This is a genomic window from Teichococcus coralli (assembly GCF_009829925.1).
In the GTDB taxonomy this organism is placed as follows: Bacteria; Pseudomonadota; Alphaproteobacteria; order Acetobacterales; family Acetobacteraceae; genus Pseudoroseomonas; species Pseudoroseomonas coralli.
Genome location: NZ_SNVJ01000010.1, coordinates 54,102 through 166,151 on the forward strand (window position 1 = coordinate 54,102; position 112,050 = coordinate 166,151).

The window sequence follows — 112,050 nt, forward strand, 5'->3', positions numbered from 1 at the left end:
CATCGCGCCGTCATAGTTCAGGTTGGTGCTGTCGACGTAGCGCAGCGAGAAGTCGGTGGGTGTGTAGGTGATCTGCACCACGGCCTGGTGGGTGCGCAGGTTGAGCGTGCCGCGGATGACGCCGGGCGCCTCGTCCTCCATGATCCAGCCCAGCCCCGCGCCGGCGCGGCGGATCTGCTCGGAGCGCACCGCGAGGGGGGCCGAGCCGACGAAATCGGCATGGCTGACATTGTAGATCGGAGCCGTGCGGGCACAGCCGGCGAGCCCCAGCCCGGCCACTCCCAGCAGGCCAAGGAAACCAGCCAGTCCACGACGAGTCATTCCCCGCATCAAACCATCTCCTCTTCCGGCGAGAATGCGCCATGATGTCGCAATTGGAGGGCCCCGTCACCGCTGTGCCGGGCAGGCTGGGCCGTTGTAACCATCACCTGGGCCGCAACTGAGGAACTTTCTGCCGATGCCGTCCGACGCCTTCCCTTCTCCCTCCACTCCGGCGAGTGCCCCGGCAGGCGGCGGCTGCGACGTCCTGATCATCGGCGGCGGCCCGGCCGGTTCCACGGCGGCGGCGCTGCTGGCGGCAGGCGGGCGGCATGTGGTGATGCTGGAGAAGGCGCGGCATCCCCGTTTCCACATTGGCGAATCGCTGCTGCCGCAGAACCTGCGCATCTTCGAGAAGCTTGGGGTGGCGGAGGCGGTGCGCGCCATCGGCGTGTTCAAGCCTGGTGCCTCTTTCGTCTCCGACGAGCACGGCAACAAAATCTCCTTCTCCTTCGCCGACGGCCTCAACAAGACCTATACGCACAGCTACCAGGTGCACCGCGCCGAGCTCGACGAACTCCTGTTCCGCAACGCCGCCGCGAAAGGCGCGGAGGCGCATGAGGACATGCTGGTGACGGAGGTGGCGCTCGGCGGTGCGCGGGGCTCGCGCGTCGTCGCGCGTGACGCGGCGGGACGGGAGCACGCGTGGCAGGCGCGCTTCGTTATCGACGCCTCGGGCCGCGACACCGTGCTGGCGAAGCAGCAGGGCGGCAAGCAGCGCGACGCGCATACCAACACCGCGGCCATCTACGGCCATTTCCGCGGCGTGGCGCCCTGCGAGGAATGCCCGGAGGGGAACATCACCATCCATCTGCTCGATGATGGCTGGTGCTGGACGATCCCGCTGCCGGAGGGCATCACCAGCGTCGGCGTCGTCGGCACGCCGGAATTTTTCAAGCGCCGCAGCGGCAGCTTCGAGGAGTTCCTGCGCGAATCGCTGGAGGCCAGCCCCTCGGTCCGCGCACGGATGCGGGAGGCGGAGCTCGCCTCGGCCGTCACGACGACCGGCAACTACTCCTACCGCGCGCAGCGGATGCGCGGGGAGGGATGGCTGATGGTCGGCGATGCCTTCGCCTTTCTGGACCCGGTCTTTTCCTCGGGCGTGATGCTGGCCATGGCCAGCGCCGAGCTGGGTGCCGAGGCCGTGGATGCCTGGCTGGACGACCCCGCCCGCGCCGCGCCGCTGCTGGAGGCTTTCGAGCGCAAGGTGCACCGCGCCATCGGCTCGATGTCCTGGCTGATCTATCGCATCAACCGGCCGGTGCTGCGCGACATGTTCATGCAACCCTCCAATCGCTTCCGCATGCGCGACGGGCTGGTCAGCCTGCTGGCCGGCGACGTGCATGCCAATACCAGCCGGCAGCTTCCCGTGCTGGCTTTCAAGGCGGTCTACGGCATGCTCAGCCTGGCGCACCGCCTGGGCTACCGCCTGCGTGGCGGCAAGCTGCAACGTGTGGTGCCGGGCCTGCCCGCCATGGCCGCCGAGTGACCGTGCCCCCATCCGTGTCGAAAGGCTCGCCGATGCGCCGCCGCGCTACCCTCCTCCTGTGCTTCGCCCTGGCCGCCTGCGGCACCACCCAGGCCAGCCTGCCCTACACGCCGGCATCAGCCCCTGCGGCGCCAGCCATGGCACGGCCGGTCGTCCTGGTGACGCAGGTCACGGACCGGCGCGCGGACGGACGCGAGGATCCCAACTGGATCGGCACGATCCGTGGCGGCTTCGGCAACCCGATCAAGCGGCTGGAGGCACCCGTGCCATTGGCGGAGGTGGTGCGCAAGGCCTTCGCCGATGCGCTCCTGGCACGTGGCCTGCTCGCGCCTGACGCCAGCACGGCGCGCTACCACCTGGCGGTCGAGATCCTCGCGCTGAACGCCGACCAGCTCGCCCGGCGCGAGGCGACCGCCGAGTTCCGCGTTACCCTTCGCCCGGCGAGTGGCGGCGCGCCGGTGCTGATGGACCAGGAGCGTGCCAACCGCGTCGGCGGCAGCGTCATCACACTGTCAGCAGGGGTGTTCGGCTCGATTGACGAGTTGCGGCAAATCGCCCAGCAGGCGATGAGTGAGGCGATCGACCGGCTGCTCGACAAGCCAAGTTTCGCGGCCGCGCTGCGATGAAAGCCATCGGGGGAGAAGGAATGACCCGTTCACCTGGAAGCGCCTCGCGGGGCAAAACCATGCGTCGCCGTGCCGTCCTCCTTCTCTGCCTCGGCCTTGCCGCCTGTGGCGCCAGCCGGGCCGACCTGACCTACGCCCCGCCCACGCCTCCTGCCACGCAGCCGGAGGCGCGACCGGTGGTGGCGATCACCCAGGTCACTGACCGGCGCGAGGACGCGCAAACGGACCCGCGCTGGATCGGCGCCGTGCGCACCAGCTACGGCGCTTCGGTGAAGGACCTGCGGACGTCCGTGCCGGCCGCGGAGGAAGTCCGCCAGGCCTTCGCCAACGCGCTGCTGGCGCGCGGCCTGCTCGCACCGGACGGCGCGGCGGCGCGCTACGGGCTGGAAGTGGATATCCTGGCGCTGGAGGCGCGCCAGATCAGTCGGCGGGCGGCCACCGCACAGTTCCGCATCACGCTGCGGCCGATGAACGGCGGCATGCCCGTGCTGGTGGACCAGGAGGAGGCGGCCTTCATCAGCGGGGACCTCATCCTGCCGACGACCGGCGTGTTCAGCGCGTCGGAGCCGCTGCGGGAGATCACCCAGCGGGCGATGAGCGCGGCGATCGACCAGTTGCTCGACAAGCCGAGCTTCACCGCCCTCGTGCAGTGAGGTTGGGGAAAGGAATTCCCCCAAACCCCCTTCTTCTTTCTTCGAGTTTTCCCCGCTGGCGACAAGCGCGACGGCAAGCTGACAAAAAGAAGATGGGGGTCCGGGGGAATTCCTTCCCCCGGACTTTTTTTACAGCGGCAGGCCCTTCACCTGCGCCAGGGCGGTCATCACCCCGCGGAGTTCCGCCAGCCCGCGCAGGCGGCCGATCAGCGGATAGCCGGGGAAGGTGCCCTTGCCCTCGTCATAGGCGATCTCATGCCCATGGTCCGGGCGGAAGGGAATGCGCCACTCGTCGCTCCCCGCCTGCCTGCGGCGCTGCTGCTCCTCCAGAAGCACCTGCACGACGGCGACCATGTCGGTGTCGCCGCCGAGATGCTCGGCCTCCATGAAGGAGCCGTCCGGCTCCTTCGCCACGTTGCGCAGGTGCGCGAACCAGATGCGGTCGGCGAAGCGGCGGGCGATGCGCGGCAGGTCGTTGGCGGGCCCGGCGCCGAGCGAGCCGGTGCAGAGCGTCAGGCCGTTGGAGGGCGATTCCACCATGGCGAAGAGGGCGGCGATGTCCTCCTCGGTGGACACCACGCGCGGCAGGCCGAAGAGCGGGCGCGGCGGGTCGTCGGGGTGGATGCACATCCGCACACCCACTTCCTCGGCCGCCGGGATCACCGCACGGAGGAAGCGGGCGAGGTTCTCGCGCAGCGCCTCGGGCGGGGTCTCGCCGTAGCTCTCCAGCACGGCGCGCAGGCCGGGAATGTCGTAGCGGTCATAGGCGCCGGGAAGCCCGGCCATGACGTTGGCCAGCAGCTTCGCCTTGTCGCCCTCCGAGGCGGCGTCGTGCCAGGCCTTGGCGCGGGCCAGCACCGCCTCCGGCACGCCCGCCTCGGCGCCCTTGCGCTGCAGCATGAAGACGTCGAGCGCGACGTACTCATGGTAGTTGAAGCGCAGCGAGGTGGCGCCGCCGGGCAGCGGATGCGCGAGCTCCGTGCGCGTCCAATCCAGCACCGGCATGAAATTGTAGCACACCGTGCGGATGCCGCAGGCCGCGAGGTTGCGCAGCGAGATGCGGTAGTTCTCGAACAGCGGCTCGAGGTCGCCCTTGCCGCGCCGGATGGCCTCGTGCACCGGCAGGCTTTCCACCACGCGCCAGTACAGGCCGAGCGAGGGGTCGGCGGTGATGATGGCCTGCCGGGCGCGGATCTCCTCCTCGCTCCAGACAACGCCGTAGGGGATCTGATGCAGGGCGTTGACGATGCCGCGCGCACCCGTCTGCCGGATATGCGGCAGGGTGACGCGGTCGTCCGGGCCGAACCAACGCCAGGTTTCTTCCATGGTGCTCTCCGCAGGGTCGAAGGTCGGGACGGTCAGGCGGCGAGGCTGGCGCGGGCGCCATCCCGCAGCAGACGGGCATAGGCGGTGGTGACGGCCTGCACGAAGGGGCCGTTGCGCGGCAGGTCGTCACCGAAGATGGCGCCGAAGCCGAGGGCGGCCCGCACGCGGGCGGCGGGGTCGGTGCCGGCGGCGTCCAGCGCCGCGCGCAGTTCCCTGGCGAGCGGGTCGCGCACGTCGATCTCCTGGCCTTGCTCGTCCAGGCCGCCGACATAGCGGATCCAGCCGGCCACGATCAGCGCCAGCAGCGGGATGGGGCGGCCCTGCGCGAGCCGCTCGCGCAGCGTGCCGAGCAGGCGCTGCGGCAGCTTCTGCGAACCGTCCATGGCGATCTGCCAGGTGCGGTGGCGAATCGCCGGGTTGCCGAAGCGGTCGAGCAGCGCGGCGGCATAGGCGGCGAGGTCCACGCCGGGTGGCGGCGGCACCTCGGGGATGATCTCCTCCGCCCAGAGCCGCTGCACGAAGGCGCGGAAGGCGGGGTCCGAGACGGTGTCCACGATGGTCTCATGACCTGCGAGGTAGCCGAGATAGGCCAGCGCGGAATGCGCGCCGTTCAGCAGGCGCAGCTTCATGTGCTCGAAGGGCTCCACCTCGGCGACGAGCTGCGCGCCCGCTTCTTCCCAGCGCGGGCGCAGACCGTCCACGAAGCGGTCCTCGATCACCCATTGGCGGAAGGGCTCGTGCACCACCGGGGCGGCGTCCTGGCAGCCGGTGGCGCGGGCGGCGGCCTCCAGGTCCTCCGGCACCATGGCGGGGACGATGCGGTCCACCATGCTGCAGGGGAGCTGCACCTCGGCGGCGATCCATGCGGCGAGGCCTGGGTCGCGGACGGCGGCGAAGTCATGCACCAGGCCGGCCAGGAGGCGGCCGTTCTGCGGCAGGTTGTCGCAGCAGAGCACGGTGAAGGGACGGAGCCCCCGCTCGCGCCGCAGCCGCAGCGCCTCGACCAGGAAGCCCACCGCCGAGCGTGGCGCCTCGGGCGCCGCCAGATCGTGGCGGATGTCCGGGTGATCGCGGTTCAAACGGCCGCTGGCGGGGTCGTGGCAATAGCCCTTCTCGGTGATGGTGAGGCTGACGATGGCGGCCTCGGGCGCCGCCATGCGGGCCAGCACGGCCGCCGTGTCCTCCGGCGCCACCAGCACCTCCAGCAGGCAGCCGACGACGCGTGCGGCGTCGCCCGAGGCATCGCGGCGGAGGGTGGTGTAGAGCCCGCCCTGCGGCGCCAGACGGTCGCGCTGGTCAGGCCGCTGCAGGCTGACGCCCACCACGCCCCAATCCCCGCCCGAAGCGTGCAGCACGTCCTCGGTGTAGTGCGCGCCATGCGCCCGGAAGAAGGCGCCGAGGCCGAGATGGACGATGCGCGGGCGCAGCGCCGCGCGGTCGTAGCGGGGGCGCGCGACGCCCGCCGGCAGCGCGGCAAGGCGCTCCGGAGACAGGCGCGGCAGGGTCTCGCTCATCTCGGTCCTCCGCTCAGTTGAAGTACAGGCTGGGCAGCCACAGGGAGATCCAGGGCAGGTAGGAGACCAGCAGCAGCACGATCAGGTTGCAGATCAGGAAGGGCACGATGGCGCGGCTGATGGCGCTCAGCGGCACGTTGGCGATGTTGGCGGCGACGAAGAGGCAGACGCCTACGGGCGGCGTGGTCAGCCCGATCATCAGGTTCAGCACCACGACGATGGCGAAGTGGATGGGGTCGATGCCCACCGCCTGCGCCACCGCCAGCAGCGGCGGGAACAGGATGATCAGCGCCGCGATGGTTTCCATGAAGGTGCCGACGATCAGCAGCAGCACGTTGACCATCAGCAGGATCAGGTACTTGTTCTCGGTGACCGAGAGCATGGCCTGGGCGATGGCCTGCGGGATCTGCTCGCTGGTCAGGATCCAGCCGAAGACGTTGGCGAAGCCGACCAGCAGGATCAGCGCGCCGGAGCCGATGGCGCTTTCCAGCACGATGCCCGGCAGGTCGCGCAGGCCGAAGCCCTTGTAGACGAAGAGGCCGACCACGAAGGCGTAGAGCGCCGCGACGACCGAGGCCTCGGTAGGGGTGAAGACGCCGCCGACGATGCCGTAGAGGATCAGCGCCGTCATCAGCAGCGCCCAGACGGCGGCGCGCGAGGAGCGCAGCACCTCGCCGAAGCCCTGCCAGGTGCCCTTCGGGTAGCCGCGCCGGCGCGAGAGCATATAGACCGTGAGCATCATGCCGGCGCCGAGCAGCAGCCCGGGCACGGCGCCGGCCAGGAACATCTTGCCGACCGAGAGGCCGGTCAGGGTGCCGACGATGATCATCGGCACCGAGGGCGGGATGATCGGGCCGACGGTGGAGGCCGCCGCCGTCACCGCCGCGGCGAAGGGCGCGTCGTAGCCGGACTTGCGCATCGCCGGGATCATCACCGCGCCGATCGAGGCGGTCTCGGCGACGGCGGTGCCGGAGATGCCGGCGAAGATCATCGAGCCGGTGACGTTGGCGAGGCCGAGCCCGCCGCGCACATGGCCGACCAGCGAGTTGCCGAAGCGCACGATCTGGTCGGTGATGCCGCCGCCGTTCATCAGGTTGCCGGCCAGCACAAAGCCAGGGATGCAGAGCAGCACGAAGCTGTCCATGCCGGCATAGGTGAACTGCGCCACCACCGAGAGGTCGATATCGGCGGCGTAGAGATAGGCCGTCGAGGCGAGGGCCAGCGCGATGCCGACCGGCACGCCGAGAATGAGGCAGACCGCGAAGGTGCCGAAGAGCAGGCCGACGAGCATCAGACGGTCTCACCATGGGCGGGCGAGCCCTGCTGGCCGAAGCCGAGCAGGCGCATCACGGAGAAGAAGGCGAGCGCGCCCGGGATCAGCAGCATCACCGCGTAGACCGGCAGCATCGGGACATCCAGCGAGCGCGCCCGCTCGCCGGCGCTGAAGGCCACGTAGTCCCAGGCGCCGGGCAGGATGGCGAGCGCGAAGCCGAGCACCACGAGGTCCGACAGGCGCTCCGCCACGCGGCGGCCGCGCGGCGGCAGCGGCGCGACGAAGAGATCCACGTTGACCATCTCGCCGCGCAGCACGGCGAGGCCGCAGGAAAAGCCGACGAGGTAGACCAGCGCGAAGCGCGCCACCTCCTCCGTCCAGGGCACGGTCGGCACGCCGGGCACGCGACCCAGCACCTGGATGACGACGACGCCGACCAGCACGGCGAAGGCGGCCAGCGTGCCGATGCGGCAGACCGTCCGCACCGCCAGCAGCACCGCCCCGATGAGTGCGCGCATTGTGTTGTCCTCGATCTGCCACCCGGCGGGCGGAAGGGCGGGGGCGCGGGAAGCGCGCCCCCGGAGCCGGTCAGGCCGTGGCCAGGATCTGCTCGTAGAGCGGGCGGATCTCGTCGGAGAGCGCGGCGGCGACGGCCGGGCGGCCCTTCGCGGCATAGGCCTCCTTGTCCACCTCGGCGAACTTCATGCCCTTCGCCTTCAGCTCCTCGGCCAGCTTCTTCTCGTCGGCCAGGAACAGGCCGCGCTCATACTCCTGCGCGACCTTGGCAGCCTCCATGATGGCCTTCTGCTGCGCTTCCGGCAGGCGGCCGAGCTTGCGGCTGCCGCCCACCAGGTAGATCCAGCTGATGACGTGCTCGGTGAGGTTCACCACGCTCTGCACCTCGGCGAAGCTCGCCGACTTGATCAGCGCCAGCGGGTTCTCCTGCGCGTCGATGGTGTGGTTCTGCAGCGAGGTGAAGACCTCGGAGAAGGCCATCGGCGTCGGCTTGGCGCCAAGCGCGTCCCAGAACTTCACGAAGAGCGGCACGTTGGGCACGCGCAGCTTGAGGCCGTTCAGCTCGTCGGGCTTGGCGATCACGCGGTTGGCCGTCAGGTTGCGCGGGCCGCGCGCGAAGTAGCAGAGCGTGCGGAGCTTGGTCTTGTCCTCGATGTTGTCGGCGATCGCCTCGCCGACCTTGCCCTGCACCACCTTGTCGAGCTGCGCGATGTCCTTCACCGCGTAGGGCACGGCGAGCAGCGCCGCGGAGGGCGCCCAGTTCTGCAGCGATTCGCCGGTGATGGTGAAGTCCACCGTGCCGAGCTGGATGCCCTTGATCAGGTCGGTTTCCTTGCCGAGCTGCTCGTTCGGGAAGACGCGGACCTCAAGGGCGCCGTTGGTGCGCTGCGCGACCTCCTCGGCGAACTTCAGGCAGGCCTTGTGCCAGGTGTTGTCCTCGTTGGCGAGGTGGCCGAGCTTCAGCACGGTCTTGGACTGCGCCAGCACCGGCGGCGCGGCGCCGAGCGCCAGGATGGCGGCGAGGCCCTGGGTGGCGCCGCGGCGGGTGATGATGGTCATTGTGCTCGTTCCTCCTTGAAGTCCGGTTCAGCCGCCGAAGGCCAGCTGCACCTTCACGGTGCGGCCGGGGTCCTTCTCGATCAGCGCGAAGGCTTCCCGTGCGTCGGCGGCGGCGAAGGTCTGGGTGATCATGGCCTCGGGGCGCAGTTGGCCGCTCTCCAGCCACTGCACGACCTGCGGCAGCAGCTTGCGGTTCAGGCGCGAGCCGACCAGGGTCAGCTCCTTCTTCACGATCTCCTGCTGGCTGATGTTGCAGGGCTCGGGCGAGAAGCCGAGCAGGCCGATGCGGCCCGCCGGGCTGGCCAGGCGGCAGGCCTCCTCCAGCAGCGCCGGCACGCCGGCGGCGTCGATCACCAGCGTGGGGCCGAGCCCGTCGGTCTCGCCGGCCACCGCCTGCGGCACCGGCGTGCTGCGCGAGTTCACCACCACATCGGCGCCGAAGCCACGGGCGCGCTCCAGCCGGGCGTCGTCGATGTCGGCGACGATGCAGCGGGCGCCATGCAGCTTGGCCACCTGCAGCACGGTCAGGCCGATCGGCCCGGCGCCATAGACCAGCACCGAATCGTCCGCGCCGATGCCGGTGCGGCTGAGCACGTTGGCCGCGATCGAAAAGGGCTCGGCCAGGGCGGCGATGGCGAAGGGCAGGTCAGGGCTCACCTTCACCGCGTTGGCGCGCGGCACGGCCAGGCGGTCGCGGAAGCCGCCGTCGCGGTGCACGCCGAACACCTCGAGGTTGCTGCACACGTTCGGCCGGCCGGCGCGGCAGGGATAGCAGTGGCCGCAGCTCACCACCGGGTCCACCACCACATGGTCGCCGGCGGCGAGGTCGTGCACGCCCTCGCCCACCGCCTCCACCGTGCCGGCGAATTCGTGGCCGATGATGCGCGGGTATTTCGCGAAGGGATTGGTGCCGTGGTAGATGTGCAGGTCGGAGCCGCAGATCCCGGCGCGCTCGACGCGCACCACCACCTCGCCCGCCTTGGGCGCTGCCGGCGTGGCCTCGAACAGCTCCAGGACGTGTGGCGTTTTCACCGCAATGGCGACCATGCTCTCGCTCCAGCTCCTGGTGTGGTGTCAGCCGCGCGCGGCGGCCGGTCCGCGCGTCATGGCGCGGGCGTCTCGAAGAAATCGGCGTTGGTGCGGCTGAGCCGCTCGATGGTGGCGAAGACGGTGCGCAGATGCGCCCGCATCGCCGCCTCCGCCCGCTCGGCATCGCCGGCCAGCACATGGCCGACCAGGGTGGCGTGCTCCTCCACCAGAACCGGTGGCCAGTCGCCGCTCTGCAGGGACAGGTAGCGCACGCGGTCGAGCTGCGACTTCACGCCCTGGATCACCTGCCAGATGGCCGGGCGGCCGGCGATGCGCACGAAGCAGGCGTGCAGCGCGTCGTCCTGGTCGAAGAAGGCGTCCGACTCGCCGGCCTCCAGGCTGGCCTGCTGCGCCGCGAGGTTGGCGCGCAGCACCGCCGCGTCCGGCTCCGTCAGGTTCTCCGCGGCGAGGCGGATGGTGCGGCACTCCAGCGTCTCGCGGATGAACTGGCTGTCGTAGACGGCGGCGAGGCGGATCGGCGCCACATAGGTGCCGACCTGCGGGATGATGGTGACGAAGCCTTCGTCGGCGAGGCGGCGCAGCACCTCGCGCACCGGCGTGCGGCTGACGCCGGCGCGCTCGGCCAGGGTGGTCTCGGGAATGGATTCGCCGGGGCGGAGCACGCCTCGCAGGATCTGCCGGCGCAGCATGCCGTGCAGCTCGCGCCCGATCGGCGCGCGGCGGTGCAGGCGCAGCTCGGCTGTTGCAAGAGGCACGGTTCCTCCGGGAAAGGCATACTTGGATACTTGTATACTAGTATGCCTCTTGATCGGCAACCGGACCTCGCCACCTCGTGTCCATCCCCTTTCGCCGGCAGGGCGCCTGCAACTGGCCAATGAGAGGGGACGTTTCCCCTTCCCGGCCCGTTTTCCGCCACCCCTCCCGGGCGGCGCAGCGGGCACAGAAACGGAGGGGTGGATCCGGCATGAACCAGAAGCGCTGTATCCTCGCAGGCTTCATGCTGACCCTGCTCGCCAGCGGCGCCATGGCGCAGTCGCCTGTTCCGCCCAACAGGCCCGGCCCGACCATTCCGGAGCGCATCCAGCCACCGGGGAGCGGACAGCCGACGGCGCCGGGGCCCGGCGGTGACAGCGTCATCCCCCCGCCAGCCGGGGTCGATCCCAAGATCCATGTGCCCGCGCCGACACCGCAGCCAAACACCACGCCGGTGCTTCCGCCGCCAGGCTCGCCAGGAGGCGACCCCACGGTGCAGCCCCGCTAGCGCGGCGCTCCCTCCTTCGCCCCTCGGGCCAGGGCGGCGCCCGTTCTACCAAGAGGAAACCATGCCCATGATCCGACAAGCCCAGGATTTGGCCGCGCAGGACCCGACGGCACCGCCCGGGCCGCCGCGACCGCAGCCGCCGACGCCGCGGCCACCGGAGCCGGGGCCGGATATTCCGCAGCCCCGCCCGCCAGGTCCGGATGTCACGCCGCCGAACCCGGGCGGGCCGATGCCAGGACCCGGGCCGGACATCCCGCAGCCCCGCCCGCCAGGTCCTGACATTCCGCCGCCGCAGCCAGGCATTCCTTCTCCCGGCCCTGGGCCGGACGTGCCGCCAATGGCGCCGCCCAGCCCGCAGGAGCTTCCGCCACCCGTGGCCTGATCGCGGGAAGCCGCGAGAAAGCGAATTCTTCTCCGGGCCCCCCTCCTCTTTCTCCTGCCAGCTTGGCGGTGCCGGTGGGGGGCGCAGGCACGATGTGCGAAGGGCGCGACCGCCCGCTGGCAGAAAGCAGAAGGGGTTCGGGGGGAATTCCTTCCCCGAGCCTTCCCACTCCGCCCGGATGCCGGCGCTGCGGATGAGTTCGCCCCGAAGGTCCCATTCCTTCCGGACGGCCACCTGAAGGGGCCCAGCCGTGCCGATCCGCTTCTCGACACCGTTCTCAATGAAGCGCCGATCAGAGCAGGGTTGTGCGGCGGCCAAAGGCGGGGCGGGCGCGAGGCGCCGCCAAGCCGATGTCCGTTAGGTCCAGGCGCGTTCTTTCTTCTTAGTCCAGCCGCAGGTCGGCGCGACGCACCACCTCCGCCCAACGCTTGCGCTCCGCGACAATGAAGTCCCGGAAGGCCTCGGGCGTGCCGGGCGCCGCCTCGGCGCCTTCGGTTTCCAAGCGGCGGCGCAGCGCATCGCCCTGCAGCGACTTGGTGGCGGCAGCGTTCAGGCGGTCCACGATCGGCCGCGGCGTGCCGGCGGGCGCGAGCAGCCCGTACCACTGGTTGGCCTCGAAGCCGGGCACGCCCTGCTCCGCCACGGTGGGAATTTCCGGCGCGGCGGAAAGGCGGCGCCGCGAGGAGACGCCGAGCGCGCGCAGCATGCCCGCGCGCACCGGCGGCAGGGCGGGCGGGCCGCCGGTGAAGGTCAGGTCGATGGTGCCGGCGAGCAGGTCGCTCATCATCGGCCCGGTGCCGCGATAGGGGACGTGCTCCATCTCGGTGCCGGTGGCCAGGTTGAAGGCCGCCATGGCGATATGCGCGGCCGAGCCGTTGCCGCCCGAGCCGAAGGTGAGCGCGCGCGGCTTCTGCTTCGCCAGCGCGATCAGCTCGCCGATGCTGCCGGCCGGCACCTTCCTCGGGTTCACCACCATCACGTTCGGCACCATGGCAGCGAGCGTGATGGGCGCGAAGGATTCCACCGTGTCGAAGCTGAGGTTCGGATAGAGCGAGGGGTTGACGGCCAGCGTGCCGATATGCCCGAGCAGCAGCGTGTAGCCGTCGGGCGCCGCATGGGCGGCGGCCTCGGTGCCGATGGTGCCGCCGGCGCCGCCGCGGTTCTCCACCACGAAGGGCTGGCCGAAGGCGCTCTGCAGCTCCATCGCCAGGGCGCGGGCGATGATGTCGGTGGAACCGCCGGGGGTGAAGGGGACGATGACGCGCACCGGCCGGTCCGGCCAGGCGGCCTGCGCCCGCGCCAGGCGCGGCGCCGCGAGGGCCGCGGGCATGGCGAGCAGCGCGGACAGCGCCGCGCGGCGCGACAGGAATGCGGCCACCGCCGCAGGACCAGGGGCTTTCATCTTCGCTTCCTCCCGCCCGGTCTCGCCCGGGCCGCCCGCAGCCTAGGCGCGCCAGGGGCCCTCCATCGCATTCCTTCTTCCGCCTGAGCTATAATCCCGTGGAATAGCGACGCCCGGAGGGCGCCCATGGCGGTCCGCCGCTACCTCGACCAGCGCCTGAAGCTGCACCACCTGCGCGCGGTGGAGGCGATCGTGGCGCAGCGCAGCATCCTGAAGGCGGCGGCGGTGATCGGCGTCAGCCAGCCGGCGCTGACCAAGACGCTGCGCGAGCTCGAGGACATCCTGCAGCAGCGGCTGTTCGACCGCCTGCCGCGCGGCGTGCGGCCGACCGAGGCGGGCACGCTGCTGGCGCAGTCCGCCCGTCGCATCCTGGCCGAGCTGCGCCGGCTGGACGAGGCGCTGGACCACATCGCCGACCCCGAGGGAGGGACAGTGGCGATCGGCACCCTGCCGGTCGCGGCGACCGCGGTGCTGCCCGGCGCGCTGACCCGGCTGAAGGCGGAACACCCCGGCATCGGCGTCCGGCTGGAGCAGGGCCGGACGGAGGAGCTGCTGCCCAAGCTGGCCGCCGGCGAGATCGACCTGATCGTCGGCCGCCTCTACGAGCCCGCGGCGCCGGACGGCTTCTCGCGCGAGCCGCTCTGGGAGGAGCCGATCTCGATCCTCGCCCGCGCCGACCACCCGGTCTTCGCGGGTGGGCCGCCGAAGCCGGAGGAGCTGCGCCGCTACGACCTGGTGCTGCCGACCGTGAGCCAGCGCGTCGGGCAGGAGATCGACACGGTGCTGGACATGCTGGCGCTGGAGCCGACGCCGTCGCTGCGCTCCAGCTCCTACGGCTTCATCCGCGAGATGCTGCACGCCACCGACCTGATCTCGGTGATGCCGCGGCTGATGATGGCGGGCGACCTGCTGCGCGGCACGCTGCGGGTGGTGCCGCTGCCGATCCCGGCGCCGCCCCGCCCCGCCGGGCTGATCCTGCCGCGCGACCGCCCGCTCGCCCCGGCGGGCGCGGCCTTTGTCGCCTGCCTGCGCGCCCATGTCGCCGAGATCGGGCAGCGCGGCCTCGCCGATATAACCAGCGCTGATAAGAGGCGCGGGAAAAGCGATAGGACGAGACGCCGCAATCAGGGCTAGTCAGGTGCCAGACCTCCGCTCCAAGGGCGCGCCACGCCCTGGGGCAGAGCGGAAGGAAACGCCCCATGACCCCTTCGCGAGACCGGCCGGCAAACGCCCCGGCCCAGGGCTGGCATCCATGAGCCCCCAGGCCACTGCAGGGCCCGCCGTGCTGCGCGCGGCGATCGGCACCTACCCCCGCACCCGGGCGCTGAAGGAGGGTGGCGTCACCTCCCCCCTGCTGCGCCTGGACTTCGCCGACATCCCGGTGATCAGCCGCGCCTTCGCGCCGATGGTGCGGGAGCTGCGCTTCGACGTCTCGGAAATGGCGATCGCCACCTTCCTGCAGGCGCGCGCGGCCGGGCGGCCGCTGGTGCTGCTGCCGGTGGTGCTGGCGGCCCGGTTCCAGCAATCGGCGCTGCTCTGCCGCAGGGAGAGCGACATCCGCTCGCCCGCCGACCTCGCCGGCCGGCGCATCGGCGTGCGCGCCTATAGCCAGACCACGGGCATGTGGCTGCGCGGCATCATCGCCGAGGAAGGCGGCCCGCGCCCTGAGGAGAGCCAGTGGATCACCTTCGAGGACGCGCATGTCGCCGGCATCGCCGACCCGCCCTTCGCCGAGCGGGCGAAACCTGGGCGGGAGATGCTGGCCATGCTGCGCGAAGGCGCGCTGGACGCGGTGATCGTCGGCAACGACATGCCGGCGGACCCGGCCCTGCGAACCGTCTTCCCGGACCCGCAGGCGGCGGCGGAAGCCTTCTGGCAGCGTCACCGCCTCGTCCCCGTCAACCACATGCTGACGGTGACGCGGGAGCTGGCGGAGCAGCGCCCCGAGCTGGTGGTCGAGCTGGTGCGGATGGCCCGCGCCGCCGCCGCGCCCGTGCCGGCAGACGGGCACGGCGCGCCGCCGGCCAGCCGCGCGGCGCTGCGCCCGGTGGTTGAGCTGGCGCTCCGCTACATGGCCGCGCAGGCGATGCTGCCGCGGCCGCTGACGGTGGACGAGGTCTGGGACGGCCTGCCGCCGGAAATCGAATGAACAGCGAGGGAGGAACAGCCATGACGCGCTTCGCCATCATCGGCTTCGGCGAGGTGGGCGGCATCTTCGCCCGCGACCTGCGCGCCGGCGGCGCGACCGGGATCCACGCCTATGACACCGCCCCGGCGGCGCGCGAGCGCGCGGCGGCAGCCGGCGCCACCGTGCATGACGGCGCGGCCGCGGCGGCGGCGCAGGCCGAGGTGGTCTTCGTTCCCGTCACCGCCGGCGCGGCGCTGGCGGCGGCGCGGTCGCTAACCGGCGGGCTCGGCCATGCGCCCTTCGTGGTGGACGTGAACTCGGTCTCCCCCGGCACCAAGCAGGCGGCGGCGGAGGCGGTGGAGAAGGCCGGCGGCCGCTATGTGGAGGCGGCGGTGATGGCCAGCGTGCCCCCCAAGGGCCTGCGCTCGCCGATCCTGCTGGGCGGCCCCCATGCCGCGGCCTTCCAGGCGCTGATGGCGCCCTTCGGCATGAACCTGACCCCCTTCCCTGGGCCCATCGGCAAGGCGTCCTCGGTGAAGATGTGCCGCAGCGTGATGGTGAAGGGGCTGGAGGCGCTGACCACCGAATGCATGCTCGCGGCGCGGCACTACGGCGTGGAGCAGGAGGTGCTGCGCTCGCTGGCCGACACGCTGCCGCACGAGGACTGGCGCGGCCTGGCCGGCTACGTCATCAGCCGGGCGCTGATCCATGGCAGGCGGCGGGCGGAGGAGATGCGCGAGGTCGCCCGCACGGTGCAGGAGGCGGGGGTGGACCCGCTGCTGAGCGCGCCGATCGCCGAGCGGCAGGACTGGGCCGCCGCGCGCGGCCGCGAGATGGGCGCCGAGGCGCTGCGCACCACCGACCTCGACGCGCTGCTCGCCGCCCTGGCCGCCACGACGCCGCACAAGGCCGCCGCCGAATAAGGCGGCACCCGGCCGCTCCCGCGCGGGGGCGGCCCAACAAGGAGGATCATCCATGGCTCTCGGACGCCGCGACGCCCTGCGGCTGGCCGCCCTGGGCGGGGCCGCCGGGCTCACCACCCCCTGGGCAAGGCCCGCGCTGGCGCAGGGCAGCTATCCCTCGCAGCCGATCCGCCTGCTGGTGCCGAACGGCGCCGGCGGCGTGGCCGACCTGACCGCCCGCACCGTGGGGCAGGCGATGTCGGAGCGGCTCGGCCAGCCCGTGGTGGTGGAGAACCGTCCCGGCGCCGGCGGCATCGTCGCCGGGCAGGCGCTGATGACCGCCCCGGCCGACGGCTACACGCTGATGGTGGCGACCAACGCCCATGCCATCAGCCCCTCGCTGTTCCGCAGCCTGCCCTTCGACCCGGTGCGCGACTTCGCCCCCGTGGGACTGATGGGCAGCTTCGCCATCGCCCTGCTGGTCTCGCCCAAGTCGCCGATCCAGAACGTGCAGGACCTGCTGGCGAAGCTGAAGAAGGATTCCAGCGCCAATATCGGCACCATCAGCGTCGGCAGCACGCAGAACCTGGCGGCCGAGCTGTTCAAGACGGCGACCGGCATCGACACGGTGACGGTGCCCTTCAGCAGCACGCCCGACCTGCTGACCGCCCTGCTGCGCGGCGACGTGACGGTGGCCTTCGAGATCGTGGCGCCGCTGATGGGGCAGATCCGCGGCGGCTCCTTGCGTGCCATCGCCGTCACCTCGGCCGAGCGCGCCGCCAACCTGCCAGACGTGCCGACGCTGCAGCAGCACGGCTTGAAGGACTTCGACGTGACCTCCTGGAACGCCCTGGTGGCGCCGGGAAAGACGCCGCAGCCCGTGATCGACACGCTCAACACCGCGATGAACGCGGCGCTGGCGGAACCCGAGGTGCGCAAGAAGCTGCTCGACGCCGGCGTCGAGGCCCGCGGCGGCACGCCGGCCGCGATGAGCCAGCTGCTGCGCACCGAGACCGAGAAATGGCGCGGCGTCATCGAGAAGGCGGGAATCGAGAAGCAATGAGCACCAAGACCTGCAAGGCCCCGGACCCCAACCCGAGGACGCCCGCCTACAAGCTGCCCGCCGGCGCCTGCGACGCGCACTGCCACGTCTTCGGCCCGGCGGACAAATTCCCCTACGCGCCGGACCGCGCCTACACCCCGCCCGACGCGCCGGTGGAGGATCTCCGCCGCGTGCATGCGGCGATCGGCGTGGACCGCGCGGTGATCGTGCAGGCAAGCTGCCACGGCACCGACAACACGGCGATGATCGACGCCATCGAGAAGAGCAACGGCGCCTATCGCGGCGTCGCCATCGTGGACGGCAGCATCACCGACAAGGGGCTGGAGGAACTCGACCGCGGCGGCGTGCGCGGCGTGCGCTTCAACTTCGTGGCGCATCTCGGCGGCACGCCGGACCTCGAGGTGTTCGACCGCGTGCTGGAGAAGATCCAGCCGCTCGGCTGGCATGTGGTGCTGCACCTCGACGCCAAGGACATCGTCGAGCACGCCGAGCGCATCGCCCGCATCAAGGTTCCCTTCGTGATCGACCATATGGGCCGGGTGCAGGCGAAGAACGGGCTGGAGCAGGAGCCCTTCCGCCGGCTGCTGGAGCTGATGCGCAACGAGCTGGCCTGGGTGAAGATCTGCGGGCCCGAGCGCGTCTCCTCCGCAGGCAGCCCCTTCCACGACGCGGTGCCCTTCGCGCGCAGGCTCGCCGAGGTGGCGCCGGACCGCACGCTCTGGGGCACTGACTTCCCGCACCCCAACATCAGCGGCGACATGCCGAACGACGGCGACCTCGTGGACCTCCTGGCCATGGCCGTGGAGGACGAGGCGGCGCGCCGCAAAATCCTGATCGACAATCCCGACCGCCTCTACTGGGCGCGCTGAGAGGGGAAAGCACCATGTCCGGCACGCAGAAATCCGGCCTCGTCGTCACCGCCCATCCCGGCGACTTCGTCTGGCGCGCGGGCGGCGCCATCGCGCTGCACGCCAAGCTGGGCTACCGCATGAAGATCGTCTGCCTCTCCTATGGCGAGCGCGGCGAGAGCCAGGGCGCCTGGAAGCAGGCGGGCATGACCCTGGAGGCCTGCAAGGCCGGCCGCCGCGCCGAGGCCGAGGCCGCCGCCGCCGTGCTGGGCGCCGAGATCGAGTTCTTCGACGCCAGCGACTACCCGCTGCGCCTCAGCGAGGCCATGCTGGACCGGCTGATCGACGTCTACCGCGAGGTGAAGCCCGCCTTCGTGCTGACCCATGCGGTGGCCGATCCCTACAACGTGGACCATCCCGAGGCCGCACGCTTCGCGCAGGAGGCGCGCATCATCGCCCAGGCCGCCGGCCACAAGCCGGAGCAGGGCGTCACCTATGCCGCGCCGCAGGTCTTCCAGTTCGAGCCGCACCAGCCCGAGCAGTGCGGCTTCAAGCCCAACCGCATCCTCAACATCACCGAGGTGTGGGAGACCAAGTGGAAGGCCTTCGAGCAGCTCCCGGCGCAGAAGCACCTCTGGCACTACTACGAGCGCGTGGCGCTGAACCGCGGCATGCAAGGCGGCCGCAACTCGGGCAAGGCCATGACCTATGGCGAGGCCTACCAGACCATCTTCCCCGACGCGGTCGAGGTGCTGGCATGACGCCCGTCGTCGTCACCCGGGTGGAGCGCCTGCCGGTCGCGACCACCGACCGCTTCCTGCCGCTCGGCGTCTCCACCACGCACGAGGCCTCGGGCCGCGCGCCCAACCTGATGAAGACCTATATGCGCCCGGCCTGGGCCGGCGCGGCGGCGGTGGGCAGCGCGGTGACGGTGCTGGCGCAACCCGGCGACAACTGGATGATCCATGTCGCCGTGGAGCAGTGCCGGCCCGGCGACATCCTCGTCGTCGCCTGCACCACCGACAACACCGACGGCATGTTCGGCGACCTGCTCGCCACCTCGTTGCAGGCGCGCGGCGTGCGCGGCCTCGTCATCGATGCGGGCGTGCGGGACGTGGCGGTGCTGCGCGAGATGGGCTTTCCCGTCTGGTCGCGCGCCATCTCGGCCCGCGGCACGGTGAAATCCACCCTTGGCTCGGTCAACGTGCCGGTGGTCTGCGCCGGCGTCGCGGTCAGGCCGGGCGACCTGGTGGTGGCCGACGACGACGGCGTGGTGGTCATCCCCCGCGCCGAGGCGGAGGAGGTACTCGCCGCCGCCGAGAAGCGCCAGACCAACGAGGGCGAGAAGCGCGCCAAGCTGGCCAGCGGCGTGCTCGGGCTCGACCTCTACAACATGCGCCCGGCGCTGGAGAAGGCCGGGCTGCTCTACGTCACCTCGCTCGACGAGGTCTGAAGGGCCGGCGCCATTCCGGAAGATGACGGCCTTCGCGGCAGAAACGATAGGACAGGCCGGCTCCGCCTCGCTATCGTTCCGCTGCCGCCCGGGGTAAGGACCAGGCGGGGAGGAGCGCCATGCAACCACCCGAGGAACCCGTGATGGACGTGGCCCATCTGGGCCATGTCGAGCTGCTGACGCCCCGGCCAGAGGAGTCGCTGCGCTTCTTCGTCGAGGTCATGGGCATGACCGAGAGCGGCCGGAAGGGCGACAGCGTCTATCTCCGCGGCTGGGACGACTACGAGCGCCATTCGCTGCAACTCACTGCCTCGCGCAGCTCCGGCCTCGGCCATGCCGCGTTCCGCACGCGCAGCCCGCAGGCGCTGGAGCGACGCCTCGCCGCGCTTCGCGCCGCCGGGAATGACGTCGAGCCGCACGAGGGCGAACTGGGCCACGGCACCGGCTGGCGCTTCCGCGACCCGGACGGGCACCTCTTCGAGCTCTACTACGAAACAGAATGGTATGAGGCGCCGCCGGCGCTGCGGCCGGCGCTGAAGAACCAGGCGCAGCGCTTCCCGGGGCGCGGCATCAACGTCCGCCGGCTCGACCACTTCAACTGCCTGGCGGTGGATGTCCGCGCCTGCCGCAGGTTCTTCGAGAGCACGCTGGGCTTCCGCTGCACCGAGCGCATCGAGCTGGACAGCGGCGAGGAGGCGGGCATGTGGCTCACCGCGACCAACAAGAGCTACGACTTCGCCTTCACCAAGGAGGCGCATGGCGTGCCCGGCCGCTTCCACCACGTCACCTTCGCACTCGACAGCCGAGAAGCGATCCTGCAGGCGGCCGACATCTTTCTGGAGCACGGTGTGCACATCGAGACCGGCCCGCACAAGCACGCCGTGCAGCAGACCTTTTTCCTCTATGTCTACGAACCCGGCGGCAACCGCGTCGAGCTTGCCAATGCGGGCGCCCGCCTGGTGCTGGCGCCGGACTGGCGGACCATCACCTGGACCGAGGAGGAACGGAGGAAGGGACAGGCCTGGGGGCTGAAGACCATCGAAAGCTTCCACACCCACGGCACCCCGCCGCTCCCCCCGAATCACGACTGACCGCTGATCAGCGGCCAAAGCGATCCGTTCAACGCGCGTTGCGCCGCCCGGCAGAAGGGGAGTGGCGCATCAGGGAAGGAAACAAGCTATGCTCCGCAGAAGGCACCTGGTCATGGCGTCCATGGCGCTCGGCGCACCGGCCATGGCGCAGACGCCGGACTGGCCCGGCCGGGCCGTCACCGTGATGGTCCCCTGGCCGCCCGGCGGGCCGACGGACGCCTTCGCGCGCGTCCTCTCGCAGCGCCTGACGGCTGATCTCGGCCAGGCCTTCGTGGTTGACAACCGGGGAGGCGCCAGCGGCACGATCGGCATGGCCACGGCCGCGCGCGCCAAGCCGGACGGCTACACCGTCATCATCGCCCCCAACAGCACCTATGCGATCGCCCCGCACCTGTACCAACTGCCCTACGATCCCATGCAGGCCTTCACCGGGGCCGGCCTGCTGATCTCCAGTCCGCTTTTCATGATGGTGCCGCGCAGTTCGCCCGCGCATTCGGTCGCGGACTACGTTGCCCTGGCGAAGAAGCCCGGCAGCCGCCTCGACTACGCGAATGCCGGCGTCGGCGCCACCTCGCACCTGGCGACCGAGATGTTCCTGCAGATGGCGGGCATCGAGGTCAACGAGATTGGATACCGTGGCGGCGGCCCTGCCATCCAGGCGGTGCTGGCCGGCGAGGCCGGCATGCTCTTCATGCCTGCGGCGGCGGTAATGCCCTACATCCAGTCCGGCGACCTGCGCGCCCTGGCCGCGACAACAGCCACGCGCAGCCCCCTGGCGCCTGAGGTGCCGACCTTTCAGGAGCTTGGCTACTCCGGCTTCGAAGTGGTCGAGCATGTCGCGGTGATGGCGCCCGCCGGAACGCCGGAACCGATCCTGCGCCGCCTCAACCAGGCCTGTGAAGCGGCGCTGCGCGCGGCGGACATGCAGCCGCGCCTGCAATCCATGGCAGTCAGGGTCGAGGCGCAGCCGATCGAGGCCTGGGAGGCCTATTTCCGCCGCGAAAGCGCCAAGTGGGGCGACCTGGTGAAGGCGAGGGGCATCCGGGTGCAGTGAGCGCGGCTGTCGCGCCGCCCTGTTCGCCGGCCGCAGCGGGCGCGCAGGAGCCGCGATCCAGAAAGGCCGTGTGCACCGGCCGCGAGGGGGCGGCGCGGAGATGATCCTGCTCGTTGTTGCAGGTCTCCTCCGCGTTCTTCGCCAGGCAGGCTCCGGCAAACCCACGGAGCCAACCGGCTATGCCGGCTGCAGGGCCTCTACGTATCCTTGGGAGGAGAGTCTGCCGGTTGGGAAACCGACATCCGGATGTCGCGCATCGGAATGCCGATCAGGCCTTTGACCGAGATCTTGGTCACCTTGAATAGCAAGGCATCGTCGATCCAGTGATGCTGGACATGGTCGTCCTGCGTGCCTGAAGCGACCGCCACGGAAAGCGAGTAATCGCCGGCTGCCAGATAGGGCATGCGGAAGTCGAAATGGGCCGTCGCGACATCGCCGGGTGCCAGGGAGACAGGGGTGCTCCGGTAGGTGAGATAGGTGTTGTCGGCGAACAGGTGCTGGCCCAGGCGGTCCTTGACGCTGAAGCCGATGATCGGCTGCTCCACGGCGCGCTCGGCACGGCAGCGGATCTCAAGGCGGACATCCTCGCCCCCCTCGAAGGAGGACAAGGGCGCGCCATTCGCGTCGAGCACCCGCACCTCCTCGATCGTGGCGCCGCGTTGCCCATACCAGGGAGCGTCCGGATCAAAGGCGAAGACCTTGCCTTCGCCTTTCAGCCCGAACTCCGCGAGGGTCTCCTCGCGGTGGTCACGCGGGAAGGCTTCCTGGCCGGTCTGAGCCTTGCGCGAGCCGCCGATGCGGAAGTCGTTCTCGTGCCCCTTGGAGCCTTCCACATCGGCCTGGTAGGCTTCGCAGATCTCGCGCGCCGCACCGCGTGCGCGGACCATGCCCGCATCCATCCAGATCGCGCTATCGCAGAGATTCAGGACGGCGGCGACATCGTGCGAGACGAAGAGGAGGGTGCCCGTCTCCTTGAACTTGCGGATGAAGCGCATGCACTTCTGGGTGAAGGCCGCGTCGCCGACCGCCAGGATCTCGTCCACGATGAGGATGTCGGTATCGACATGCGCCATGACCGAGAAGGCAAGCCGCGCATACATGCCGCTCGAGTAGAGCTTCACCGGCTGGTCGATGAAGTCGCCGATATCGGCGAAGGCGGCGATCGTGTCGAAGCGCGCATTCACCTCGTCGCGCGAGAGGCCGAGGATCTGCGCCGACATATGGACATTTTCGCGGCCGGTGAATTCCGGGTTGAAGCCTGCCCCAAGTTCAAGCAGCGCCCCCACGCGGCCTTCAACCTCCATGACGCCGCTGGTGGGCTGCAGGGTTCCGGTGATGATCTGCAACAGCGTGGACTTGCCGGAGCCGTTGCGGCCGATCAACGCCACGGTCTCCCCTCGCCTGATCTCCAGGTCGACGTCCTTCAGCGCCCAGTACTCGTCGAAGAACTTCTTCCGCCGGAACACCATCTGCTTGAGCCGGTCCTCCGGCTTGCGGAAGATGTTGTAGACCTTGTTGATCCCCTTGCCCCGGATGACGACGTCAGACGACATCAGCGAACCCCTTCCGGGTCTTCTGGAACCACCATAAGCCGAGCAGCGCGACCACGGCCCCGACGGACAGCGCGAAGAGCGTCGAGGCCAGCCCCGGAACGTCCCCCTGGAACAAGAGGCCCCGCGCCTGCTCGAGCGGGATCGTCAGCGGGTTGATGTTGAAGATCCAGCGCACGTTCTCCGGCACCGCCGCGAGCGGGTAGAAGACGGGGGAAAGGAACTGCAGCGCGGTGACCACGGGCGCGACGAACTGCCGCAGATCGCGCAGGTAGACGCCGACGGCGCTCACGAACCAGCTCAGCCCGAGAATGACAAGGCACATCGGCGCCAGCGCGACCGGCAGCAGCAGAGCCTCCGGATGCGGCGCCCCGAAGGTGATGATGTAGAAGACGAGCCAGATCACCATCGACCCCGCCGCGTTGACCAGCGCCGTGAGCAGGGCGACGATGGGCAGGATCTCGAGGGGAAATACAACGCGCTTGATGTAGGAAGAGTTTTCGAGCACGAGCCCGGGCGAGCGCGTCATCACCTCGGAGAAAATGGTGAAGATCGTCAGGCCAGCGAACATGTAGACCGAAAAGGCGCCAACGCCCTCCTCCATCCCCACGCCCGACCAGCGCGCCTTCAGCACCGTGCGGAACACGAAGGTGAAGGCCATCAGGTTGAGCAGGGGCAGCAGCACGAGCCAGACGAGGCCGAGCGCCGACCCCCGGTACCGCGCCGCGACCTCTCGCTTGGCCAGGGTCCAGATCAGCCGGCGCGAGGCGATGATGGTGCGGAGCCCGGATGCCACGCCATGCGCAGTTGCCTGTTGGAGCAAGAGAAGACGACCTCTCCAGATGCGGCCGGACGGAGCTCCGGCGCCGCGACCGAGGGGTCATTAATGACCCAACCCAGGCATGGTCAAGCCTGCCCCCGCCCTGCGGTTGATCCGGACGCGGGGACGCGATAAGCTTAAGCGGGAAATCCAACCGCGCGAGCGCCGCCCGATTCAGGCCCTGTGACCGACGCCTTTCCACCCCCTGCCGCCCCGCAGGCTGGCCTGCTCAGGAAGCTCGTTCGCCGCCCCGCCGTCATGGCGCAGCGCGCCGCGGAGATGGCCCTGGGCGCTGCCTTCCTTTCGTCGCCCGTCCAGCGGTTGCGCGCCTGGCGGCTGCTGCGCCGCGAGGCACCCGCCACATGCCGCGCCGCCGTCATCGCGCACCTCTATTATCCCGAGCTGCTGGGCGAGGCGCTGGCGGTACAGGCCACGCTGCCTCCCCGCTCTCCCCTCCTGATCACCGCGCCGCCCCACCAGGCCGCGCGGCTCCGGCGCGAGACGCAGGGGCTGCCGGATGTGGAGGTGCATGAGGTGGAGAACCGGGGGCGGGACATCGCGCCCTTCGTGAAGCTCCTTGCCGAAGGGCGGCTGGACCGCTTTGACGCAGTGTTGAAGATCCACGGCAAGCGAAGCCCGCACCTCCGCCATGGCGATCTGCGGCGTCGCATCTTCTTTGTGGGTCTCGCGGGCTCGCGGGGCAATGTCGCCCGCGTGCTGGCGCAGTTTCAGAACCCCGCCATCGGCTTTGTCGGCCTGGCTCCCTATTTCCGGACCCGTCCTCTCTACTGGATGAAGAACCGCGAGCGCGTCGAGGCGCTGTGCGCGCGCATGGGGGCGCCCGCGCGGGTCGGCTTCTTCGAAGGGTCGATGTTCTGGTTCCGTCCGGCAGCCCTGGCGCCCCTGAAGCGGCTCGGGCTGCGGACGGAAGACTTCGAGGCCGAAGCCGGCCAGCTCGACGGCACGCTGCACCACGCCGTCGAGCGCTGCTTCATGCTGTCCGGGCTGGCGGCGGGATATGAAGCGCGGTCGCTCTCGGGCCGCCCCCTCCTCCCCCGCTGAGCCGGCTGGCACACCCCGCCGAAATCCCCTAAAAAGCCGCCTTCCTTGGCCGATCCGACAGTTGCAGCGGAGGCGGCCGCCCGCACAGGTACCCGATAGCGATGGCCGGCCGCGTTCTGATCGAACTCCCCTCCTTTGACAAAGGGGGCCTCCAGAAGGTTGTTCTGGATGTTGCCGTCGGCCTGAAGCGGCACGGCTACGAGCCGCTGATCGTGACCTGCGGCCCGCTGGGCAGCCTGGCCCGCGAGGCGCAGGCCTCCGGCGTCGCGGTGCGCCGCCTGCCCGCCGACCGTGTGCAGGAGACCTATCCGGCGCTGATCGAGGAGTTCCGCCCGACCGTCGCCCAGGCCCATTTCTCGGAAGTCGGCTACCCCTACCTGGCCGCCCGCGGCGTCCCGATCATCTGCTTCATCCACAATGTCTACGCCTTCCTGCCGGAGGAGGCGCGCGCGGCCTTCCGGGCCGGCGACCGCTACGTGGCCCGGTACATCGCCGTCTCCCGCAAGGCGGCCGAATACGCGCAGGCCAGCCTCGGCATCGCCCCGGAGAAGATCGTGACCGTCGCCAACGGGCTCGACTTCTCCAAGTATCCGCTGGGCAGGCAGGGCACGCTCACCCGTGCGCAGCTCGGGATCGGGGAAGAGGACTACGTCTTTCTCAACCCGGCCTCCTACAACCTGCACAAGGGCCACTACCTCATGGCCGCGGCGATGAAGCGCGTGCTGGCCGTGCGGCAGGACGTGCGCGTGCTTTGCGTCGGCAACGAGATCTTCGCCCCGCATGTCGAGGAGCTGAAGGCCTATCTCAAGCGCGAGGGCCTCGACCGGCATATCCTGATGCCCGGCTATTTCGAGGACATCGCCGATCCGATGGGGGTGAGCGACGCGTTCCTCCTCCCCTCCTTCATCGAAGGGTGGAGCATCGCCATGAACGAGGCGATGCACTACGCGAAGCCCATGATCCTCACCGACACGGGCGGCGCGGGCGAGGTCATCGAGCAGGACGACATCGGCATCCTCCTGCCGACGGAATATCCGGACTTCCTCAAGCTGGATTCCGCCAAGCTCGACCGGCTGGCCTATGCCCCGCAGGAATACCGCCTGGCGCAGCCCCTGGCCGACGCCATGCTGCGCTTCGCCGCCGAGCGCGACCACTGGGAGCAGGCCGGCCTGCGCGGCCGCGCCAAGCTGCATGAGCGGCACAGCTTCGAAAGCGTCCTGACGCGCTACCGCGAGATCATGGACGAGCTCGCCGCCGCCCCGGACGCTCCTGCTGCCGCCACGCCACCCCCGGCGCCACCCTCCCTGCCCACCCGCGCCAAGGGCCGCCTGCGGCGCCTCTTCCACGACGCCCGCTACCGCTACAAGCCGGCCCTCGCCTTCTGGCTGGGCAACCACTTCTTCATGAACTGGATGCCCTACCGCCTGCGCCACGCCTTCCTGCGGCGCTTCTGCAACGTGCGGATCGGCGCCGACTCCACCATCTGCTCGGGCAGCTTCGTGACCGGTTACGGCATCCAGATCGGCTCGAACACGGTCATCAACCGCTTCTGCTACCTGGACGGCCGCGTGCCGCTGAAGATCGGCAACAACGTCAACGTCTCGCACTACACGCTGATCCAGACCCTCACGCATGACCCGCAGAACCCGGACTTCGTCTGCCTCGAAGGTCCCGTGGAGATCGGCGACCATGCCTGGATCGGCGCGCGGGCGCTCATCTGCCCGGGCGTGAAGATCGGCGAAGGCGCGGTGGTCGGGGCCGGCGCGGTCGTCACCCGCGACGTGCCGCCCTATGTCATCGTCGCCGGCAACCCCGCCCGCCCGATCAAGGAGCGGACGCGGGATCTGCGCTACAAGACCCGCTATTTCCCCCTCTTCGACACGGACATCCAGTAAATGACGCAGATCTCCGTCGTCATCCCGCTCTACAACCATGCCGCCTATATCGAGGCGGCGCTCGACAGCGTGCTGCGGCAGACCGCGCCGGCCGACGAGATCATCGTGCTCGACGACGGCTCCTCGGATGACGGGCTCGCGCGCGCGCAGAAGCTGCTGGCAGGGCGGCCGAACGCCCACGCGCTCGGCCATGAGAACATCGGCGCGCACGCCACCATCAACAAGCTGGTCGGGATGGCGGGCGGCGACTATGTCGCCATCCTCAACTCGGACGACCTGTTCGCCCCCGGCAAGCTGGCCCGCTGCCGCGCGCTCGCGGCGGCCGATCCCGCGGTGGACCTCATCGTCGGCGAGGCCCAGATCATCGACGACAAGGGCAGGCCGCAGGAGAGCGGCGTGGCCGCCGACTGGATGCGGCGGGCGCTGGCCTTCCGCGACGCCCATGGCCTGCCGCAGCTGTCCCTGCTGCACGAGAACTGGGTCGCCACCACTTCAAACATGGTGTTCTCCCGGGCCTTCTGGCGGAGCGTCGGCGGGTTCCGCGACCTGCGCTACTGCCACGACCTCGACTTCCTGATGACCTGCTTCACCCGCGGGCGGGTGGCGATCGACCGTGGCGTCACGCACATCCAGTACCGCGTGCACCCGCGCAACACGATCGGCGAGAGCCTGGACAAGATCCGCCTGGAGATCGCCGCGGTCTGGGCCAATGCGCTGTTCGAGGCGGGGCCGCGGATCACCGGCGGGGTGCAGCCCGACGGCGTCGGGCCCTTCGTGACGGCGCTCGAAAGCAAGGGCCTCGGCCTTCTGGTGAGCCTCCTGCAATGTGTCCGCGCCGGCCAGCCTTCCGCCCCGGCCTTCTATGACGCAACGCTGCGCAGTGCCGCCACGCGCGCGTTCCTGAGCCACCTGAGGTAAGGCCATGGAGGACGTGACCCGCCCGCCGCAGGACGTGAACGACCTAGCTTTCCCCGCGCCGTCCGAGCAGCTCCCCTTCACCGGGGAGCGCTACACCTCGGACATTTCCGGCCCGATCCGCCACCAGCACCATCACCGCTACCTCTTCGCGGCCCGCTACTGCGCCGGCCGCGACGTGCTGGATGTCGCCTGCGGCGAGGGCTACGGCTCGGCGCTGCTCGGGACGGTCGCCCGCAGCGTGCGGGGCGTCGATCTCGATCCCGAGACCGTCGCCTTCGCCGAGCGCAACTATGGCGGCAGCCACGTCTCGTTCCGGCAGGGCGATGCCGCCCAACTCGTCGAGCAGAACGCTTTCGACGTGGTCGTCAGCTTCGAGACGATCGAGCATCTTGTTGACCATGACGCCTTCCTCGACGGTATCCGCCGGGCTTTGCGCCCGGGCGGCCTGCTGATCATCTCCTCGCCGGACCGGCAGATCTATACCGAGGCCGACGGCCACGAGAACGAGTTCCACCTCCGCGAGCTCGACCGCGCCGAGTTCAAAAAGCTGATCGGCGACCGCTTCTCCAACCTCGCCATCCTGGAGCAGGATTCCGTCGTGGGCTCGCTAATCGGGCCCGAGGGGGGGGCGCCGGCCCCGGTCGAGCTGTTCTCCTCCGCCGACGGCCGGGCCTATCAGCATTCCGCGGGCAACCCGCGGGCCCATTACCTCATCGCGCTGGCGTCCGATGAACCGCTGCCCGCCATCACCTCCAGCGCGCTCGATGACGCCTCCTGGCTCAAGCAGGCGGAAGGCCATGCGGCACATGCCGTCGCGCTCGGGCGCGAGGTGGTTGTGCGGGATGCCGAGATTGCCCGGCTGAACGACGAACTGCAGAAGCGCGCCGGCATCGAGTGGGAACTTGTTCAGGCCCGGAACGCCGTCGCGGAGTTGCAGCGCGAGGCGCGGCAGGTGCCGGGGCTGGTCGAGCAGCGCGCCCGCCTCGAGGCCGAGCTGGCCGAGGCCCGCAGCACCATGGCGGAGCTGGAGCGCGAGGCGCGGCAGGTGCCGGGGCTGGTCGAGCAGCGCACCCGCCTCGAGGCCGAGCTGGCCGAGGCCCGCAGCACCATGGCGGAGCTGGAGCGCGAGGCGCGGCAGGTGCCGGGGCTGGTCGAGCAGCGCACCCGCCTCGAGGCCGAGCTGGCCGAGGCCCGCAGCACCATGGCGGAGCTGGAGCGCGAGGCGCGGCAGGTGCCGGGGCTGGTCGAGCAGCGCACCCGCCTCGAGGCCGAGCTGGCCGAGGCCCGCAGCACCATGGCGGAGCTGGAGCGCGAGGCGCGGCAGGTGCCGGGGCTGGTCGAGCAGCGCACCCGCCTCGAGGCCGAGCTGGCCGAGGCCCGCAGCACCATGGCGGAGCTGGAGCGCGAGGCGCGGCAGGTGCCGGGGCTGGTCGAGCAGCGCACCCGCCTCGAGGCCGAGCTGGCCGAGGCCCGCAGCACCATGGCGGAGCTGGAGCGCGAGGCGCGGCAGGTGCCGGGGCTGGTCGAGCAGCGCACCCGCCTCGAGGCCGAGCTGGCCGAGGCCCGCAGCACCATGGCGGAGCTGGAGCGCGAGGCGCGGCAGGTGCCGGGGCTGGTCGAGCAGCGCACCCGCCTCGAGGCCGAGCTGGCCGCGGCCCGCAGCACCATGGCGGATCTGCAGCGCGAGACGCAGCAGCTGCAGGCGCAGATCGACGAGCGCGTCCGCCAGATCCAGGAGGTCTTCGCCTCCACCTCCTGGCGCCTCACCAAGCCTGTGCGCAGGATCGGCTGGGCGACGGCAGGCATGCGGCGCCGGCTGCGCGCCGCCATGACGCCGGCCGCCGCGCCTCGTCAGCGCGCGCCGAGCGAGCCTCCGCGCGTCCTCTTCATCGACTGGATGGTGCCGACGCCCGACCAGGATTCCGGCTCCCTGGACCTGTGGAACCAGCTGAGCCTCTTCCAGGCCATGGGCTACGAAGCCGCCTTCATGCCGGTGGTGGAGCGCCCGGGCGACGCGCCCTACGCGGAGGCGCTGCGCAAGGCGGGGGTGCGCTACCTCGCCGCCGGGGCGGACAGCTCCCCCGAGCAGCTTCTCCAGGATGCGGCGAACGACTTCGACCTGATCCTGTTGAACCGCATTCACGTGGCGGCGCGGTTCCTCGCGCATGTCCGGCGCTGCGCCCCGAATGCCCGCCTTGTCTTCAACACCGTTGACCTTCACTTCCTGCGCGAGGAACGTGAAGCGGCCCTCGAAGGCTCTCCGGACAAGGCACAGGCCGCCGCGCAGCGCCGCCAGGACGAGTTGCGCTGCATGGCGGAGGCCGACGCGACGATCGTGCTCAGCGACGAGGAAGGGCGCCTGCTTTCAGAGCTGCTGCCTGATGCGGCGATCCATGTCATTCCCTTCGCGCGGGGCGTGTCCGGCGGCGTGCCCACTTTCACGGAACGGTCGGGTGTGCTGTTCGTCGGCGGCTTCCTGCACACGCCCAATATCGATGCGGCCACCTGGCTGGTCGAGGAGATCTGGCCGAAGGTGCGGCACACCCTGCCGTCCGCCACGCTGGAGATCATCGGCAGCAACGCCCCGCAACAGGTTCGCCAGCTCGACGATGCCGGCGCGGGCGTTGTGATGCGGGGCTTCGTGCAGGACCTCCATCCGGTCCTCGCGCATGCCCGGGTAACGGTTGCGCCGCTGCGCTTCGGCGCGGGCATCAAGGGCAAGGTCGCCATGAGCCTGGCGGCCGGCGTGCCCTGCGTGGCGACGCCGATCGCCTCCGAAGGGATGGGTCTCGTTGATGGCGAGAACATCCTGCTGGGGCGGGATGCCGATGCCCTTGCGGCGGCGATCGTGCAGGCGCACGAAGATGCGGCTCTCTGGGAGCGCCTTTCCGCGGGCGGCCACGCGGTCATGCGCAATCGCTATTCCTTGGAAAGCGTGGGCGGGCGCTTCATCGCCCTGGCCAGGTCGCTGGATGTTCCGGTTCCCGCCGGGGCGGAGAAGCGGATCACCGGCCTTCATCCGCGCGAGTGGACGCTCTGACGGCGGCGTCGGCCAGGCGGATCGGCCAAGCGGATCGGTCAGGCGGATCGGTCAGGTCGATGGTGGTGTCCGCGAAAGCCGTGCCCTGAGCTTGGCCGCCGCCCGGCGGGCAGGCTTCACACCAGTCCGGTCGGCGCCGGCCCCATCCGGCCCAGAACGCCGTCACGCAGGCCGGCCCGAACCGGCCGGAGCGAGCTCGGCGAACCCCTGAGCGCCAGCAGGCCGATCTGGGCCACCAGGCTGACGCAGGAGCGTGCCCGCCAGAGCGCCGGCACATAGGGCAGCCGGGCGGTCGCCACCACGTTGCGGGCATAATAGTAGTTGCGCACGGGGGCGTGCCGCAGGATCTGCGGCGTCGCCGCATCCTCAGGCGAGGCTGCCTCTCCCCAGCGATGCGGCATCGCGAGATCCGTCGCCACAAAGGAGCTCCAGCCCCGGCTCCAGGCCCTGAACCCCCATTCGACGTCGATCCCCGCGATAAAGAAGTCCTCTCGGAAGGGGCCGATCTCGGCATAGGCGGCAAGGCGCGTCAGCGAGCCCGAGGTGGGGGCGAAGTCGACGGGCGCGAGTCCTTTCACCTGCGTCCGGCCGCGCCAGGCATAGCGGATCGGGCGGTAGTTTCCCTCCGCGGGGGGGAGGAGGCGGGGCGCCAGCACCGCGGCACGCTCGCCCGCCCGCGCCAGGGCGTCGGCGCGGGCCGTCAGGGCCCGGATCAGGCCTTGCGGCGGCTCGCTGTCCTGGTCGAGGAGAAAAACATGATCAAACCCCTCCTGGGCCGCCGCGCGCGTGGCAACGTTCAGGCCGACACCAAGCCCCAGGTTGCGTTCATTCTCGATTAGCCGCAGATCGACCTTTCCCAGCGCCGAACGCGCCGATGGAGCCAGGGGACCGTTCGCCACAGCGATGAGGCGGTGCCCGCGCAACCCGGCCGCCAGCCGGCCGAGGATCTCGGGATCCGGTCGATGCAGAACGACTGCCGCACAAGAAAGCGAGGCGCCGCCTTTCACGCCGCGATGCTCCACCATCCGCGCCTTTCTTTACCCAGCCAGCCCGCAGGGCCTTACTCCAGCACCAAACGCTAGGCAACGCGGGCATGGTTGCGTCACCTCTCCGTCAAGAGCAACCAAGCAATGTTTGACCGTGCGGCTTACTCCCATCCAAAGGTTGATCATTCTGGTCAGATTCCGCCTTCAAGGAGAGTCCCGGCGCGAGGCTGCTAGGCAGCTTGGCCTCTCGGCGCCGGGGAAAACACGTGTTGCGAGGACGGGCTGTCGCCGCAACACTTGTCGCATCGCGGCAAGCCACCGCGGCGAGCGGGCTGCCTGCCAATACCACAGGCATGGAGGAGCGCGCAGCACATGCGCATTGCGATCGGCGGCCTTGCCCTCGAATCGGTCAGCTTCCTTCCCCTGCTGACGGAGGTGGAGGATCTCAGGGCGGTTGAAGCGGCCGGTCCGGCGCTGCTGGACCGGTTCCGCGGCACCAACACCCTGTGCGGCGGCTTCATCGAGGTCTGCGAGACGGCGGGTGCGGAGCTGCTGCCCATCGTCTTCGCCGATGGCGGCGCGGCCGGCCCGGCCTCGGACGCGGCCTTTCTGCACTATGCCGACCGTCTTTGCGCCGCGCTGCAGGAGGCAGGGCCGCTGGATGGCGTGCTGCTTGCGCTGCATGGGGCCATGACCACGCCCACCCGCCTGGACCCGGACCGCGAGATCGTCGAGCGCGTGCGCGCCGTGGTGGGCCGGCGGGTGCCCGTCGTGGTGGCGCTCGACTATCACGCCAACATCGACGAGCACCTTGTCCAGCTGGCCGACGGCGTCTTCGGCTACCACTACTCGCCGCATACCGATATCGGGGAGACCGGCGCGCGCGCCGCGCGGTGCCTCCTGCGCATGCTGCGGGACGGGCTTCGGCCCGCCATGGCCTTCGACAAGCCGAGCGTGATGGTGCCGAGCATCTTCAGCGCAACGGGGCTGGCGCCGCTTTCCGCCATCGTCGCGGACTCCGTCGCCATGGCGGAGGAGGCACCGGGCTATCTCGACGTCTCCGTCTTCGCCGGCTTTTCCTATGCCGACGTGCCGAATTGCGGCTTCTCCGTCCTTGCTGTTTCCGATGACGCGGCGCGCGCCCGGCGCGCGGTGGAGGCGCTGACCCGCCGCATCCGGCGGGAGCGCCGCGCGCTGCTGCATGAGGGCCTGGTGCTGGGGTTGGAGGAGGGCGTGGCGCGCGCCCTTGCCCTGGCCGAAACCGCCACGCGGCCGATCTTGCTGCTGGAGCATGCCGACCGCTGCAACGACAGCACCTACCTGCTTCGTGCCCTGCTGGAGCGCGGCGCGAAGCGCGCCGCCGTGCCCTATATCTGGGACCCGCGCGCAGCGGCCGAGGCCGCCCGGGCGGGGGTGGGCGCGGTGGTGACGCTCGATGTCGGCGGCCATTCCTCGCCGCGCGCCGGCGGCCCGGTGCGGGTGACGGGCCGGGTGCTCTTCGCCGGCGAAAAGGCGTACCGGACCACCGGCCCCTACATGAATGGCCGGCTGGTGCAACTCGGCCTCGCCGTGGTGCTGGACCTGGGCGGCCTGATGCTCAGCCTGGTCAGCCGCCCGGCGCTGACGGTGGACGAGGACATGTTCATCCAGTTCGGCCTGCACACGCTGGACTACCGGCTCATCGTGCTGCGCTCGAAGACGCATTTCCGCGCCGTCTACGAGGAACTGGCCGAAGCCATCCTCATCATCGACACGCCGGACTGGGGCCCGGCGGACCTCACCACCCTGCCTTACCGGCAGGTTGATACCGGAGCGGTCTTCCCCTTCACCCCCTGAGGCCGCCGCTCCCTAGCGGCCTGGCCGCAGCACGGGCAGCACCTCCGGCGCCTTGCTGGCGTCGCCGTCGAAGCGGATCTCACCCAGCAGGAAAGCCGTGGCCTCGCGGATCTCGGCTTCCAGCTCGGCGGCCGCGCCTGCGCCATCTCCCGCACGCAGGGCTTCAAGAATCTGTGCGTGGCGGTGCGCTGCTTCCGCCGGCCGGCTCATCAGCATCCAGCGCGCTTCCCAGAACAGCGGACCACGCCGCAGCCAGAGGCTCTCGATCATCCCCAGCAGCAATGGTGCCTCGGCGCGGCGGTATAGGGTGAAAAGGAACTCGCGATCGGCACGCAGAAACTCCTCCGGCTTGCCATCCGTGCGTGAAGCGGCGTGCCGGGGAAGCAGCAACGCCAGCCTGTCCAGCGTCGCCGCATCCAGGCGGGGCGCCGCAAACCGCAACGCCAGGGGTTCCAGTGCCGCGCGCACCTCGCCCAGTTCCAGGAAGGCCGCGCGCGTCAGGCGCGGCACGACGGCGGTGCCGGAAGGGGCCATGTCCAGCGCTTGCTCGGCCGCCAGGCGGCGCAGGGCGGCACGTACCGGCATCGGGCTGGTGCCCAGCGCCGCCGCGAGGCGCCGCAGCGAGAGCTTGTCGCCCGGGGTGAAAGTGCCTTCCACCAGCGCCTGGCGAAGCTGCCGGTAGGCCTGTTCTTCCAGCGGGGGTGGCCCGGCGAAGGCTTCGGGCAGGCTCATTGAGATTCCATTTGCCGGTATTTCGTGATCACAATAGCATCGTTTTGAGGACGGCAAGGGCACGAGCCCGGTTTTCTGTTGTGCTTCGTCCGCCTGCGCCTGCCGTGCGGCCCGGCTCCACCAAGGTCCGCGTCACCGCCTGCTGGGGAGACATTGCATGAGTCCGGCCACCGCCCTGCGCCGCAACAGCGACCTCGGTGCCGCCCTGGCCGAGGCGCGCGCGGCCTATGCCGCCGCCCGACCGCGCAGCGCCGCGCAGCACGAGCGCGCGCGGGAGGTGCTGCCGGGCGGCAACACCCGCTCGGTGCTGATCTACGGCCCCTTCCCCACCGCCATGACGCGTGGCCAGGACTGCCGCCTGTGGGACCTGGACGGCCACGCCTACCTGGACCTCTGCGGCGAGTACACGGCGGGGCTGTTCGGCCATTCCGAGCCGCGCATCCACCGCGTGCTGCATGCGACGCTGGAAGAGGGGATCAACCTTGCCGCGGTCGGACAGGGCGAGGAGCGGCTGGCGCGCCTGCTCTGCGGCCGCTTTCCCTCGCTGGCCCAGGTGCGCTTCACCAACAGCGGCACCGAGGCCAACCTGATGGCGCTGGCCGCGGCGCGCGCCTTCACCGGACGTGGCACCACCATGGTGATGCGCGGCGGCTACCATGGCGGCGTGCTGACCTTCCCGGCCTCCGGCACCAATGCGGCCACCCTGCCGCTGCCCTTCGTCCACGCCGCCTACAACGACAGCGACGAGGCCGCGCGCCTGGCCCGCGCCCATGCCGGCGACCTTGCCGCCGTTGTTGTCGAGCCGATGCTGGGCAGCGGCGGCTGCATTCCGGCGCAGCCCGGCTTCCTGGCCGCGCTGCGTGCCCTGGCCGACGAAACCGGCGCCGTGCTGATCTTCGACGAGGTGATGACCTCCCGCATGTCGGGTGGCGGCATGCAGGCGCGGCTCGGCATCACGCCGGACATGACGACGCTGGGCAAGTATGTCGGCGGCGGCATGAGCTTCGGCGCCTTCGGCGGCCGCGCCGACATCATGGCGCAGTTCGACACCACGCTGCCGCATGCCGGCACCTTCAACAACAACGTGCTGACCATGGCCGCCGGCGGCGTTGCCATGGGCGAGATCTTCACCCCCGAGGCGGCGGAGGCGCTGTTCCAGCGCGGCGAGGCGCTGCGCGCGCGGCTGAACGAGATCGGCCGGCAGGCGGGCGTGCCGCTCGGCTTCACCGGGCTCGGCTCGATGATGACGGCGCACTTCCGCCAGCCGCTGCCGGACCGCCCCTATGCCGCCAGCCCCGCCGAGGAAGCCCTGCGCGAGCTGTTCTTCTTCGACATGCTGGCCGCCGGCATCTACCTCGCGCGGCGCGGCATGGTCGCGCTCAGCCTGCCGGTGGGCGAGCCGGAGATGGACCGCTTCGTCGCCGCGGTCGGCGAGTTCGCTGAATCCCGCGCCGCGCTGCTGCGGGCTGGCGGCATCGCCGGCTGATCCCTCCTCTATCTGAGATGAAAGCGCGGCGGGCGGGCCGTCCTTGCCGCCCGCCGCGCTCGAGCGATTTCCGTTCGCCTTCGCTCCCTTCAAACGCTCTCGCTATTTGTTTTGGCGAGCATCTTCGCCCGATCGGGTGAAGATGCTCTAAGCGCGCTTCCAGGTCCCGCCGGCGCGCACCAGCGACATCTGATATTCATAACGGTCGCTGCGGTAGAGCGAGGTCACGTGCTCGACCGGCCGTCCGCCCTGGTCATAAACAGTCCGCGTGACGCGGAACAGCGCGGCGCCTGCCTCCACGCCGAGCAGCCGGGCCTCGCGCCCGAGCGCGAGGCAGGCGGTGAAGCTCTGCTCGGCCCGCGCCACCTGCACGCCCAACCGCCGGAACAGCGCCTGCAGGGACAGCGCCTCCATGTCCGCGCGCTCGTAACGGCGGCCGAGGTCGGCGGGCACGAAGGTCTCGATCAGGCTCAGGGGCTGGCCGTCGTCCAGCCGCATGCGCAGGACGTGCTGCACCGGCTCGCCCTGGGGCACCTCCAGCGCGGCGGCGATGCTGGGCGAGGCCGGGACATACGCGAACTCGATCACCTTCACGGTGGTGCGCTCGCCCAGCACCAGGAGGTTCTGCAGCAGGTCCTCGATGGCGCCGCGCTGCCGCGTGCTCTGGAAGTTCACCGTGGGAGGGCGGCCGCGCTGCCGCTCGGCCAGTCCCATCCCCACCAGCTCCGCCACGGCGCGGCGGGCGGTGATGCGCGAGACGCCGAACCAGGCGCCGATCTCCGCCTCGCTCGGCAGGCGCTCGCCATGCAGGAGCTGCTTGCTCTGGATGCGCTCGCGGATCGCCAGGCAGACCTGCAGGAAGCGGGGACTGGCGGAATCCGGGTTGATACGCGCATCGGCGAACAGCGCCGCGAGGCGTGCGTCGCTGTTCTGCGCAGCCGTGGCAGCCAGGCTGCGGCGGCTCACCACCCCCTCCTTGGCGCGCCGCGGTCAGTCGGCGGCTTGTGGCTGGTGCCCCAGGGCATTCTCGTACTTCGTCATGGCTTCCTCCGGGAGATAGCACGCCTCCAGTGCGCGCACGCGGCCAAATCCCGCGAAGTCGTGCAGGTTGCCCAGGGGATGCTTCGCCAGCCGCTCGTCCAGCTCCCGCTGCGCCGCGGTGCCGCGCTCCCGCAGCGCGGCCGCCGCATCGTGCAGCGCCATCGCCGCGCTGCGCAGCGTGAAGCTCGGCAGGATGCAGGCGGCAATGCCGAGGGACGCCATCTCCGCCTCGGTCATCCGCGGCGAGATGCCGGTCATGTTGTAGAAGACCGGCCCCTTCACCCGCGCGCAGATCGCCTCGACCTCCGCCAGGCTGGCCGGCCCCTCGACAAAGGCGAGGTCGGCGCCGGCATCCAGATAGGCGTTGGCGCGGTCGATCGCCTCGTCCAGCGAGCCGTCATGCGCGCCGCGCGCGTCGGTGCGGGCGATGAGGACAAAATCCGGGTCCAGCTTCACCCGGGCCTCGGCGGCGGCGGCGATCTTGCGGACCGCCTCGGCGCGCGGGATCACCTCGCGACCGGCGACATGGCCGCAGCGCTTCGGCGCCACCTGGTCCTCCAGATGGATGCCGGCGGCGCCGGCGCGGATGAACTCCTCCACCGTGCGGATGGCGTTCAGGGCGTTGCCGTGGCCCGTATCGGCATCGGCGATCAGCGGCAGGCCTGTCGCGGCGGCGATGTGCTTCGCGTTGAGGGCCATCTCGGTCAGGGTTGCCAAGCCCGCATCGGGGAGGCCGAGCATGGCGAGGGAGGTGCCATAGCCCGTCATGTAGAGGGCCGGGAAGCCGGCGCTCTCCAGGATGCGCGCCGAGAGCGCGTCGTAGCAGCCCGGCACCACGAGCGGCCCCGGCTCGGCCAGCAGCTCGCGCAGGCGGGTGGTGGGAGGCTTGGAGTGGCCGAGGCCGAGGCGCATGGCGTGTCCCTTTTTGTGCTTGTCATGTCAGCATAACAAGATGTTCCTGCCCAAAGGAAGTCCGTGCAGTCTACGTCGGGCTTTTCTGATCGCCCGGTCGGCACGCTCATCCGCACTTGACATATATTCATGGCAAGTAGAAAGCTGCCTGGCGTCCAAGCGAAACAACCGCCCGGCAATGCACCGGGACGGCCAAAGAGGAGGAAAAGCGATGGCCATCAGGCGCCGCCATGTCCTGACCGTCGCGGCCGCCGGCCTGTCGGCGCCGCTGCTGGCGCGGGCCCAGACGCCGGCCTGGGACGGTCCCAGGCGTATCCAGTTCGTTGTGCCCTTTAATGCCGGCGGCAGCGCCGACACCATGGCGCGCGGCCTCGCGCAGTACATGCCGGAGGAACTGGGCGGCGCCAGCATCAGCGTGGTGAACCGCCCCGGCGCCTCCGGCGCGGCCGGCGCGGCCTGGTTCACCCAGCAGCGCGACGACGGCTCCGCCTTTCTGGTGATGCAGTGCATTCCCTTCCTGGCCAACGCGATCCTGCGCTTCGACGCGCCGATCAAGTGGGACCAGTTCAGCATCCTGAACATCCAGTGGAACGACTACGCCGTGCTGGTCGTGCCGAAGGACAGCCCCTACAAGACGCTGCCGGAGCTGGTCGCCGCCGTGAAGGAGAAGCCCGGCACGATCTCCAGCGCGGTGATGGCCGGCAGCGGCGCCTACATCCAGCACTTCATCCTGCTCGACAAGCTCGGCCTGCCGCGCGACGCGCTGCGCTACGTCACCTATGACGGCGGCGCGCCGGTGCGCACGGCGGTGGCCGGCGGCCACGTCAACATGACCATCGTCGCCGCCAAGAGCACCCTGGGCGTGCAGGACCGCGTGCGTGCCCTGGCGGTGGTGGACGACGAGCCCTCCTCCGACTGGCCGGCGCCACCGATCAACCAGGCGCTGCAGGATGCGTTTGGCTTCACCATGCCGCTGGTCAGCAACTACGCCGTTTCGCTGATCGCGCAGAGCAGCTTCTCCAGGAAGCATCCGGAGTTGCAGAAGCAGTTTCTCGAAGCCTATCAGCGCACGCTGCGCCGGGCGGACTATCAGGAGGCGGCGGCGAAAGCCGGCATCCCGACGCAGTGGTACGGCCCGGAACGCTCCACCAAGGTCGCCAACGAGGCTTTCGAGACGCTCGCCACCTATGCCCCGAAGCAGGGCTGAGGCGATGACGCCTCCTGCGGCGGCGCAGCGGTCCCGGCCCGGCCGCGTGGCGCTGCCGCTGGCCATTGCCGCCTTCGTGGCCTGGTTCGCCGCGGATGCCGCGCGCGCCTCCTTTACCCTGGAGAACCTGGTGATGGTGGCGCCCGCCGCGGCGATCGCCTTCGTCACCTGCGCCATCCTGGCGGTGCAGGCCTGGCGCGGACCGGAGCCGGACACGGCGGAACCCGCGCCGCTCGGCCCGGTGCTGGCGATGCTGGCGCTGCTCGCCGGCCTCGTGCTGCTGATGGAGGAGGTCGGCTTTGATGTCGGCGTGCTGCTCTTCCTGATCGCCGCCACCTGGCTGCTCGGCGAGCGACGGCCGCTGGTGCTGGTCGGCTACGCGCTGCCCTTCACCGTCCTCGCGGTGCTCGGCCTGCAGGCCATCCTGCCCTTCCCGCTCGAAACGCTGGTGCTGCGGCTGCCATGATCGACTTCGCCGCGCTCGCGCAGGCCTGCAGCCTGCTGCTCTCCGACTGGTGGCCCTGGATCGTGGTGCCGCCGGGGCTGCTGATCGGCCTGGTGTTCGGCGCCATCCCCGGGCTTTCGGCGCCGATCGCCATGGCGGTCTTCCTGCCGCTCACCATGGGCATGGAGTTCCTGCCGGCGATCATGTTCCTCACCTCGGTCTTCACCGGCGGCGGTTTCGGCGGCGCGGTGCCGGCGGTGTTGATGAACGTGCCCGGCACCTCCGCCGCCGTCGCCACCACCTTCGACGGCTACCCGATGGCGCGCCAGGGCCACCACAGCCGCGCGCTGGGCCTGGCGCTCGCCGCCTCCTGCTTCGGCGCGGCACTGGGCTACGTGTTGCTGCTGCTGCTGGTGGACCCGATCGCCGAGGCGGTTCTGCTGCTCGGGCCGCTGGAGATGTTCGCCATCGCCGCCTGGGGCCTGACGCTGATCGCCGTGCTGAACGAGGGCTCCTTCGCCAAGGGTCTGCTCGCCGGCATCCTCGGCGTGGTCATCGGCATGATCGGCATGAGCGCGCGCGGCGACATGCGCGGCACCCTCGGCATGCTGGCGCTGATCGACGGCATCCCGCGCATCCCCGCGCTGATCGGCTTCTTCGCCGCCTCCGAGATGTTCCGGCTGATGCGCAACGACTTCCTGGTGGCCGACGCGGCGCATCGCCGCCCGCAGTTCGGCGCCATCCTGCGCGGGCTGCGGGAGGCCTTCGCCTATCCCGGCACGCTGCTGCGCGGCTCGCTGATCGGCGTCGGCATCGGCGCCATTCCCGGCGTCGGCGCGGCGGTGGCCAACCTGCTCTCCTATGCCGAGACCAAACGCCGCGCGCCCGATCCCGCGCGCTACGGCCGCGGCGAGCCGCGCGGCGTGGTCGCCTCGGAATCCGCCAACAGCAGCTCCGAGGGCGGCTCGATGGCGACGCTGCTGGCGCTCGGCATTCCGGGCGGCAGCGCCACCGCGGTGATGCTGGGCGCCTTCGCCATGCACAACGTCACCGGCGGCCCGCGCTTCATCACCGAGAACAAGGACATCGTCTACGCCATCATCCTTGGCAACCTGGCGCAGGTTGTGCTGCTCCTCGGCATCGGCACGGTGTTCCTGTTCGGCGCCGCGGCGCTGGTGCGCATCCCGGTGCGCTTCCTGGTGCCCTCGGTGCTCGTGCTGGCGCTGCTCGGCTGCTATTCGATCACCGGCACTATGGTCGGGCCGATCACCATGGTGGCCTGCGCGGGCCTCGGCTACTGGATGCGGCAGAACGGCTATCCCGTCGCCGCCGTGGTCATCGGCCTGTTGCTGGGGCCGGCGGCGGAGGCGGAACTGCTGCGCTCCATCCAGCTTTCCGGCGGCGATCCGGCCTTCATCCTCACCCGCCCGATCGCGATGGTCATCCTGCTGCTGCTGGCCGCCTCGCTGCTCTACCCGCTGCTGCGGCGGCGCGGCTCCCGGGCAGGGGCACCGCCGGCGGCGCGCCGCGACGAAGCAAGGAGCGAATCCGCATGAGCCCGCGCACCCTGTTCGAAAAGATCTGGGCCAGCCATGTCGTGCAGTCGCGCGCCGAGGGCATCGACCTGCTCTACATCGACCGGCATTACTGCCACGAGGGCAGCTTCCACGCCTTCAACGCGCTCGCCGCCGAAGGGCGCCCCGTGCGCCGCCCGGACCTGACCTTTGGCGTCGCCGACCATTATGCGCAGACCCGCCCCGGGCCCATCGCCGGCCGCGCCGCGCCGCCCGACCCGGAAATGGGCCGGCTGATCGAGATCTTCGACCGCAACATGGCCGCCCACGGCATCGCCGCCGCCGGGCTGGGTGATCCGCGCCAGGGCATCGTGCACGTGGTCGGCCCGGAGCAAGGGCTGACGCTGCCCGGCATGACGGTGGTCTGCGGCGACAGCCATACCTCGACGCATGGTGCACTGGGCGCCATCGCCTTCGGCATCGGCGCCAGCGAGGTGGCCCATGTGCTGGCCACGCAGTGCCTCTGGCAGAGCCGCCCGGCGCAGATGCGCGTCCGCTTCGACGGCCGCACCGGTGCCGGCGTCGGCGCCAAGGACATGGCGCTGGCGATGATCGCCATGGTTGGCGCCAACGGCGCGCAGGGCCACGCCATCGAATATGCCGGCGAGGCCGTGGAGGCGCTTTCGGTCGAGGGCCGGCTGACGCTCTGCAACATGAGCATCGAGGCCGGTGCCCGCTGCGGCCTGGTGGCGCCGGACGAAACCACCTTCGCCTGGCTGGCCGGACGCCCGGGCGCGCCCGCCGGCGCGGCCTGGGACGCGGCGATGGAAGGCTGGCGCGGCCTGCGCAGCGACCCCGACGCGCGCTTCGCCCGAGAGGTGTCGCTGGATGCGGGGGCGCTGGAGCCGATGCTGACCTGGGGCACCAGCCCCGAGCAGGCCGCCCCCGTCAGCGGCGCGGCGGCCGATCCGGCGGCGCTCCCCGATGCCGAGCGCCGCCACGCCGCCGCGCAGGCGCTGGACTACATGGGCCTCGCGCCCGGTGCCCGGCTGGAAGGCCTGCCGGTGGACCGCGTCTTCATCGGCAGTTGCACGAACTCGCGGCTGGGCGACCTGCGCGCCGCCGCCGCCATCCTGCGTGGCCGCCGCGCGAAGGTGCCCGCGCTGGTCTCGCCCGGCTCGACCCAGATCAAGCGCGCCGCCGAGGCGGAGGGGCTGGACCGGATCTTCACCGAGGCGGGCTTCGAGTGGCGGGAATCCGGCTGCAGCATGTGCGTCGGCATGAATGGCGACCTGGTCGCGGCCGGCGAGCGCTGCGCCAGCACCTCGAACCGCAACTTTCCCGGCCGCCAGGGCCGGGGCGCGCGCACGCATCTGATGAGCCCCGCCATGGCCGCCGCCGCGGCGCTGGCCGGGCGCATCGTGGATGTGCGGGAGTATGCCGCATGAGCCGCCAGCCCGTGACCCGCATCGAAGGCCTCGCCGCGCCCTTCGACGTCTCGAACGTGGACACCGACCAGATCATCCCCGCCCGTTTCCTGCGCCGCCCGCGCGACACGCAGTACGGCACCTACCTCTTCCACGACCTGCGTTTCGACGAGGCCGGACAGGAGCGGCCGGACTTCATCCTGAACCGCCCGCCCTTCCGCCAGGCGGCGATCCTGGTGGCGGCACGCGCCTTCGGCGTCGGCTCCTCGCGCGAGGCGGCGGTCTACGCGCTGCAGGCCTACGGCATCCGCGCCGTGGTGGCGGAAACCTTCGGCGACATCTTCTTCGGCAACGCGCTGAAAAACGGGCTGCTGCCGGTGCGCCTTCCCCTTTCCACCGTCAACGCGCTGCGCGATGCCGTGGCTGCGTCGCCACCCGCCCGGCTGGCCATCGATCTGGAAAGGGAAGAACTGGTGGCCCCCGACGGTGCGAAGCACGCCTTCGCCGTTCCCGCCTTCGCGCGCGAATGCCTGCTGCAGGGCCAGGATGAAATCGGCCTGACGCTTTCCTTCCTGCCGCAGATCGAGCAGTTCGAAGCCCGGCGGCACACCCCCACCGTCTGACCGCGCCGCCGGAGCAGGCCGGGCGCGCCGGCCACACGGCCTCAGGTGCGGTCCGGCTTCTCCGCGGGCAGGCGGGCCGAGCGCCCGCGGATCAGCCGCCCACGCAGCAGCACGACCTCCTCGGCGCGCGGCCGGCCGCGCATGCGCTCCTGCAGCAGGTCCAGTCCCCGCTCGATCATGCATTCCAGCGGCTGCGCCACCGTGGTCAGCTCGTAGGGCGGGCGGCGGGCCGGCCCGATGCCGTCGATCCCAACCACGGAAACGGCCTCCGGCACGCCGATTCCGGCCTCCCGCAGGGCGTCCATCACACCCATGGCCAGGATGTCGCTGACGCCGAGCACCGCTTCCGGCCGCGTCCCCGGCGACATGGCGGCGATCTCCCGCCCGACCTGGTAGCCCGTCGCGTGGCTGTTGTCGCCGCCGAGGGCGAGCGGCGGCGGCAGCCCGGCGGCCGCCACCTGTCGCGCGAAGCCCTCCGCCCGCTCCGTGCTGGTCGAGGTGCGGGCATTGCCGCTGACCACCGCCAGGCGACGGTGCCCGGCGCGCAGCAGCAGGTCGGCCAGCAGCGCGCCGGCGGCGTGGTTGTCGCAGGAGACGGCGCTGCCATGCTCCCAGGCCACCCGGTTGATCATCACGAGCGGCACCTTGTTGGCCGCGCAGATGGCGGCGGCGCGCGAGGACAACTCCGCCGAGGTGATCAGGCAGCCGTCCACGCGGTATTGAAGCAGGGCCTCGGCCGTCGCGTCCTCGATCGGCCCCGGGCCGGCATGCAGCAGCAGCAGGCGCCAGCCGCGCGCCGCCGCCTGGGCGACCGCCTTCTGCATCAGCTCGGCATAGAAGGGGTTCTCGACCGGCCCGAGCACCAGGCCGATCAGGCCGCTTTGCCCGCCGACCAGCGAGCGCGCCAGGACGTTCGGCGTATAGCCCGCCTCAAGCGCCAGCGCGGCGATTCGTTCTCGCATCTCGGGCGAGATCCTGGGATCGTTCCGCAGGGCACGCGAGACGGTCGAGGTGGCGACGCCCGCCCGCCGGGCCAAGCTCGCGACCGTCGCGCGGCCGCCGCGCGGCATGTCCAGCGCCACCGGGAGGGAACTCTCCTTCATGCCCCGGCGATACACGGCAGGGTAAGGCGCTGCAAGGCTTGCGCAATCGATGGCCTCTATCCTCTCTCCAAAAGCCTGTATTTACCTACTCCTCGTCTGTGCTATCGATTGCACGAACAAGGCCCAAACGGGCACGGCAAGAGGGAACGAGCCATGCGCAAGCCAGGGCTGCGGCCATGAGCGGCCGCACCATCACCGAGAAGATCATCGCCGCGCATTCCGCCGAGGGTGCGGCGGTGGCCGGCGGGATCGTTACCCTGCGCCCCGACGTGGTGCTGCTGAACGACGTCTCCGGCCCGCTGGCCTTCGAGCAGTTCGACGCCATGGGCGCCACCCGCCCCTTCGACCCCGCCCGCATCGTGCTGGTCGCCGATCACTTCGCGCCGGCACCGGACATCACCGCCGCCGGCGCCATCGCCATGACGCGGGACTTCGCCCGTCGCCACGGCATCGCGCACTTCTACGAGCCCGGTCGGGGCGGCATCGAGCACACGCTGCTGGCGGAGCTGGGCATGGTCGGCCATGGCGGCATTGTCTTCGGCGCCGACAGCCACACCTGCACCGCCGGCGCCTTCAACGCGCTGGGCATCGGCTTCGGCTCCACCGACCTCGCCGGCGCCCTGGCGCTCGGGCAGCTCTGGATGCGCGTGCCCGAGAGCATCCGCGTGGAGCTGACCGGCACGCCCGGCCCCTATGTCACCGGCAAGGACGTGATCCTGGAGCTGATCCGCCGCATCAGCTCGGACGGCGCCGCCGACGCCTCGCTGGAGTTCGGCGGCCCCGGCCTGGATGCGTTGCCGATGGATGCGCGCATGGCCATCGCCAACATGGCGGTGGAGGCGGGCGCCGACACCTGCGTCTTCGAGGGCGACGCGCAGTCGGGGGCGGACATGGCGCGGCGCGGCGTGCCCGCCGCCCCGGCGGTGACGGCCGATGCGGGTGCCACCTACCGCCAGCGAATCGCCATCGACCTCGGCGCGCTCTCGCCGCTGGTGGCCAAGCCGCCCTCCCCCGCCGCCGGCGTGCCGGTGGAGGCGCTGCGCGGGCAGAAGGTGGACCAGGTCTATGTCGGCAACTGCTCGAACGGCACCATGACCGACCTGCGCCAGGTGGCGGAGCTGCTGCGCGGCCGCCAGGTCGCGCCGGGCGTGCGCATGGTGGTGGTGCCGGCGACGCAGAAGATCTGGCGGCAGGCTCTGGCCGAGGGGCTGCTGGACGTCTTCGCCGAGGCCGGCGCCGCCGTCTCGCCGCCCACCTGCGGCGCCTGCTTCGGCGGCCATATGGGCATTCTGGCGGCGGGCGAGACGGCGATCGCCACCACCAACCGCAACTATCGCGGCCGCATGGGCCACCCGGAGAGCCAGGTCTTCCTGGCCAATGCCTGGGTGGCGACGGCCGCCGCCATCGCCGGCGAGATCGTCCCGCCCGGCGAGGTCGCCGCGATGCCGGGGGGTGCCGCATGAGCATGACCTTCGAGGGCCGCGTCCACCGCTTTGGCGACGAGGTGAACACCGACGTCATCCTGCCCGGCCGCTACCTCGCGCTGCGCGACCCGGCCGAGCTGGGCCGCCACTGCCTGGAGGGGCTCGACCCCGGCTTCGTGCAGCGCGTGCGGCCGGGCGACATCCTGGCCGTGGGGCGCAACTTCGGCTGCGGCTCCTCGCGCGAGCATGCCGTCATCGCGCTGAAGGCGGCAGGGGTTTCGGCCATCGTCGCCGTCAGCGCGGCGCGGATCTTCTTCCGCAACGCCGTGAACCTCGGCCTGCCCGTCATTCTCTGCCCGGAGGCGGCGCTGGCGCTGCGCGAGGGCGAGGCGGCGCGCATCACGCTCGCCGACATGGCCGTGGAACAGGGTGGCCAGCGCTGGCAGGGCCTGCCGCTGGGCGATGAGGTGCGCGCCATCCTCGCCGCCGGCGGCCTCGTGCCGCGCGTGCGGCAGGCCCTCGCCGCCGCCTGAGCCGCCTTGCCCACCCGGAAACGTTCAGAGAGGAATCCCTCCCATGGCTGATCCCAGCATCAAGGCCGCGCTGGCGGCGAAGCAGTTCATCGTCGCGCCCGGCATCTTCGACATGATCTCGGCGCGCATCGCCGACCGCATGGGCTTCAAGGCGCTCTACGCCACCGGCTACGGCACCGTGGCCTCGCATCTCGGCATCCCCGATGCCGGCGTTGCCACCTTCACCGACATGGTGGGCCGCATGGCCCGCTTCAGCCAGGGTTGCAGGACGCCGGTCATCGCCGATGCCGACACCGGCTATGGCGGCCTGCTGAACGTGCGCCACACGGTGATGGGCTACGAGGCCGCCGGCGTCACCGCCATCCAGCTCGAGGACCAGGAAGTGCCGAAGAAGTGCGGCCACACCCCGGGCCGCCGCGTCGTGCCCGCGGAGGAGATGGCGCTGAAGATCGAGGTGGCCGCGGAGGCGCGCAGAAGCGAGGATTTCCTCATCATCGCCCGCACCGACGCGCGGACCACGCTCGGCCTCGACGAGGCGATCCGCCGCGGCCAGCTCTTTCGCAAGGCCGGGGCCGACATCGTCTTCATCGAGAGTCCGGAGACCGAGGAGGAGATGAAGCGCATCGGCGGCGAGATCGACGCCCCGCTGCTGGCCAACAACGTGGACGGCGGCGGCCGCACGCCGATCCTTTCCGCCGAGAAGCTCGCCTCCTTCGGCTACAGCATCGCGATCTATCCCGCGGTCGGCTTCCTGACCATGGCGGCGGCGCTGGAGCGCTCCTATGCCCACCTGCTGCAGCACGGCGACACCAACGCGCTGCCCGAGGGCGTGATCCACGACTTCGGCAAGATGAACGAGCTGATGGGCTTCCCGGAGGTCTGGGAGTTCGACCGCCGCTGGGCGCGGCCGGAAGCCTCCCGCGCCGCCGAATGATCCCCTGGGCGCGCCGCCCGGACCACGGACGGCGCGCGGAGACGATCCTTTCCCTGAAACGTCCATGAGGAAGACAATGAAGCTCACCCGCCGCGCCTTCGGCGGCATCGCTGCGGGCATGCTCGCGGCGCCTGCCCTCGCCGCCGACCCTGTTGCCGCCTGGCCGGACCGCCCGGTCCGCATCGTGGTCCCCTTCGGCGCCGGCGGCGCGGTGGACACGCTGATCCGCGCCTTCAGCCAGCGCTTCTCCGAGTTCGCCAACGGTCAGCCGCTGGTGGTGGAGAACCGTTCGGGCGCCGGCGGCATGGTGGCGGGCGCCTATGTCGCCACCCAGCCGGCCGATGGCTACACGCTGATGGGTGCCGATATCGGCGCCAACGTCATCGGCAAGGAGCTGAACGCGAAGGCCAGCTACGATCCGATGACCAGCTTCACCCCGCTGATGCACCTGGTGAACCTGGACGCGGTGATGGTGGAGAACCCGACGGTCGAGCAGAAGACCGTCGAGGAGATCGTCGCCGCCGCCAGGAAGGACCCGGACGGCTTCGTCTATTCCTCGGCCGGCATCGGCAATGGCAGCCATCTCTTCATGGCGCTGCTGGCACGCGAGACCGGCATCCGCATGGTGCACGTCCCCTACCGCAGCGGCGCCGAGACGGTGACGGCGGTGATGCGCGGCGACGCGCAGTTCTGCTTCCCCTCGCTCTCCTCGACCCTGCCGATGATCAAGGGTGGCCAGGTGCGCCCCGTTGCGCTCGGCGCCGGGCCGAGCAAGCTGCTGCCGGGCGTGCCGCTGATGCGGGATACCCTTCCCGGCTTCGAGGTTGCCGTCTGGTACGGGCTGGCGGCGCCGGCCGGCATGGACGGCGCCCTGGCCGACAAGATCAACGCCACCTTCGGCAGGATCGCCGCCCTGCCGGAAATCCGCCGGACGGTGGAGGAGGTGCAGGGCGGCCGCATCGTCGGCGGCTCGCGGCAGGACTTCGCCGCCTTCCTGCAGAAGGAATTCGACCGCTGGACGCCGGTGATCCGCGAGGGCGGCATCCGCCTGGAATGAGGCGCAGGCCAGGGGCCCCGCCCCTGGATCCCACCGGGGGAAGCCGGGCTTCCCCCGGCGCCTGTCACTCCATGCGGATATGCGCCGCCTGGATCACCTTGCCCCAGCTTTCCGTCTCCCGCGCCAGGAAGCCGCGCAGGAACGCCGCATCGCCGCTCTGCAGCGTGACCCCCTGCTCCGCCAGCCGCGCCCGCAGGTCAGGATCCTCCGTCGCCGTGCGCAGCGCCGCGCCCAGGCGGTCCAGAACGGGCTGCGGCGTGCCGGCGGGAGCGAAGAGCGCCTGCCAGTAGACCGCCTCGAACCCCGGCACGGTTTCCGCCACCGCCGGCACCTCGGGCAGCAGCGCGACCCGCTCCGCCGAGCTGACGCCGAGCGCCCGCGTGACGCCCTCCCGGATGGCTGGCAGCGCCTCCAGCACCGCCGAGAACATGCCCTGGATGCGCCCTGTCCGCAGGTCGATCAGCGCCGGCGCGCCGCCGCGATAGGGCACATGCTGCAGGTCGGTGCCGGTGGCGTTGTTGAAGCGCGCCAGCGCCAGGTGGTTGACCGCGCCGTTGCCGGAGCTGCCGAAGTTCAGCTTGCCCGGATTCGCCTTCGCATAGGCGATCAGCTCCGCCACCGAATGCACCGGCAGGTCGCGGTGGACATGCAGCACGAAGGCGGACTGGTAGCCCATGCCGACGGGCGCCAGGGCCTTCTGCGGGTCCTTCGGCTCCAGGTTCGGCTGCAGGGTGGGGTTGATGGCCAGGGTGGTGGCGCCCATCAGCAGCGTGTAGCCGTCCGGCGCGGACTGCACGACATAGGTGGAGGCGATGGCGGTGGCTGCACCGGAGCGGTTCTCCACCACCACGGGATGGCCGAGCTCCCGCTCCATCCGCTGCGCGATCAGGCGGGTCGCGGTGTCGCTGATGCCGCCGGGGGGATAGCCGACCACCACCGTGACCGCCCGGGAGGGATAATCTTCGGCACGTCCGGTCTGCGGGGCGGCGGTCAGCAGCAGGGTGCTGGCGGCGAGGATCTGGCGGCGTGACGGCAAGGGCATGGAGGTGGCTTTCCTTGGATCGTTCATTTCTTTCGGCCTTTCCGGGTGACGGGCGGCCCGGGCACAGGCTGCCATCGTTTTGAAGACCCTGGCTACCTTCGCCCGCGCTTTCCGAGCTGCGGCGCATCGCCGGCAACCGGCAGGTGGACGTCTCCGCCATTCACTGGCGCGGACGGGCTACGCCGTGCCGCTGCTGCGCGACTGGTGGCACTCCGCGCCGGAGCGCCACCGCCGCACGGCCGCGATCTCTGAGCGGCTGATCGCCACCCGCGACGAGCATCGCGCCCTGGCCGGGGCCATGCCGCTGCCGCGCCGGGTGGGCTGATGCGCCCCTGCCGCCGGCCAAGGGCGCCGGAGGCGGCCGACAGCGTGCCCGGCACTCCTCCGGCCCGCTATAAGGCAGGGAGCCGGAACACCATCCGAACCATGAGGCGCCTGCCATGCTCAGATCCGTTGATGCCGGAGTACTGAACGTCACCTTCGAGGAGAGCGGAAGCCCGGGCGGCTGGCCGGTGCTGCTGCTGCACGGCTTCCCGTATGACATGCATGCCTACGACGCCGTGGCGCCGATCCTGGCCTCGGCGGGCGCAAGGGTCATCGTGCCTTGGCTGCGGGGCTACGGGCCCACCCGTTTCCGCTCGGCCGGAACACCGCGCTCCGGCGAGCAGGCAGCCCTGGGCAAGGACCTGCTCGACCTGATGGACGCGCTTCAGATCCGCTCGGCGGTGCTGGCGGGATACGACTGGGGCGGGCGGGCGGCCTGCATCGTCTCGGCCTTGTGGCCGGAGCGCGTCCAGGGACTGGTCTCGCAGAACGGCTACAACATCCAGGACATCGCGCGATCGGGCCAGCCGCAGGCGCCGGAGGACGAGCTGCGCTACTGGTACCAGTATTACTTTCATTCCGAGCGCGGCCGGCTGGGGCTGGCGCGGAACCGGCGTGCCCTCTGCCGCCTGCTGTGGCGCTTGTGGTCGCCGAAATGGCACTTCGACGACGTGACCTTCGACAGGACGGCAGCGAGCTTCGACAATCCCGATTTCGTGGAGGTGGTGATCCATTCCTACCGGCATCGCTTCGGGCTGGCCGCCGGTGATCCATCGCTGCTGCCGATCGAGCGGCAACTGGCTGCGCAGCCGGCCATCACCGTGCCGACGGTGACCCTGGACGGCGACGCGGATGGGGTGCTCGCCTCTGGCGGCACGGCGAAGCATGCGCCGCGTTTCGCCGGACCGCATGAGCACCGGGTCGTGCGGGATGGCGGGCACAATCTGCCCCAGGAGATGCCGGAGGCCTTCGCGGCGGCGATCCTGGATGTTCGGGCCGGGCAGGCGGCGGGATGAGGGACGAAGAGCCTGCCAGGCCTCTGCCGCGATCAGAGCCCGGCCCGGCGACGGACGCGACCTGCGAGATCTGCTCCCTCCCCGGTCCGGTCACGCAGGGCGATCGTTGAGCCACGCGCAGGCCGGGCGGCCAGCGGCGAGACGCCACGATGCTGCCTCGTCGCGCGCCGGGTCCCAGCCCTTCCTGAATCCTGATCCTCGCCCTCGCAGGCATATCGGCGTGGGATGGCTGGCGGGCAGTCACGTCCCGTAGCCTGGTGGTTACCCGACCACGCGTCCAAAACTGCCTCCAGGCGCATACGCGGCGCTCACATGAAACGAGCCAGGCCTTCGCCCAGGCAAGCCCGGCGCAGTTCGCATTTGAAACGCGACTTGCGGCTGGCGCATGCTCGGACGCCGGCAACCCATGGAACATCCCGATGACAAGTTGGCGTGACTGGAACACAGACCGAAAGGCTGTGCTGATAGCCGAATCCGCTCCTGTGGTGATGGCATGAGCGCCGCGCAGTTGCGGCTGGCAGGGCGGGTTTGCATCGTCACCGGCGCCGCATCCGGCATCGGCCGGGCCATCGCGCGGCTGTATGCCCGGCAGGGCGCGGCTGTGGTCCTGGCGGACCGCGCGGAGGCGCCGCTGGAAGGCGGCACGCCGACCTTCGGCATGATCCGCGCGGAGGGCGGCGAGGCCCTGAACTGCCCCACGGACGTGTCGGATGCCGCGCAGGTCGGCGCGCTGCTCGCCGCGACGGTGGAGCGTTTCGGCCGGCTGGATGTGCTGGTCAACAACGCTTGCATCCGGCATGCCCGCCCGTTGCTGGAGATGGCGGAGGCCGACTGGGAGCGGGTGATGGCGGTCAACCTGAAGGGCGCTTTCCTCTGCAGCCAGGCAGCCGTGCGGCAGATGCTGACGCAGCCTCCCAGGGAGGAAGTGCGCGGGCGGCTGATCAACCTCTCCTCGCAGCACGGGATGATCGCGGCGCCCGATGACATCGCTTATGGCGTCAGCAAGGCCGGCGTGGACTACATGACCCGCCAGGTGGCGGTGGATTACGCCGCCGATGGCATCGTCTGCAATGCCATCGCACCCGGCAAGATCCAGACCGGCCAGCCCGGTCGCGGGATGGATGCGGCGGTCCTGGACCGCGCCACGCGGCGCACGCCCTGGCCGCGGCTCGGCCGCCCGCAGGATGTCGCGCAGGCGGCGCTCTTCCTGGCGAGCGACGAGGCCAGCTTCATCACCGGCGCCACCCTGATGGTCGACGGCGGCTGGATGGCCGCCTAGGCACCGCCCTGAACCGCACCGATAACCCGTGCGGAAGACCATTGTACCCGCACGGGCCGGTCATCCCGAGGGGAGCCCACCCGGCCCGCGGCCGACCGGAAGCGGTGAAACCGCCCCCGCCGCTATCCCGTGTAGCCCAAGACGCGATCCGTCGCCTGCGCGGCATCGGGCCGCTCCGAGGCCGGGCCGTAGCCGCCGCCGCCGGAGGTTTCCAGCCGGATGATGTCGCCGCGCAGCAGCCGCAGGTTGTTCACCTTGGAGCCGAGTGCCCGGCGCTCGCCATCGCGGATCAGCCACAGGCGGCCCTCGCGGCCCGGCTCTCCGCCTTCGAGGCCGTAGGGGCGGAACCTGAAGCGTTCGCCATTGGCCGTGAAGACAGCCTCCGGGCAGTCCACCCGCCATTCCCGGAACAGGCCCAGCCCGCCGCGGTGCCGGCCCGCGCCACCCGAGCCGGGCAGCAGGCCATAGGCGGTGATGCTGAGCGGCAGCTCGCTTTCGATCATCTCGGCCGGGATGTTGGAATTGTTGTGCATGCCGTAGGTGTAGCCGTTCAGGCCGTCCATGTCGGCATGGGCGCCGCTGCCGCCCACCTCGATCTCCACCAGGACGCCGCGCTCGCCAGTTTCCGCGACGGTCTGGAACGAGCAGACATAGCTCACGCCGTAATAGGCGGCGGGCACGCGGCCGGGCACGGCCTTGTGGAGCGCCCCCAGCAAGGTGGTGGCCAGGCGATGGCCGACGGCGATGCGGTTCGCGACCGGGGCGGGGTGCCGTGCGTTCACCACCGTGCCTTCCGGAGCGATCACGCGCACCGGGCGGTAGCACCCCGCATTGGGCGCGATCTCCGTATCCGCGATCGCCATGATGGCGAAGGAAACGGCGGAGCCGGAGGAGGCGAGCGTGGCGTTCACCGGCCCCAGCACCTGCGGGCCGCAGCCCGACAGGTCCACCACGATCTCCTCGCCCCGCACCTCGACCGCGGCATGGATGCGGATCGGCGCCTCGGTGATCCCGTCGTCGTCCAGGAAGTCCTCAAACTCGTAGCGTCCGTCGGGAATGCGGCCGATCATGGCGCGCATGGCGCGCTCCGACCCGTCGAGGATGCGGGCGCAGGCCTCCACCAGGGTTTCGGCCCCGAAGCGCGCGGCGATGCGCTGGAGGTTGGCCTCGCCCACCGAAAGGGAGGCGAGCTGCGCCTGCAGGTCGCCCCACAGCATGTCCGGCCGGCGGACGTTCTGGCGCATCATCGCCAGCAGGTCGTCGTTCAGCCGGCCGCGGCGCACGAGCTTCAGCGGCGGGATGCGCAGCCCCTCCTGGAACACCTCCGTGGCGGTCGCGGCATAGCTGCCGGCCGCCATGCCGCCCATGTCCAGGTGGTGGCACAGCGTGCCCACGATGGCGACGCGCCGGCCCTCCACGAAAACCGGGCGGAAGGCCAGGATGTCCGGGATATGCTGGCCGCCGCAGTAGGGATCGTTGGTGATGACCACGTCGCCCTCCTCCCACCGCTCCAGCGGCAGGAAGTCCCGCACTACGGTCAGCAGGCCCGTGCTCATGGAGTTGAGGTGCTGCGGGATGCGCGCGGACTGGGCGACGTTGTAGCCATGGCAGTCGAAGATGGCCGTCGAATAGTCCAGCAGCTCCCGCACCACGGTGGAGCGGCTGGTGCGCCACACCGTCACGTCCATCTCCGCCGCCGCGGCGGTCAGCGCATTGCGCAGGATCTCCAGCCCGACGGGCCCCAGTTCATCAGCCTTGCTCATGCCGTGATCCTCCGCGCGATCAGCGCCCCCTCGGGACCGGGCGCGCAGCGCCAGCCCTCGGCAACAAAGACGGTGGTGTATTCCTCCTCGATCAGCGCGGGGCCTTCCACGGCGTCGCGGAGCTGTTCCCGCTGGTGCACGGCGACGCGCCGCGCCGCGCCGGAAAGCCAGACCTCGCGCGCCGCGGTCGGACGGTCGGCGCCGGCGCCCGGCGCCCGGCGCGCCTCGGCGCGCGGCAGCAGGCCGGTCGCGGTCAGGCGCAGCGCCACCAGTTCCACGGCGGCGTCCGGGTTGGCGTAGGAGAAGCGCCGGGCATGGATGGCGTGGAACGCCTCCAGCAGGCGCTCCAGCGCCGACGGCTCTGCCGCCGCCTCCGGCCAGGGCACCACCAGTTCAAAGGCCTGGCCACGATAGCGCAGATCGGCGGAAACGGCGAAGCGGCGCTCCGCCTGCGGCACTCCATCAGCCTCCAGCAGGGCCTCGCCCTGGGCGCGAAGCTGCTCCAGCGCGGCGGCGATGCCGGGCAGGCTTTCCACCGCCGCCGGCATCACCCGGCTGCGCGCGACGTCATGGACGATGTCGGAATGCAGGATGCCGAAGGCCGAGAAGGTGCTGGCATCCGCCGGGAAGATGACCTCCGGCACACCCAGTTCCTCCGCCACCGGAATGGCGTGCAGGCCGCCGGCGCCGCCGAAGGAGAGAATGGAGAAGGCACGGGGGTCCAGGCCCTTCTCGAACAGGCTCAGCCGGGCGGCGGAAGCCAGTCCGGCATTGGTCACGGCCAGGATGCCCTCCGCCGTCTCGGCCGGCGCCAGGCCGAGCGGCCTTCCGACCTCCCGTGCGATGGCCTCCTCCGCGGCCGCCCGGTCCAGCGGCATGGCGCCGCCCAGGAAGAAACGCGGGTCGAGCAGCCCCAGGGCGACGTTCGCATCCGTCACCGTCGGCTCCATGCCGCCGCGCGCGTAGCACACCGGGCCAGGGCGCGAGCCGGCGCTGCGGGGGCCGGCGCGCAGCCGCCCCGCATCGTCCACCGCCGCGATCGAGCCGCCGCCGGCGCCGATCGTGCGGATCTCGATCATCGGCAGCCGCACGGGGAGCCGGTCGATCTCCCCCTGGGTCATCTGGGTCACGGCGCCGTCCTGCACGACGCAGATGTCGAAGCTGGTGCCGCCCATGTCGGCGCCGAGAAGATTGGGCCGGTCCAGCGCCTGCGCCATCCGCAAGGTGGCGAGCGCGCCGCCGCTGGGGCCGGAGAGCAGCAGGCGGGCCGGCTGCAGCGCGGCCATGCCGGCGCTGCACACGCCGCCGTTCGACTGCACGAGCAGCAGCCTGGCCTTCAGCCCCGCCTCGGCCATGCGCGCGGCGAGGCGCTCCAGATAGGCGCCGACCACCGGCATCAGCAGCGCGTTCAGCACCGTGGTGGAGGAGCGCTCGTATTCCCGGATCTCCGGGCTGATCTCGGAGGAGATGCAGACCGGCACGCCGGGCAGCGCGGCGCGCAGGCCTTCCGCGAGGGCCTCCTCATGCGCCGGGTTCACATGCGCGTTCAGCAGGCAGATGGCCACCGCCTCGGCGCCGAGCCCGCGCAGCCTGGCGGCCAGCCCGCCGGCGGCATCCGGCGCCAGCGGCGCCTCGACGCTGCCATCGGCGCGCATGCGCTCCGCCACGCCGAGGCGGCGGTCGCGCGGGATCAGCGGCGGTTCGTGGCGCGGCTTCAGCGCGTAGATCTCGCGGCGGGTATGGCGGCCGATCTCCAGCACATCCTCGAAGCCCGCCGTCGTCACCAGCACGCCGCGCGGCAGCCGCCGCTCCAGCACGGCGTTGGTGGCGATGGTCGTGCCATGCAGCAGGAGCCGGATGTCGGAAAGGGCGAAGCCAAAGCGCTGCGCCGCCTCGGCGATCCCCGTCATCAAACCGATGGAGGGGTCTTCGGGCGTCGTCGGCGTCTTCAGGCTGCGCAGGGCGAAGCTGCGCTCGTCCAGGATCTGCAGATCGGTGAAGGTGCCTCCGATATCGATGCCGATCCGGATAAAGGGGCTGTGTGGCAAGGGCTTATCCGGCCTCCGGCAGACGGTTGGCGGTGAATGGATGACGTGCGGGCGAAGAAAACCCGCATGCCGCAGCACGGGTGAGGCTCAGCCTAGCACCGGCGCCACGTCCGGCGGAATCCGTCAGAAGACGGCGAGCCGGGAATTCAGCAGATCCGTCACCAGCATGTGGCCGGGCGCGTGCGTGATGCAGAAGGAAGGCCGGCAGGCCGCGACAACGGTTTGCGGCGTGACGCCGCAGGCCCAGAACAGCGGCAACTCGTCCGGCATCAGCGTCAGCGGCTGCCCGGCAAGCAGCTTGTCCAGGTCCACCCCGATCAGTTCCGGCTTGCCGATATGCACGGGCGCACCGTGCACGGCGGGGAAGCGGGAGGTGATCTGGATGGCGCGGATGGCTTCCGCAGGTCGGAAGGCGCGCATGGAGACCGCCATCGGTCCCTGAAACCGCCCGGAGGGCGTGCAGGCGATGTTGGTGCGGTAGACCGGGACGGGCGTGTTGTTCGCGATGTGCCGCATCTCCAGCCCGTCGGCGGCCAGCGCCTCCTCGAAGGAATGCGAGCAGCCGAGCAGAAAGGAAACGAGGTCCTCACGCCAGTGCTCGCGCAGGTCCTCCACCTCCGCCACCATCTCTCCGTCTTTCCAGATGCGGTAGCGGGGCAGGTCCGTGCGGATATCGATATCGCGGCCCAGGGTGGGCAGGGCGGGATCGCCCGGCTCGGAGCTGGCGAGCAACGGGCAGGGGCGGGGGTTCAGCGCGCAGAAGCGCTGGAAGTCGGCCGCGTATTCCCGGGGAAGGATGGCGAGGTTCGCCTGGACATGGCCTGGCGCAAGGCCCTGCGTGACGCCGCGCAGCGCACCCCGGCGCGCGCGCTGCCGGACGTCCCAGCCTGTCTCGCGCAACGATGACGCATGGTCCATCGGGATCCCCTTTCACCGGCTGCCGGAACGATCATCGCAGCCTCCGGGCGCAGGCATGTCTAATCTTCATTTTGGATCACGCGATAGATTTTCCTTATCGGCAACCGCCGCAGCATTCTCAGCGCCCTCAATTTGCGCAGCGATTTCGCAGGCCAAGCCTGCCACCAGCCCCGCCAGGTAACTGTCGGGCTTCCGCAGGTAGCTGACCTGGAAGTTCACCGGCGGCAGGACGACATCTTCAACCTCCAGCAGCCGGAGCCGCCCCTCGGCCAGCTCCCGTCGCACCATGACGGGCTGCATCACGCTGATGCCGACGCCATCCAGCGCCAGCCGCACCATGGTCGTCACGGAGGCGCTGCCCCACAGGCGCAGACCGGACGCGTCCGTGCGCGCGAAGGCCTGCCGCAACTCGGCCGAGACCGAGGTGTGGTGCGGGAAGCTGAGCAGCGGCCAGCGCGTCAGCTCCGACAGCCGCAGAGGACGGTCCGGCAGGCCGAGATCCGGTCGTGCGATCCAGCCCAGGGGAAAGCCGCAGAGCGGCTGGTTCACGGCCCGGGGGTCGTCCACCGCGTCCACCAGCATGGCGATGTCGATGGCGCCGGAGAGAAGCTGCTCCCGCAGGGCCGGCGTGATGTCCACCACCATGTCCAGCACCAGCGAGGGATAGGTGGCGGCGATCCGTTCCACCAGCCGGGGCAGAAGGATGTGGACCAGCGTCTCGGAAAGCCCCAGCCGAAGAGCGCCCTGCACAACCGCCGGATGCGCCACGGAGCGAAGCATTTCGCCACGCAGCTCCAACATCTGCTCGGCGTAGCGCAAAAGCGTTGCGCCCTCAGGCGTGAGGGTGGCGCGGCGCTGGCGCGGCTGGAACAACGTGACGCCCAGATCCTGCTCAAGCTGCTGGATGCGGGCCGAGACGGCGGGCTGGGTGGTGTGGAGCCTGGCGGCCGCGGCCCGGAAGCCGCCGAGATGCGCCACCCAGACGAAGGTCTCAAGGGAGCGGAGATCGCGCATGCGCCAGCTTATGGCGCCGCCCCAGGGCTGTAAATCTGGCTGGCGCTCCTTCGCAGGGCCAGCGCCGCGAAGCGTGGCGACAGACAGCGGTGGTGCGCGGTCCACTCCTCTCTTGTCTCTTGCGTACCCGTCCTTTTCGGTGCGAGCATTCCGCTGCCTTGCGGCTGGCTGCGGCCAGCGAAGAAGCCATAACGATAAACGCAATCACCACTGAGGGATGCTCACGTGAAAAAGCGTGTTCTGCTCGGCGCCGCGCTGGCGGCGCTCCTTCCGTTGCTCGGACGCGCCGCGGCGCAGGATCTGCCGAAGCTGCAATTCAAGGCAGTGGGCCTCAACGGCCCGACGGTCGCCTCCACCGTGGACGAGATCCCTTTCTGGCGGAACACCATCCCGCAGGCCTCCAACGGCGCGATCACGGTGGACATCACGCCGCTGGACCAGATGGGCATCGACGACAAGACGATGCTGCGTCTCCTGAAGCTGGGCGTGATGGACTTCGCGAGCATGGACATCTCGAAGATGGCCGGCGACGATCCGCGCTTCGAGGGGTGCGACCTCGCCGGGCTGACGCTGGAGCCGGACAAGGCGCGGGCGGCCTGCAAGGCCTGGGCCCCGGTGCTCGACCAGCAGATGCAGAAGAACTGGAACGCGAAACTGCTCGCCATCGGCGGCAACCCGCCGCAGGTCTTCTGGTGCCGCTCCGCCATTGGCGGCCTCGACGACCTGAAGGGCAAGAAGGTGCGCGTCTTCAACAACACGATGCGCGACTTCCTGCAGGGCGTCGGCGCTACGGCGGTCAGCATGGCCTTCGCGGAAGTGGTGCCCGCGCTCAACAACGGCGTGGTGGACTGCGCCGTGACCGGCAGCCTTTCCGGCAACACCGCCGGCTGGACCGAGGTGACGAAGTCGATCTACCCGATGTCGCTCGGCTGGAGCATCAACGCGCTCGCCGTCAACCTCAAGACCTGGAACAGCATGGACCCGAAGGTGCAGGCCTTCTTCCTCGAGCAGATGAAGGCCTATGAGGACAAGATGTGGGAGACGGTGCGGCAGGCGACCGCCCAGGCCGAGACCTGCAACACCGGCCGGCAGCCCTGCACCATGGGCAAGCCGGCGGACATGAAAATCCTGGAGGTGACGCCCGAGGAGGAGGCGAAGCGCAAGAGCCTCGTTGAAGGCCCGGTGCTGTCCAACTGGGCGAAGCGCTGCGGCACCGAATGCGCCCAGGCGTGGAACGAGAAGGTGGGGCCCGTCGTCGGGTTGAAGGCGCCGGTGCGCTGACGCATCCGGCATCCCGGCACGGCGGAGGCGCGCCGTGCCCGCTTTCACCCCGGCCCGAAGGGAGATGGTGCGTGCAGGCTGTGATGAAGGTCGCCTCCTACGTGGCGAGGGCGGGCGTCTGGCTGGGCGGCGTGCTGATCCTTCTCGCCGCCGTCCTGATCGGCGTTGACGTGGTGCTGCGCCAGGTCTTCACGACCTCGATCGGCGGCGCCGACGAGCTCGCCGGCTATGCGCTGGCGATCGGCACCGCCTGGGCGCTGGCGGCGGCGCTGCTGGATCGCGCCCATATCCGGATCGATTCGCTCTACCTGATGTTTCCCTCGCCGTTCCGCGCGGCCTGCGACCTTCTGGGCCTGGCGCTCATGGTCGGCTTCTTCGCCCTGGTCTGCTGGCACGGCCTCGGCGTGATGGAGCAATCCTGGACCTCCGGCTCGCGCAGCCAGTCAGCGCTGCAGATCCCCGTCGTGGTGCCGCAGCTGCTCTGGGTCATCGGCCTCGGCACCTTTGTGGCCATCGGGGCGGCGGTGTTCCTGCTGGCCCTGCTGCGCCTCCTCACCGGCGACCGCGCCAGCGCCGGGCGGATGATCGGGACCCGCTCGGCCGAAGAGGACATTGAGGAGGAACTGCAATCCGCGGAAACGCGGCGGATGAAGGCGGGCGCCCCATGATCGTCACTACGCTCCTGATCCTGCTGACGCTGCTTGCCGCCGCCGTGCCTGTCGCGGCCGCGCTCGGCGTGCTTGGCCTCGCCCTCGGCGAGATCTACGCCCGGTTCCCGCTCTCCCTCGCCATGGGCGAGTTGGCCTGGTCCACCTCCAACTCCTTTCTTCTCGTCGCCATCCCGTTCTTCGTCCTGCTCGGCGAGATCCTGCTGCGCTCCGGCCTGGCGGAACGGATGTATGCGGCGCTCGTGCAGTGGATCCCCTGGCTGCCCGGTGGCCTGATGCATTCGAACATCGCCGCCTGCGGGCTCTTCGCGGCGACCTCCGGATCGAGCGTGGCGACGGCGGCCACGATCGGCACGGTCGCGCTCGGCGAGGTCGAGCGGCGCGGCTACAATGAACGGCTTTTCCTGGGCACCATCGCGGCCGGCGGCACGCTCGGGATCCTGATCCCGCCCTCGATCAACATCATCGTCTATGGCGTGCTGACCGAGACCTCCATTCCGCAGCTTTACCTGGCCGGGCTGCTGCCGGGCATCGTGCTGGCATTCCTCTTCAGCGTCACCGTCGTCATCGCCTGCCTGCTGCGCCCCAGCCTGGATGGATCCCGGGTCGAGACGGATTGGCGCAGCCGCTGGCGCTCGCTGCCTGACCTGGTGCCCCCGGTCTTCATCTTCATCGCGGTGGTGGGCTCGATCTATGCCGGTCTCGCCACGGCGACGGAGTCAGCTGCGCTGGGCGTTCTGACGGCTCTCGCCGTGGCCGCCTGGCGGCGCCGGCTGTCCCTCGCGGTGATGCGCGAAGCGCTCGAGGGAACGATGCGGACAACGGCGATGATCATGGCGATCCTCATCGCCGCCTACTTCCTGAACTTCGTCATCACTTCGATCGGCCTGACGGCTCAGGTGAACCGCTACATCACCTCCCTTGGCCTCTCCCCCACGGGGCTTCTCCTCGTCGTCGTGGTCTTCTACCTGATCCTCGGCATGTTCATGGAAACGCTCTCCATGATGGTCGCGACGGTGCCGATCATCACTCCCCTCCTGATCAATGCCGGCTTCGATCCGGTCTGGTTCGGCATCCTCGTCGTCGTGCTGATGGAGACGGCCATGATCACTCCGCCCGTGGGGATCAATCTCTATGTCGTCCAGGGCCTGCGCAAGCGCGGGCGCATCGACGACGTCATCATCGGCACCACGCCCTTCGTGCTGACGATGCTGGCCATGATCGCGGCGCTGATCCTTTGGCCGGGGATCGCTCTCTGGATTCCGCAGCACGCCGCGCGCTGAGCGCCGCTTCCTGCGAACTCCCATCCTCCGGCGTTCTGCTGTCGCGACGATGGCGCCTCACAACGCGCGTCGCCGTCTAGTGCGGCACCGCCTGGCCGCCACATCGTTTCTGAAGCGGCTTGACAAGCCAGGCCGCGGTGCGCCTACTCAGCTGCGACGTCGTGCTCGGAGAAGATGAAGGATGGCGGCGACAACATCGGAACTGACGGCGCTTCCCGCCCATGCCCTGTCGGCCGAGATCGCTTCACGGCGGCTTTCTCCCGTTGATGTCGTTGATGCCCTCCTCGACCGCATTCGCTCCCTCGATCCAAAATTGAACGCCTTCGTCGAGGTCTATGCCGGCGACGCGCGGCTGGCTGCCGAGGCAGCCGACAAGGCCATCCGGTCCGGCCATGCGGTCGGTCCGCTGCACGGTGTCCCGATCGCGCTCAAGGATCTTGTTGAGATCGAGGGCCGGGTGACGACGGGCGGCTCCATGGCGTGGCGAGACCGCCGATCCTCGTATACCGCGACGCTGGCCACGCGCCTCATCAAGGCTGGCATGATCGTGATCGGCAAGACCCACAGCGTCGAGTTCGCGCTGGGCCTCTGGGGCACGAACCAGCACATGGGCACGCCGCGGAACCCCTGGGACGCCACAAGGCCGCGCACGCCGGGCGGTTCGAGCAGCGGGTCCGGCGTGGCTGTCGCGGCGCGGCTGGTTCCCTGGGCGATCGGAACCGATACGGGAGGTTCCGTACGCCTCCCCGCTTCCTTCTGCGGAGTCACCGGCCTCAAGGCGACCATTGGCCGCATCAGCACCTATGGCGTGCTGCCGATCAGTCCGACGCTCGACACGCCGGGCCCGATCACGCGCTCGGTCGAGGATGCGGCGATCCTCTATCGGCTTCTCCATGGGCCTGACCCGCGCGACCATCGGACGCTGAACCAGCCGGACGGCGACGTCCTGCCCGGCCTGAAGCGGGGTATCCGCGGACTGCGCCTCGCGCGCATGCCGGAGGTCGAGCGGGAAGGCGTCTCCGCCGAGGTGCTGGCCGCCTATGAGCAGTCCCTGGAAGTCCTGGCCGGCCTGGGGGCGCTGATCGAGGAGGTGCCGCTGCCGCGCCGGCTGGACGACTATGCCGAACTGACAAACCGCATCCTGCTCGCGGAGGGCTACTCCCTCTACGGGGAGATCGTCGACGACGACAGGTTGCCGATCGACGCGGCGGTCCGGCAACGGCTCCGCTTGGGCGCGGGCATTTCGGCGCGGGACTACCTTTCGGCGCTGCGCCTGCAGAACGAACGGAAGCAGGAGTTCGCAGCGGCGCTGGCCAATTACGACGCGCTTCTGACGCCCACGACCTGGACCGCCGCCCTCCCGCTGGATTCCATCGACGACGTGCCGGTTCCGGCGCGCTTCACCCGCTTCGTCAACCTGCTGGAGCTCTGCGGCATCGCGCTGCCCAACGGATTCACCGCGGAGGGGCTCCCAACCTCGCTGCAGATCGTTGGCCGGGGCCATGACGAAGCAACGGTGCTCCGCATCGCCTGGGCCTATCAGGCCGCGACGGACTGGCACCAGCGCACCCCGCCCGCGCCCTAAAGGCCGGCACAGGGAAGCGGCCGCCCGGCGACCATGCCCATCGGCGGAGCGGGCAGCCTTTCAGGGAGAATGCGTCCATGTACGTCCTCAACCCACTTCCCCCGCAGATCGACGGGGCGATGCTCGATCTTCTGCGCAAGGCCGAGCCAGCCACGATCGGGCATTTCCTGCACACGGGCTTCATGGAGCCGGGCATCCGTGGGCTGTTCCCCGATGTGCGCATTGCAGGGACGGCGGTGACGGTCCGTGCCCCGGGCGCCGACGGCGTCATGGTGCACCACGCCGTGGGCCAGGCCCGGCCCGGCGATGTCCTGGTCATTGACCGGTGTGGCGACCACAAGCACGCCTGCATCGGAGGCGCGGTGGCCTATGCGGCCCGGAAGGCAGGCGTCGCCGGCATCATCGTGGATGGCATGGTCACGGATATCGGTGAGCTGCGGGCCTATGGCGTCCCGGTCTGGGCGCGCGGCCTGTCGCCTGTCACCGTGAAGCTTCTGGGCCTCGGTGGGGACTTCTGCGTGCCGGTTTCGTGCGGCGGGACCATGGTGAACCCGGGCGACGCGATCTTCGCCGACGAGAACGGCGTGCTCGTGCTGGATCCTTCGCAGATCGAGGCTGCGGCCAAGCGGGCCATCGGGATGCAGGCGGATGAGAAGAAGACGCTCGCGCGGATCGACGCGGGCGAGAAGTACCCCGACATCCTGGGTTCCTCGGCGATCATCCAGAAGCATCTGCGTCCGGACTAGGAGCGCCGCGCAGCCTTTCCGGTAAGCGGAGGCGCAGGATCATGGAATTCCGCAGCCTTGAGGTCTTCCACGCCGTTGCCACGCTGCGCAGCTTCGCCCGCGCGGCGGACACGCTCCGCATGACGCAGTCGGCCGTCTCCCAGCGGATCGCCAGCCTGGAGGCCGAGCTGGGCGAGCGGCTGCTGGAGCGCTCCTCCCGCGGCGCCTTGCTCACCCCGAAAGGCGAGATCCTGCTGCACCATGCCGAACGCCTGCTGAAGGCCCGCGCGGAACTGATCCAGGCGATTGCCGCGCCGCAGCCGGAAAGCCGCCTGATCCGCCTGGGCGTGGCCGAGACCATCGCGCAGACCTGGCTGCCCAGCTTCATCGGCAGCGTCAACGCGCGCTATTCGTTCGTCACCTTCGAGATCGAGGTCGATGTTTCCGCCAATCTGCGCAGCCGCGTGGTCCGGCAGGAGATTGACTTGGCCTTCCTGCTGGGCAAGGCGATCGAGCCGGGCATCACCAGCATCGACCTGTGCTCCTACCCTCTCCGCTTCGTGGCCAGCGCCGCGCTGCCGTTTCCGGAACGTCCGGTTCCGCTGGAGGCGCTGGGGCGGCATGCGCTGATCAGCTTTCCCAAATCCACCGTTCCCTACCGCAACCTGCAGGAGATGTTCCAGGAGCGCTCGCTCAAGGTGCCGCAGATCCACGCCAGCTCCTCGGTTTCCACCATCATCAAGATGACCCTGGACCGGATCGGCATCTGCGTCATCGCACCGATCCTGATCCGGCAGGAGTTGCAGGACGGCCGGCTGGTGGTGCTGGAAACCGACATCGTGCTGCCGACGCTCGACTTCACGGCCAGCTTCGGCACCGTCGCGGGCGGTCCGCTGATGGCGTCCGTCGCGCAGATCGCTTGGCAGACCGCGCAGCAATGGGCCTGATCCGATAAGCTCCCCTTATCGCCCGGCTTTACGTTTATGGATTGGACAGCACTGTGTTCTCGCGGCCATCCTGGGAAACACCCGTGACAAGATGCCGGACTCCGGCGCGCCAGCTGCCTTTTCTCGCGCGGTTTCCGGCAAGCCGTCTTGCAGCTTGGAGATCGCACGCCGATGCAGCCCCCCGCTCCCGACCCCTTCGAGTTCGAGCTCTTCCGCAATGCGCTGCTCTCGGTGGCCGACGAGATGGCGCTGACGGTGCATCGGACCACCTACTCCTCGGTTCTGCGCGACAACCTTGACTATTCCACCGCCTTCTTCGACGCGCGGGGCAGGATGATCGCGCAAGGCTTCTCCCTGCCCTCGCATCTCGGTTCCATGCCCACCGCCCTGGCCGCGGTGCTCCGGCGCTTCGCGGGGGAGATCCGCCCGGGCGACGTCTATGCCCTGAACGACCCCTTCCATGGCGGCATGCACCTGCCGGACATCTTCATCTTCAAGCCGGTCTTCGTGAATGGCGAACTGGTCGCCTTCGCCGGCACCATTTCGCACCACACCGATGTCGGTGGCCGGGTGGCCGGCTCCAACGCGCCGGATTCGATCGAGATCTACCAGGAGGGCGTCCGCATCCCGCCGATGCGGATCTTCGACGGCGGCAGGCGGAACGAGACCTTCTTCGAGCTGCTGGCCATGAACGTCCGTGTCCCCCGCATGGTGATGGGCGACATCCGCGCGCAGCTCGCCGCCTGTTATGTGGCCGAGACCGCCTTCGCCGAGCTCTGCCGCTCCTACGGCGTCGCCAGGGTTCGCCAGCTCACCGATGCCATGCTGGATCACACCGAGCGCCTGGCGCGCGCCGAGATCGCCAGACTGCCCGACGGCGTCTTCGCCTTCGAGGACTACCTGGACGACGACGGCATCGACCTCGGCCAGCGGATCGTGCTGAAGGTCACCGTCACCAAGAAGGGCGACGGCATCCTGTTCGACTGGACCGGCTCCTCCCGCCAGGTGCGCGGCGCGCTGAACGCCACCCTCTCCTTCACCAAGTCCGCCTCCTATTGCGGTGTGCTTTCAGTGACGGAGAACCCGATCCCCAACAATGACGGCGTGTTTCGTGCGATCGAGGTGATCGCCCCCGAGGGCACGGTCGTGAACTGCGTCCACCCCGCCTCCGTCGCGGCGCGCGGGCTGACCGGCTTCCGCATGGTGGACACGGTGTTCGGCGCGCTGGCCCAGATGGTGCCGGGCAAGGTCACGGCGGCCGGCGACGGCGGCAACACCAACATCTCGATCGGCGGCTACGACGCCGAGCGCAAGCCCTACATCTTCTGCGACTTCACCTGCTGCGCCTGGGGCGGCCGCGCCTTCGCCGACGGCATCGACGGCAATTCCCATATGTTCGCCAACATGGCCGGGCAATCCTCCGAGGTGATCGAGGCGGAGAACCCGCTCTTCGTCGAATGTTACGAGTTCATCGGCGACCGCGGCGGCGCCGGCAAGTTCCGCGGCGGCGCGCCCTATCGCCGCGCCTACCGCTTCCTTGGCAACGAGGCGACAATCTCGATCCGCTCCGATCGCCGCGATGTCCGGCCTTACGGCCTTTACGGGGGCTATCCCGGCGGCGTCTCCATGAATTACCTGACCCGCGCGGGCGGTGAGACGCAGGTCTATCCCGCCAAGTTCTACGACCGCCTGCGGCAGGGCGACCTCTTCGTCCACGAGACGGCGGCGGGTGGCGGCTGGGGCGACCCGCTGGAGCGCGATCCGGAGCACGTGCTGCGGGACGTGCGCAACGACTTCGTCAGCCAGCGGGCGGCGCTGGAGCTGTACGGCGTGGCGCTGCTGCCCGATGGCCGCGCGGTGGACCGGCCGGCCACCGAGGCGCTGCGTGCCCGCATCCGCGCCGCCCGTGGCTGGAGCAAGCCCCCCTATGCCCTGCGCGAACCGCCGCAAGGCCTGCCCAGCGCTGCCGAACCAACGCGAAGCCTGTCGGAGGACCGGAAGTGAGCAAGATTCGCGTCGGCGTCGATATCGGCGGCACCTTCACCGACATCTGCATCATGGATTCGGCGGGAGGCATCATCACCAAGAAGGTGTCCTCCACCGTGGACAACTATGCCCGTGCCATCAGCGAGGGCCTGGCCGAGGCCTTCGCCGAGCACGGCATCGGCGCCGGCGAGGTGGCGGAGCTGCTGCACGGAACCACCGTGGCCTCCAACGCCATCCTGGAGCTGAAGGGCGCCCGCACCGGATTGATCACCACCAGGGGTTTCCGCGACATCCTGGAGCTCCGCCTGCTGCGCATGCCCCGCCTTTACGATCTGATGTGGGAGAAGCCACCGACCCTGGTGGAGCGCAGCCTGCGCCTGGAGGTGGATGAGCGTATCAACGCGAAGGGCGAGGTCGTACGCCCGCTCGATCCGGCGGAAGTGGAGGCGGTGCTGGACCGCCTGCTCGCCGAGGGCGTGGAGGCGATCTCCGTCTGCCTGCTGCATTCCTATGCCAACGACGTGCATGAGCGCACGGTCCGCGACATCATCCGCCGCAAGGCGCCAGGAATGGTGCTCTCCATCAGCTCGGAGGTGCTGCCGGAGATCAAGGAATACGAGCGCACCTCCACCACCGTCATCAACGCCTACGTCAAGCCCGTGGTCGGTCGGTACCTGAAGTCCCTTTCCGCCGACATGAGGCGCATCCAACTGAATGCTCCCCTGCTGCTGATGCAGTCCAACGGCGGGCTGACGCCGGCGGAGGTCGCCGCCGAAATGCCGGTGAACATCATCGAATCCGGTCCCGCCGCCGGGGTCATCGGCGCGCAGTCCCTCGCCCGCCGCGCCGGCTTCAACAAGGTGATCTCCTTCGACATGGGCGGTACCACCGCCAAGGCTGCGCTGGTGGAGAACGGCGAGGTCTCGCGCGCCGAGGAATACTCGGTGGGCGGCGGCATCATGATCGGCTCCCGCCTGATGTCGGGCGCTGGCTATGTGCTGAAGGTGCCGGCGATCGACCTGGCGGAGGTCGGCGCCGGCGGCGGCTCGATCATCGCCATCGATGCCGGCGGCGCGCCGCAGGTCGGGCCGCAGAGCGCCGGCTCCTTGCCCGGCCCGGTCTGCTACGGCACCGGCGGCACCGAGCCCACCATCACCGACGCCAACGTCGTGCTCGGCTACATCAACCCGCAGCAGCTGGCTGGTGGCAGCATCAAGCTGCACGCGGAGAAATCCCATGCCGTGCTGGCGGCGAAGGTGGCGGGGCCGCTCGGCCTGCCGGTGGAGCAGGCGGCCTATGGCGCCCATCTGGTCGCCGCCGCCAACATGATCCGCGCCATCAAGGCGGTCTCCTCCGAGCGCGGCCGCGACCCGCGGGACTTCGCCCTGGTCGCCTTCGGCGGCAATGGCCCGCTCTTCGCGGCCGCCATGGCGCGCTCGCTCGGCATCCGCAGCGTCATCGTGCCGCCGCAGGCCGGCGTCTTCTCCTCGGTCGGCCTGTTGCACTCGGATGTCGAGTATCACCTCTCCCGCACCTATCGGCAGCACACCGGCGCCCTTGATCTCGCCGAGCTGGTCGCGGCCTGGCAGGCGCTGGAGACGCAGGGGCGCGCCAGGCTTGCGGCGGACGGCTTCACGCCGGAGCAGATGCGGCTGCGGCGCTTCGCCAAGCTGCATTACCGCGGCCAGGCTTATGAGCTCTCGGTTCCGATGCCGGAGGGGCCGATCACGGAGGCGACCGCCGCCCGCCTGGACGAGGCCTTCGGCGATGAGCACGAGCGCACCTATGGCCACCGCGCGGAGCCGGGCGAACCGGTGGAGCTGGTCAGCCTCAACCTCTTCGCCGGCGGCCGCCTGGACACGCCGGGCGGCGCGAAGGCGCCAGCCGTCATCGCGGAGCAGGCGCCCCCCACCGAGCGCCAGGCCTACTTCGGCCCGGAACACGGTTGGATGGCCACGCCCGTGCTGCAGCGCGGCCATCTTGCGGCACGCGACTGGATAGGCCCGGCGGTCATCGAGGAGTATGACTGCACCTGCGTTGTTCCGCCCGGCCTGCGGGTGCGCCTCGATCCGCATGGCAACATCGCCATCGAGAGCGCTCCGGCGCGCTGAGGCTGAAGGCAGATGGGGAGGGGAGGCATGAGCGGGACGGTGCTGGTGCTGGGGGCGGGGGTGGTGGGGGTGAGCGTTGCCCTGCACCTCCGCCGCAGGGGCTTCGACGTGCTGCTGGTGGACCGCCGGCCGCCCGGCGAAGGCGCCTCCTTCGGCAATGGCGGGCTGATCCAGCGCGAGGCCGTCGCGCCGCATCCCTTCCCCCGCGCCCTCTCCGAGTTGCGGCGCATCGCCGGCAACCGGCAGGTGGACGTCGCCTACCACCCGCTGGCGCTGCCGGGCTATGCTGCGCCGCTGCTGCGCTATTGGTGGCATTCCGCGCCGGAACGCTACCGCCGCACGGTCGTGGCCTATGAGCGGCTGATCGCCACCTGCCTCGACGAGCACCGCGCGCTGGCCGAAGCGGCCGGCGCCATGCCGCTGCTGCGCCCGGTGGGCTGGATGCGCCTCTATCGCCGGCCGGAGGCGCTGGAGGCGGCGGTGGCCGAGGCGGAGGCCCTGCACCGGGCCTACGGCGTCAACTATGCGGCGCTGGACACGCGCGGCCTCGCCACTGCCGAGCCGCACCTGCTGGCCGAGCGCGCGGGCGCGCTGCACTGGACCGACCCGGTCTCGGTCAGCGACCCGCACGCGCTGACGCTGGCCTATGCCGGGCTGTTCACCGCCGCCGGCGGCCGCTTCGTGCCGGGCGAGGCCACCAGCCTGCGCCGCCAGGGCGCCGGCTGGCAGGTCGCGACGGCGGAAGGGCCGGCCGAGGCGGCGCAGGTGGTGGTGGCGCTGGGCGCGGCGGCGCTGGAGGTCACCCGGCCGCTCGGCTATGCGCCGCCGCTGTTCGGCAAGCGCGGCTACCACCGGCATTTCGCGCTGCAGGGCAACGCCGTGCTGCACCGGCCGGTGATGGACGTGGAAAGCCGCTTCCTGCTGGCGCCGATGCGCGCCGGCATCCGCCTGACCACCGGCGCCGAGTTCGCCCGCCCCGACGCGCCACCGACGCCCGTGCAGCTGGCGCGGGCCGAGCCCGTGGCGCGCAGCCTGCTGCCGCTGGCCGCGCCGGTGGAGGCTACCCCCTGGATCGGCGTGCGCCCCTGCATGCCGGACATGCTGCCGGTGATCGGCCCCATGCCCGGCCAGCCTGGCGCCTGGTGCGCCTTCGGCCATGGCCACCAGGGGCTGACGCTGGGGCCGACCACCGGGCGGCTGCTCGCCGAGATGATGGCCGGCGAGCCAGCCTTCGTTGAACCCGCCCCGTACGGCCCGGAGCGTTTCGCGCGGCGCCGCGCCCTGGCCTCCTGAGCCCGGCCCGCTCCCATCCTCACAGCACGCGCGAGAGGAACTCCCGCGTGCGCGCCTCGCGCGGGTCGGCGAGCACGGCACGCGGCGCGCCGCGCTCGACCACCCGCCCGCCATCCATGAAGGTCAGCGCGTCGCCCACCTCACGCGCGAAGGCGAGTTCGTGCGTGACCACCACCATCGTCATGCCCGAGCGCGCGAGGTCCTTCATGACCGCCAGCACCTCGCCCACCAGTTCCGGATCCAGCGCGGAGGTCGGCTCGTCGAACAGCATGAGCCGCGGCTCCATCGCCAGCGCGCGGGCGATCGCCACGCGCTGCTGCTCGCCGCCCGAGAGCTGCGCCGGGTGCCGCCCGTGCTTGCCCGCCAGCCCGACGCGGTCGAGCAGCTGCATGGCCCGCGCCCGTGCCTGCTCGGGCGGCAGCCGCAGCACCTGCACCGGCGCCTCCATGATGTTCTGCAGCGCCGTCATGTGCGGGAAGAGGTTGAAGTGCTGGAACACCATGCCGATGCGCTGGCGCATGCGGGCGATCTGCCGTTCCGGCAGTTCGTGGAGCTTGCCGCCCTGCTCGCGGTAGCCCACCAGCTCGCCGCCCACCCAGAGCCGGCCGCCGTCGATCCGCTCCAGGTGGTTGATGCAGGCGAGCAGCGTGCTCTTGCCCGAGCCGGAGGGCCCGATGATGCACATCACGCTGCCGGCGGCGACGTCGAGGTCGATGTCCTGCAGCACCGGCTTCCCGTGGTAGCTCTTGGTGAGCCCGCGGATGCGCACCATCGGCTCGCCCGCCGCCGGTGCACCCGCAAAGGGCCGCACCTGTCCCATGCCGTTCATACGCCGTGCCTGTAGTGCCGTTCGAGGAAATGCTGCCCGACCGAGAGCACCGAGACGACGATCAGATACCAGAGCGAGGCGACGATCAGCAGCGGGATGGTCTCGTAGGTGCGCGCGTAGATCAGCTGCGCGGTGTAGAGCAGGTCGGCCAGCGCGATCACGCTGACCAGCGAGGTGCCCTTCACCATCGAGATCACCTCGTTGCCGACGGGCGGGATGATCACCCGCATCGCCTGCGGGAAGACGATGCGGCGGAAGATCGTGGCGGGGCGCATGCCGAGCGCCTTCGCCGCCCGCGTCTGGCCGCGCGGCACGGAGGCGATGCCGGCGCGGATCACCTCTGCCGTATAGGCCGCCTGGGCGAGGCCGAGCCCCGCCAGCGCCGCCGTCAGCGGCGTGATCACCGCGTTGGTGCTGGCGCCGTAGAGCAGCGGGCCGAAGGGCACCCGCAACTCGATCTGCGGGTAGAGCGCGCCGAAATTGTACCAGAAGATCAGCTGCACCAGCACCGGCACGCTGCGGAAGAACCAGATGTAGAGCCAGGCCAGGCTGGAGAGCAGCAGGTTGGCCGAAAGCCGCATCACCGCCAGGGCGGTGCCGAGCAACAGGCCCATCGCCATCGCCGCCAGGGTCAGCTCCAGCGTCACGGCGAGGCCCGCCAGGATCTGCCGGTCCAGCATGTACTCGGCGACCACCGGCCACTGGAAGGCCGGGTTGGCGGCGACGCTGTAGAACACGCCGAAGGCGACCAGCACCACCACGGCGGTCGCCGCCCAGGTCCAGGGGTGGCGCAGCGGCACCACCTCCTGCGCCGGCACCTCGCTGGCCACCGGCAGCCCGGATGCAGGCTGGGTCACGCTCATTTCGGCGCGTTGGTCGGGTTGAGCGGCGCCTCCTTCACGGCATTGTCCTGCAAGCCCCATTTGTGCACGATCTTGCCGTAGGTGCCGTCGGCGATCAGGTGGTTGACCGCCGCCTGCAACGGCTTCGCCATCTCCGAGCCCTTCGGCAGGGCGATGCCGATGTAGCTGGTGTCGGTGTAGTGGCCGACCACCTTGGCGCGGCCCTTGGTCTGCGCGACGAAGTAGCTGACGGCGGTGGAGCCGAGCCAGAACAGGTCCGCCCGGCCGCTCATCATCGCCTCCGCCGCGCCGTTGCCGTCGTTGAAGGCCAGCGCGTTGATCGGCTTCTTGCCGGCGGCGGCGCATTTCGGCTGGTGCTCGTCGGCGAAGACCATCTCGCGCGAGCCCCGCGTGGTGGCGACCGTGCGTCCGCAGAGGTCGTCGAGGCTCTCGACCTTCACCGGGTTCTCCGCCTTGGCGGCGAAGAGCTCGTTGCCGGTCAGCGTGCCGATCATGTCCACCACCTTCTCGCGCACCACCGTCACGCCCATCTGGCCCGTGGCGGCGTCGAAGCGCTTGGCCTGCAGGCCGGGGATGAGGGAGTCGAAGGTGGTCGGCCGCAGCTCCAGCTCCAGGCCGAGCGCCTGGGTGGCGGCGCGCAGGATGTCGATCTCCCATCCGGCGATCTCGCCCTGCGCGTCGCGGAAGTCGTCCGGCGGCGAGCCGAGCGCCACCGCGACGGTGAGCGTCTTGGGCGCCCCGTCCGGCAGCATCTTCACGAGGTCCGGCTGCGGCTTCTCGGCGAGCGCCGGGTCGGCGGCGGCCCGCGCCCCGGCCGGCGCGAGCATGCCGGCGAGGAGCAGGGCCAGGGTTGGGGCGAAGGCGGCGCGCAGGCCGCGGACGGGCTTGGGCATGGCGTCAGGCTCCGACGGGAAGGGAGGACTTGGCGAAGGCGCCGCGGCTGCGGAAGGGCGGCCTCGGCAGGCCGAGGCCGCCGCGCAACGTGCCGTCGCCCAGGTACTCGGTGCGGGCCAGGCCGCGGCGCTGCAGCTCGGGCACCAGCCACTCGAAGGCCTCGATGGCCGGCTCGGGCAGGAAGGCGGGCATGATGTTCCAGCCGTCGCAGCAGCCGTTCTCGAACCATTCCTGCATCAGGTCGGCCACGTCGGCGGCGGTGCCGACGGCGATGTTGTGCCCGGAGGCGCCGGCCTGGATCTGGTAGAGCCTGCGGATGGTCATGCCGGGCTGCCGCCCCAGGCGGATCAGCGCCTCATGCCCGCTCTTCACCGCGTTGCTGCGCGCCAGCGGCTCCGGCAATGGCCCATCCGGGTCGAGGCCGGAAAGGTCGCCATAGGTTTCCGCCAGCATCGGCAGGCCGAGGCAGGGATGCACCCGCTCCTGCAGCTGGTCGAAGCGGTCCTGCGCCTCCTGCCGGGTGCGGCCGAGGACGGGCAGGATGCCCGGCATCACCAGCATCTGCTCCGTGTCCCGCCCGGCGGCGGCGGCGTGACTCTTGACGCTGGCATAGAAGGCGCTGGCGCTCTCGCGCGTCTTCTGCGCGGTGTAGATCAGGTCGGCGATGCGCGAGCCGAGGTTCTGCCCCGGGCCGGAGGAGCCGGCCTGGGCGATCACCGGATAGCCCTGGATGGGCCGCGCCACGTTCAGCGGCCCCTTCACCGTGAAATGCCGCCCGCGATAGTTCAGCGTGTGCAGCTTCGCCGGGTCGAAGTAGTGGCCGCTCGCCTTGTCCCGGATGAAGGCGTCGTCCTCCCAGCTGTCCCACAGGCCGAAGACGACGTCGACGAACTCCTCCGCCCGCTCGTAGCGGCTGTCGTGCTCCAGCAGGCGCTCGGCGCCGAAGTTGTGCGCCTCCTGCTCGCTCCAGGAGGTGACGACGTTCCACGCCACCCGCCCGCACGTGACGTAGTCCAGCGAGGCGAACTTGCGGGCGATGTGGTAGGGCTCGTTGAAGGTCGTCGAGGCGCTGGCGACGAAGCCCAGCCGCTCGGTGACGGCGGCGAGCGCGCCGATCAGCGTCAGCGGCTCGAAGACGTCGATGCGCGCGTTGTAGGAGAGTTCCTCGTCGCTCTTGGCCGAGTGCCGCACGGCGATGCCGTCGGCCCAGAACATGAAGTTGAAGCGCGCGCGCTCGGCCGCCTGGGCCATCCGCATCCAGAGCCGGATGTCCGTGCAGGCGTCGGTCAGGGCCTGGGGCATGCGCCAGCCGGCGGCATGCGCGCCGTTGGCGACGATGTTCAGCCCGAGCCGCATGAAGCGAGGAGCGGCCATCCTCAGGCCCGCCCGGCTGCGCCAGGGGCGGCGGCGTGGGGCACAGTGCGAGGTGATCTCATGGCATCCCGACCTTGCTGGTGGTGACGCCGCGCGGCGGGGTTCCTGTCCCGCCATGGACGGTGGCAGGGCGTGACAAAGCCGTCAAAGCACTTATTCTCCCCGACTTCATTCCATGTGGTTATGGGTAGCCCGGCGATGAACCTGCGCCAATGCGAGGTCTTCCGCGCGGTGATGGAAGCGGGCACGGTGACGGCGGCGGCCGAGCGGCTGCACGTCACCCAGCCGGCCGTCAGCAAGGTGCTGGCGCAGCTCGAACGCGAGCTCGGCTTCCGCATCTTCCTACGCGAGCGGCAGCGGCTGCTGCCCACGCCGGAGGCCCAGGCGCTCTATGGCGAGGTGCGGCGCGCCTTCATCGGCCTGGACCACCTGACGCGCTTCGCCCGCGACCTGCACGCCCTGCGCAAGGGCCACCTGGTGGTCACCGCGAGCCATGCGGTGAGCAGCGAGCACCTGCCCGGCATCGCCGCCGCCTTCCTGCGCCGCCATCCCGGCCTTTCCCTGTCGCTGCAGACGATGGACAGCCCCGGCGTGGCCCAGGCGGTGGCCAGCGGCCGCGCCGACCTTGGCCTGGCGCAGTTCGAGACCCCCACGCCCGGCGTGCGGCGGGAGCGGCTCTGCACGAGCGAGGCGGTCTGCGTCATCCCGCCGGGCCATCCGCTGGCGCGGCGCTCCGTGGTGCGCCCGGCCGACCTGCATGGCGAGCCCTTTGTGGCCCTTGCGGCGGTGAACCGGCTGCGCGTGCGGCTCGATGCGCTGCTGCAGGAGCATGGGGCGGTGCCCCGCATCCAGGTGGACACGCCGCTGGCCAGCACCGCCTGCGGCCTGGTGGCGCAAGGGGTCGGGCTCTGCATCCTGGACCGCCTCAGCGCGGAGGCGAACCTCCGGCACCGCCTCGTCCTCCGCCCGTTCCAGCCGGCTTTGGCAGAAGACCTGCTGCTGCTCGTCCCCAGCCGCGCCCCGCTCTCCAACCTTGCCTCCGCCTTCGCGCAGATGCTGCGGGAGCGGTTCGGCGCGGGCGCCGGGCTGCCTGCTTGAAAGCGGCGGCAACGCTTTGCATATCGCTCGCGGAACTGCATCCGAGCCTTGGAGGGCGACCGTGAGTGATACCGTTGAGCGCCATGAATTCGGCGCTGAGGTGGGACGCCTGCTGGACCTGGTGGTCCACGCGCTCTACTCCGACCGCGAGATCTTCCTGCGCGAACTGGTGGCCAATGCCGCCGATGCGGTGGACCGCAGGCGCTTCGAGGCCCTGACCCAGCCGATCCCGGCGCTGCCCGCCGATGCCGCCGTCCGCATCCTCCCCGACAAGCCCGGTCGCACCCTCACCATCGCCGATCCCGGCATCGGCATGGGCAAGGAGGAGCTGGCGCGAAACCTCGGCACCATCGCCCGCTCCGGCACCCGCGCCTTCAGCCAGGCGCTGGCCGAGAGCAAGGCGAGCGACCGCCCGAGCCTGATCGGCCAGTTCGGCGTCGGCTTCTACTCCGCCTTCATCGTCGCCGAGCGGGTGGAGGTGGTCTCCCGCCGCGCCGGCAGCGAGGAGGCCTGGCGCTGGGAGTCGGAGGGCCAGGGCGCCTTCACCCTCGCCCCCGCCACGCGCGAGGCGCCGGGCACCGACATCGTCCTGCACATGCGCGCGGATGCCGAGGAGTTCCTGGAGCCCTTCAGGCTGCACGCCATCATCCGCAAATGGGCGGACCACATCACCGTCCCCATCACCATCGCGGAGGACGGCAAGGACACGCCGGCCAACGAGGGCACCGCGCTCTGGCGCAAGCCGAAGCCCGAGATCAGCGCGGAGGACTACACCGCCTTCTATCGCCATCTCGGCCACTACTTCGACGAGCCCTGGTCCACCCTGCACTGGCGCGCCGAGGGCACGACGGAGTTCACCGCCCTGCTCTTCATCCCCGGCATGAAGCCCTTTGAGGCTTTCGAGGGCGAGCGCCGGAGCCGGCTGCGGCTGCATGTCCGCCGCATGTTCATCACCGACGAGGCGGAGCTGCTGCCGCCCTGGCTGCGCTTCGTGCAGGGCGTGGTGGACAGCGAGGACCTGCCGCTCAACGTCTCGCGCGAGATGCTGCAGGCCACCCCCGTGCTGGCGCGCATCCGCCGCGCCGTCACCGGCCGCGTGCTCTCCGAGCTGAAGAGCCGCGCCAAGGACGCCGAGGGCTACGCCACCTTCTGGCAGAACTTCGGCCCGATGCTGAAGGAAGGCATCTGGGAGGATTCCGAGCAACGCAAGGAGATCGCGCCGCTCCTGCGCTTCCGCTCCTCCGCCGTGGAGGGCTGGACCTCCCTGCCCGACTACGTCGCGCGCATGCCGGAGGGACAATCCGCCATCTACATCCTGGTCGGCGACAACATCGAGGCGCTTTCCAGGTCCACGCAGCTCGAAGGCTTCCGCGCCCGCGGCGTCGAGGTGCTGTTGCTGGCCGATCAGATGGACGCCTTCTGGCCCGAGCGGCTCGGCGAGTTCGAGGGCAAGCCGGTCCGCAGCATCACCCAGGGCAACATCGACCTCTCGGGCCTCGGCACCGCTCCGCCGGAGGGCAAGGCGCCGGCCGACGTCACGCGCCTGCTGCCGCTGCTGAAGGCCGCGCTGGAGGCCGAGATCTCCGAGGTCCGCGCCACCGACCGGCTGGTGGACAGCGCCGCCGTGCTGGCCGCCCCCGCCCATGGCCCGGACCTCGCGCTGCAGCGCCTGCTGCGCCGCGCCGGGCGCCCGGTCGGCGGCGAGAACCCGGTGCTGGAGGTCAACCCGCGCCATCCCCTGGTGCGGCGCCTCGCCGCGCTGGCGGACTCCGGCGCCGACCTCGAGGAGGCCGCCGGCACGCTGCTCGACCTGGCGCGGGTGCAGGATGGCGACGTGCCGCGCGAGCCCGCCGAGTTCGCGCGGCGCATGGCGGCGGCGCTGGCGAGCAGCCTGTAAGGGAAAAAGGCTGGGGAAAGGAATTCCCCCAGACCCCCATCTTTTTTTCTGCCGCCTCGAAGAAAGAAGATGGGGGGCTCGGGGGAATTCCTTCCCCCCGACCTTCCTACGACAGTTCCACGATCACGCCCTCTTCCGGGCCGAGCAGCCCGTCAAACGGACCTTCGCGGCGATCCAGCCCGGTGGAGAGCAGCAGCCGCACCCCCTCCGGCAAGGCCACGCGCTGCGGCGCCTTGCCGAAGTTCAGCGCCACCAGCAACGGCGCCTCGCCCTCGGCATGCCGGCTATAGGCGAAAACATCGCCCTCCACATGGGCCTCCTCGTAGCGCCCGACGCCGAGCGCCCGCCTTCCCTGCCGCAGCGCGATCAGCCGCCGGTAGAGTGTGAGAATCGAGCGCTCGTCCCGTGCCAGTCCCGCGACGTTGCGCGCGGCGTGGTCGGGGTTGATCGGCAGCCAAGGCTCGCCGGTGGTGAAGCCCGCCTTGGCCGAGCCATCCCAGGGCATCGGCGTGCGCGCGGGGTCGCGCCCGAAGCCGAGCCCCGGTTCGTTCTTCTCCCAGGGGTCCTGCACGCGGTCCGGTGCGATCGGCACGTTCTCCAGCCCGAGTTCGTCGCCGTAGTAGAGGGTGGGCGTCCCACGCAGCGTCAGCAGCAGCATCGCGGCCAGCCGTGCGCCCGCGGCGCCGACGCGGGTGGCGATGCGCTTCTGGTCATGGTTGGAGAGCACCCAGTTCGGCCAGCCGCCTTCCGGCAGCGCCGCCTCGTACTCCGCCACGACGCGCGCGATCTCCCGTGCGTTCCACGCGGCAAAGACAAGCTGGAAGTTGAAGGGCAGGTGGGCCCCGCGCATGTCGCGGCCGTAATAGGCAACCAGACGCTCCAGCGGCAGGTAGATCTCGCCGATCAGCAGCCGCTCGGGATAGGCATCCAGCACGCCGCGCATTTCCGTCACGACGTCATGGATCTCGGGCCGGTCGGCGGAGTAGCGCTGCAGCAGGCGGTCGATGCCGGCCTGGTGCGGCTGCCAGGCGAGATTCGGCGGATTGTCGCGGAACTGCTCGTCCTTGATCAGCAGCCAGATCACGTCCACCCGAAAGCCGTCCACGCCGCGGCCGAGCCAGAAGCGCAGCACGTCCAGCATGGCGCGGCGGACCTCGGGGTTGCGCCAGTTGAGGTCGGGCTGTTCCTTCAGGAAGGCATGGTAGTAGTACTGGCCGGTGGCCTCGTCGAAGGTCCAGCCGCTGCCGCCGAAATTGGCGAGCCAGTTGTTGGGCGGGCCGCCATCGGCGGCCGGGTCGCGCCAGAGGTACCAGTCGCGCTTCGGGTTGTGGCGTGAGGCGCGGCTCTCGCGGAACCAGGGATGCTGGTCCGAGGTGTGGTTGGGCACGAAATCGAGGATCACCTTCAGCCCGCGCGCATGCGCCTCCTCAAGCAGGCGGTCGAAATCCGCCAGGGTGCCGAAAATAGGGCTGATGCCGCAGTAGTCGGCGATGTCGTAGCCGAAATCCGCCATCGGCGAGGGGTAGATCGGAGAGATCCAGAGCGCATCGACGCCAAGCCAGGCGAGGTGGTCCAGCCGGCGGCGGATGCCTTCCAGATCGCCGATGCCGTCGCCGTTGCTGTCTTGGAAGGAGCGCGGATAGATCTGGTAAACAATGCCATGCTGCCACCAGAGCGTGTCGGACATGAGGGGTCTCCGCCTGCAGTCTTGCGTCGCGTGAACGACCGCCGCCCCATCGGCGGGCCGCCGGCACCGCATCAGGAACCCGGCTCGGCTGAGCGGGTTTCCTGGCAATGGGCAGCGCCTCCGCTGCCGCGCAACCGGTAAGGCAGCAAAGCATCATGTGCGCGACGAGAGCAGCCCGGCCACCCGCCCATTCCTTCCCCGGCAAGGATCCCGTGAACATGGCTCCCGGCGGCGAATGGTGGCGGCAGGCGGCCATCTAGCAGACCCTGCTTCCCTCCTTCAGGACAGCGACGGAGACGGGTTTGGCGACCTGCCAGGCATCCTCCGACGGCTCGACCATCTCGCCTGGCTCGGTGTCAATGCCATCTGGCTCTCCCCCTCTTCTATCCCACGCCGCGGCGTGACTGCGGCGATGAGATCAGCCGCGACCCCGAGCGTTCGCCGATGCGCTGGCATCCGGATGAACCTCATGCCGGCTTCACCACCGGTGAGCCCTGGCTGCCGATCGGCCCCGATGCCGAAACGCTGAACCTGTCCACGCAGCGCGCCAACTCATGTTCCATCCCCACCTTCTTCCGCGCCTTGCTGGCACTGCGGCACCGGGATCCGGCGCTCCGCAGCGTGGCCCCTGCCCCGCTGCGCAACACCGCGCAGGTTGTCGCCCTCCGTGGCGGCGCCCCTCCCCACCGCCCCCTGCTCGTCGCGCTCGATCTCAGCGATGCGCCTCAGGTGCTTGAGGGGATCGGTGCCGGGAAGGTGCTGCTCTCGCCGCATCTCGACCGGCACGGCGCCCACATCGCGGGCGATCCGCACCTCCGCCCCGACGAAGGGCTGGTGCTTGTGGAAAAAAGCGGCCAGGAAATGAATTTCCCTGCCCCCATCTTCATCCTCTATCCGTCTGAGGCAGCACTTTCCGCCTGTCGAGCAATTCGAAGAAGGGAGATGGGGGCCTGGGAGAATTCGTTCTCCCAGCCTTGCTCCTTGGCTTGCCTTCCGCTCCCGCCTGCCGCATCCCTCTCCCTGGAGTATCTTTTTCCCTTTGCCGAACCTTCCGTGACCAGCTTCCGCTTCCTGCACGCTGCCGACCTGCATCTCGACAGCCCCCTCCGTGGCCTTGACGTCGATCTTGACGCACCGGCCCAGCGCATCCGCCAGGCCAGCCGCCAGGCGCTGGCCAACCTGGTCGAGCTTGCCATTGCCGAGGCGGTGGATTTCGTCGTGATCGCCGGCGATCTCTACGACGGTGACTGGCAGGACTTCCGCACCGGGCAGGTGCTGATCGCTGCGCTGGGGCGGCTCACGCGGGCGGGAATTCGCGTCATCGCGATCCGTGGCAACCACGATGCAGAGAGCGTGCTGACGCGCAACCTGCGCCTGCCGGATGGCGCCACCCTGCTCTCGGCCCGCACGCCCGAGACTGCGCGACTGCCGGAGATCGGCGTTGCCGTGCATGGGCAAAGCTTCGCCACGCGCGACGTGCAGGACAACCTGGCGCGCGGCTACCCCGCGCCTCTTCCCGGTTTCTTCAACCTCGGCCTGCTGCACACCGCCGCCACCGGCCGCCCCGGCCATGCCAGCTACGCGCCCTGCACCGTCGAGCAGCTGGCAGGGCACGGGTATGACTACTGGGCGCTCGGCCACATCCACACGCGGGAAGAAGTGCTGCGCAATCCCTGGATCGTCTTTCCCGGCAACATCCAGGGCCGCCATGTCAATGAGCCCGGCGCCAAGGGCGCCACGCTGGTCACAGTGCGGGATGGCCGGGTGGCGGAGGTTGCCCATCGTGTGCTCGACACCGTCCGCTGGCAGCGCCTCGCAGTGGATTGCCGCGGCGCGGCTGACCTGGAGCAGGCGCTGGAGCGCGTCCGCAATGCACTCGGCGCCGCATTGGACGACACGAGCGGGCGCCTTCTGGCGCTGCGCCTGACGCTGGAAGGCGATTGCGCCGCGCATGCCGCGCTGGCCAGGGATCCGCTCGGCACACGCGAGCGGGTGCGCGCCGCCGGGCTCGAGGTCGCGGAAGAGGGAGCCTTCTGGATCGAGGCGGTGCGCGTCGGCACCCGTCCCTTGGCCGGACCCACCGTGCGCGGCTTGGCGGATGATGCCGCCGGCCGCCTGCTCGGCGCCATCGAAGCCATGTCCGACGGCACCGACCATGCGGCGTTGGCCGAGGCGGTGCAGGCCTATGCCGCCACGTTGCTGGACCGCGCCGGTGGCCTGCGGGAAGCGCTGGGTGCGGAGCATCCCGCCGTGCTGGCCGCGGAAGGCCGCCTGTCGCCCAAACTCCTGCGGCGTGCCCGCCAGCTCCTGCTCAGCCGCCTGAACCCGGATTGAACGATGCGCCTTACCCGGCTGAGCCTACGCCGCTACGGCAACTTCCAGGATACGATGCTGCGCTTCGATCCGGCGCCGCAGCGACTGAACCTGGTGCTGGCGCCGAACGGTGCCGGCAAGTCGGTGCTGCGCGGCGCGCTTGGCGATCTGCTCTTCGGTATCGGCACGCAGACGCCGATGGGCTTCCGTCACGGCTATGCAGGCATGCAGATCGGCGCCGAAGGTGTGCTGCCGGATGGCGCGCCCTTCAGCCTCACCCGCCGCAAGGGGCGCGGCAACACGCTGCTCGGCCCTGACGAGGCGCCGCTGGATGCCGCCCTCCAGGCTCGCCTGCTCGGCGGCATGGACCGCCCCCTGCTCGAACGGCTCTTTGCATTGGACACCGAACGCCTGCGCATCGGCGGCCAGGGCCTCCTCGCTTCCGGCGGCGCCTTGGCCGAGGCGCTGCTGGAAGCGGCGGGCGGGCTGCGCCCGGCGCAGCGCCTGCGGGAAGAGCTGAACGCGACGCGCGACCAGCTCGCCCCCACGCGCAAATCGGCGCAGCGCCCCTTCTATGCCGCGCTGGACCGGCTGACCGGGAGCCGCCGCGCCATCAGGGAGCAGCTGGTGCGGCCAGAGCGTTGGCTGGACCAGGAGCGCGCGCTGGCCGCCGCGAAGGAGCGGCGGGAGGCCGCCAGCCGGGCGGCGGCGGAAGCGGCGCAGTCGCTGCACCGCCTGGAGCGCGTGCGGCGCCTGCGCCCGCTGCTGGCCCGTCGGGCTGCGGCGGCGGAGTGGCTTTGCACCCATCCCGAAGCTCCACGCCTGCCTGCCGCGTTGCGCAGCCGGTTGGTGCATGCCCGCCAGGCTGCCAGCCGGGCCGCCGAAATGCGGAACATGCTGCACCGGCGGCATGACGAACTCGTGGCTCAGGCCGCCGCCATCGCGCCGGACGACGCTGTCCTCGCGCAGGCGGAGAGCATCGCCAGCCTGCTGGAAGCCGCTGGCGCCACTGAAAAGGCGCGGCAAGACCTGCCGGGCCTGGAAGCCGAGTTGCGGAGCCAACGAACACAGATCGACGCCTCGCTCCGCGCCCTGGGGCTGAGCGGGCCTGCCTCCCGCGCGGCAGAGGCAATCCCCGCCGCTATTTCTCTTGCCCAGGCCCGGCGGCTGCTGCGCACCTATGTCCGGCATGCGGAAGCGCTCGCCACCCTGCCCTCCGCCGTCGCCGAGCAGGAGGCTGCCCTGAACAGGGCAGAAGCGGCATTGGCCAGCCTGCCGCCGCCGCGTGACGCCGAGGTTCTGGCGGCGCTGATCAGTAGCATCGCCGCCGAGGGTGACCCGGTCAGGATGGCAGCCGCCGCAGCCCAGGCCACGGCGCAGGCGGCGGCGCGGCTGGATGCCCTTCTGGCCCGGCTCCCGGCCGCCTGGCGCGATCTCGACTGGCTCCACGCCGTGGAAGCGCCGCAGCCCAGCCTGCTGCGGCAGCGAGCCGAGCACCGCAGGGTGGCCGGGGCGGCCCATGGCGAGCAGGTGGCGGTCCTGGAGCGCTTGCAGGGGACACTCACCGCCAGCCGCCAGGAGCGCGCGCAGCTGAATCGCGAGGGCCCGCTGCCCGGGGCCGCGGTTCTGACGGCCGCCCGCGCACGCCGGGACGCGGGCTGGAACCTGATCTATCGCCGCGCCTTCAGCGGTGAGGCGCCGGATACCAGGGCGGAGCAGGCCTTCGGCGCGGAACAGCCATTGCCTCTCGCCTATGTCGCTGCCGTGGTGGAGGTGGATCGTCTGGCCGACCTCCGAAACCGGGAGGCAGAGCGCGTAAGCGCCGCCGAGCAGCTGGACCGGGCCATCCTGCAGCAGGAGGAGGGCCTGGCCACCGCGCGCATCGCCGAGGCTGCGGCACGTCGGCAGGCTGAGGCGGCCGAAGCAGCCTGGGCGGCCCTGCTGCATCCCCTGGCGCTCGCGCCGAGAACCGAAGCGCCCGAGCTGGAGCAGCTTCTTGCGCTGCGCACGGCAGCGTTGGAGGAGGCCGCCAACCTCATCCTCGCCCGCGAGGCCGAGAAGCAGCTCCTGGTGCGACAGGCCGCCGACGCCTGCCGTTTGCGGCAGGTTCTGGGCGGTCCGCGCGACAGCGATCCGGATCTGCGCGCCCTGCTCGCCGAAGCCGAGGCGCGGCAGCGCGAGACCCGCCGCACGGAAAGCGACCGCGCACGCCTGCAGGAACAGCGCGAGGCCGCGCGTGAGAGCCTCGCCGCGGCAGAGCGTGCCCTGGCCACGGCGCGGGAGCAGATGGCTGGCTGGCACGCCGACTGGAAGCCCCTGGCGGCCCGGCTCGGCCGCGCTCCGGACGAGCACCCCGAGGACAGCGCCGAAGCGCTTCGGCTATTCGAGGAGCTCGCCCCAATCGTGCGCGAGGCAGACAGGCTCGCGGAACGGATCACCGCCATCGGTGCGGAGATCGCTGCCTTCACCACCCGCTGCAGCCGTCTCGCCGAAGAACTTGGCACCGCGGCTTCGCGCGATCCGGTGGCCGCTGCGCGGGCGCTGGGCCAGCGGCTTCAGGCTGCGCGGGGCGCGGCCGAGCGGCGAACACTGCTGGCCCTGCAAGCCGAAGAGGCAGCCGCGAGCCTTGCCGCCGGCATGCGGCAAGCGGAAGCCGATGCCGCGGAGTTGCGGGCCGTCATCGCTGCCACCGGCGCGGACTCCGCCGAGGCGGCAGAAGAACGTCTCGACCTCTCCAATGCGCGGGAGCATCACGAAAACCTGCTGGCCGAGGCGCAACAGGAGATTTTCGCCGGCGGCGACGGCCTGTCTCTGGAGACACTATGCCGGGAGGTGGAGGCCCTCGCGCCTGAGATGATGGAAGCTGAACTCCTTCGGGCACGCGAGGCGCTGACGGCGCAACAGGCGGCTGCGGAGCATGCGGCCGCCGATGCGGCTCATGCGGAGGCAGCCTTGCAGGCTTTGAGCAATGAAACAGCCTTCAGCCGAGCGGTGCAGGATCAGCAGACCGCTGTCACCCAGGCCGGCGAGACTTTGGAGAACGCACTGCTGCTGCACACGGCCAGCCTGATGCTGGAACTGGCCTTGGGCGCCGCGCAGGAAGCCGGAGACGACCGCCTGCTCCGGCGCATCGGCGCCACTTTCGCCCTCCTGACCAACGGCGCCTACCCTTCCGTAACCTCCCGGGAAGACGAAAAAGGCGTGGCCCACCTGGTGATCCGCCGGGCCGACTACCCGGACGAGGAGACGCTGGTGGATGAACTCTCCGAAGGCACCCGCGACCAGCTTTTCCTAGCGCTGCGGCTGGTCGCCATCGAGGATCATGTCGCACAGGGAGCGATCCTGCCCTTTCTGGGCGATGACATCCTGCAAAGCTTCGATGATGGCCGGGCGGCCGCCGCTTTCCACGCCTTGCTGGACTTCAGCCGCACCACGCAGGTGATCCTGCTGAGCCACCACCAACATCTGCTCGACCTTGCCCGTGCGACACTTGCGCCCGAGCAGGTCCACGTCCAGCGCCTGGAAGGTTAGCGGAGGCGTCGCCGCCTAGCTCTGATGCGGCGAAAGCAGGCGCACCAAGCCATCCAGTTGATCCAGATCCCGGTAGCTGATGGTCAGCCGCCCGCCCCGCTTGCCGTGCTGGATGGCCACCTTGAGCCCCAGCCGTCCCATCAGGTCGCGCTCCAGCGCCTTGGTATCGGCGTCAGGGCGCACCGGGCGCGCGCTCGGCTTCATCCGCTCCGCAGCCGCCGCGAGGGCCTCGGTCTGCCGCACGTTCAGCCCGCGCGTGACAACGGTTTCCGCCAGCTTCACCGGGTCGGGCGCCGTCAGCAGGGCACGTGCATGGCCCGCGGAGATGCTGCCGCGATCCAGCATCTCGCGTACCTTGGGCGGCAAGGAGAGCAGGCGCAGCGTGTTGGCCACGTGGCTGCGGCTCTTGCCCACCGCTTGGCCCAGGCCGTCTTGCGTCAGCCCGAACTCCTCCAGCAGCCGCTTGTAACCGCGGGCTTCTTCCAGCGCGTTGAGATCCTCGCGCTGCAGGTTCTCGACCAGCGCGGCGGCCATGGCCATGCGGTCGTCCAGCTCGTGCACATAGACCGGCACCTCGTGCCGCTGCGCCAACTGCGCCGCGCGCCAGCGCCGCTCTCCACCGATGATCTGGTAGGCCCCTGCCTGACCTGGCTTGGGCCGCACCAGCAGTGGCTGCAGCACGCCGTGCTCGCGGATCGAGGCCGCCAGCTCCGCCAGGCCGGACTGGTCGATCGGCCCACGCGGCTGGAAGGGCCCGGGCTCCAGGGTCTCCAGCGGCAGGGTCCGGGGGATGCTGGCGCCAGGACTGGCCGGCGTCGCCGCGTTCTGGTCGCCCAACAGGGCGGAAAGCCCCATGCCGAGCCGGGGTGACTTGCGCGCGCTCATGCTGCCTTGCCTCCCCGCACCCGCTCGCGCCGCAGCATCTCGGCCGCAAGCTTCACATAGGCCTGCGCCCCAGCCGAACGCGGGTCGTAGAGCAGCACCGGAAGGCCGTGCGAGGGCGCCTCGCTGACGCGAATGTTGCGGGGGATCACGGTCTCGAACACCTTGTCGCGAAAGAAAGCACGCACGTCAGCCGCCACCAGTTCGGAAAGATTGTTGCGGCGATCAAACATGGTCAGCACGATGCCATCCAGCGCGAGCGCCGGATTCAGCACGCGCCTGACGCGGTCAATTGTGCGGGTGATTTGAGAAACACCCTCCAACGCAAAGAATTCCGCCTGCAAAGGGATCATGACCGACTCCACGGCGACCAGCGCATTCAACGTCAGAAGGCCGAGCGAAGGCGGGCAGTCGATCAGGATGAAATCGAACCCCTTCAGCGTCTCGCCAGCGGCTTCCAGAGCCAGTCGTAACCGGTGCTCGCGCCTGTCCATGCCGACCAGCTCGATTTCCGCGCCTGCCAGATCATTGTCTGCCGGCAGCAGAAAGAGGTCCGGCACTTTGGTGGGGCGCATCAGTTCGGCAAGCGGCTTCTGCCCCACCAGCAGCGCATAGGATCCAGCACCGCGCTCACCCCGCGGCAGGCCCAGGCCGGTGGACGCATTGCCCTGCGGATCCAGGTCGATGACCAGAACCTTTTTCTTAGTTGCGAGCGCGGTTGCCAGATTGATGGCGGTCGTCGTCTTTCCGACACCACCCTTCTGGTTGGCGAGCGCGATACGGCGGAGGGATGGCTTAGGCGCCGGCAAGGCGGATTCCAGACATGCGGAAAAGAGTGGCGTTAGGGTCCGTCTTGCTCTTGAACTGCTCCACCGACATTGTCCAGCCCGCCGCCTTCGCAGCCGCCAGTTCGTCGGCGGCGGAACGTCCCTTCGGGAAGATCGCAACACCTTGCGGGCTCAGCATCGCCGCAGCCCAGGGAAGAAGTACGGCGAGTGGCGCCAGCGCCCGCGCCGTCAGCACCGCCGCCGGCGGCAGGCGCAGCGATTCGATCCGAACCGGATGCACCGTCACATGAGACAAGGCCAGCTCGGCCGCAGCCGCTTGCAGAAAGGCGGCCTTGCGACGGTCCGCCTCCACCAGGTGCACCGGACGCATCAGGGCGGCCGCCAGCACCATCCCCGGAAATCCGCCGCCGGAACCCAGATCCACCAGCGCACCTTCGCCCGGCGGCACCAAAGGCAGCAATTGCAGGGAGTCGGCCAGGTGCCGCTCCCTCACCCCTTCCAGATCCCTGCCGGACACAAGATTGATCCGCGCGTTCCAGCGCAGCAGCACGTCCAGAAACCATTCGAGACGCTCCTCTGTTTCACGTGAAACGCCGGGGGGCGTCAAACCTGCTCCCGATCCCTGTTTCACGTGAAACGCTCCTGCGTCCGTCGCAGATGGACGGCCAGTGCCGCCAAGGCCGCCGGCGTGACGCCCGGCACCCGTCCCGCCCCGCCGAGCGTCGCTGGTTGCGCGGCGCCAAGCCGCTGCCGCATCTCATGCGACAGCCCCGGCACGGCGGCGAAGTCCAGCCCCCGCGGGATGGCGAGCTGCTCCTCACGTTCCAGCAACCGCAACTCCGCTGCCTGTCGCTGCAGATAGGGGGCGTAGAGCGCCTCCGCCTCCATCTGTGCCCGCACCCCTGCTTCCAAATCCTGCAGCCAGGGAAAGGCTCGCTGGATGGCAGCGGCCTCCACCTCCGGCAACGCAAGGACCTCCAGCAGGCTGCGCCAGCGCCCATCCTGGTTGATGCTGATCCCTGCCGCCTGCAGCGCTGCCGGCGTGCCACCTTCCGCGCGGGCCCGCATCAGCGCCTCCTCGACCTCGGCCGCGAAGGTCCGGAAGCGCGCGGCGCGTTCGGACCCGACAACCCCCCAGCCAATCCCCTTTGCAGTCAGGCGCAGCCCGGCATTGTCGGCTCGCAGCGCCAACCGGTGCTCCGAACGGGCCGTCAGCATCCGGTAGGGCTCGGTCACGCCCTGTAGCACCAAGTCATCCACCATCACCCCGAGATAGGCTTCCGTGCGCGCCAGCATCCGGTCGGCTGCCTCACCGCTCGCCAGTGCGGCAGCGTTCATGCCCGCCAGCAGCCCTTGCGCCGCGGCCTCCTCATAGCCTGTGGTGCCGTTGATCTGCCCTGCCAGAAAGAGGCCAGGCACCTCGCGGACTTCCAGGGTCGGCCGCAGCGCGCGCGGATCAACATGGTCATACTCGATGGCGTAACCCGGCCGCAGGATCGCCGCCTTCTCCAATCCCGGAATCGTGGCGATGAAGGCGTGCTGCACATCCTCTGGAAGGCTGGTGGAGATGCCGTTGGGGTAAACAGTGTGGTCCTGCAGTCCCTCCGGCTCCAGAAAGATCTGGTGGCGCTCCCGCTCAGCGAAGCGCACCACCTTATCCTCGATCGAGGGGCAGTAGCGCGGACCCACACCCTGGATCTGGCCGGAATGGATCGGTGCCCGATGCAGGTTCGCACGGATCACGGCATGCCCGGCCGAGGTGGTCGCGGTGATGCCGCACTCCACCTGCGGATTGGTGATACGCCCCGTCATCCAGGAGAGTGGCTCTGGCTCGGCATCTCCGGGCTGCATCTCCAACGCAGCCCAGTCGATCGTCCTGCCATCCAGCCGCGGCGGCGTTCCGGTCTTGAGGCGCCGCATCGGCAGCCCGAGCGCCTCGATCGCCACCGCCAAGCCGACCGAGGGCGCATCGCCGGCGCGCCCCGCTGCGATCCGCCGCGCGCCAATATGGATCTCGCCGCGAAGAAACGTGCCCGTGGTGATCACCAGCGCTCCGCACATGATCCGCGCGCCCTCGGCCGTCAGCACGGCGGCGATGCGTCCGCCGGCGTCACGCTCAACGCCTTCGGCCGCCACCCCGCGGATGGTCAGCCTCGGCTGCGCCTCCAGCAATTCACGGATCGCACGGCGATACAGGGCGCGATCTGCCTGCGCGCGCGGGCCGCGAACCGCCGGTCCCTTGCTGCGGTTCAGCAGCTTGAAATGGATGCCCGCCATGTCGGCCGCGCGGCCGATCAGCCCATCAAGGGCGTCCACCTCGCGAACAAGATGTCCTTTCCCCACCCCGCCGATCGCGGGGTTGCAGGACATCTCGCCCAGCGTCTCCAGCTTGTGCGTCAACAACAGGGTACGGGCGCCGCAGCGGGCAGCGGCGGCCGCCGCTTCGGCCCCGGCATGTCCGCCGCCCACGACCACCACATCGAAAGCATCATCGCGCATGGCGCCATCCTATAGCGCCCCGCGGCCTACTTTCCGATGCAGAAATCCCCGAACACGACGTCGAGAACCGCTTCGACGCCGACACGCCCGGTCAGCCGCCCCAGCGCCCGCAGGGAAGCCCGCAACGCTTCGGCCGCAAGCTCCGGCAGGGGTGCCTGCTCCACCTCGCCGAGCCAGGCCGCTGCCTCCCCCAGCGCGGCGCGATGCCGCGGCCGCGTCAGGCCTGCCTCCTCCGAAAGCCCGGCCCGCATGCCTGCCGCCTCGGCGAGCACGCCCTGCAGCTGCTCCAGCCCGCTCCCGTCCCGTGCCGAGACCGCCACCGGCGCCACTCCGCGGATCTGCCGCGGGGCCGGCATGAGGTCCGTCTTGTTCGCCACCACCACGACGCCAGGCTCCACCAATGCCAGGGTCGCCGCATCCGGCGGCTGGTCGGCCGCGAAAACGGCAATCACCAGATCCGCCTCCTCCGCCCGCCGCTTCGCCCTTCGCACACCCTCTGCCTCGACCTCGTCCGCCGTTTCGCGCAGGCCCGCCGTGTCGGCCAGCCAGACCGGTACCCCGCCAAGATCCAGGCGTACTTCCACCACGTCCCGTGTGGTTCCCGCCCTTGCCGACACGATGGCCGCCTCTCGTCCCGCCAGCGCGTTCAGCAGCGACGACTTCCCCGCATTCGGTGCCCCGACGATGGCCGCCCACAACCCTTCCCGAAGCCGTTCGCCACGACCGTTGTCGTCCAGATGCGCCCTGATCTCGGCAGCCAAGGCCGCCGCCCCCGCGCGCACCTCCGCCTCCAAGCTGTTGGGCAGCCCGTCCTCGGCGAACTCGATGGCGGCTTCCTGATGCGCCAGCAAACGGGTCAGCCGCTCGCACCAGGCGGCATAGCGCGCCGCCAGTGCGCCATTCGCCTGCCGAAGAGCCTGACGCCGCTGCGCCGCCGTCTCGGCCTCGATCAGGTCAGCGATGCCTTCTGCCGCCGTCAGGTCCATCCTGCCGTTCAGAAAGGCGCGGCGGGTGAACTCTCCCGCCTCCGCTGGCCGCGCGCCACAGGCCAGCAGCGCCTCCGTCACCCCCTCGCGCACCGCCCGCCCGCCATGCAGGTGCAGTTCGGCGGCGTCCTCGCCCGTGTAGGAGTGAGGCCCGGGAAACCAGAGCACCAGTGCCTCATCGAGCACCTCGCCGGTGGTGGGGTGGCGCAGCCGCCGCAGGCGGGCCATGCGCGGGGCTGGCAGCCCGCCCGTCAGCTTGACGAGAATGGCGCCGCTACCCTGACCCGAAAGCCGCAGCAGCGACACCGCCGCGCGGCCGGCACCGGAGGCCAGGGCGAAGATGGTGTCGAATGTCATTGCGCAACTCCAAAGGCCCGGCCAGAGGCGCTGTCCCCTGAACCCTGCCGGGAGGGGTGGGTAGTAAGCCCCTCCCTGCCTCCGCCGGAGACGAATGGCAGGCTTCAGGGGAAGGCGCCCTCCTGCCGCTAGCCCTTCTTGGCCACGTCCCTTTCGGTCAGCATCAGCCGATGCGCGCGCCCGCCTTCGACCAGATGCGCCTGCAGGATCTCGTCCACGTCTTCCCGCGTCTCGGCGCGGTACCAGATCCCTTCGGGATAGATCACGATTGCAGGCCCGAACTCGCAGCGGTCGAGGCAGCCCGCCTGGTTGACCCGGATGCCGGGAATCCCGAGTTCCTTAGCCCGCGCCTTCATGTAGTCCTTCAGCGCCTCGCTGCCCTTGGCGGCGCAGGAGCCACGGCGGTGCCCCTCTGGCCGCCGGTTGCAGCAGACAAAGACATGCGCCTGGAAATAGGGCGGCGGATCGGTCTCGCTCACGGATACGCTCCTTGGGGTGTGCAGGCTCCCCTGCCTCGCCCATGTAGCGAGGACCTACGGGAGCGACCAGAGCCATGCCCGAGATCGCCGAGAACCTGCTGCGCCACGAGACCTCGCCCTATCTGCTCCAGCACGCGGAAAATCCGGTCCACTGGCGCCCCTGGGGAGCCGCCGCGCTGGAGGAGGCGCGCAAGGCGAACCGCCCCATTCTGCTCTCCGTCGGCTACGCCGCCTGCCACTGGTGCCACGTCATGGCGCATGAAAGCTTCGAGGATCCGGAAACGGCGGCGCTGATGAACCGCCTCTTCGTCAACATCAAGGTGGACCGCGAGGAACGGCCGGACATCGACGCGCTCTACATGGGCAGCCTGCATCTGCTCGGCGAACAGGGCGGCTGGCCACTGACCATGTTCCTCACCCCGGAAGGCGCGCCCTTCTGGGGCGGTACCTACTTCCCGCCCGAGCCGCGCTGGGGTCGCCCCTCCTTCCGCCAGGTGCTGCAGGGCTTGGCGCAGGCTTACCGGGAGGAAGGTGGCAAGGTGGCGCAGAATGTCGCCGCCCTGAAGCAGGGCCTCGCCCGCATGGCGGAGGCCAGCCCTGGGGCCCTGCCTGGCCCTGCCGAGCTCGGCGCCATCGCCCAGGCCCTGGTGGATGCCCAGGATCGCGTAGCCGGAGGCATGCAAGGCGCGCCCAAATTCCCCAACCCGCCGGTTTACCGCTTTCTGCTGCAGATGGCGGAGGCGCTGGGCCGGCCCGTCTGCGCCGAACCCGTCCACCTGCTGCTGCGCCGGATGAGCCAGGGCGGCATCTACGATCACCTTGGCGGCGGCTATGCCCGTTACAGCACCGATGCCGAGTGGCTGGTGCCACATTTCGAGAAGATGCTCTACGACAACGCGCAAATTCTCGAGCTGCTGGCCCTCGTCCATGCTCGCCAGCCGGATCCGCTCTACGCCGCCCGCGCCGCGGAAACGGTGGCCTGGCTGGAGCGCGAGATGCTGACCGCTGGAGGCGCTTTCGCCGCCACCCAGGATGCCGACAGCGAGGGCGAGGAAGGCCGCTTCTACGTCTGGCAGGCCCAGGAGATCGACAGCCTGCTCGGTGACCGCGCGCCCCTCTTCCGCCGCGTCTATGACGTCTCGGAGCAGGGCAACTGGGAGGGCAAGGCGATCCTGAACCGCACAGCCCACCCGGACCCGCTTTCCGGCGCCGAGGAAGCCATCCTGGCCGAGGCCCGCGCCCTCCTTCTCGCCGCCCGCGCCAAACGGATCGCGCCCGGGCGCGACGACAAGGTCCTGGCCGACTGGAACGGCCTGATGATCGCCGCCCTCGCCCGCGCCGGTGCCGTCTTCGATCGTCCCGAGTGGCTGAGCCTCGCCCGCCGCGCCTTCGCCGCGGTCGCCGAGCACATGGCCGCTCCCGATGGCCGCCTGCACCATGCCTGGCGCGCGAATCGCAGCTCCGCTCCCGGCCTGCTGGAAGATCACGCGGCCATGGCCCGTGCCGCTCTGGCGCTGTTCGAAGCCCTGGGCGATACGGCCTACCTCCGGCAGGCGATGGCCTGGGCGGAAGTGGTTGAGACCCGCTTCGCCGCTCCTGAGGGCGGCTACTTCACCTCCGCCGACGACGCCACCGATGTGCTGGTGCGCGGCCGCACCGCCGGCGACAACGCCACCCCCGCCGGAAACGGCGTGATGGCCGAGGTGCAGGCACGCCTCTTCCACCTGACAGGTGAGGCCCGCTGGCGCCAGCGGGCGGAAGCCACCATTGCCGCCTTCAGCGGGCTGGCGCAGGCACTGCTTGCCATGCCCACCCTGCTGTCCGCCGCCGACCTGCTGGAGAACGGCGCCACCCTCGTTGTGGCGGGTGCCGAGGCCGCCGCCGAACAGTTGGCCGCCGCCGCCCTGGCCCTGCCGGATCCGGCCGTGATGGTGCTGCGTGTCCCTGACGCCGCGACGTTGCCGCAGGGGCACCCCGCCTTCGGCAAAGGCAAAGTGGAGGGCCGTGTGGCCGCCTATCCCTGCCGTGGCGGCACCTGCGGCCTGCCCGTGCTGCAGCCTGAACGCATCGCCGCTGCACTCCGCCGCGTTGCCTGAGCCGTGACCGTGCGCCTCCCGCCGCCTTCCCGACTTGACGCTGCGGACAGAGCGTGTCGAATCAGCACCGCATGCCGCAGCTATCCTTTCTCACTCCCCTCGGCGCGCTGACCCTGTCCGAGGAAGATGGGGCCATCGTCGCTCTGGATTGGGGCCGTGGCCGAGACCAGGCGGAAACACCCCTGCTCCTGGCCGCGCGCGACCAGATCCAGGATTATTTCGACGGCCAGCGGACGCAGTTCGACCTGCCTCTGGCGCCGTTCGGAAGCGCCTTTCAGCACCGGGTCTGGGCCGCGCTGCAGGCCATTCCCGCAGGCGAGACGCGTAGCTACGGCGAAGTGGCGCGCCAGCTCGGCTCCGTGGCGCGGGCGGTGGGGCAGGCCAATGGCGCCAACCCTATTCCCATCCTGATCCCTTGCCACCGAGTGGTCGGCAGCAACGGCAAGATGGGTGGATATTCCGGCGGCGAAGGCCTCGCCACCAAGCGTTATCTTCTGGACCTCGAACGCCGTGCACGGCGCCAGCAAGGAACACTCCTATGAACCACGCCATCCGCATCCATGAACCTGGCGGCCCCGAGAAGATGGTGTGGGAGGAGATTCCCCTGCCCGCGCCCAAGGCTGACGAGGTGCTGGTCCGCCACCATGCCGTCGGTCTCAACTACATCGACGTTTACTTCCGCACCGGCCTCTACAAGATTCCCTCGCTTCCGGCGACGCTTGGCATGGAAGGCGCCGGGGTTGTCGAGGCGGTGGGCAGCGAGGTCACGGAGCTGGCGGTGGGCGATCGTGTGGCCTATGCCATGCCGATCGGCGCCTATTGCGAGGCTCGCACCATCAAGGCCGACAGGCTGGTGAAGCTGCCCGACGGCATCGACTTCAAGACCGCCGCCGGCATGATGCTCCAAGGCATGACGGCGCAGTACCTGCTCCGCCGCACCTTTCCCGTGAAGGCCGGCGACACCATCCTGGTGCATGCCGCGGCCGGCGGCGTCGGCCTCATCATGTGCCAATGGGCCAAGCAGCTCGGCTGCACCGTCATCGGCACCGTCTCCACCCCCGCCAAGGCAGAGCTGGCGCGTGGCCATGGCGCCGACCACGTGCTGATCTCCGGGCAGGACGACATCGCCGCCCGGGTGAAGGACATCACCAACGGCGCCATGCTGCCGGTGGTCTATGACAGTGTCGGCAAGGATACCTTCATGGCCTCGCTGGACTGCCTCGCTCCCTTCGGCATGATGGTTTCCTACGGCAATGCCTCCGGCCCGGTGCCGCCGCTCGACGTCGGCGTCCTGGCCGCCAAGGGATCGCTCTTCCTGACGCGGCCGACGCTGGCCACCTACACCGCCAAGCCCGCCGACCTCGTCGCCACCGCCACCGACCTCTTCTCGGTCGTGCTGTCCGGCGCGGTAAAGATCAACGTCAATCAGACCTACCCGCTGAAGGAGGCCGCCGAGGCGCACCGCGCCCTGGAAGCCCGCAAGACGACCGGCAGCACCGTCTTCATTCCCTGACCGCGCAGGCAGGGCCGGTGCTGTCCGGCCCTGCCCCTCAAGCCGTGCGCAGGAAGTAGCGGTAGCGGTAGATCTCCCGCATTCCCATGGCCTCATAGAGGGCAACGGCCGGCGCGTTGTCGGCCGAGACCTGAAGCCAGCCCGTCACCCCGCCGCGCGCCTGCCCCCAGGCTGCCGCGGCCCGGAACAGCCGCCGGGCCATGCCCTGGCGCCGAAAGGCAGGGTGCGTCGCGACGTCGAAGAAGCCGAGCAAACGTCCATCCACGGCGACCTGCGCGGCTGCCGCCGGTTGCCCGTTCGAGGCCCGCAGCAGCATCCAGGCGGCGGGAACCAGCATCATGCCCGCCGCCTGCACCTTTTCCGCCCGTCTTGCCGGCGTCTGGTGCTCCGCCGTGGCGATCAGTGACAGCCACGCGTCGCTGGGCCGTGCCGCCACCTCGAGCCCGGTCTCCGCCGCCGCGAAACGCTCCAGCGGCCCTGCCATGACGCGAGAACCCTTATCGGCGGTATAGCCACGTTCCAGCAGCGCCTCCTCCAGGCCGGGCGGATCCAGCGGCGTCGAGCGGAAACGGACCGGCAGCCCGGCGCGCCGATAGGCCGCCTCGATCCGATCCAAGCGCAGCGCGAGGCCGGCATCCGGCGCGGGATCGAGCGAACTCACCGCATTGGCCCGCCCCGTGCCGCCCAGGAAGGCGCGCAGCAGGAATGGCCCGTCGAAAGCGGTACGCAAGGCGGGAACGGCGGTGTGCGACGCCCGCTCCAGCTCCACAACCGAAACACCCTGCCAAGACTTCCCTTCCATGCGCCTTCCTCCGTCCGGAAAGCCAAGCCTAGCGCGAAGCCGCGTGCCGAAGCCCCGCAGCCCCTGCAATGCGGGACTGCGCGCAAAAAAAAAGCCGGAGGAATAAATCCCCCGGCCTGCATTCTTCACTCGCCCATTCAGTACTGAAGATCCGCGGAAAAGAAGGAAGTCTGGAAGGATTCAGACTACCAGCTTCCTCCCCTCAGGTATTCATTGCATCGAAGAAATCCTGGTTGGTCTTGCTGTACTTCAGCTTGTCCAGCAGGAACTCCATCGAGTCCTGAGTGCCCATCGGGTTCAGGATGCGGCGCAGCACCCACATCTTGGTCAGCGTTGCGCGGTCGATCAGCACCTCCTCGCGGCGCGTGCCGGACTTGGTGATGTCGATCGCCGGGAACACCCGCTTGTCCGAAAGCTTCCGGTCGAGAATGACCTCGGAGTTGCCGGTGCCCTTGAACTCCTCGAAGATCACCTCGTCCATGCGGCTGCCGGTGTCGATCAGCGCGGTGGCGATGATGGTCAGCGAGCCGCCTTCCTCGATGTTGCGCGCCGCGCCGAAGAAGCGCTTTGGCCGCTGCAGCGCGTTGGCGTCCACGCCGCCGGTCAGCACCTTGCCCGAGGAGGGCACGACGGAATTGTAGGCGCGGCCGAGGCGGGTGATGGAATCGAGCAGGATCACCACATCCCGCTTGTGCTCGACGAGACGCTTGGCCTTCTCCAGCACCATTTCCGTCACCTGCACGTGGCGGGTGGCCGGCTCGTCGAAGGTGGAGGCCACCACCTCGCCGCGCACGGTGCGCGCCATATCGGTGACTTCCTCCGGCCGCTCGTCGATCAGCAACACGATAAGGAAGACGTCGGGGTGGTTGACGCTGATGCTGCGCGCGATGTTCTGCAGCATCACCGTCTTGCCGGTGCGCGGCGGCGCCACGACCAGGGCGCGCTGGCCCATGCCGACCGGCGCCACCAGGTCGATCACGCGGGAGGTGTAATCCTTCTGCACCCCCTTCGCGACACTCTCCGCCTGCGGGTTCTCCATCTTCAGCTGACGCGTCGGATAGAGCGGCGTGAGATTGTCGAAGTTGATGCGGTGCCGCAGCGCTTCGGGCGGCTCGAAGTTGACGGTGTTGACCTTCAGCAGCGCGAAATAGCGCTCCCCGTCCTTCGGCGCGCGGATCTGGCCTTCCACCGTGTCGCCGGTACGCAGGCCGAAGCGGCGTACCTGAGCGGGGGAGACGTAGATGTCGTCAGGGCCGGGCAGATAGTTCGACTGCGGCGAACGCAGAAAGCCGAAGCCGTCAGGCAGGATTTCCAGCGTGCCGTCGCCGTGGATCGCCTGGTCATTCTCCGCCAGCTGCTTGAGGATCGCGAACATCATGTCCTGCTTGCGCAGGCTGGAGGCGTTCTCGATCTGCAGGGACTCGGCGAAAGTGAGCAGGTCGGAGGGGCTTTTGGCCTTGAGTTCAGAAAGATGCATGGGTCGGACGCGTTCCGTTCCGGCGGGAAGCAGAGGGACATTTCCGAGGCCACGCAGGAGATTCCGCCTGCAAGGCGGGGCCGCGCGCGCAGTGCGGCCGGCCATGTCCCAGATAAGGAGGAGGGAGTCTCGGCGCCAGTCGGGGCATGACGCCCACTTGTCGCCAGGACGGGAAGTGGCGAGACGCTACGAGGAACCTTCCCCTCCCGTCAATGGTGCAAATGGGCCTTTGGCGAGCTTCGTCAAGCTTTTCCGAAAGTTTTTCCGCCCACAACCGACAGGGGATCGACTGTCGCTGGCATTCTCCGGCAGCGGCAAGCGGCCGCCCTCTCCCCAAGGGTGGAAGAGCAACCAAGCCGCTGGACAGGGGCTCCGCCGGCGCCGTCAGAACGGCTTCACGATCACCATGATGACGATCAGAACCAGCAGCACCGTCGGCACCTCGTTCATCGCCCGCCAGTACCGTTCCGAGTGCCGCCGCCGGTCAGCCAGGAAGTCCTTCCGGGCATATCCGAGATGGTGGTGGAACAGTGTCATGCCGAGGAAACCGGCCATCTTCCCGTGCCACCAGCCGGCGCTCCAGTCCACCACGCCCGGTGTCAGCACCAGGGTGGCGCCAAAGATCCAGGCGGCCACCATGGCCGGATTCATGATGCCGCGCAGCAGCCGGCGCTCCATCACCTTGAACAGCTCGCTCTGCGCCGAACCGGTCTCACTGGTGGTGTGATAGACGTAGAGCCGCGGCAGGTAGAACAGCCCGGCCATCCAGGCGATGACCGAGACCAGGTGCAGCGACTTGGTCCAGGGATAGAACCCGGCAAGGAAATCCAGGGACATCAGCCGATCCCCAGCAGTCCGGGCAGCTCGGTCATCTGCCGGAAGGGCTCCGCACCCTGCGAGGCCAGCAGGGCCGGGTGCATCTCCCCGGCATAGGCCAGCACGCGGCAGCCGGCGGCCAGGCCGGCGCGAATGCCGGGCAGGCTGTCCTCCACCACCACGCAGTCCACCGGCGCCGCGCCGCAGGTCGCCGCCGCGGCCAGATAGAGATCCGGATAAGGCTTGGGCCGGTCCACGTCCTCGAAGGAGAAGGTCCGCCCGCCGAAGGCCTCCGCCAGCCCAAGCCGCTGCAGCTTGGCCGCCAGTTCGGCGCGCGAGGAGTTGGAGGCGCAGGCGCAGGGCAGGCCGGCCCCGACCACTGCCCGCAACGCCGCAGCGGCGCCTTCCACCGCCACCACCTCCACCGCCATCCGCTCGGTCAGGCGGCGCGACATCTCGGCTGGCCAGCTGTCCGGCAGCCGGCCGTACTGCGCCTCGATCACCGGCACCATGTCCGGCACCGCGCGGCCGAGGAAAATGCGCCGGCTTTCCTCCGGGGTGATGAACCAGCCACGTTCGGCGAGGTCCTCCGCCACCACGATGGCGGCCAGTGCCTCGCTGTCGGCCAGAACGCCGTCGCAGTCGAACAGCACGGCGGCGGGACGGCCAGCGGGGCGGCCAGCGGGGCGGCCAGCGGGAGGGGCAGGCAGCGGGCGCATCAGGCGCCCACCCCGGTCATCAGCGCGCGTGCCCGCGCATGCGGGCAATCGCCGAAGGCCTTCGGGCACTGCCGGGCGCCGGCAAAGGAGCAGAGGCGCCGGTCGCCCGCCCGCACCCGCCGCACCAGGTCGGCCAGGGCGGCGATGAAGGCCGGGTCGCTGTTCTGCGCCGGCACGCGGAAATAGCCGGGCAGGCCGAGCTTGTGCGCCAGCTCGCCATACTCCACGTCCAGCTCCACCAGCGTCTCGGAGTGCTCGGAAACGAAGGCGATCGGGCAGACCAGCACCGCCGTCCTGTCCTGCGCCGCCTGCTGCAGCGCCGCCTCGGTGGACGGCCCGATCCATTTCTGCGGCGTCACGCGGGACTGGTAGCAGAGCGCGTGGTCCAGCCCCTCGATGCCGATCCGCTCCATCACCGCTGCCACGCTGCGCTCCACCTGCCACTGGTAGGGGTCGCCGCGCTTGACGATGCTTTCCGGCAGCCCGTGCGCCGAGAACAGGATGCGCAGCGGCACGGTGGGCGGCAGCTCCGCGCGCGCCTTCTCATAGGCTGTGCGCACCAGGGTGGCGGTGGCCTTGGCGAAGCCGTCGTCGGAATGCCAGCAGCACAGCACGCGCGTGGGCAGCAGCAGCCCGATCCGGGCGCAGGCCGCCTCCCAGTCCTCCACCGAGGAGCCGGTGGTGGTGGTGGAATACTGCGGATAGAGCGGCAGGATCAGGATCTCGTCGGCGCCCCAGGCCTGCACCTCGCGGGCGGCCTCCTCGGCGAAGGGGTGCCAGTAGCGCATGGCGACAAAGCAGCGCGCCTCCACCGCCTCGTCCGCCAGCGCCGCCTCCAGGGCGCGCGCCTGCTCCTCGGTCAGCTCCAGCAGCGGCGATTTGCCGCCGAGGATGGCGTAGTTCTCGCTGGCGGCCTTGGTGCGCCGCGCGGCGATGAACCGGCCGAGCCAGGGCCGGATGAAGCCCGGCACCCGCAGGATCGCGGGGTCGGTGAAGAGGTTTTCCAGGAAGGGCCGGACCGCCCCGGGGGAATCCGGTCCCCCGAGGTTGAACAGCACGACGGCGAGGCGGGGACGGGGCTCGGGGGACATGTGCGGGAGATGCCATGCACAAGCCCGTGGTCAAGCCTCGCCCCGATGAATTCACCGGGTTGCACGGTCTTCCGGCGGCCGGCGGGGAATGGCAGGATGGCGCCTCGCCGCACGCGCTTTTCCTTGTTCTGCCGGTCGCGCCTGCCTAGGTGGGGGCGTGAACGGCTTTGCAGACCTTTGACATGACGGAAAAGAACAACCCCGCGATGAACGACCAGACCCCCGCCCCGGAAACCCAGGCCGACGCCGCCCAGGCGCAGCCCACTCCGGAGCAGCCGGCCGACACGCTGGCCCGCATCGCCGAGCTCGAGGCCGAACTGGCCCAGATGAAGGATCGCTGGCTGCGCTCCGAGGCCGAGATGCAGAACCTGCGCGCCCGCACCAGGCGCGAGGTGGAGGATGCCCGCCAGTACGCCGTGCAGAAGTTCGCGCGCGACGTGGTGGAGGCGGCCGACAACCTGCGCCGCGGCCTGGACGCCCTGCCCCCCCTGCAGGAGGGCGAGGCCGAGCTGCTGACCAAGCTGCGCGGCGGCTTCGAGGGCGTCGAGCGCGCCTTCCTCGCCATGCTGGAGCGCAACGGCGTTGTCCGGCAGGACGCCACCGGCAAGCCCTTTGACCCCGAGCTGCACCAGGCCATGGCGCAGCAGCCGCCGCCGGAAGGCGTCGCCGCCGGCACCGTGCTGCAGTCCTGGACCCCGGCCTGGACGCTGAACGGCCGGCTGCTGAAGCCCGCCATGGTGGTGGTGGCCGGCGAGGGAATCTCCGAGACGGCATGAGCCCGGCGCGCCCGATCCTGCCGGCCGAGCTGCCCGCGCTGCTGGCGCTGAACAACCGCCACGCCCCGGCGGTGAACGCGCTCACCCTGCCGGAGTTCGCCGCGCTGGCGGAGGGCGCGCTGCTGGCCCTGGCCGCTTGGGAAGACAGGGAAGCCCGGGCGCTGCTGCTGGCCTTCGGACCGGCGGGCCCGGCGCGCGGCCCGAACCATGCCTGGATCCGCACGCACGCTCCCGGCGCCGCCTATGTGGACCGCATCGTGGTGGACGGACCGGCGCAGGGCCGCGGCCTCGGCCGCGCGCTCTACGGGGCGCTGGCGGAGCGTGCCGCCGCGTGCGGGCTGGCCGAACTGGGCTGCGAGGTGAACCTCGCCCCGCCTAACCCGGAGAGCCTGGCCTTCCACGCCCGCCTCGGCTTCCGCCGGCTTGGCGAGGCCACCGACCCGCGCAACGGCAAGCGGGTAGCCTATCTCGGCTGCCCGGCTGCACAATTCTTGCGCAGTGCGGCAACCTCGCCCTTGTCGGGCGGCGCCCGGCTCAATACATCGCAGTCACAGTCGGCCGGAGCCTCCCTTCCGGGCGACCCCCCTATCACCCGCCTGATGAGCAAGGGGATGGTTGCGGCGCCACAGGACCGGGCCGCCTCCATCCGCCGCAGAGGAGAACTCGCATGAGCAAAGTCATCGGCATCGATCTCGGCACGACGAATTCCTGCGTCGCCATCATGGAAGGCGGCGACGTGAAGGTGCTCGAGAACGCCGAGGGCGCGCGCACCACGCCGTCGATGGTGGCCTTCTCGAAGAACGGCGAGCGCCTGGTCGGCCAGGCCGCGAAGCGGCAGGCCGTGACCAACCCGACCGATACGCTCTATGCCGTGAAGCGCCTGATCGGCCGCCGCTTCGAGGACGCGACCGTCAAGAAGGACGTCGACCTCGTTCCCTACAAGATCGTGCGCGCCGACAACGGCGACGCCTGGGTGGAGGCCGGCGGCCAGAAGATGGCCCCGCAGCAGATCAGCGCCTACGTCCTCGGCAAGATGAAGGAGACGGCCGAGAACTATCTCGGCGAAAAGGTGACGCAGGCCGTCATCACCGTCCCCGCCTACTTCAACGACGCCCAGCGCCAGGCCACCAAGGAAGCCGGCCAGATCGCCGGCCTCGAGGTGCTGCGCATCATCAACGAGCCGACGGCGGCCGCCCTTGCCTATGGCGAGGACAAGAAGCACTCCGGCACCATCGCGGTCTATGACCTGGGCGGCGGCACCTTCGACATCTCCGTGCTCGAGATCGGCGACGGCGTGTTCGAGGTGAAGTCCACCAACGGCGACACCTTCCTGGGCGGCGAGGACTTCGACCAGCGCGTCATCGACTACCTGGCCGACGAGTTCAAGAAGGAGAACGGCATCGACCTGCGCGGCGACAAGCTCGCCCTGCAGCGCCTCAAGGAGGCCGCCGAGAAGGCGAAGATCGAGCTCTCCTCCGCTAAGCAGACCGAGATCAACCTGCCCTTCATCACCGCCGACGCGACCGGCCCGAAGCACCTGGTGCTGCAGCTGACGCGCGCGAAGCTGGAGGCGCTGGTCGATGATCTCGTCCAGCGGACGCTGGAGCCCTGCCGCAAGGCGCTGAAGGATGCCGGCATGTCGGCCGGCGAGATCGACGAGGTGATCCTGGTCGGCGGCATGACCCGCATGCCCAAGGTCATCGACGCGGTGAAGCAGTTCTTCGGCAAGGAGCCGGCCCGCAACGTCAACCCGGACGAGGTTGTCGCCATCGGCGCCGCCATCCAGGGCGGCGTGCTGAAGGGCGAGGTGAAGGACGTCCTGCTGCTCGACGTGACCCCGCTTTCCCTGGGCATCGAGACCCTGGGCGGCGTGTTCACCCGGCTGATCGACCGCAACACCACGATCCCGACCAAGAAGAGCCAGACCTTCTCGACGGCCGACGACAACCAGACCGCGGTCACCATCAAGGTGTTCCAGGGCGAGCGCGAGATGGCGGCCGACAACAAGCTGCTCGGCAACTTCGACCTGCAGGGCATCCCGCCCGCCCCGCGCGGCGTGCCGCAGATCGAGGTGACCTTCGACATCGACGCCAACGGCATCGTCTCCGTCAGCGCCAAGGACAAGGCCACCGGCAAGGAGCAGCAGATCAAGATCCAGGCCAAGTCCGGCCTGTCCGACGCCGATATCGAGCGCATGGTGAAGGAGGCCGAGGCCAATTCCGAGGCCGACAAGAAGCGCCGCGAGGCGGTCGAGGCCCGGAACCAGCTGGAAGCCCTGATCCACACGACCGAGAAGTCGCTGAAGGAGAACGGGGACAAGGTCGGCGCCGCCGAGAAGGGCGAGGCCGAAGCGGCCCTGGAAGCCGCCCGCAGTGCCCGCGAGGGCGAGGATGCGGAGGCCATCCGCAGCGCCACCGAGCGCCTTTCGGCCGCGGCGATGAAGCTCGGCGAGGCGATCTACAAGGCCAACCCGGCCGAGGGCGCCGCGCCGGAGGCCGGCCAGGCCGAGGGCAAGCCCGGCGAGAAGGTGGTGGACGCCGAGTTCGAGGAGGTCGACCCCACCAAGAAGAAGCCGGAGTGAGGCGCCCGGCGGAGTTCGGCTCCGCGCGCTGACCTGCGGGCGCCCGGCTCCGGCGATGGAGCCGGGCGCATCTTCGTTCCGGAGCTTGGGGGACAGGCCACGTCATGGCCAAGAAGGACTACTATGAGACCCTGGGCGTGGCCCGGGATGCGAACGAGGATGAGCTGAAGAAGGCTTATCGCAAGCTCGCGATGAAGTACCACCCGGACCGCAATCCGGGCGACAAGGGCGCCGAGGCGACGTTCAAGGACCTGAACGAAGCCTACGACGTGCTGAAGGACGCCGAGAAGCGCGCCGCCTATGACCGCTTCGGCCATGCCGCCTTTGAGGGCGGGGGCGGCGGTTCGGGTGCCGGCGGCTTCAGTGGCGGCCCCTTTGGCGGGGGCGGCTTCGGCGGCGGCGGCTTCGAGGACATCTTTGCCGAGATGTTCGGCCAGTTCGGTGCCGGCGGTCGTGGCCGCAGCACCGGCGCGGCGGCCGGGCGCGGCGCCGACCTGCGCTATTCCATGGAGGTCTCCCTGGAGGAGGCCTTTGCCGGCGTGCGCAAGACCATCCGTGTCGCCACCAGCGTGCAGTGCGAGGCCTGCGACGGCACCGGCGCCGAGGGCAAGAGCCAGGCGGCGCAGACCTGCTCGACCTGCGGCGGCGCCGGCAAGGTGCGGGCGCAGCAGGGCTTCTTCCTGATCGAGCGCACCTGCCCGACCTGCAACGGCACGGGTCGGGTGGTGAAGAACCCCTGCAAGGTCTGCGGTGGCGCCGGCCGGGTGCAGCGCGAGCGCACGCTCAACGTCACCATCCCGCCCGGCGTGGAGGACGGCACCCGCATCCGTCTCACCGGCGAGGGCGAGGCCGGGCTGCGCGGCGCCCCTGCGGGCGACCTCTACGTTGACATCAGCATCCGTCCGCACAGCCTTTTCCAGCGGGATGGCGCCAATATCTACGTCCGCGTGCCGCTGCGCATGACGCAGGCGGCGCTGGGTGGCGCAGTGGAGGTGCCGACCATTGATGGCGGCCGCGCCCGTGTCACCATTCCCGCCGGTACGCAGACGGGCGACCAGTTCCGCCTGCGCAGCAAGGGCTTTTCCGTGCTGCGTTCGGCGGCGCGGGGCGACATGTATGTGCAGGTCGCCGTGGAAACGCCGCAGAACCTTTCGGCCCGCCAGCGCGAGCTGCTGGAGCAGTTCGAGAAGGAAGTCGGCCAAGGCGGCAACAGCAGCCCGGAAAGCGAGGGCTTCTTCGCCAAGGTGAAGGAGTTCTGGGACGGCCTCGGCCGCTGAGGGAAAGCGCCTGGGGGACATGAATTCCCCCAGGCCCCCTTCTTTTCTTTTTGCCAGATAAAAAGAAGATGGGGGTCCGGGGGAATTCTTTCCCCCGGCCTTTTTTGGCTTCAAAGGGGTTCCCTGCCATGACGCTCCGCATCGGCATTGCCGGCATTTCCGGCCGCATGGGCAAGCTGCTCGCCGAGGAGGTCGCCGCCGCGGGAGCGGAGCTCGCCGGCGGCATCGGCCGTCTTGGCGATGCCGCGGGCCTCTTCGCCGGCAGCGATGTGGTGATCGACTTCACCAATGCCGCTGCCGCCGAGGCGCATGCCACCCTTGCCGCGCGGCATGGCAAAGCGCTGATCCTCGGTTCCTCCGGCCTGTCCGCGGCGCAGGAGGCGGCCGTGGAGCGCGCGGCGCGGCAGGTGCCGGTGGTCTATGCCGCCAACTTCGCCCCGGGCGTGAACCTGCTTTTCGCCCTGGCCGAGCGCATGGCCGCGGCCCTCCCCCCCGAGCAGTACGATGCCGAGATCGTCGAGATGCACCACCGCCAGAAGGTGGATGCCCCTTCCGGCACCGCCATCGGCCTGGGCCGCGCCGTCGCCCGCGGGCGCAGCAAGACGCTGGAGGAGGTCGGCATGGAAAGCGGCCGCGACGGCCATACAGGTCCCCGCGCCACCGGCCCGATCGGCTTCGCCGCCTTGCGCGGCGGCCAGGTGGTCGGCGAGCACACCCTGCTCTTTGCCGCCGGCAGCGAGCACATCGCCCTTACCCACCGCGCCTTCGACCGCCGCGTCTATGCCACCGGCGCGGTCCGCGCCGCGCACTGGGCCGTGCGCCAGCCGCCCGGACTCTACGACATGAAGCACGTGCTTGGCATAGGATAAGCCGGGCCTTGGCCTCAACCATTTTTCTCCCTTGGCGTTCCTTCGCCTGACCACAAATCTGCCTGAAAGGAGCAGAGGTGAGCATGCGTGAGCAGGACACGGCAGCAGGCGGGCAGGAAACTGAGCCCGATGTCCAGGGGAGCGGCGACAGTCAAAGCGCCGGCATTCCCGCCGCTGGCCGGCTTGAAGGCACCTCCTACGACCCCACCGGTGGCCCCGGCGTCCACCATTGGCAGGAGGCGACGATCACCCGCCCGGGCCTCGACGACCGGGGCGACGTGTTCTTCGCCGCGGTCGAAATGACCCGCATGCCGATGATCCTGACCGACCCAAACCAGCACGACAATCCGATCGTCTTCGCCAACCGTGCCTTCCAGGACCTCACCGGCTATCGCGAGGACGAGATCGTCGGCCGCAACTGCCGCTTCCTGCAAGGCGCCCAGACCGACCGGGAAGTTGTTGCCGAGATGCGCGAGGCCGTCGCCGAGCAGCGCCCCCTCTCGGTCGAGGTGCTCAACTACAAGCGCGACGGCACGCCCTTCTGGAACGGCGTCTTCATCGCCCCGGTCTACAACAAGGACGGCGCGCTCCTTTACTTCTTTGCCTCGCAGCTTGACGTCACCCGCCGCCGCACCTCCGAGCAGGCCTTCCGCCAGGCGCAGAAGATGGAGGCCATCGGGCAGCTCACCGCCGGCCTGGCGCATGACTTCAACAATCTGCTGCAGGTCATCGCCGGAAGCCTGGAGATCCTCGAAAGCAGCCTGCAGGACGACAAGCTGCGCGGCCATGTGGAGCGCGCCGGCGCCGCGGCCGAGCGCGGCAGCAAGCTGACCCGGCAGCTGCTCGCCTTCGCCCGCAAGACCCGCCTGGAACCCAGGCGGATCGATATCAACCGCCTGATCGATGATTTCGGCAACATGCTGGAGAGCACCGCCGGCAGCCGCGCGGAGCTGCAGTTCCACCAGCGCCGCCGCCTGCCGCCGGTCATGGTGGACCCGGTCCATCTCGAGATGGCGCTGCTCAACGTGGTCATCAACGCGCGGGACGCGATGCCGGAAGGCGGCAGCATGACCATTTCCACCCGCATCGCCACCCTTGAGCCCAACGGGCTTCCCGGTGGCCAGTATGTCGCCCTCTCCGTGACCGACAACGGCACCGGCATGCCGCCGCATGTGCTGGAGCGCGCCACCGAGCCCTTTTTCACCACAAAGGGCACCGGGCGCGGCACCGGCCTCGGCCTCGCCATGGTGCAGGGCTTCGTGCAGCAGTCGCGCGGCAAGCTGGAGATCGAGAGCAAGCCTGGCCAGGGCACCACCGTCCGCCTGCTTTTTCCCGCCGCCAGCGAGCCCGCCGAGGAGGCTGCCGACATTTCGCCCGAGGCGGGCGGCTCCCCTCCAGGCGACACCTCCGCGCGGCAGACCGAAACCATCCTCATCGTGGAGGACAGCGACGACGTTCTGGTGCTCGCCCGTGAGCACCTGCAGATGCTGGGCTACCGCATCCTGGTCGCGAGCAATGCCGACGAGGCCCTGCGGCTGCTCGACCAGCCCTCGGCCCCGCCCATCGACCTGCTGTTCTCGGATATTCTGATGCCCGGCAGCATGAACGGCATCGTGCTGGCCGAGCGGGTGCGCGAACGCCATCCGGACATCGCGGTGCTGCTCACCACCGGCTACAACGAGGACCTGGTGGCCGAGGCGCGCGCCCCCGCCATGGACGTGCTCGGCAAGCCCTATCGCCGCTCCGAGCTGGCCGAGCGCATCCGCGCAGCCATGAACCGCCGCCATTCCTCCCGCAACAACCCCCGCCAGCCCCCGCGCGTGAACCAGGGGCCGCGACACGAGGCCTGAGGGTGGGCCAGGGAGCCTGCCAAGGGATCGGCGCCCCGGCGCACGAGGCCGCTGGCGGTCCCGTGCGGCCCTGCTACGCCGCCTGTGCACTTGACCCCCTGTTCCGCGCTTGCGAAACAGCCGGGCCGCGTTCTGCGGAACTCCAGCCAGGCCGGGGCGAACCGGTCGCCAGCGCGACAAGAGGACGAATTAGGCCATGCGCGACAAGGGCGAGTATCTGTTCACCTCGGAGAGTGTCTCCGAAGGCCATCCCGACAAGGTGGCGGACCGCATCAGCGACACGGTGCTGGACGCCTTCCTGGAAGCCGACCCCTATGCCCGGGTGGCCTGCGAGACGCTGGTCACCACCAACCGCATCATCCTGGCCGGCGAGACCCGCGGCCCGGCGAGCGTGACGCCCGAGCTGCTGATGCACCTCGCGCGCATGGCGGTGCAGGATATCGGCTACGACCAGGAAGGCTTCTCCTGGAAGAACGCCGAGATCGCCTGCCACCTGCATGCCCAGTCCGCGCATATCGCGCAGGGCGTGGATGCCGCCGGCAACAAGGATGAGGGTGCCGGCGACCAGGGCATCATGTTCGGCTATGCCTGCACCGAAACGCCCGACCTGATGCCGGCGCCGCTCTACTACGCACATCTGATCCTGCGCCGGATCTCCGAGCTCCGCCGCAACAACGACAAGTCGGTCGCCGGCCTGCTGCCGGACGCCAAGTCCCAGGTCACCCTCCGCTACGTGGACGGCAAGCCGGTCGGGGTCAGCTCGGTCGTCGTCTCCACCCAGCACGAGGAAGGCCTGACCCAGGACCAGGTCCGCGCCCTGGTGCGGCCGGTCGTCGAGTCGAGCCTGCCCCGCGGCTGGACGGTGCCGGAGGACGAGTTCTACGTGAACCCGACCGGCACCTTCGTCATCGGTGGCCCCGACGGCGATTGCGGCCTGACCGGGCGCAAGATCATCGTGGACACCTATGGCGGCGCGGCCCCGCATGGCGGCGGCGCCTTCTCGGGCAAGGACCCCACCAAGGTGGATCGCTCCGCCGCCTATGCCTGCCGCTACCTGGCCAAGAACGTGGTCGCCGCCGGCCTGGCCGAGCGCTGCACCATCCAGGTCTCCTACGCGATCGGCGTGTCCAAGCCGCTGTCGGTCTATTTCGACCTGCACGGCACCGGCCGCGACATCGACGAGGCGAAGCTCGCCCGCGTGGTGAACGAGATGGTCAACCTCTCGCCGCGTGGCATCCGCGAGCACCTGCACCTGAACCGGGCGATCTATGCTCCCACCTCCGCCTACGGCCATTTCGGCCGCACGCCGGACCTGGAGAAGGGCACCTTCACCTGGGAGAAGACCGACCTCGCGGACGAGCTGAAGCGCGCCTTCAGCCGCTGATTTCCGGGAGGGGCGCCGCTCCTCCCGAACCCTCCCCGCCAGGAACCGGAGTTTCCCGGACCCTCCCCTGATGGCGGGGTCCGGGGTGACACTGTCACCCCGGCGGGTGATCCAAGGGGGCGGTGCCCCCCTTGGCCCCGGNTGATCCAAGGGGGCGGTGCCCCCCTTGGCCCCGGCGTATCGCCCTCTTCCAACGGTTCCCCCATGAGCGAGTCGCCCCCTCCCCCCGTTCCCGATCGCCTTTATGGCCGCCGCCGCGGCCATCCGCTGCGCGCCCGACAGCAGGTTCTGCTGGAGGAGACGGCCCCGCGCCTTGCCCTCGATCCGGCTGACCCGCTGGCCGGGTTTCCCGTGCGGCCGCAGGAACTGTGGCTGGAGGTCGGCTTCGGTGGCGGCGAGCACGCGCTGGCGCAGATCGCGGCGCATCCCGAGGCCGGGCTGATTGCCTGCGAGGTCTTCGAGAACGGCATCTGCTCCCTGCTCACGCGCCTCGTCCCCGAGGGCGGCGAGGCGACTGCCCCGCTGCCGCCCAACCTGCGGCTCTGGACGGAGGATGCACGCCGCCTGTTGCGCGAGCTGCCGGAAGGCGCCCTGTCGCGCCTCTTCCTGATGTTTCCCGACCCCTGGCCCAAGGCGCGCCACGCCAAGCGCCGCTTTGTCCACCCTTCCATCCTGCCGGTGCTGGCGCGGGCGCTGCGCCCGGGTGGCGAGTGGCGCATCGCCACCGACGACCCGACCTATCAGGCCTGGGTCGGGGAGGTGCTGGAAGGGCAGGACCTGTTCGAGCGCGTCCTTTTCACCGACAGCCGGCCTGAGGACTGGCCTGGCACGCGCTACGAGGCCAAGGCGCTGCGGGAAGGCCGGCAGCCGCTGTACTGGAGCTGGCGCCGGCGGAGCTGACGCCGGGCGTGGCATAATGGCCACGCGCTGCACTGGACTGAGGCAGCATCCCACAATGCGATTGACCCTGTCGGTTCATCACGACACCGTGCGCGACATGGACTTCCCTCGCCTCCCCAACCCGGAACAGGAAGCCGGACGACGCGGAGCCGAGACGCTGACGGCGGAACGCGGCGGCTGCGTTCCCTGGTGCGGCCCGGCCGTGATCGCACTTGCTTCCGGCTGCTCCTACACGGTTGCCTGCATGCTGCTGCACGAGGTGGCGCCGACGCGCTACACGCCGGGCGAGGAGGTCGTCACCGCCTATTGGCGGGATGTCGTGGCGGCGCTGGGGCGCACCGGCGTGATGGCGGCATCATGCGACCTCGAGGGGCGGCCCACGCTGCTCGCGGTGGCCCGCCGGAGCGGACTGAAGCCAGGCCTCTACCTCGTGCGCGTCACCGGGCACTTCCTTCTGTTGCGGCTGCATGGCTTCGGCCTGGCGCAGGTGCATGACAACCGCCTTTCCGGCGCAGTGCTCTCGCGCCGCACCCATGGCCTTTGCCGGGTGACGCATCTGGCGCGGCTCACCGGCGGCTGAGGCCGGATTCCTTGTGTTTCCACGGGCCGGTTCTATATAATCGGCTCGACATCTTCGCTGCACAGCCAGGGGGGTGGCCTTCACAGGCCGCCTTTTTTGTTTTTGGAAGACGACTCGCCCATTCATGGGGGCCTCGAGGCCCGCATCGCCACCGCCATCGGGCCCACGCTGACCGCGATGGGCTATGAGATCGTGCGCGTGCTGATCCAGGGCAAGCAGACGCCGACCGTGCAGATCATGGCCGACCGCGCCGATGGCCGGATGATCGGCGTGGAGGATTGCGAGGCGATCAGCCACGCCGTCGGCGCCGTGCTGGACGTGGACGACCCCTTTCCCGGCGAGTGGAACCTCGAGGTTTCCTCGGCCGGCATCGACCGCCCGCTCACGCGCACCAAGGACTGGCTGCGCTTCGCCGGCCACCTGGCCACCGCCGAGATGAGCATCCCCTTCGAGGGGCGCCGCCGCTTCCGTGGCACCATTCTCGGCGCCGACGAGGAGGTGGCGCGGCTGCGGCTGGAGGACGGTGCCGACGTCGCCCTGCCGCGCGCCGACATGCGTCGCGCCAAGCTGGTGCTCACCGATGAACTGATCGCCGCAACCGCGGCCGATGCCGCCCGTGCGCGCGGGGAGGACGACGCTCCCGGCGCGGATGGTGGCGACTCGCCTTTCGCCAAGAGGAACTGAGGACCATGGCCGCAGACGTCGCCATTGCCCGCCCGGAGCTGCTGCAGGTCGCCGAGGCCGTCGCGCGCGAGAAGATGATCGAGCGTGACGAGGTGCTGGAGGCGATGGAGCAGGCCATCCAGAAGGCCGGCCGCGCCAAGTACGGGCACGAGAAGGACATCCGCGCCGTCATCGATCGCCGGAGCGGCGAGGTGAAGCTCTCCCGCTGGACCGAGGTGGTGGCCGAGGAGCCGGTGGAGAACGAGGCGACGCAGATCCCGCTGCGCATCGCCCAGAAGATCCAGCCGGGCATCGAGGTCGGCCAGTTCATCGTCGATCCGCTGCCGCCGATCGACTTCGGCCGCATCGCGGCCCAGACCGCCAAGCAGGTGATCGTGCAGCGCGTGCGCGAGGTCGAACGCGGCAAGCAGTTCAACGAATACAAGGACCGCGTGGGCGAGATCGTCAACGGCGTGGTCAAGCGCACCGAGTACGGCAACCTGATGGTGGACCTCGGCCGGGCCGAGGCGCTGCTGCGGCGGGACGAGACCATTCCGCGCGAGGCCTTCCGCAACGGCGACCGCGTGCGCGCCTATATCTACGACGTGCGCGAGGAGCCGCGCGGGCCGCAGATCTTCCTCTCCCGCACGCATCCGGGCTTCCTGGCGAAGCTGTTCGCGCAGGAAGTGCCGGAGATCTACGACGGCATCATCGAGATCAAGGCGGTGGCCCGTGACCCCGGCAGCCGCGCCAAGATGGCGGTGGTCAGCCGCGACTCCAGCATCGACCCGGTCGGCGCCTGCGTCGGCATGCGCGGCTCCCGCGTGCAGGCGGTGGTGGCCGAGCTGCAGGGCGAGAAGATCGACATCATCCCCTGGTCGCCGGACAACCCGACCTTTGTGGTGAACGCGCTCGCCCCCGCCGAGGTCAGCAAGGTGGTGCTGGACGACGACAGCAAGCGGGTTGAAGTGGTCGTCCCTGATGACCAGCTATCCCTTGCGATCGGGCGGCGCGGCCAGAACGTCCGCCTAGCTTCCCAGCTCACCCGCTGGGACATCGACATCCTGACGGAAGCCGAGGCCAGCGAGCGGCGGCAGGAGGAGTTCCGCAAGCGGACCGGCCTCTTCGTCGAGGCACTGGACGTGGACGACGTCATCGCCGGCCTGCTGGTCAGCGAGGATTTCAGCTCCGTCGAGGAGCTGCTTGAGGTGTCGGACGAGGATCTGGCGGCGATCGAGGGCTTCGACGAGAACGTCGCCGCCGAGCTGAAGCGCCGGGCCCAGGCCTGGCTTGACCGGCGCGACGAGGAGCTGGACGAGAAGCGCAAGACGCTGGGCGTCGAGGACGCGGTGGCCGACGCCGGCGGCTTCAGCCCCGCCATGCTGGTGACGCTGGGCGAGAAGGGCGTGAAGACGCTTGACGACCTTGCCGACCTCGCCGCCGACGAGCTGATCGAGATCCTCGGCACCGAGGCGGTGGACGAGGAAACGGCGAACGCCATCATCATGGCCGCGCGCGAGCACTGGTTCGCGCAGGAGCAGGACGAGGGTGCGGCCGCCGGGGAGAAGAGTGACGAGCACTGATTCAGGGCTGATGCCGGACCCCCTCCCCGAGGGGGAGGGGCCGGAGCCGGAACCGAAGGGCCCGCTGCGCCGCTGCATCGTGACGCGGGAGAGCTTGCCGAAGGAAGCGATGATCCGCTTCGTCATCGGCCCGGGGCGGGAAATCGTTCCGGACCTGGCCGGGCGCCTGCCCGGGCGGGGAATGTGGTTGAGTGCGCGGGCCGATGTGCTAGAACGCGCGCTGAGCCGGGGCGCCTTTCCGAGGGCGGCCCGCGGCCAGGTGCATTTGCCCTCCGACCTTCGCGCCCGGATCGAGACTGGCCTCAGAAGTCGCCTACGCGACCAGCTGGGGCTTGCGCGCAGGGCCGGTCAGGCGGTGTGCGGCTTCCAGCAGGCGCGCGAATGGCTGCAGGCCGGGCGCGCCGCCGTGCTGGTCGAGGCAAGTGACGGCAGCCCCAGCGAGCGGGCAAGGCTGGCCGGGCGGCGCGACGTGCCGCTCGTGGTCGTGCTGACAGCAGAGGAGTTGGGTGCGGTGTTCGGACGAGATCATGCGGTGCATGTGGCGGTCGCCCGTGGGGCGATTGCCGTGAAACTGGTGCAGGAGGCGGGCCGTCTGGCTGCTGTCTCCGGTATCGCGAGCGGAGCAGGGACGTGAGTCCGGCAACGGCTCGCGATAGGATCGATGGCACAGGACGGATCGGGTTCAGGCGAACGAATGAGCGATCACAATGAGCAGGATACGGCGAAGGGCCGGCTGAGCCTCCGCCCGGGCGGGCGGATGGAGCTCGGCAAGACGGAGGCCGCCGGCACGGTGCGGCAATCCTTCAGCCATGGCCGCGGCAAGACCGTGCAGGTGGAAGTGGTGAAGAAGCGCGCGGCCGGTCCGCAGACCGGCGGCGGTCGTCCCGCTGGCGGTTCGCAGGCCAGCGGCCCGCGGCCCGCGGGCGGCCCGCAGCGCACCGCCTCCGGCCCCGCGCAGCGCGGCGGCAGCGGCTCCGCCCCCGGGCGCCCGCTGAACCAGGCAGAGCAGGCCACCCGCCTGCGCGTGCTGGAGGAACATCGTCGCGCCGAGGCACAGCGCCAGCGCGAGGAGCGTGAGCGCCAGGCCCTGCAACTGCGCAGCGCCGCCGAGGAAGCGGCCCGCAAGGCGGAGGAGGAGCGCCGCGAGGCCGAGGAGGCCGCGCAGCGCGCCGTTGAGGAAGCGCGCCTGAAGGCCGAAGAGGAAGTCCGCCGCAAGGCCGAGGAGGAGACGCGCAAGAACGCGCCGCCCCCGCCGCCTGCCGCGCCGCAGCGTGCCGCCGGTGCCGGCCCGCGCCCGATGGGCGCGCGTCCTGCCGGTGGCCCCGGTGCCGCTGGCGCGCCGCGCCGTCCGGCCGGCCCG

At 70.2% G+C, this 112,050-nt stretch carries 98 protein-coding genes and 1 pseudogene (1 of these 99 cut by a window edge); 62 read left to right on the top strand and 37 right to left on the bottom strand.

Annotation, left to right across the window (positions count from 1 at the left end):
- On the bottom strand, positions 1-330 hold the 5' portion of the coding sequence (locus tag E0493_RS12940) for a hypothetical protein (protein ID WP_202397105.1). The gene continues 69 nt to the left of window position 1, outside the view; only the first 330 of its 399 coding nucleotides appear in the window; its start codon is at positions 328-330; its stop codon lies beyond the left edge, outside the window.
- A 127-nt stretch (positions 331-457) separates the two neighbouring features.
- Between E0493_RS12940 and E0493_RS12945 the strand changes: the two genes are divergently transcribed.
- Genes E0493_RS12945 through E0493_RS12955 form a run of 3 tightly spaced genes read left to right on the top strand, consistent with a single transcriptional unit; the run spans position 458 to position 3,086 of the window.
- Positions 458-1,807, top strand: coding sequence for an NAD(P)/FAD-dependent oxidoreductase (locus E0493_RS12945; RefSeq protein ID WP_160937366.1), 1,350 nt, complete (start codon positions 458-460; stop codon positions 1,805-1,807).
- A 32-nt stretch (positions 1,808-1,839) separates the two neighbouring features.
- Positions 1,840-2,433, top strand: coding sequence for a YajG family lipoprotein (locus tag E0493_RS12950; RefSeq protein WP_160937367.1), 594 nt, complete (start codon positions 1,840-1,842; stop codon positions 2,431-2,433).
- Positions 2,434-2,492: 59 nt separating this feature from the next.
- The gene (locus tag E0493_RS12955) at positions 2,493-3,086 is read left to right on the top strand and encodes a hypothetical protein (protein ID WP_160937368.1); all 594 of its coding nucleotides are present in this window, start codon (positions 2,493-2,495) and stop codon (positions 3,084-3,086) included.
- Positions 3,087-3,215: 129 nt separating this feature from the next.
- Here E0493_RS12955 and uxuA read toward each other — a convergent pair whose 3' ends face one another.
- The 7 genes from uxuA to E0493_RS12990 all read right to left on the bottom strand — a co-directional run bounded on the left by uxuA (position 3,216) and on the right by E0493_RS12990 (position 10,579).
- On the bottom strand, positions 3,216-4,412 hold the full coding sequence (gene uxuA / locus E0493_RS12960) for a mannonate dehydratase (protein WP_160937369.1): 1,197 nt from the start codon (positions 4,410-4,412) through the stop codon (positions 3,216-3,218).
- 32 nt (positions 4,413-4,444) lie between these two features.
- On the bottom strand, positions 4,445-5,926 hold the full coding sequence (locus E0493_RS12965; protein WP_160937370.1) for a mannitol dehydrogenase family protein: 1,482 nt from the start codon (positions 5,924-5,926) through the stop codon (positions 4,445-4,447).
- Between the two features lie 13 nt (positions 5,927-5,939).
- On the bottom strand, positions 5,940-7,217 hold the full coding sequence (locus E0493_RS12970; protein WP_160937371.1) for a TRAP transporter large permease: 1,278 nt from the start codon (positions 7,215-7,217) through the stop codon (positions 5,940-5,942).
- Complete coding sequence (locus tag E0493_RS12975) at positions 7,217-7,717, bottom strand: TRAP transporter small permease (protein ID WP_160937372.1); 501 nt, start codon at positions 7,715-7,717, stop codon at positions 7,217-7,219. Before E0493_RS12975 ends, E0493_RS12970 begins: the two co-directional genes overlap by 1 nt.
- Positions 7,718-7,787: 70 nt before the next feature.
- On the bottom strand, positions 7,788-8,774 hold the full coding sequence (locus E0493_RS12980; RefSeq protein ID WP_160937373.1) for a TRAP transporter substrate-binding protein: 987 nt from the start codon (positions 8,772-8,774) through the stop codon (positions 7,788-7,790).
- A gap of 27 nt (positions 8,775-8,801) precedes the next feature.
- On the bottom strand, positions 8,802-9,821 hold the full coding sequence (locus tag E0493_RS12985; RefSeq protein ID WP_160937374.1) for a Zn-dependent oxidoreductase: 1,020 nt from the start codon (positions 9,819-9,821) through the stop codon (positions 8,802-8,804).
- A gap of 56 nt (positions 9,822-9,877) precedes the next feature.
- Positions 9,878-10,579, bottom strand: a complete 702-nt coding sequence (locus E0493_RS12990; protein WP_367614513.1) for a GntR family transcriptional regulator — start codon at positions 10,577-10,579, stop codon at positions 9,878-9,880.
- Between the two features lie 209 nt (positions 10,580-10,788).
- On the opposite strand from E0493_RS12990, the gene E0493_RS12995 reads away from it, so the two are divergent.
- The gene (locus E0493_RS12995; protein WP_202397106.1) at positions 10,789-11,085 is read left to right on the top strand and encodes a superantigen-like protein SSL4; all 297 of its coding nucleotides are present in this window, start codon (positions 10,789-10,791) and stop codon (positions 11,083-11,085) included.
- 764 nt (positions 11,086-11,849) lie between these two features.
- Here E0493_RS12995 and E0493_RS13000 read toward each other — a convergent pair.
- Positions 11,850-12,869, bottom strand: a complete 1,020-nt coding sequence (locus E0493_RS13000; RefSeq protein ID WP_235913752.1) for a tripartite tricarboxylate transporter substrate binding protein — start codon at positions 12,867-12,869, stop codon at positions 11,850-11,852.
- 126 nt (positions 12,870-12,995) lie between these two features.
- Between E0493_RS13000 and E0493_RS13005 the strand changes: the two genes are divergently transcribed.
- The 9 genes from E0493_RS13005 (at position 12,996) to E0493_RS13045 (ending at position 21,408) form a co-directional block, all read left to right on the top strand.
- The gene (locus E0493_RS13005) at positions 12,996-14,003 is read left to right on the top strand and encodes a LysR family transcriptional regulator (RefSeq protein ID WP_160937375.1); all 1,008 of its coding nucleotides are present in this window, start codon (positions 12,996-12,998) and stop codon (positions 14,001-14,003) included.
- 118 nt (positions 14,004-14,121) lie between these two features.
- Positions 14,122-15,018 carry an ABC transporter substrate-binding protein gene (locus E0493_RS13010; protein WP_160937376.1) on the top strand — a complete coding sequence of 299 codons (897 nt, stop codon included), beginning with the start codon at positions 14,122-14,124 and terminating at the stop codon, positions 15,016-15,018.
- Between the two features lie 20 nt (positions 15,019-15,038).
- Positions 15,039-15,920 carry an NAD(P)-dependent oxidoreductase gene (locus tag E0493_RS13015; RefSeq protein ID WP_160937377.1) on the top strand — a complete coding sequence of 294 codons (882 nt, stop codon included), beginning with the start codon at positions 15,039-15,041 and terminating at the stop codon, positions 15,918-15,920.
- Between the two features lie 52 nt (positions 15,921-15,972).
- Positions 15,973-16,962 carry a Bug family tripartite tricarboxylate transporter substrate binding protein gene (locus tag E0493_RS13020; RefSeq protein WP_160937378.1) on the top strand — a complete coding sequence of 330 codons (990 nt, stop codon included), beginning with the start codon at positions 15,973-15,975 and terminating at the stop codon, positions 16,960-16,962.
- Complete coding sequence (locus E0493_RS13025; RefSeq protein ID WP_160937379.1) at positions 16,959-17,831, top strand: amidohydrolase family protein; 873 nt, start codon at positions 16,959-16,961, stop codon at positions 17,829-17,831. The genes E0493_RS13020 and E0493_RS13025 overlap by 4 nt, the downstream gene beginning before the upstream one ends.
- 14 nt (positions 17,832-17,845) lie before the next feature.
- On the top strand, positions 17,846-18,571 hold the full coding sequence (locus E0493_RS13030; RefSeq protein ID WP_160937380.1) for a PIG-L deacetylase family protein: 726 nt from the start codon (positions 17,846-17,848) through the stop codon (positions 18,569-18,571).
- On the top strand, positions 18,568-19,263 hold the full coding sequence (locus E0493_RS13035) for a 4-carboxy-4-hydroxy-2-oxoadipate aldolase/oxaloacetate decarboxylase (RefSeq protein WP_160937381.1): 696 nt from the start codon (positions 18,568-18,570) through the stop codon (positions 19,261-19,263). The genes E0493_RS13030 and E0493_RS13035 overlap by 4 nt, the downstream gene beginning before the upstream one ends.
- Positions 19,264-19,382: 119 nt before the next feature.
- A complete protein-coding gene (locus tag E0493_RS13040) occupies positions 19,383-20,354 on the top strand; it encodes a catechol 2,3-dioxygenase (protein WP_160937382.1) in 972 nt (323 codons plus the stop codon).
- 88 nt (positions 20,355-20,442) lie between these two features.
- Entirely contained in the window at positions 20,443-21,408 is a 966-nt protein-coding gene (locus E0493_RS13045) for a Bug family tripartite tricarboxylate transporter substrate binding protein (RefSeq protein ID WP_160937383.1), read from the top strand.
- 197 nt (positions 21,409-21,605) lie between these two features.
- Here the strand turns inward: E0493_RS13045 and E0493_RS13050 are convergent, their stop codons facing one another.
- Positions 21,606-22,961, bottom strand: a complete 1,356-nt coding sequence (locus tag E0493_RS13050; RefSeq protein WP_160937384.1) for an ABC transporter ATP-binding protein — start codon at positions 22,959-22,961, stop codon at positions 21,606-21,608.
- Positions 22,951-23,754 carry an ABC transporter permease gene (locus E0493_RS13055; RefSeq protein WP_160937385.1) on the bottom strand — a complete coding sequence of 268 codons (804 nt, stop codon included), beginning with the start codon at positions 23,752-23,754 and terminating at the stop codon, positions 22,951-22,953. The genes E0493_RS13050 and E0493_RS13055 overlap by 11 nt, the downstream gene beginning before the upstream one ends.
- Positions 23,755-23,961: 207 nt before the next feature.
- Here E0493_RS13055 and E0493_RS13060 point away from each other — a divergent pair, with 207 nt between their 5' ends.
- The 4 genes from E0493_RS13060 to E0493_RS13080 all read left to right on the top strand — a co-directional run bounded on the left by E0493_RS13060 (position 23,962) and on the right by E0493_RS13080 (position 30,693).
- On the top strand, positions 23,962-24,840 hold the full coding sequence (locus E0493_RS13060) for a rhamnan synthesis F family protein (protein WP_160937386.1): 879 nt from the start codon (positions 23,962-23,964) through the stop codon (positions 24,838-24,840).
- Between the two features lie 101 nt (positions 24,841-24,941).
- Positions 24,942-26,735: a glycosyltransferase gene (locus E0493_RS23820; protein ID WP_202397108.1), complete on the top strand. Its 1,794-nt coding sequence runs from the start codon at positions 24,942-24,944 to the stop codon at positions 26,733-26,735.
- Complete coding sequence (locus tag E0493_RS13075; RefSeq protein WP_160937387.1) at positions 26,736-27,653, top strand: glycosyltransferase; 918 nt, start codon at positions 26,736-26,738, stop codon at positions 27,651-27,653. It begins immediately after the preceding gene.
- A gap of 4 nt (positions 27,654-27,657) precedes the next feature.
- Positions 27,658-30,693 carry a glycosyltransferase gene (locus tag E0493_RS13080; protein WP_160937388.1) on the top strand — a complete coding sequence of 1,012 codons (3,036 nt, stop codon included), beginning with the start codon at positions 27,658-27,660 and terminating at the stop codon, positions 30,691-30,693.
- A gap of 116 nt (positions 30,694-30,809) precedes the next feature.
- Here E0493_RS13080 and E0493_RS13085 read toward each other — a convergent pair whose 3' ends face one another.
- Entirely contained in the window at positions 30,810-31,715 is a 906-nt protein-coding gene (locus E0493_RS13085; RefSeq protein ID WP_160937389.1) for a glycosyltransferase family protein, read from the bottom strand.
- Positions 31,716-32,051: 336 nt separating this feature from the next.
- Between E0493_RS13085 and E0493_RS13090 the strand changes: the two genes are divergently transcribed.
- A complete protein-coding gene (locus E0493_RS13090) occupies positions 32,052-33,515 on the top strand; it encodes a M81 family metallopeptidase (protein WP_160937390.1) in 1,464 nt (487 codons plus the stop codon).
- 12 nt (positions 33,516-33,527) lie between these two features.
- On the opposite strand, the gene E0493_RS13095 is transcribed toward E0493_RS13090, so the two are convergent.
- Entirely contained in the window at positions 33,528-34,247 is a 720-nt protein-coding gene (locus E0493_RS13095) for a GntR family transcriptional regulator (protein WP_160937391.1), read from the bottom strand.
- 157 nt (positions 34,248-34,404) lie between these two features.
- On the opposite strand from E0493_RS13095, the gene E0493_RS13100 reads away from it, so the two are divergent.
- Positions 34,405-35,733, top strand: a complete 1,329-nt coding sequence (locus tag E0493_RS13100) for an aspartate aminotransferase family protein (RefSeq protein ID WP_160937392.1) — start codon at positions 34,405-34,407, stop codon at positions 35,731-35,733.
- 147 nt (positions 35,734-35,880) lie between these two features.
- Here E0493_RS13100 and E0493_RS13105 read toward each other — a convergent pair whose 3' ends face one another.
- Together E0493_RS13105 and E0493_RS13110 are read right to left on the bottom strand one after the other, a co-directional pair.
- Complete coding sequence (locus tag E0493_RS13105) at positions 35,881-36,699, bottom strand: GntR family transcriptional regulator (RefSeq protein ID WP_160937393.1); 819 nt, start codon at positions 36,697-36,699, stop codon at positions 35,881-35,883.
- A gap of 24 nt (positions 36,700-36,723) precedes the next feature.
- On the bottom strand, positions 36,724-37,686 hold the full coding sequence (locus E0493_RS13110; protein ID WP_160937394.1) for an isocitrate lyase/PEP mutase family protein: 963 nt from the start codon (positions 37,684-37,686) through the stop codon (positions 36,724-36,726).
- A 211-nt stretch (positions 37,687-37,897) separates the two neighbouring features.
- On the opposite strand from E0493_RS13110, the gene E0493_RS13115 reads away from it, so the two are divergent.
- The 5 genes from E0493_RS13115 to leuD are packed head-to-tail and all read left to right on the top strand — an operon-like array spanning position 37,898 to position 42,902.
- On the top strand, positions 37,898-38,893 hold the full coding sequence (locus E0493_RS13115) for a Bug family tripartite tricarboxylate transporter substrate binding protein (RefSeq protein ID WP_160937395.1): 996 nt from the start codon (positions 37,898-37,900) through the stop codon (positions 38,891-38,893).
- A 4-nt stretch (positions 38,894-38,897) separates the two neighbouring features.
- Complete coding sequence (locus E0493_RS13120) at positions 38,898-39,359, top strand: tripartite tricarboxylate transporter TctB family protein (RefSeq protein ID WP_160937396.1); 462 nt, start codon at positions 38,898-38,900, stop codon at positions 39,357-39,359.
- Positions 39,356-40,894 carry a tripartite tricarboxylate transporter permease gene (locus E0493_RS13125; RefSeq protein WP_160937397.1) on the top strand — a complete coding sequence of 513 codons (1,539 nt, stop codon included), beginning with the start codon at positions 39,356-39,358 and terminating at the stop codon, positions 40,892-40,894. The genes E0493_RS13120 and E0493_RS13125 overlap by 4 nt, the downstream gene beginning before the upstream one ends.
- Positions 40,891-42,300: a 3-isopropylmalate dehydratase large subunit gene (gene leuC, locus E0493_RS13130; protein ID WP_202397109.1), complete on the top strand. Its 1,410-nt coding sequence runs from the start codon at positions 40,891-40,893 to the stop codon at positions 42,298-42,300. The genes E0493_RS13125 and leuC overlap by 4 nt, the downstream gene beginning before the upstream one ends.
- The gene (leuD, locus tag E0493_RS13135; RefSeq protein ID WP_160937398.1) at positions 42,297-42,902 is read left to right on the top strand and encodes a 3-isopropylmalate dehydratase small subunit; all 606 of its coding nucleotides are present in this window, start codon (positions 42,297-42,299) and stop codon (positions 42,900-42,902) included. Before leuC ends, leuD begins: the two co-directional genes overlap by 4 nt.
- A gap of 41 nt (positions 42,903-42,943) precedes the next feature.
- On the opposite strand, the gene E0493_RS13140 is transcribed toward leuD, so the two are convergent.
- Entirely contained in the window at positions 42,944-44,005 is a 1,062-nt protein-coding gene (locus E0493_RS13140) for a LacI family DNA-binding transcriptional regulator (RefSeq protein ID WP_160937399.1), read from the bottom strand.
- Positions 44,006-44,181: 176 nt separating this feature from the next.
- Between E0493_RS13140 and E0493_RS13145 the strand changes: the two genes are divergently transcribed.
- The 4 genes from E0493_RS13145 to E0493_RS13160 all read left to right on the top strand — a co-directional run bounded on the left by E0493_RS13145 (position 44,182) and on the right by E0493_RS13160 (position 47,953).
- On the top strand, positions 44,182-45,468 hold the full coding sequence (locus E0493_RS13145) for an aconitase/3-isopropylmalate dehydratase large subunit family protein (protein WP_160937400.1): 1,287 nt from the start codon (positions 44,182-44,184) through the stop codon (positions 45,466-45,468).
- Positions 45,465-45,962, top strand: a complete 498-nt coding sequence (locus E0493_RS13150; RefSeq protein ID WP_202397110.1) for a LeuD/DmdB family oxidoreductase small subunit — start codon at positions 45,465-45,467, stop codon at positions 45,960-45,962. Before E0493_RS13145 ends, E0493_RS13150 begins: the two co-directional genes overlap by 4 nt.
- A 43-nt stretch (positions 45,963-46,005) precedes the next feature.
- On the top strand, positions 46,006-46,896 hold the full coding sequence (locus E0493_RS13155) for an isocitrate lyase/PEP mutase family protein (protein WP_160937401.1): 891 nt from the start codon (positions 46,006-46,008) through the stop codon (positions 46,894-46,896).
- Between the two features lie 64 nt (positions 46,897-46,960).
- Positions 46,961-47,953 carry a Bug family tripartite tricarboxylate transporter substrate binding protein gene (locus E0493_RS13160; protein ID WP_235913754.1) on the top strand — a complete coding sequence of 331 codons (993 nt, stop codon included), beginning with the start codon at positions 46,961-46,963 and terminating at the stop codon, positions 47,951-47,953.
- 64 nt (positions 47,954-48,017) lie between these two features.
- Here E0493_RS13160 and E0493_RS13165 read toward each other — a convergent pair whose 3' ends face one another.
- Positions 48,018-48,995, bottom strand: a complete 978-nt coding sequence (locus E0493_RS13165) for a Bug family tripartite tricarboxylate transporter substrate binding protein (protein ID WP_160937402.1) — start codon at positions 48,993-48,995, stop codon at positions 48,018-48,020.
- 184 nt (positions 48,996-49,179) lie between these two features.
- On the opposite strand from E0493_RS13165, the gene E0493_RS13170 reads away from it, so the two are divergent.
- From E0493_RS13170 to E0493_RS13180, 3 genes are all read left to right on the top strand, one after another.
- Complete coding sequence (locus tag E0493_RS13170) at positions 49,180-49,320, top strand: hypothetical protein (RefSeq protein WP_160937403.1); 141 nt, start codon at positions 49,180-49,182, stop codon at positions 49,318-49,320.
- A 115-nt stretch (positions 49,321-49,435) separates the two neighbouring features.
- Complete coding sequence (locus E0493_RS13175; RefSeq protein ID WP_160937404.1) at positions 49,436-50,335, top strand: alpha/beta fold hydrolase; 900 nt, start codon at positions 49,436-49,438, stop codon at positions 50,333-50,335.
- A 493-nt stretch (positions 50,336-50,828) separates the two neighbouring features.
- Complete coding sequence (locus E0493_RS13180; protein ID WP_160937405.1) at positions 50,829-51,614, top strand: SDR family NAD(P)-dependent oxidoreductase; 786 nt, start codon at positions 50,829-50,831, stop codon at positions 51,612-51,614.
- Between the two features lie 122 nt (positions 51,615-51,736).
- On the opposite strand, the gene E0493_RS13185 is transcribed toward E0493_RS13180, so the two are convergent.
- The 4 genes from E0493_RS13185 to E0493_RS13200 all read right to left on the bottom strand — a co-directional run bounded on the left by E0493_RS13185 (position 51,737) and on the right by E0493_RS13200 (position 57,357).
- Positions 51,737-53,377 (bottom strand): hydantoinase B/oxoprolinase family protein, encoded by a 1,641-nt coding sequence (locus E0493_RS13185; protein ID WP_160937406.1) that lies wholly within the window; start codon positions 53,375-53,377, stop codon positions 51,737-51,739.
- On the bottom strand, positions 53,374-55,425 hold the full coding sequence (locus tag E0493_RS13190; protein ID WP_160937407.1) for a hydantoinase/oxoprolinase family protein: 2,052 nt from the start codon (positions 55,423-55,425) through the stop codon (positions 53,374-53,376). The genes E0493_RS13185 and E0493_RS13190 overlap by 4 nt, the downstream gene beginning before the upstream one ends.
- Before the next feature lie 123 nt (positions 55,426-55,548).
- On the bottom strand, positions 55,549-56,343 hold the full coding sequence (locus E0493_RS13195) for a putative hydro-lyase (RefSeq protein WP_160937408.1): 795 nt from the start codon (positions 56,341-56,343) through the stop codon (positions 55,549-55,551).
- Between the two features lie 66 nt (positions 56,344-56,409).
- Positions 56,410-57,357: a LysR family transcriptional regulator gene (locus E0493_RS13200; RefSeq protein ID WP_160937409.1), complete on the bottom strand. Its 948-nt coding sequence runs from the start codon at positions 57,355-57,357 to the stop codon at positions 56,410-56,412.
- 225 nt (positions 57,358-57,582) lie between these two features.
- Here E0493_RS13200 and E0493_RS13205 point away from each other — a divergent pair, with 225 nt between their 5' ends.
- From E0493_RS13205 to E0493_RS13245, 9 genes are all read left to right on the top strand, one after another.
- Positions 57,583-58,638, top strand: a complete 1,056-nt coding sequence (locus E0493_RS13205) for a TRAP transporter substrate-binding protein (protein ID WP_160937410.1) — start codon at positions 57,583-57,585, stop codon at positions 58,636-58,638.
- A gap of 71 nt (positions 58,639-58,709) precedes the next feature.
- Complete coding sequence (locus E0493_RS13210) at positions 58,710-59,306, top strand: TRAP transporter small permease (RefSeq protein ID WP_160937411.1); 597 nt, start codon at positions 58,710-58,712, stop codon at positions 59,304-59,306.
- Complete coding sequence (locus tag E0493_RS13215) at positions 59,303-60,589, top strand: TRAP transporter large permease (protein WP_160937412.1); 1,287 nt, start codon at positions 59,303-59,305, stop codon at positions 60,587-60,589. Before E0493_RS13210 ends, E0493_RS13215 begins: the two co-directional genes overlap by 4 nt.
- A gap of 181 nt (positions 60,590-60,770) precedes the next feature.
- Positions 60,771-62,174, top strand: coding sequence for an amidase (locus E0493_RS13220; RefSeq protein WP_160937413.1), 1,404 nt, complete (start codon positions 60,771-60,773; stop codon positions 62,172-62,174).
- Between the two features lie 77 nt (positions 62,175-62,251).
- Positions 62,252-62,920, top strand: coding sequence for an RraA family protein (locus tag E0493_RS13225; RefSeq protein ID WP_160937414.1), 669 nt, complete (start codon positions 62,252-62,254; stop codon positions 62,918-62,920).
- Between the two features lie 41 nt (positions 62,921-62,961).
- Complete coding sequence (locus tag E0493_RS13230) at positions 62,962-63,846, top strand: LysR family transcriptional regulator (RefSeq protein WP_160937415.1); 885 nt, start codon at positions 62,962-62,964, stop codon at positions 63,844-63,846.
- Positions 63,847-64,017: 171 nt separating this feature from the next.
- On the top strand, positions 64,018-65,850 hold the full coding sequence (locus E0493_RS13235) for a hydantoinase B/oxoprolinase family protein (RefSeq protein WP_160937416.1): 1,833 nt from the start codon (positions 64,018-64,020) through the stop codon (positions 65,848-65,850).
- The gene (locus tag E0493_RS13240) at positions 65,847-67,943 is read left to right on the top strand and encodes a hydantoinase/oxoprolinase family protein (RefSeq protein WP_160937417.1); all 2,097 of its coding nucleotides are present in this window, start codon (positions 65,847-65,849) and stop codon (positions 67,941-67,943) included. The genes E0493_RS13235 and E0493_RS13240 overlap by 4 nt, the downstream gene beginning before the upstream one ends.
- Before the next feature lie 27 nt (positions 67,944-67,970).
- On the top strand, positions 67,971-69,236 hold the full coding sequence (locus E0493_RS13245; RefSeq protein ID WP_160937418.1) for an NAD(P)/FAD-dependent oxidoreductase: 1,266 nt from the start codon (positions 67,971-67,973) through the stop codon (positions 69,234-69,236).
- Between the two features lie 19 nt (positions 69,237-69,255).
- Here the strand turns inward: E0493_RS13245 and E0493_RS13250 are convergent, their stop codons facing one another.
- The 4 genes from E0493_RS13250 to E0493_RS13265 are packed head-to-tail and all read right to left on the bottom strand — an operon-like array spanning position 69,256 to position 73,196.
- Positions 69,256-70,065 (bottom strand): amino acid ABC transporter ATP-binding protein, encoded by an 810-nt coding sequence (locus E0493_RS13250; RefSeq protein ID WP_456316347.1) that lies wholly within the window; start codon positions 70,063-70,065, stop codon positions 69,256-69,258.
- On the bottom strand, positions 70,062-70,922 hold the full coding sequence (locus E0493_RS13255) for an amino acid ABC transporter permease (RefSeq protein ID WP_202397111.1): 861 nt from the start codon (positions 70,920-70,922) through the stop codon (positions 70,062-70,064). Before E0493_RS13255 ends, E0493_RS13250 begins: the two co-directional genes overlap by 4 nt.
- Positions 70,923-70,924: 2 nt before the next feature.
- Entirely contained in the window at positions 70,925-71,821 is an 897-nt protein-coding gene (locus E0493_RS13260) for an ABC transporter substrate-binding protein (RefSeq protein ID WP_160937419.1), read from the bottom strand.
- A gap of 4 nt (positions 71,822-71,825) precedes the next feature.
- The gene (locus tag E0493_RS13265) at positions 71,826-73,196 is read right to left on the bottom strand and encodes an LLM class flavin-dependent oxidoreductase (RefSeq protein ID WP_235913755.1); all 1,371 of its coding nucleotides are present in this window, start codon (positions 73,194-73,196) and stop codon (positions 71,826-71,828) included.
- Positions 73,197-73,394: 198 nt separating this feature from the next.
- Between E0493_RS13265 and E0493_RS13270 the strand changes: the two genes are divergently transcribed.
- Together E0493_RS13270 and htpG are read left to right on the top strand one after the other, a co-directional pair.
- Positions 73,395-74,294, top strand: a complete 900-nt coding sequence (locus E0493_RS13270) for a LysR substrate-binding domain-containing protein (protein ID WP_160937420.1) — start codon at positions 73,395-73,397, stop codon at positions 74,292-74,294.
- A gap of 61 nt (positions 74,295-74,355) precedes the next feature.
- Complete coding sequence (htpG, locus tag E0493_RS13275; protein WP_160937421.1) at positions 74,356-76,191, top strand: molecular chaperone HtpG; 1,836 nt, start codon at positions 74,356-74,358, stop codon at positions 76,189-76,191.
- Positions 76,192-76,297: 106 nt separating this feature from the next.
- On the opposite strand, the gene E0493_RS13280 is transcribed toward htpG, so the two are convergent.
- Entirely contained in the window at positions 76,298-77,878 is a 1,581-nt protein-coding gene (locus E0493_RS13280) for an alpha-amylase family glycosyl hydrolase (RefSeq protein WP_160937422.1), read from the bottom strand.
- Positions 77,879-78,113: 235 nt separating this feature from the next.
- Here E0493_RS13280 and E0493_RS24065 point away from each other — a divergent pair, with 235 nt between their 5' ends.
- From E0493_RS24065 to E0493_RS13295, 4 genes and pseudogenes are all read left to right on the top strand, one after another.
- On the top strand, positions 78,114-78,407 hold the full coding sequence (locus E0493_RS24065) for an alpha-amylase family glycosyl hydrolase (RefSeq protein WP_235913771.1): 294 nt from the start codon (positions 78,114-78,116) through the stop codon (positions 78,405-78,407).
- Positions 78,296-80,212 (top strand): metallophosphoesterase, encoded by a 1,917-nt coding sequence (locus E0493_RS13290; protein ID WP_456316348.1) that lies wholly within the window; start codon positions 78,296-78,298, stop codon positions 80,210-80,212. Before E0493_RS24065 ends, E0493_RS13290 begins: the two co-directional genes overlap by 112 nt.
- Before the next feature lie 54 nt (positions 80,213-80,266).
- A pseudogene (locus E0493_RS23905) lies at positions 80,267-80,776 on the top strand (AAA family ATPase); the annotation flags it as partial.
- A 309-nt stretch (positions 80,777-81,085) separates the two neighbouring features.
- Positions 81,086-83,722, top strand: coding sequence for an AAA family ATPase (locus E0493_RS13295; RefSeq protein ID WP_235913757.1), 2,637 nt, complete (start codon positions 81,086-81,088; stop codon positions 83,720-83,722).
- 15 nt (positions 83,723-83,737) lie between these two features.
- On the opposite strand, the gene E0493_RS13300 is transcribed toward E0493_RS13295, so the two are convergent.
- The 6 genes from E0493_RS13300 to E0493_RS13325 all read right to left on the bottom strand — a co-directional run bounded on the left by E0493_RS13300 (position 83,738) and on the right by E0493_RS13325 (position 89,713).
- Positions 83,738-84,607 carry a ParB/RepB/Spo0J family partition protein gene (locus E0493_RS13300; RefSeq protein WP_160937425.1) on the bottom strand — a complete coding sequence of 290 codons (870 nt, stop codon included), beginning with the start codon at positions 84,605-84,607 and terminating at the stop codon, positions 83,738-83,740.
- On the bottom strand, positions 84,604-85,413 hold the full coding sequence (locus E0493_RS13305) for a ParA family protein (protein ID WP_160937426.1): 810 nt from the start codon (positions 85,411-85,413) through the stop codon (positions 84,604-84,606). The genes E0493_RS13300 and E0493_RS13305 overlap by 4 nt, the downstream gene beginning before the upstream one ends.
- Positions 85,400-86,023 carry a 16S rRNA (guanine(527)-N(7))-methyltransferase RsmG gene (gene rsmG / locus E0493_RS13310; protein ID WP_367614514.1) on the bottom strand — a complete coding sequence of 208 codons (624 nt, stop codon included), beginning with the start codon at positions 86,021-86,023 and terminating at the stop codon, positions 85,400-85,402. The genes E0493_RS13305 and rsmG overlap by 14 nt, the downstream gene beginning before the upstream one ends.
- Positions 86,020-87,891, bottom strand: a complete 1,872-nt coding sequence (mnmG, locus tag E0493_RS13315) for a tRNA uridine-5-carboxymethylaminomethyl(34) synthesis enzyme MnmG (protein WP_160937427.1) — start codon at positions 87,889-87,891, stop codon at positions 86,020-86,022. The genes rsmG and mnmG overlap by 4 nt, the downstream gene beginning before the upstream one ends.
- 26 nt (positions 87,892-87,917) lie before the next feature.
- Entirely contained in the window at positions 87,918-89,234 is a 1,317-nt protein-coding gene (mnmE, locus tag E0493_RS13320) for a tRNA uridine-5-carboxymethylaminomethyl(34) synthesis GTPase MnmE (protein ID WP_160937428.1), read from the bottom strand.
- A 128-nt stretch (positions 89,235-89,362) separates the two neighbouring features.
- Entirely contained in the window at positions 89,363-89,713 is a 351-nt protein-coding gene (locus E0493_RS13325; protein ID WP_160937429.1) for a (2Fe-2S) ferredoxin domain-containing protein, read from the bottom strand.
- Between the two features lie 74 nt (positions 89,714-89,787).
- Here E0493_RS13325 and E0493_RS13330 point away from each other — a divergent pair, with 74 nt between their 5' ends.
- From E0493_RS13330 to E0493_RS13340, 3 genes are all read left to right on the top strand, one after another.
- Positions 89,788-91,809, top strand: coding sequence for a thioredoxin domain-containing protein (locus E0493_RS13330; RefSeq protein ID WP_160937430.1), 2,022 nt, complete (start codon positions 89,788-89,790; stop codon positions 91,807-91,809).
- Positions 91,810-91,880: 71 nt separating this feature from the next.
- Positions 91,881-92,351 carry a methylated-DNA--[protein]-cysteine S-methyltransferase gene (locus E0493_RS13335; protein WP_160937431.1) on the top strand — a complete coding sequence of 157 codons (471 nt, stop codon included), beginning with the start codon at positions 91,881-91,883 and terminating at the stop codon, positions 92,349-92,351.
- The gene (locus E0493_RS13340; protein WP_160937432.1) at positions 92,348-93,322 is read left to right on the top strand and encodes a quinone oxidoreductase family protein; all 975 of its coding nucleotides are present in this window, start codon (positions 92,348-92,350) and stop codon (positions 93,320-93,322) included. The genes E0493_RS13335 and E0493_RS13340 overlap by 4 nt, the downstream gene beginning before the upstream one ends.
- A gap of 37 nt (positions 93,323-93,359) precedes the next feature.
- On the opposite strand, the gene E0493_RS13345 is transcribed toward E0493_RS13340, so the two are convergent.
- From E0493_RS13345 to hemH, 5 genes are all read right to left on the bottom strand, one after another.
- Positions 93,360-94,124, bottom strand: coding sequence for a GNAT family N-acetyltransferase (locus tag E0493_RS13345; protein WP_160937433.1), 765 nt, complete (start codon positions 94,122-94,124; stop codon positions 93,360-93,362).
- Positions 94,125-94,326: 202 nt separating this feature from the next.
- Positions 94,327-95,601: a transcription termination factor Rho gene (rho, locus tag E0493_RS13350; protein ID WP_160937434.1), complete on the bottom strand. Its 1,275-nt coding sequence runs from the start codon at positions 95,599-95,601 to the stop codon at positions 94,327-94,329.
- Between the two features lie 384 nt (positions 95,602-95,985).
- Positions 95,986-96,438, bottom strand: a complete 453-nt coding sequence (gene hemJ, locus E0493_RS13355; RefSeq protein WP_160937435.1) for a protoporphyrinogen oxidase HemJ — start codon at positions 96,436-96,438, stop codon at positions 95,986-95,988.
- Positions 96,438-97,136, bottom strand: a complete 699-nt coding sequence (locus E0493_RS13360; RefSeq protein ID WP_160937436.1) for an HAD family hydrolase — start codon at positions 97,134-97,136, stop codon at positions 96,438-96,440. The genes hemJ and E0493_RS13360 overlap by 1 nt, the downstream gene beginning before the upstream one ends.
- Positions 97,136-98,227 carry a ferrochelatase gene (hemH, locus tag E0493_RS13365; RefSeq protein ID WP_160937437.1) on the bottom strand — a complete coding sequence of 364 codons (1,092 nt, stop codon included), beginning with the start codon at positions 98,225-98,227 and terminating at the stop codon, positions 97,136-97,138. Before hemH ends, E0493_RS13360 begins: the two co-directional genes overlap by 1 nt.
- Positions 98,228-98,409: 182 nt before the next feature.
- Here hemH and E0493_RS13370 point away from each other — a divergent pair, with 182 nt between their 5' ends.
- The 13 genes from E0493_RS13370 to E0493_RS13430 all read left to right on the top strand — a co-directional run.
- On the top strand, positions 98,410-99,003 hold the full coding sequence (locus E0493_RS13370) for a nucleotide exchange factor GrpE (RefSeq protein WP_408888886.1): 594 nt from the start codon (positions 98,410-98,412) through the stop codon (positions 99,001-99,003).
- Positions 99,000-99,674 (top strand): GNAT family N-acetyltransferase, encoded by a 675-nt coding sequence (locus E0493_RS13375; RefSeq protein ID WP_160937438.1) that lies wholly within the window; start codon positions 99,000-99,002, stop codon positions 99,672-99,674. The genes E0493_RS13370 and E0493_RS13375 overlap by 4 nt, the downstream gene beginning before the upstream one ends.
- A complete protein-coding gene (dnaK, locus tag E0493_RS13380) occupies positions 99,671-101,584 on the top strand; it encodes a molecular chaperone DnaK (protein WP_160937439.1) in 1,914 nt (637 codons plus the stop codon). Before E0493_RS13375 ends, dnaK begins: the two co-directional genes overlap by 4 nt.
- A 104-nt stretch (positions 101,585-101,688) precedes the next feature.
- Complete coding sequence (gene dnaJ / locus E0493_RS13385) at positions 101,689-102,861, top strand: molecular chaperone DnaJ (RefSeq protein WP_160937440.1); 1,173 nt, start codon at positions 101,689-101,691, stop codon at positions 102,859-102,861.
- A gap of 128 nt (positions 102,862-102,989) precedes the next feature.
- Complete coding sequence (dapB, locus tag E0493_RS13390; protein WP_160937441.1) at positions 102,990-103,730, top strand: 4-hydroxy-tetrahydrodipicolinate reductase; 741 nt, start codon at positions 102,990-102,992, stop codon at positions 103,728-103,730.
- An 83-nt stretch (positions 103,731-103,813) separates the two neighbouring features.
- Positions 103,814-105,580, top strand: coding sequence for a histidine kinase famiy protein (locus tag E0493_RS13395; RefSeq protein ID WP_160937442.1), 1,767 nt, complete (start codon positions 103,814-103,816; stop codon positions 105,578-105,580).
- Between the two features lie 196 nt (positions 105,581-105,776).
- On the top strand, positions 105,777-106,964 hold the full coding sequence (gene metK / locus E0493_RS13400; RefSeq protein WP_160937443.1) for a methionine adenosyltransferase: 1,188 nt from the start codon (positions 105,777-105,779) through the stop codon (positions 106,962-106,964).
- Positions 106,965-107,168: 204 nt separating this feature from the next.
- Positions 107,169-107,864: a tRNA (guanine(46)-N(7))-methyltransferase TrmB gene (trmB, locus tag E0493_RS13405; RefSeq protein ID WP_160937444.1), complete on the top strand. Its 696-nt coding sequence runs from the start codon at positions 107,169-107,171 to the stop codon at positions 107,862-107,864.
- Positions 107,865-107,919: 55 nt separating this feature from the next.
- Positions 107,920-108,444 carry a hypothetical protein gene (locus tag E0493_RS13410; protein ID WP_160937445.1) on the top strand — a complete coding sequence of 175 codons (525 nt, stop codon included), beginning with the start codon at positions 107,920-107,922 and terminating at the stop codon, positions 108,442-108,444.
- 102 nt (positions 108,445-108,546) lie between these two features.
- On the top strand, positions 108,547-109,128 hold the full coding sequence (rimP, locus tag E0493_RS13415) for a ribosome maturation factor RimP (RefSeq protein WP_408888889.1): 582 nt from the start codon (positions 108,547-108,549) through the stop codon (positions 109,126-109,128).
- 5 nt (positions 109,129-109,133) lie between these two features.
- Complete coding sequence (nusA, locus tag E0493_RS13420) at positions 109,134-110,690, top strand: transcription termination factor NusA (RefSeq protein WP_160937449.1); 1,557 nt, start codon at positions 109,134-109,136, stop codon at positions 110,688-110,690.
- Positions 110,691-110,700: 10 nt separating this feature from the next.
- Positions 110,701-111,324, top strand: coding sequence for an RNA-binding protein (locus E0493_RS13425; protein ID WP_160937450.1), 624 nt, complete (start codon positions 110,701-110,703; stop codon positions 111,322-111,324).
- Between the two features lie 60 nt (positions 111,325-111,384).
- On the top strand, positions 111,385-112,050 hold a 666-nt coding region (locus tag E0493_RS13430), incomplete at its 3' end, for a translation initiation factor IF-2 associated domain-containing protein (protein WP_202397113.1).

Coding starts and splice junctions, on each gene's coding strand:
- E0493_RS13265 (WP_235913755.1), bottom strand. CDS start 73,196: ATGGCCGCTCCTCGCTTCATGCGGCTCGGGCTGAACATCGTCGCCAAC.
- E0493_RS13425 (WP_160937450.1), top strand. CDS start 110,701: ATGCCGGACCCCCTCCCCGAGGGGGAGGGGCCGGAGCCGGAACCGAAG.
- E0493_RS13075 (WP_160937387.1), top strand. CDS start 26,736: ATGACGCAGATCTCCGTCGTCATCCCGCTCTACAACCATGCCGCCTAT.
- dapB (WP_160937441.1), top strand. CDS start 102,990: ATGACGCTCCGCATCGGCATTGCCGGCATTTCCGGCCGCATGGGCAAG.
- E0493_RS13230 (WP_160937415.1), top strand. CDS start 62,962: ATGGAATTCCGCAGCCTTGAGGTCTTCCACGCCGTTGCCACGCTGCGC.
- dnaK (WP_160937439.1), top strand. CDS start 99,671: ATGAGCAAAGTCATCGGCATCGATCTCGGCACGACGAATTCCTGCGTC.
- E0493_RS13180 (WP_160937405.1), top strand. CDS start 50,829: ATGAGCGCCGCGCAGTTGCGGCTGGCAGGGCGGGTTTGCATCGTCACC.
- trmB (WP_160937444.1), top strand. CDS start 107,169: ATGAGCGAGTCGCCCCCTCCCCCCGTTCCCGATCGCCTTTATGGCCGC.
- E0493_RS13015 (WP_160937377.1), top strand. CDS start 15,039: ATGACGCGCTTCGCCATCATCGGCTTCGGCGAGGTGGGCGGCATCTTC.
- E0493_RS13095 (WP_160937391.1), bottom strand. CDS start 34,247: ATGAGCCTGCCCGAAGCCTTCGCCGGGCCACCCCCGCTGGAAGAACAG.
- E0493_RS13260 (WP_160937419.1), bottom strand. CDS start 71,821: ATGCCCAAGCCCGTCCGCGGCCTGCGCGCCGCCTTCGCCCCAACCCTG.
- nusA (WP_160937449.1), top strand. CDS start 109,134: ATGGCCGCAGACGTCGCCATTGCCCGCCCGGAGCTGCTGCAGGTCGCC.
- E0493_RS13120 (WP_160937396.1), top strand. CDS start 38,898: ATGACGCCTCCTGCGGCGGCGCAGCGGTCCCGGCCCGGCCGCGTGGCG.
- E0493_RS13245 (WP_160937418.1), top strand. CDS start 67,971: ATGAGCGGGACGGTGCTGGTGCTGGGGGCGGGGGTGGTGGGGGTGAGC.
- E0493_RS24065 (WP_235913771.1), top strand. CDS start 78,114: ATGGTGGCGGCAGGCGGCCATCTAGCAGACCCTGCTTCCCTCCTTCAG.
- E0493_RS13270 (WP_160937420.1), top strand. CDS start 73,395: ATGAACCTGCGCCAATGCGAGGTCTTCCGCGCGGTGATGGAAGCGGGC.
- E0493_RS13300 (WP_160937425.1), bottom strand. CDS start 84,607: ATGAGCGCGCGCAAGTCACCCCGGCTCGGCATGGGGCTTTCCGCCCTG.
- E0493_RS13220 (WP_160937413.1), top strand. CDS start 60,771: ATGGCGGCGACAACATCGGAACTGACGGCGCTTCCCGCCCATGCCCTG.
- E0493_RS13090 (WP_160937390.1), top strand. CDS start 32,052: ATGCGCATTGCGATCGGCGGCCTTGCCCTCGAATCGGTCAGCTTCCTT.
- E0493_RS13145 (WP_160937400.1), top strand. CDS start 44,182: ATGAGCGGCCGCACCATCACCGAGAAGATCATCGCCGCGCATTCCGCC.
- rho (WP_160937434.1), bottom strand. CDS start 95,601: ATGCATCTTTCTGAACTCAAGGCCAAAAGCCCCTCCGACCTGCTCACT.
- hemH (WP_160937437.1), bottom strand. CDS start 98,227: ATGTCCCCCGAGCCCCGTCCCCGCCTCGCCGTCGTGCTGTTCAACCTC.
- E0493_RS13175 (WP_160937404.1), top strand. CDS start 49,436: ATGCTCAGATCCGTTGATGCCGGAGTACTGAACGTCACCTTCGAGGAG.
- E0493_RS13345 (WP_160937433.1), bottom strand. CDS start 94,124: ATGGAAGGGAAGTCTTGGCAGGGTGTTTCGGTTGTGGAGCTGGAGCGG.
- dnaJ (WP_160937440.1), top strand. CDS start 101,689: ATGGCCAAGAAGGACTACTATGAGACCCTGGGCGTGGCCCGGGATGCG.
- E0493_RS12965 (WP_160937370.1), bottom strand. CDS start 5,926: ATGAGCGAGACCCTGCCGCGCCTGTCTCCGGAGCGCCTTGCCGCGCTG.
- E0493_RS12995 (WP_202397106.1), top strand. CDS start 10,789: ATGAACCAGAAGCGCTGTATCCTCGCAGGCTTCATGCTGACCCTGCTC.
- E0493_RS13140 (WP_160937399.1), bottom strand. CDS start 44,005: ATGAAGGAGAGTTCCCTCCCGGTGGCGCTGGACATGCCGCGCGGCGGC.
- E0493_RS13035 (WP_160937381.1), top strand. CDS start 18,568: ATGACGCCCGTCGTCGTCACCCGGGTGGAGCGCCTGCCGGTCGCGACC.
- metK (WP_160937443.1), top strand. CDS start 105,777: ATGCGCGACAAGGGCGAGTATCTGTTCACCTCGGAGAGTGTCTCCGAA.
- mnmG (WP_160937427.1), bottom strand. CDS start 87,891: ATGCGCGATGATGCTTTCGATGTGGTGGTCGTGGGCGGCGGACATGCC.
- E0493_RS12950 (WP_160937367.1), top strand. CDS start 1,840: ATGCGCCGCCGCGCTACCCTCCTCCTGTGCTTCGCCCTGGCCGCCTGC.
- E0493_RS13395 (WP_160937442.1), top strand. CDS start 103,814: ATGCGTGAGCAGGACACGGCAGCAGGCGGGCAGGAAACTGAGCCCGAT.
- E0493_RS23820 (WP_202397108.1), top strand. CDS start 24,942: ATGGCCGGCCGCGTTCTGATCGAACTCCCCTCCTTTGACAAAGGGGGC.
- E0493_RS13100 (WP_160937392.1), top strand. CDS start 34,405: ATGAGTCCGGCCACCGCCCTGCGCCGCAACAGCGACCTCGGTGCCGCC.
- E0493_RS13080 (WP_160937388.1), top strand. CDS start 27,658: ATGGAGGACGTGACCCGCCCGCCGCAGGACGTGAACGACCTAGCTTTC.
- E0493_RS13330 (WP_160937430.1), top strand. CDS start 89,788: ATGCCCGAGATCGCCGAGAACCTGCTGCGCCACGAGACCTCGCCCTAT.
- E0493_RS13360 (WP_160937436.1), bottom strand. CDS start 97,136: ATGCGCCCGCTGCCTGCCCCTCCCGCTGGCCGCCCCGCTGGCCGCCCC.
- E0493_RS13000 (WP_235913752.1), bottom strand. CDS start 12,869: ATGAAAGCCCCTGGTCCTGCGGCGGTGGCCGCATTCCTGTCGCGCCGC.
- E0493_RS13185 (WP_160937406.1), bottom strand. CDS start 53,377: ATGAGCAAGGCTGATGAACTGGGGCCCGTCGGGCTGGAGATCCTGCGC.
- E0493_RS13215 (WP_160937412.1), top strand. CDS start 59,303: ATGATCGTCACTACGCTCCTGATCCTGCTGACGCTGCTTGCCGCCGCC.
- E0493_RS13040 (WP_160937382.1), top strand. CDS start 19,383: ATGCAACCACCCGAGGAACCCGTGATGGACGTGGCCCATCTGGGCCAT.
- E0493_RS13340 (WP_160937432.1), top strand. CDS start 92,348: ATGAACCACGCCATCCGCATCCATGAACCTGGCGGCCCCGAGAAGATG.
- E0493_RS13110 (WP_160937394.1), bottom strand. CDS start 37,686: ATGCGCCTCGGCCTCGGCCACTCCAAGCCTCCCACCACCCGCCTGCGC.
- E0493_RS13370 (WP_408888886.1), top strand. CDS start 98,410: ATGACGGAAAAGAACAACCCCGCGATGAACGACCAGACCCCCGCCCCG.
- E0493_RS13295 (WP_235913757.1), top strand. CDS start 81,086: ATGCTGCACCGGCGGCATGACGAACTCGTGGCTCAGGCCGCCGCCATC.
- uxuA (WP_160937369.1), bottom strand. CDS start 4,412: ATGGAAGAAACCTGGCGTTGGTTCGGCCCGGACGACCGCGTCACCCTG.
- E0493_RS13195 (WP_160937408.1), bottom strand. CDS start 56,343: ATGGACCATGCGTCATCGTTGCGCGAGACAGGCTGGGACGTCCGGCAG.
- E0493_RS12985 (WP_160937374.1), bottom strand. CDS start 9,821: ATGGTCGCCATTGCGGTGAAAACGCCACACGTCCTGGAGCTGTTCGAG.
- E0493_RS12945 (WP_160937366.1), top strand. CDS start 458: ATGCCGTCCGACGCCTTCCCTTCTCCCTCCACTCCGGCGAGTGCCCCG.
- E0493_RS12975 (WP_160937372.1), bottom strand. CDS start 7,717: ATGCGCGCACTCATCGGGGCGGTGCTGCTGGCGGTGCGGACGGTCTGC.
- E0493_RS13025 (WP_160937379.1), top strand. CDS start 16,959: ATGAGCACCAAGACCTGCAAGGCCCCGGACCCCAACCCGAGGACGCCC.
- E0493_RS13250 (WP_456316347.1), bottom strand. CDS start 70,065: ATGAACGGCATGGGACAGGTGCGGCCCTTTGCGGGTGCACCGGCGGCG.
- E0493_RS13280 (WP_160937422.1), bottom strand. CDS start 77,878: ATGTCCGACACGCTCTGGTGGCAGCATGGCATTGTTTACCAGATCTAT.
- E0493_RS13150 (WP_202397110.1), top strand. CDS start 45,465: ATGAGCATGACCTTCGAGGGCCGCGTCCACCGCTTTGGCGACGAGGTG.
- E0493_RS13200 (WP_160937409.1), bottom strand. CDS start 57,357: ATGCGCGATCTCCGCTCCCTTGAGACCTTCGTCTGGGTGGCGCATCTC.
- E0493_RS12955 (WP_160937368.1), top strand. CDS start 2,493: ATGCGTCGCCGTGCCGTCCTCCTTCTCTGCCTCGGCCTTGCCGCCTGT.
- E0493_RS13375 (WP_160937438.1), top strand. CDS start 99,000: ATGAGCCCGGCGCGCCCGATCCTGCCGGCCGAGCTGCCCGCGCTGCTG.
- leuC (WP_202397109.1), top strand. CDS start 40,891: ATGAGCCCGCGCACCCTGTTCGAAAAGATCTGGGCCAGCCATGTCGTG.
- E0493_RS12970 (WP_160937371.1), bottom strand. CDS start 7,217: ATGCTCGTCGGCCTGCTCTTCGGCACCTTCGCGGTCTGCCTCATTCTC.
- E0493_RS13235 (WP_160937416.1), top strand. CDS start 64,018: ATGCAGCCCCCCGCTCCCGACCCCTTCGAGTTCGAGCTCTTCCGCAAT.
- hemJ (WP_160937435.1), bottom strand. CDS start 96,438: ATGTCCCTGGATTTCCTTGCCGGGTTCTATCCCTGGACCAAGTCGCTG.
- E0493_RS13030 (WP_160937380.1), top strand. CDS start 17,846: ATGTCCGGCACGCAGAAATCCGGCCTCGTCGTCACCGCCCATCCCGGC.
- E0493_RS13045 (WP_160937383.1), top strand. CDS start 20,443: ATGCTCCGCAGAAGGCACCTGGTCATGGCGTCCATGGCGCTCGGCGCA.
- E0493_RS13010 (WP_160937376.1), top strand. CDS start 14,122: ATGAGCCCCCAGGCCACTGCAGGGCCCGCCGTGCTGCGCGCGGCGATC.
- E0493_RS12980 (WP_160937373.1), bottom strand. CDS start 8,774: ATGACCATCATCACCCGCCGCGGCGCCACCCAGGGCCTCGCCGCCATC.
- E0493_RS13155 (WP_160937401.1), top strand. CDS start 46,006: ATGGCTGATCCCAGCATCAAGGCCGCGCTGGCGGCGAAGCAGTTCATC.
- E0493_RS13335 (WP_160937431.1), top strand. CDS start 91,881: ATGCCGCAGCTATCCTTTCTCACTCCCCTCGGCGCGCTGACCCTGTCC.
- E0493_RS13050 (WP_160937384.1), bottom strand. CDS start 22,961: ATGTCGTCTGACGTCGTCATCCGGGGCAAGGGGATCAACAAGGTCTAC.
- mnmE (WP_160937428.1), bottom strand. CDS start 89,234: ATGACATTCGACACCATCTTCGCCCTGGCCTCCGGTGCCGGCCGCGCG.
- E0493_RS13125 (WP_160937397.1), top strand. CDS start 39,356: ATGATCGACTTCGCCGCGCTCGCGCAGGCCTGCAGCCTGCTGCTCTCC.
- E0493_RS13005 (WP_160937375.1), top strand. CDS start 12,996: ATGGCGGTCCGCCGCTACCTCGACCAGCGCCTGAAGCTGCACCACCTG.
- E0493_RS13225 (WP_160937414.1), top strand. CDS start 62,252: ATGTACGTCCTCAACCCACTTCCCCCGCAGATCGACGGGGCGATGCTC.
- E0493_RS13160 (WP_235913754.1), top strand. CDS start 46,961: ATGAGGAAGACAATGAAGCTCACCCGCCGCGCCTTCGGCGGCATCGCT.
- E0493_RS13020 (WP_160937378.1), top strand. CDS start 15,973: ATGGCTCTCGGACGCCGCGACGCCCTGCGGCTGGCCGCCCTGGGCGGG.
- leuD (WP_160937398.1), top strand. CDS start 42,297: ATGAGCCGCCAGCCCGTGACCCGCATCGAAGGCCTCGCCGCGCCCTTC.
- E0493_RS13165 (WP_160937402.1), bottom strand. CDS start 48,995: ATGCCCTTGCCGTCACGCCGCCAGATCCTCGCCGCCAGCACCCTGCTG.
- E0493_RS13410 (WP_160937445.1), top strand. CDS start 107,920: ATGCGATTGACCCTGTCGGTTCATCACGACACCGTGCGCGACATGGAC.
- E0493_RS13115 (WP_160937395.1), top strand. CDS start 37,898: ATGGCCATCAGGCGCCGCCATGTCCTGACCGTCGCGGCCGCCGGCCTG.